This is a genomic window from Sinimarinibacterium flocculans, assembly GCF_003201205.1.
Classification (GTDB): Bacteria; Pseudomonadota; Gammaproteobacteria; order Nevskiales; family Nevskiaceae; genus Solimonas; species Solimonas flocculans.
On record NZ_QICN01000004.1, the window covers coordinates 115344 to 228606 of the forward strand.

Consider the following 113263-nt stretch of genomic DNA (forward strand, 5'->3'; position numbering starts at 1 on the left):
TGACCTGTCGCTGCTCGACCTCGTCCTGGAACAGCGCGCCGTCGATCGCCACGTGCCGGATGCGCGGATTGAGTACCGCCATGAGGTTCAGCGCCTGCACCACGTCCGGGCAGTTCTGGCAGGACAGCGAGAAATAGGTTTCGAAGACGTAGTCGCCGTCGAGGCCTTTCACCTGCTCGATGACGTCCTGCGCGAGCTTGGACGGATGGCCGCCCACCTGCAGCAGGGCCAGTACCAGCGACGTGAACTCGTGGCCGAGCGGGATGCCGGCGAAGCGCAGGTGGATGTCCTGCCCCGGCGTGCCGAGCGTGAACGACGGCGTGCGCTCGTCCGCCTCGTGTGTCTCCTGCACGTGAATCTGGTCCGACAGCAGGGCAAGGTCCTGCAGCAGGCTGCGCATCTCCTGCGAAGCCTCGCTGTCGTCGAGATTGGCCTTGATCTCGATCGGGCGCGTCACGCGCTCGAGATAGGCTTTCAACTGCTCCTTGAGATCGGTATCCAACATGACTTCAGCTCCTGATGACGAAAGGCGGACGACGGACACAACAATCCCGTCATGCCCGCTGGCGCGGGCCGTAGGGCGGGCCGTGCCCGCCAACGGCGACCGGTGGCCGCCCTACGTCCCGCCACGCGAAGGCCCGTGGCCTTCGACGCGGCGGGAATGACGGGACGCGGCCTTAGATCTTGCCGACGAGGTCCAGCGACGGCGCGATGGTCTTGGCGCCTTCCTTCCACTTGGCCGGGCAGACCTGGCCCGGGTTCGCGGCGGTGTACTGCGCGGCCTTGAGCTTGCGCAGCGTCTCGGACACGTCGCGCGCGATCTCGTTGGAGTGGATCTCCAGGGTCTTGATCACGCCTTCCGGGTTGATGACGAAGGTGCCACGCAGCGCCAGGCCTTCCTCGTCGATGTGCACGCCGAAGGCGCGGGTCAGCTGGTGCGTCGGATCGCCGACCAGCGGGAACTTGGCTTTGCCGACCGCCGGCGAGGTCTCGTGCCAGACCTTGTGCGAGAAATGCGTGTCGGTGGTGACGATGTAGACCTCGGCGCCGGCCTTCTGGAACTCGTCGTAGTTGGCGGCGGCGTCCTCGACTTCCGTCGGGCAGTTGAAGGTGAAGGCCGCCGGCATGAAGATCAGGACGGACCACTTGCCCTTCAGCGTCTCATTGGTCACCTCGACGAACTTGCCGTTGTGGAAGGCCTGGGCCTTGAACGCGGGGACGGTCGTGTTGATCAGCGACATGCGTGCTTCCTCTTGGGTTGGGTGGTGAATGGGCGACAAGCTTATGCAAGTCGGGGCCATTAAGAAAATGGATTGTTCAAATGACGGTCATAGGCGTGGCGTATTCCGCGACGCTGCCGGAGCGGATTCCGTGGCAGGGTCCTCGCGATGGCCCGATACGCGATCTGCGCGAGCCGGGGCTCGCAAGAGACGTTCCGGCGTGGCCAGCGGAGCGCTCAGCGCGTCGAGGAACGCCACGATCTGCTGAACTTGGACGGCCGTCAGCCGCAGCGGTTCCAGATCGGTGCTGATGCCCGAGGACTGCGCCCGGTTGTAGTGGTCGACCACCTCGGTCAGCGTCGTGAAGCGGCCGTTGTGCATGTAGGGCCCCGTATCGGCGACGTTGCGCAGGCTCACGGCGCGAAAGGCGCCCGTCAGCTCGGTGCCGGTGCTTTTGACGAAACGCAGTTCGCCGCAGTCCTGCGAACGCGCCGGGCTGAACGGGCCCAGGCAGTTGAAAGGATCGGCCTGCAGCAGGTGCACGCCATCGGCGCGGCCGCGATCCGCCGGCGCGGTGCCCGGCGCTTCCACGCCCGTGTTGTGGAACTCGTTGTTGGCGAACAGCGGGCCGTTGTGGCAGTGGATGCAGTTGGCGCGGCCGACGAACAGCCTGAGACCCTGGCGCTGGTCGGCACTGAGCAGGGTGTTGGCACGGGCCTGATCGCCGGCCAGCAGCGCTTCGGCGAATGCATCGAACGGCGCCGGCCCCGGCAGCAGCCGGCGCTGGTACGCCTCCAGCGCCCGGCCGGCGTTGGCGAAGACCGTCGAGATCCGGTGGCGGTCCTCCGGCGTCATGGTCGCCCAGGCGGCGCGCTGCCCGGCATCGCCGTTCGGGCTGGCGGACGGGAAGCGCGCACGATCGCCGAGATCGGGCAGCGGACCGAACAGATTCTCGTAGGCGCGGCGGTAGTCGGGGTCGTCGCCCAGCTGTCGCGCGAGGTCCACCCGGCCGAGGCCTTGTTCCGCCGGGTCTTCCAGCGGTTCCAGCGCCTGCGCCCAGAGGCTGTCGCGGCGGCCGTCCCAGAACAGCCAGGGACTGTAGGCCGCTGCCACCACGCTCATGCTCTTGCGCCGGGTCTGACCCAGACCCTGCGAGCGGGCGAGCCCGTCCTTGAAGTTGCGTTCGGGCCGATGGCAGCTCGCGCAGGCCACCGCACCGTTCGCGCTGAGTCGCGGGTCGAAGAACAGCCGATGGCCCATTTCGACCGCGCGCGGATCGTCGGCCACCGGGTTGCCGGGCGAGGGCGGCAGCGGCGGCAGGCTGCCGATCCACAGCGAGCGGATGGCGCCGAGTTCCGCCGGCATCCAGAACTCCGCTGCCGGGCCGCGGTCGCCGCAGGCTGCGAGCAGGGCGACGATCAGGCCGCCGATCAGACTGCCGATGAGCGCCCGCCCGGTCATCGTGCTGCTTGCGGGGTGCCGTTTCACGTCAGAGTGCGAATTCCAGCGTCAGCGTCTCCGCGCCGGGTGCCGCGACGATGCGGAAGTGCAGCGCCCACTCACCGCCCATCTGGAACCTCATCCCTTCGAGCAGGTAGCGACCGGGGCCGAGGATCTCGGTGACGCGCGGTGCCGTCGGCAGGCCATGGTCGTGCGCGGGCATACCGCCGTCGACGGTGATGGTCGCACCCGGCACCGGCGCGCCGTCGCGGTCGCGCAGTTCCAGCTCCCAGGCGTGCAGGCGGTTGAGCGCAATAGGGTCCAGCCGGCTGCGGACCTGCAGCCGATAGTGCTTGCCCTGGAGTGCGTCGAAGCTTTGCGCGATCGCCGCAAACGGAACGGCCAGGCCGATGGCGAGCAGCAGCGCGGCGCAGCACAGACCCAGTCGCTGGAGGTTCATCGTCGTCAGGGAGCGGTCGGGGTTCGAGCCGGCTACGGTAGTCCAGAACCGTGCGGTCATGCAGGTCGGGCGCATCCCCGCATGCCCGGCAACCGTACTGGAGCCATATTTGCGATGGTCTGTCGCGTTGATCGACACTACCATCGGCTGGCGACAACATTATTTCAGCGGCGCGCGTCGGACGAACGTTCCGGCCGTTCCCGGGGAGACTTCGGATGATGATTCAGGAAACTCGCGCGCCCGCGCGCACGACGCGTTTCGGTATGCCGCTGCTTGCGGCCACACTCGCATCGCTGGTGTTGGCGGGCTGCGGCAACAGCAGCCCTGCGGTGACGCCGCCGGGCGACGGGGGCGGCAACCCGACCCCCACGACACTCGGGCGGTACGACCTGTTCAACCAGTGCTGGGTCATGCGCGCCGATGGCGATTACGTGGTGCGCGACGGCGAGGGATTCGCCGCCCGTGACGTCGGCGCCGACGACGCGGAGCGTTTCTACATGCGTGCGGCGAACCTCGCACGCTACCTGTTCTATACCCCGGACGGGATGCTGCTGACGGCAAGCGACGCCGGCGTGGCCGCCGTACCGCAGTCCGCGCCGGAAGACGGTTCCGACTGGACCTTCTCCGAGGCCGGCGATGCGCTGAACGCCGCCACGCTGGATGGCGTGCTCGCCGTCGCCGACGACGGGCAGCTGGTTCTGGGCAGTTCGCCGGCGGCGCTGCGCTTCGAGCGCGCGACCGGCTGCGCCGAATACCCGGAAATGCCGCTGGGCGTGATCGGCGAGACCTTCAAGGGCCGTGTCGACGCCCCTGCGCTGGGCTTTGCCGAGGTGCACACGCACATGGCGATGGGCAGCGAGATGTCGGACGGCAGCCGCAACGTCGGTCCGTCCGCCGGCGGCGTGATGTACGGCCAGGCGGTGAACCGCTTCGGCGTCACCGAGGCCCTGAAGGACTGCTCCGCGCTGCATGGGCCGGACGGCATTACCGACCCGGAGGCGCTCATCCTCGACATGACGCCCGGGCAGACCCACGACACCCAAGGCTGGCCGAGCTTCGTCAACTGGCCGTTCCACGATTCCATGCTGCACCAGCAGATGTACTGGCGCTGGGTCGAGCGTGCGTGGATGTCCGGTCTGCGCCTGATGACCATCCACGGCACCAACATCGAGGCGCTGTGCCAGGTGGCGCAGGCCACCGGTGCGACCCGCGGCCAGAACCCGGCCGAGATCGAGTGCCGCGACATGCCGGTCGGCGTTCAGCAGGTCGAGTATCTGTACGACATCCAGGACTACATCGACGCCCAGTTCGGCGGTCCGGGCAAGGGCTTCTTCCGCATCGTCGAGAGCCCCGCGCAGGCACGCCAGGTGATCGCCGACGGCAAGCTGGCCGTCGTGCCCGGCCTGGAGTTCTCCAATCTCTTCGGCTGCAACGTCACCTTCCTGCCGGACGGCAGCGAGATTCCGATGTGCAGCAGGGAGCAGATCGATGCCGAGGTCGAGCGGATCTGGGATCTGGGCGTCCGCCAGGTCTTCCCCTACCACGACATCGACAGCGCGCTGGGCGGCGCCGGCCTGTTCTCGGCGTCCAACGTGCTGGAGTTCTTCAACTTCATCGGCACCGGGCGCTTCTTCGAGACCTACAACTGCGAGGACGGCGGCAACGGCGACAGCTACTTCTACGACGCCGGCCTGACGTCCTTCCCCGATCCGCTGATGCTGGGCAACGATCCGCTGACCGACCTTCTGCTCGGCCTCACCGACGGCCTGACGCCGACGCTGCGCAGCGGTCGCCAGTGCAACGCCCGCGACGTCACCGACCTGGGCATCTACGCGATCGACAAGCTGATGAAGAAGGGCTTCGTCATCGACATCGACCATGCAGAACTGCGCAGCAAGCAGATCATGCTCGACCATGCGGCGACCACGCAGCCGGCGTACCCGATGGTGTCCGGTCATGGTGCGCAGGGCGGCCTGACGAATGCGCAGGCGCGTCAGCTGATCGCGCAGGGCGGCATCATCTATCCGATCAACCAGAACGGTAAGGGCCATGTCGACTTTCTGGCCCGGCTGGCCGAGCAGTGGACGCAGTCGGGCACCGATCGGCCGCTGTCGGCCGGCTACGGTGCCGATGCCAACGGCCTGCGCACTTTGCCCGGGCCGCGCGGCATGGCGCGCATCATGGAGACCGGGCCGGTCAGCTATCCCTTCCAGATGTTCGAGGGCGAGGGCTGGGGGCCGCAGTTCGATGGCGTTGCCCCGATCACCGTCGAGCTGCTCGCGGTGCCCGGCGCCGAAGGGCGGATCTGGGACGTGAACGAGTCCGGCATGTACCACTACGGCATGATTGCCGACATCGTCGAGGAGATCCGTCTGGAAGGCGGGCAGGCGGCGCTGGACACGCTGTACAACTCCGCCGAGACCTACCTGCAGATGTGGGAGCAGACGCTGGCGGCATCCGAGGATGCACGCACCCGGCCGGTGCCCCAGGCTGTTCCGCGCTGACGAGTCGCGGGCGCACGACGTGAAGGCGTGCGCCCGCCTCGCGCTGGCGGGCCCGCTGCTGCTGCCGGGCGAGGTGGCTGCGCATGGTTTCTCGGCGCTGTACAACCCGCCGGTGCCGGTGTGGATGTACGGCTGGGCCGCCGCGATCACGCTGGTGGCGTCGTTCGTCATCGCCGGAGTGCTGCTCACCGCGCGCCACGCGCCGGCGGCGCCGGCCAGCCGGGACATCCGTGGGACCGGCGTCGTCCGTGCCCTGCGTCGCTGCCTGCCGGCGCTGCGTCTGACCGGGGTGCAGGTGCTGATGCTGTGCGTGGCCACCGGCTATCTGGGCAGCCGCGACCCCGTGCGCAACTTCGGCATGACCTTCTTCTGGGTCATCTTCGTGCTGCTGTTTCCCTATCTCACCGTCGTCGTGGGCAACTTCTACGCGGCGTTGAATCCGTGGCGCACACTCGGCGATGCGCTGGACCGGCTCTGGCGCGGCTTCTCGCACGGCCGCGTGCGCTACCCGCAACGGCTGGGCGACTGGCCGGCGCTGGGCCTGTACCTGGGGTTCATCGCATTCGAACTGTTCGGCACCGGGCGCCCCGTGCCGCTGGGCCATTTCCTCGTCGGCTACACGCTGCTGAACCTGGCCGGCATCTGGCTGGTCGGGCGCCGGGCCTGGTTCGCGCACTGCGAGTTCTTCGCGGTGCTGCTTCGTCTGATCGCCTTGCTCTCGCCGGTCGATTACCGGCGCGGCGAGGGTGACGAGCCCGGAAGGCTGCACCTGCGCTGGCCGTTCGCCGGGCTGCTGAGCGAGCGTCCGCGCGACCTGAGCAGCCTCAGCTTCGCGCTGGCCATGCTGTCGACCACCGCCTTCGACGGACTCAAGGCCACGCAGTGGTGGGTCGGCCTGTTCTGGGCGGACCCCACCGGCCTGATGACCCGGTGGCTGGGCGTCGCGCCGGTCAATGCCTACGCCAGCCTGCGGCCGTGGTTTCTCGGCTGGGAATCGCTGTGGCTGTTCGCGTCGCCGTTCGTCTACCTCGGCGCCTACCTCGGTGCGATTGCGCTGGCACGCTGGCTCACCCGCAGCCCGCGGCCCCTGCGCGAACTGGCACTGGACTTCGCCTATGCCCTGCTGCCGATCGCCATCGTCTATCACATGACGCACTACACGGCGCTGCTGCTGGCCAACGGCCTGAAGATACTCAGCCTGGTTTCCGACCCCTTCGGCCGCAAATGGGACCTGTTCGGCACCGCACAGATGTTCCGAGCGCCGATACTTCCCGACTACAGCGTGGTCTGGCACACCCAGGTCGGCCTGATCGTTCTCGGCCACATCGTCAGCGTCTTCGTGGCCCACCGCATCGCGCTACAGCGCTTTGCGTCGCGTCGGGACGCGATGCTCAGTCAGCTGCCGATGCTGGCGCTGATGATCGCCTTCACCGTCGCGGGTTTGTGGATTCTTGCCCAGCCCCTCACCGCGGTGCTGATGCGCTAGCGTCCACGCGTCCGCGCACTTGCTTCGGGAGCAAGACGTCGCGCCTGGCCGAACAAGCTGCGTCGTGCGTTGAAAAAGTACACCATTGACGCACTACACCAGCGGTGTATGATCAAGCGCATGATCTTTATCGAGACAGCCGCCTTTAGCGAAGACATCAAGGCCGTCATGCCGGATGAGATCTATGCAGGACTGCAGCAGCACCTCGCAAGCTATCCGGACAGTGGCGACACCATTCAAGGTACGGGTGGTGTGCGGAAGATCCGATGGAACATTCCGGGCACCGGCAAGCGTGGCGGCGCTCGGGTCATCTACTACTGGCGGGTTGCCGAAGGTCAAATCCTCATGCTCTTGGTGTATACGAAGAACAAGAAGGACGACCTCTCGGCAGCTCAGAAGAAATTGCTCAAGAAGGTCGTGGAGAACTGGTGATGGATACAAAGCTCTTTAATCGACTGATGGAAAGCGCGGCGCAGGCCGGCGAAATCGTTCGTGGCGAGCGCGCGCCCTCTCGCGAGTTCCATGTCGACGCAGCCCAGGTTCGTGCGGTGCGTAACGCTACCGGCCTGTCGCAAAAGCAGTTCGCCATGCTGATCGAGGTCAACGTCGGCACCCTGCGCAACTGGGAACAGGGTCTGCGCACTCCGACCGGACCGGCTCGCGCACTGCTCAAGGCACTGAAGGCCAAACCGGAAGAAGTCATCAAGGCACTGCAGGCCGCGTAGCGGCTCGTTGATGCGATCGGACCGGTCGGAGCGACAGGATTCGACAATGACGCATCGCGTCATCGGACGCCCCGCAGGTTGGCCTCGAGCGTGAGCGAGCTGCGAGGCCGCATGTGGCCGAGCAACCTGCGGCCTTCGTTGTGCGCCGGGACGAAAAAGCCCGGCTGTGCCGGGCTTCGTCCAACGATCTCTGGTCGGGGCGACAGGATTCGAACCTGCGACCTCTTGCTCCCGAAGCAAGCGCTCTACCAAGCTGAGCTACGCCCCGCATTCGATCTTTCGATCAGGCGGCGCGCGTCAGGTTGAAGCGCGCCAGTTCCAGCAGTGCGTTCCTGTATGGCGAGTCGGGAATTTCGCTCAACGCCTGCGCCGCGTCGCGGCTGTGCCGTTCAGCGAGGGCGCGAGTGTAAGGAATCGCCCCGGTGGATTCAACAGCTTTCAGCACCTCGTCGAGTCGGTCGATGCGGCCGTCGCGGATCGCCTGCCGGATCAGCTCGGACTGCCCGGCATCACCGGCCCTCATCGCCTGGATCAGCGGCAGCGTCGGCTTGCCTTCGGCAAGGTCGGCGCCGAGGTTCTTGCCGCTGACGGCCGGGTCGGCGGTGTAGTCGAGCAGGTCGTCGACGATCTGGAAGGCGATGCCCAGATGGTGGCCGTAGCGGGCGAGGGCGTCCTGGCGGGCCGCGGGCGCGTCGGCGGCAATCGCGCCGAGCCGGCAGCCGCCTTCGAACAGGCGCGCGGTCTTGAGTTCGATGACGCGCAGGTAGCGTGTCTCGTCGACGTCGGGGTCGCCGCAGTTGAGCAGCTGCAGGACTTCGCCTTCGGCGATGGCGTTGGTGGTGTCGGCCATCACGCGCATCACTTCCATGCGGCCGCTGTCGACCATCATCTGGAAACTGCGCGAGTAGACGAAATCGCCCGCGAGCACGGCGCCGGCATTGCCCCAGACGGCATTGGCGGTCTTCATGCCGCGGCGCAGGCCCGATTCGTCGACGACGTCGTCGTGGAGCAGTGTCGCGGTATGGATGAATTCGATCGTCGCTGCGTGCAGCACCGGCTCCTCGCTGGTGCAGCCGAGCGCACGCGCGCTGAGCAGCACGAGGGCGGGACGCAGGCGCTTGCCGCCGGCGGAGACGATGTGGGCGCCGATCTCGTTGATCATCGCGACCTCGGAGCGCAGGCGCTCGCGGATGGTCGTGTCGACGCGCCGCAGATCGTCGGCAATCGGGTCGAGAATGTCGGGGAGTTTCATGGGGCCGCGCGATGCTAGGTGTGCCCCGGCATGGCGTCAATCGCGGACGCTTGGCCGCGGCGTTCCGTTCTGCGGCAGACTGCCGGCCATGAGCTTCGACCAAGGCCTGATTCTGGCGATCCTGGGCATCGCCATCGTGATGTTCGTGTCCGGGCGCTGGCGTCACGACCTCGTCGCCGGCGCGACGCTGCTCGCCTGCGTGCTCGCCGGCCTGGTCGATGCGGACGCCGCGTTCTCGGGCTTCGGGCACCCGGCGGTGGTGACCGTGGCCGGCGTGCTGATCATCAGTCGCGCGCTGCAGTTGTCGGGCGCGGTCGACGCGATGGCGCGGCGCCTGATTCCCGCGGGTGCCGGCCCGGCGCTGACCGTCGCCGGCCTCACCGTGGTTGCGGCGGTGCTGTCGGGCTTCATGAACAACGTCGGCGCGCTCGCGCTGCTGATGCCGATCGCGATCCAGACCGCCGGCCGGCTCGGCCTGCCGCCCGGGCGGTTACTGATGCCGCTGGCCTTCGGCTCGATTCTCGGCGGCATGACCACGCTGATCGGCACGCCGACGAACCTGATCGTGTCCGGCTTCCGTGCCGAGGTCGGTGAAGGGGCGTTCCGCATGTTCGACTTTGCGCCGGTGGGTGTCGGCGTGGCGCTGGCAGGTGTCGCTTTCATCGTGCTGATCGGCTGGCGCCTGGTTCCGGCCCGCGAGCGCGCGACCGTGGAAGGCTTCGACACCGGGCGGTACTTCACCGAAGTGCGCATCGGCGAGAAGAGCAAGAGCGCCGGCAAGACCCTGTCCGATATCGACAAGGCACTGGAGAACAACGACGCACAGATCATCGGCCTGATCCGCAACGAGACCCGGATCACCGCGCCGATGCCGTACCGGCGGCTGCGGGCCGGCGACATCCTCGTCATCGAGACCGATCCCGGCGCGCTGGCCTCGGTGCTTTCGGCACTGGATCTGGAACTCGAGGAAGCGGACAGCCACAGCGACGAGGACGCCGAGCAGGCGGAGCGAAAATCGCGCAAGGCACCGGATGAAGACAAGGCCGACGAGGCGGAGCAAGGGCAGGGCAAGACTTCGTCGCGCGACGACGAGCGCGGCGAGATCGCGCTGGTCGAGCTGGCGGTGCTGCCGGGCTCCGCGCTCGGCGGGCGCTCGGCGACGCAGCTCGATCTTCGCAACCGCTACGGCCTGAACATGCTGGCGCTGTCGCGCGCCGGACAGCGCTCGATCTCGCGCCTGAAGACGACGCTGATCCGTCCCGGAGACGTGCTGCTGATGCAGGGGCCGATGCCGGCCGTTGCCGGGTTCGCCGCCGATTTCGGTTGCGTGCCGCTCGCCGATCGGGCGCTGCGGATTCCCGATCCGCGCAAGGCCGCGCTGTCGGTGGCGACGCTGGTCACGGCCGTCGCCGCGGCCGCGTTCGGCTGGCTGCCCGCCGCGGTGTCATTCGCCGCCGGCGCGCTCGCGGTGGTCGTGCTGGATCTGGTGCCGCTGCGCAAGGTCTACGACGCGGTGGACTGGCCGGTCATCGTATTGCTGGCGGCCCTGATGCCGGTCGCGGGGGCGATGGCCTCGACCGGGGCAGCCGGGCTGCTGGCCGACGTGCTGCTGAACACGGTGGCGCAGGGCAATGCCGTGGTGGCCGTGGGCTTGATCCTGGTCGTGACGATGACCCTGTCCGACTTCATGAACAATGCGGCGACCGCGGCGGTCATGTGTCCGGTGGCGCTAGGCACCGCCACCCAGCTCGGCGTGGGCGCCGACCCGTTCCTCATGGCGGTGGCGATCGGCGGCTCCTGCGCCTTCCTCACCCCGATCGGTCACCAGAACAACACGCTGATCATGGGGCCGGGCGGATTCCGCTTCGGCGACTACCTGCGCCTGGGATTGCCGGTCGAGCTGCTGGTGATCGCCACCGCGATCCCGTTGCTGCTGTGGGCCTGGCCGCTGTGAAAACGGCGCTAAGCGCCGATTTTTGTTGACCTTGGCGGGGGCGGTCCCTACAATTGCGCGCTTCATTCGGGCCGGGTGCGTCCAGCGCTGCGGCTTACAATTAAAATTAGATTTGGAGTCAACGATGTACGCCGTGATCAAGACGGGTGGCAAGCAGTACCGGGTGGCCCAGGGGCAGACCCTGAAGGTCGAGAGCCTGACGGCAGACGTCGGCAGCACCGTGTCCTTCGACGACGTGCTGATGATCGGCGAGGGCGAGCAGGTCAAGGTCGGCACGCCGAAGGTCGAGGGCGGCAGCGTGACCGCCGAGGTGCTGGCGCACGGTCGCGGCGAAAAGATCCGCATCGTCAAGCATCGCCGCCGCAAGCACTACCACAAGGAACAGGGCCATCGCCAGAACTTCACGGAAGTGAAGATCACTGCGATCCAGGGCGCCTGAGCGCCGGTCTCGATCAGAATTCAGGAGTAATCCGAAATGGCACATAAGAAGGCAGCCGGCAGTACCCGCAACGGACGCGACTCGGAATCCAAGCGCCTGGGCGTGAAGAAGTTCGGTGGCGAGGCGGTGATTGCGGGCAACATCATCATCCGCCAGCGCGGCACGCAGTATCACGCCGGCACCAACACCGGCCTGGGCCGCGACCACACGATCTTCGCGGTTGCCGAAGGCAAGGTCGAATTCCGCCGGCGCGGGCCGCGGAACCAGCTCTTCGTGGACGTGGTTCCGGCCTGATCCACCGCCAGCGCGACGAAAAGCCCCGGACTTCCGGGGCTTTTTTGTGCGCAGGAGCCTAAGCTCGCACCATGAAGTTCGTCGACGAAGCCAAGATCGTTGTGGAGGGTGGCCGCGGTGGTAACGGCTGCATCAGCTTCCTGCGCCTGAAGTACATGCCCTTCGGTGGCCCCGACGGCGGCGACGGCGGCGAGGGCGGCAGCGTGTGGGCCATCGCCGAACCCAATCTCAACACGCTCGCGGACTTCCGCTACACGCGACGCTTCCGCGCGCCGGCGGGTGTCCACGGCCAGGGCTCCAACTGCACCGGCGCGGCCGGCGACGATCTGGAAGTGCGCATGCCGCTGGGCACGCGCATCTTCGACCAGGCCACCGAGGAGCTGATCGGCGAGCTGATGCGCCCGGGACAGCGCATCAAGGTGGCGCAAGGCGGGCATCGCGGACTGGGCAATCCGCATTTCAAGTCTTCGGTGAACCGCACGCCGTACAAGGCGACCAAGGGTGGCGAAGGCGAGGTGCGCGAATTGCGCCTGGAGCTGTCGCTGATGGCGGACGTCGGCCTGCTCGGCCTACCCAATGCCGGCAAGTCCACGTTGCTGGCGTCGGTGTCGGCGGCGCGTCCCAAGATCGCCGACTACCCGTTCACGACGCTGTATCCGCAGCCGGGCGTGGTGTCCCTGGGCGCGGCGCGCTCGTTCACGATGGTCGACATTCCGGGCCTGATCGAAGGTGCTGCCGACGGCGCCGGCCTGGGCATCCGCTTTCTCAAGCATCTGCAGCGCACGCGTCTGCTGTTGCACCTGGTCGACATCCAGCCGCCGGACGGCAGCGACATCGTCGCCAACATCCGCACGATCAACGGCGAGCTCAAGGGCTTCAGCGCCGAACTGACGCACAAGGAGCAATGGCTGGTCTTCAACAAGACCGACCTGATGCCCGAGGCGGAGTGGCGGGCGCTGGTCGACAAGGCCATCCGGCGGCTGCGCTGGAAACGGCCGTGGTTCGCGATCTCGGCGGCGACGCGGCACGGCTGCGACGAGTTGTGCGAGGCGGCGATGGCCTGGGTGGAGGCGCAGGCGGTGCCCGCAGCCGAACCCGAGGCGCCTGCGAGCACCGAGGCTCCTGCACGCCCCGCACGCCGCCGGGCGAGCGTGCCGCGCCGCGACCCGACCGAGGCCGTCCCCAACAAGGATCTGGGCCGCAGTGTGAAGCGCGATACGCGTGCGCGTCGCCCGTCTGCCCCGAAACGTCCACGCGATTGAATCCCGGCGCCGAGCGCCCGTCAGCCCATGAGTGCCACACGCAGCAAGCTTGCGGCGAGCCGCCGCTGGGTCATCAAGGTCGGCAGTTCCCTGGTCACCGCCAAGGGGGCGGGCCTGGACCAGTCGGCGATCGCGGACTGGTGTGCCCAGATCGCGGCCTTGCGTGCCGCCGGGGTCCAGGTGGTGCTGGTCTCGTCCGGCGCCGTGGCCGAAGGCATGGCGCGGCTCGGGCTGGCGCGGCGTCCGACCGACCTGCACGCCCTGCAGGCGGCGGCGGCGGTGGGCCAGATGGGACTCGTGCGGGCCTATGAGCACGAGTTCAAGCAACACGGCATAAAAGCGGCGCAAGTTCTTCTTACGCATGAAGATGTGGCGGATCGTGCGCGCTATCTGAATGCCCAGGGCACGCTGACGGCCCTGCTCGAGTTCGGTGCGGTGCCGGTGGTCAACGAGAACGACACCGTGGCCACCGACGAGATCCGGCTCGGCGACAACGACACCCTTGGCGCGCTGACCGCCAACCTGATCCAGGCCGATCTGCTGGTGATCCTCACCGACCAGGACGGCCTGTTCGAGGCCGATCCGCGCGTCCAGCCGGACGCACCGCTGGTGTCCGAGGCCGAGCTGTCGGACAGTCGCCTGATGGCGATGGCGGGCAGCAGCAAGGGCGAGCTGGGCCGCGGCGGCATGCGGACCAAGCTGACGGCGGCGTATACCGCGGCGCGCTCGGGTGCGGCGACGATCATCGCCCATGGCCGCCAGCCGGATGTGCTGGGTCGGCTGAGGGGCGGCGAAGCACTCGGAACCCTGCTCAAGCCGGCGCAGGGGGTCATGGCGGCGCGCAAGCGCTGGATTGCCGGGCAGCTGCAGCTGCGCGGCCGCGTACAGCTCGACGAAGGCGCCGCCCGCGTGCTGCGCGAGCAGGGGCGCAGCCTGTTGCCGGTGGGCGTGCGCAGCGTCACCGGCGACTTCGCGCGCGGCGACCTCATCGCCTGCGTCGATGCCGACGGTGCCGAGGTGGCCCGTGGCCTGAGCAACTACGATGCCGCCGATGCCCGGCGACTCGTCGGCGCGCGCTCGGACGAGATCAGCGGGCGGCTCGGCCGGCCGGGCGAGCCGGAGCTGATTCATCGCGACAATCTGGTGCTCGCCGGCTGAGCGAGCGCACAACGAAAACGGGGGCCTTGCGGCCCCCGTCTTGCTTTCGTTTGCCGCCTCAGAAGCGCTGGATCACCCGCGCATAGGGCATGCGCCCCACCGGGTCGTACAGCGTCTGGTCGTAGAACGGGCTGGTCAGGTTGAAGTTGGTCGACACGCCGCGATCGAACAGGTCGCGCACGCCGACGATCAGCGTGCCGTTCCACGGCGATTCCCAGCTCAGCTGCAGGTCGTGCACGAAGTTGGATGCCACGTGGCCCGACTGCTGCAGGCGCAGCGGGTCCGGGTCGCCCGGGTCGGTCGAGGCCGCGGTCGCCGGGATGAACGTCGCATTCCAGGTCGTCGTGAACGCGCCGTAGGTCCACGGCACCGTGGCGGTGACGCGGTACTCGGGCACGCCCGGATCGTCCACCTGATCGCGCGCCGGCAGCACGCCGTCGTCTTCCTCGTAGCTCAGCACCCAGGTCGCAGCCAGCGACGGCCGCAGCATGCCCCAGTCGCCGAGGGCGAAGCGGGTGTTGAGCAGCAGGTCGAGGCCGTCGGTGCGGATCTCGGCGATGTTGTCGGTGGTCGTGACAACGTTGTCGATGCCGCCGTTGTCGCGCCGATTCACCGCCGTGCCCTCCGGCAGCGGCTGGCCGAGAAGCTCGCGGAAGATCAGGCTCTGCACGGTGTACGTGGTGAGCGAATCCTCGATGGTGATGTTGTAGTAGTCGAGCGTGAAGTCGGCCCAGTCGACCGGCTGCATCGCGATGCCGAAGCCGAACTGCGTCGACGTCTCGGGATCGAGATCCGGGTTCGCGGTGATGAAGGTGTTGTACTGCGACTCGGCGCACTGCGAGTCCGGCACGCCGGCTTCGCGGCAGACGACGAGGTCACGTGCGCTCTCGGCGCTGAAACTGTCCTTGGCGTTGAGCTCGGACAGCAGCGGCGCACGGAAACCCTTGCCGACCGAGCCGCGCACCGTCAGGTTGTCGCGGGCCTGCCAGCGGGCCGAGACCTTGGGGCTGAAGGCGCCGCCGGCCGCGTCGGAGTAGTGGTCGTAGCGGGCGGCAACGTCGACTTCGACCCCCTCGTAGACCGGCAGGCCCACTTCGCCGAAGACGGCGTAGGCGTTGCGCTTGCCGTCCGAGGAGTTGCCGGAGGAGCCGCCGACCGCGCCGGCTTCCGACTGCGAGTCGTACTTGTCGTAAAAGCGCTCCTGCCGGTACTCGGCGCCGAAGGCGCTGTAGACCGTGCCCAGCGGCATCTCGAACAGCGGCGCACGCACCGTGCCGAAGACCTCGCGGTACTCGGTGAGGCCGTCGCGCGTGGTCGTCACCGTCATCGAGTCGAGGGTCTCCTCGGAGCCCGGTTCGGTCAGGTCGAACGGGTTGTAGGCGCCGGACTCGGCGGCCGCAGCCGCGGACGACCGCAGCAGGTAACCCGAGCCCAGTTCGGTGAAGGTGAAGCGGCTGATGCGTGCGCCGACCTCGATGTCGAGCAGGTCGTAGGTGTACGTCAGCACTGGCAGCACGCTGAGCACGCCCGACCGGTTGCGGTTGTCACGCGTGCCCAGCGGCTCGAAGCGGTGGGCCACGTAGACGTCCTCGCCGAAGGGGTTGGTCGGCGCGGTTCCCGGCACGAACAGCAGGTCCGGGGCCTGTGCGAAGCGCCCGAAGCTCTCGGACTGCGCGTAGGTGGCGGTGATCTCGAAACCGAGGTCGAGGCTGATGTCGTAGCCGTACTTGACGAACACCGAGCTGGTGGTCAGCTCGGTCGAGTCGGCGGCGTACTGGGTGAAGTCGAAGCCGCACATGTCACCGCCCTGGATGCCGGTGAAGTTGCCGACATCGTCGATCAGGCGGTAGAAGCCCAGCGATTCCTGGCAGCCGGCGTCCGGCGCGCGCAGCGTGCGCGAGAAGTCGCTGCTGAGCACGGTGTTGCCGTAGCCGGAGATGCCGGTGGTGCCGGAGAAGTTGTAGCTCCCGTCGGCGTTCGGCTCCGGCAGCGTGCTGCGCGAGTAGTCGCGGTCGCGCAGGAACATCGGTTCCTTGTTGGTGTACGACGCGCCGAACAGCATGCGACTGTCGCCCGTCGAGACGCCGGCGACGATCGAGGCGTCCTCTTCGTCGGCCCCCGGGTTGTCCGGGCGGCCGAGACCGGCCGCGATCTCGACGCCGCTGTAGTCCTTGCGCAGGATCACGTTGATGACGCCGCCGATGGCGTCGGAGCCGTAGATGGCGGAGGCGCCGTCCGACAGCATCTCGATGCGCTCGACCGCCGCCAGCGGGATCGTGTTGAGGTCGACGCCGCTGCCCTGCAGCGACGGCGACGTGGCGATGCGGCGGCCGTCCACCAGCACCAGGGTGCGGTTCGAGCCCAGGCCGCGCAGCGACACGACGGTCTGGCCCTGGCCGCTGCTGCCGGAGATCGAGGTATAGGAGCCGAAGCTGTTGAAGGTCGAGGTGCGCAGGGCGTCGGCCACCGAGATCTTGCCGCTGGCGAGAATGTCCTCGCGGCTGATGACGGTGACCGGCAGGGCGCCTTCCATCGCCACACGGCCGAGGCGCGATCCGGTGACCTCGATCGCGTCGAGTTCGGTTGCACCCGGGGCTCCGGCGACGTTCTCGGCCAGGGCTTCGCTGCGCAGCGGGTCGACCGGAATCGTCTCTGCTTCCGCAGGCTCCGCGAAGAGTGCGTCGACGATGGTCTGGCTGTCGTCGATGACCGCGGGCTCGACGGCGATGTCGTCGCCTGTCTGGGCGCGGACGCCGTTACTGCCGAATAACGCGAGTGCAGCCGCGAGCGCCGACAGACGCACAGACGGCGCCCGGCGCTGATGCCGATTGAGAAGCATGCTCTGACCCCCTGAGTAGATTTGATCGCCTGACGGCTTTGTCATTGCCGACGACGGCGTCCGCGACGCCTGCGTCCGACCCCAAGCCGGATTCGTCCGACAATGTGCCGGCGAGTTTACTGACAGCCCCGCGGCGTCGAAAGGGTAGTTTCACCCCGGGGGTGGGACTGTCACGAACGCGCAACAAAAAAAGCGGGCCGAAGCCCGCTTTTTTTGCACTGCCCGAAAGGGCGTGCTTACGCCAGAGCGGCGATGTGTGCCGACAGGCGCGACTTGTGACGCGCAGCCTTGTTCTTGTGGATCATGCCCTTGGTGGCATAGCGGTCGATGACCGGCACCATCTCGTTGTAGGCGGCGACGGCGGCCGTCTTGTCCTTGGCCTCGATGGCCTTGACGACTTTCTTGATCGTGGTGCGCACCATCGAGCGCTGCGCAACGTTGCGTGTGCGGCGCTTCTCAGCTTGACGGGCGCGCTTCTTTGCGCTGGCGATGTTGGCCAAGGGGGATACTCCTGATGCCGGCCGGCGGCCGGGGTCAATCGAAAAGGCCGCGGAGTATGGGCATCGGGCCCGCCGATGTCAATCCACCGCCCCAAGGAAGCCGCTGAAAAGCCACGTATTTCGAGCGCAGCGGCTACACTTCCGCGGCCTATGTCCGCGTCCCTGCTCAAATCCTCCGGTGTCGTCGGTGCGATGACGCTGCTGTCGCGCGTGCTGGGCTTCGTGCGCGACGTGCTGTTCGCCAGCGCCTTCGGGGCCGGCGCGGCGATGGACGCCTTCCTCATCGCACTGAAGATCCCGAACTTCGGCCGTCGCATGTTCGCCGAAGGGGCGTTCTCCCAGGCCTTCGTGCCGGTATTCGCGCAGGCGCGAACGACCGGCAGCCCCGAGGAGGCGCGCGAGCTGGTGGCAGTGACCATGGGCACGCTCGCCGGGGTCCTGTCGCTGATCACGCTCGCCGGCTGCCTGGCGGCACCGCTGCTGATGTGGCTGTTCGCCCCGGGCTTCGGCACCGATCCGGCGAAACACGCGCTCGGCACCGAGCTGCTGCGCTGGACCTTTCCCTACCTGATGTTCATCTCGCTGACGGCGATGGCGTCGGGCGTGCTGAACAGCTGCGGCCGCTTTGCGGTGCCGGCGTTCACGCCGGTGATTCTCAACATCTGCCTGATCGCCGCGGCATTCATCGAGGCCGGCTCGGTACACCTGCTGGCGTACGCGGTCTTCGTCGCCGGCGTGCTGCAGTTCGCCTTCCAGTTGCCGTCGCTGTGGCGGCTGCGGCTGCTGCCGCGCCCCCGCTGGGGCTGGCGCCACGCCAAGGTGCGCCGCATTGTCGGTCTGATGATTCCGGTGATGATCGGCTCCTCGGTGGCGCAGATCAGTCTGCTGCTCGATTCCGCGCTGGCGAGTTTTCTCGGCGACGGGGCGGTGAGCTGGCTGTACTACGCCGACCGCCTGATGGAGTTCCCGCTCGGCGTGTTCAGCATCGCGATCGGCACGGTGATCCTGCCGGCGCTGGCGACGCAGCACGCGACGCAGTCGGCGGGGGCGTTCTCGCAGACGCTGGACTGGGCGCTGCGCGTGCTGCTGCTGATCGGCGTGCCCGCGGCACTGGGGCTGGTGCTGTTCGCCGGGCCGCTGGTGGCCTCGCTCTTCGGACACGGCGCCTTCGACGAGCGCGACGTGCGCATGACCATGTACGCGCTCTGGGCCTACGGGGCCGGCTTCATGGGCTTTTCGCTGGTCAAGATCCTGGTGCCCGGCTTCTACGCCCGCCAGGAAACGCGTGTGCCGGTGCGCTACGCGATCACCGCGCTGTGCTGCGGCATGGCGCTGAGCGTGACGGTCTTCGTCAGCGCAAAGCTGTTCGAGCTGCCGGCGGCGCACGCCGGACTCGCGGCGGCAACGGCAACGTCGGCATGGATCAACGCCGGGCTGCTGCTGCGTCGTCTGCGTCAGGACCGGGCCTACGTGCCCGGGCCGGGCTGGGGCGCGTTCGGCCTGCGGCTGGTCATTGGCAATCTGGTGCTGGCGGCGCTGCTGCTGACCCTCGCCGGCCCGCTGGAGAGCTGGCTCGCGGCGGGGCTCGCCGATCGTGCGGGGCGGCTGGCCGCTGTGATCGCGGTGGCGGCGACGGCATACTTCGCGGCGCTGGGCATCGTCGGTCTGCGGCCCCGGCATTTCCGGCGCGCGGAGGCCGTCTGATGGAGCTGGTTCGTGGGCTGCACAACCTGCCCGATACCGCGGGCCCCTGCGTGCTGACGATCGGCAACTTCGACGGCGTGCATCGCGGGCACCAGGCCCTGATTTCGCGCACCGTCGAGCATGCGCGTCGGCTCGGCGCGGCGGCGACGGTCCTGAGTTTCGAGCCGACGCCGCGCGAGTATTTCTCCCGCGAGCGCGCCCCGGGCCGGGTCAGCACGCTGCGCGGCAAGTTGCTCGACCTGCATGCGATGGGCGTGGCGCGGCTGATCGTGCAGCGGTTCCATCGCGGATTCGCCGCGTACGAAGCGGTGGCGTTCGTGCGCGAGCTGCTGGTCGGGCGGCTGCAGATTCGCGGCATCGTCGTCGGCGACGATTTTCGCTTCGGCGCACGACGCGCCGGGGACCTTACCTTGCTGCGACGGCTCGGACGCGAGAACGGATTCGAGGTCGACGTGGTCGGCGGGGTCGAACACGACGGACTGCGCTGCAGTTCGACCGCAGTGCGCGAGGCGCTCGCCGCGGCCGACCTGCGGCGTGCGCAGGCGCTGATCGGCCGGCCCTACCGGCTCGTCGGCCGCATCCGCAGCGGTCTGCGCCTCGGCCGGCGTCTCGGCATGCCGACGGCGAACCTCAGCCTGCAGCGGCGTCCGGCGCTGCGCCTGGGCGTCTATGTGGTCGAACTGCGGCGGCTCGACGTAGACGGCGCGGCGGCGCTGCCGGGCGTGGCGAACCTGGGGGTGCGACCGACACTGGGCCTCACGCGCTGTCTGCTGGAGACGCATGTGCTCGGCCACGACGTGAATCTCTACGGCGCCTGCGTGGAAGTGCGCTTCCGCGAGTTCCTGCGCCCGGAGGCCCGGTTCGAGTCGCTCGATGCGCTGGCGGCCCAGATGCACCGCGACAAGGACGCGGCATTGGCGTTTTTTGCGGCCGAGTCCGCATAATTCACCGGTTTTTCGGCCGGGCCGGCGTCACGGCCGGCCCCCGCATTCGAAGACACTTGCCCCCCGTGACCGACTACAAAGCCACGATCAACCTGCCGCAGACCGATTTTCCGATGCAGGCGAATCTGGCGCGGCGCGAACCGGAAATGCTGGCGCGCTGGCAGCAGGAGGACCTGTACGCTGCGGTGCAGGCGGCGACCGCCGGGCGCGAGCCGTTCTGGTTCGTCGATGGCCCGCCGTATGCGAACGGCGACATCCATATCGGCCACGCGGTGAACAAGGTCCTGAAAGACATCGTCGTCAAGGCGGCGCGCCTCGACGGCCATCGCGCGACGTTCACGCCGGGCTGGGACTGCCATGGCCTGCCGATCGAGCTGCAGGTCGAGAAGAAACACGGCAAGGTCGGCGAGAAGCTGGACGCACCGGCGTTTCGCGCGCAGTGCCGTCGCTACGCCACTGAGCAGATCGACCGCCAGCGCGAGGACTTCAAGCGGCTGGGCGTGCTCGCGGACTGGGACACGCCTTACCTGACGATGCAGCCGGCCTTCGAGGCCGAGCAGCTGCGCAGCCTGGCGCGCATCGTCGAGAACGGTCACGTGGTGCGCGGCTTCAAGCCGGTGCACTGGTGCCTGGACTGCGGCTCGTCGCTGGCCGAGGCCGAGGTCGAGTACCAGGACAAGGATTCGCACTCGATCTACGTGAAGTTTGCCGCCGTCACCGACGAGGCCCTGCGGCGGGTGTTCGGCGAGCATGCGGACGGCCCGCTGCACTTCCTGATCTGGACGACGACGCCGTGGACGCTGCCGGCCAACCGGGCGATTGCGGTCGGCCCGGAGCTGACATACGCGCTGGTGCGGGCGGCCGGCGAGTATCTGGTTGTGGCCGCCGACCTGGTCGATCCGCTGGCCGACGTGCTCGATCTAGCGCTCGAAGCCGTCACGACCGTCGCCGGCTCGGCGCTCGAGCACCTCAAGGCCCGTCACCCGTTCGCCGACCGCGAGGTGCCGGTGGTGCTGGGCGATCACGTCACGCTCGATGCCGGAACCGGCCTCGTGCACACGGCGCCCGCACATGGCCAGGAGGACTACGCGGTCGGTCAGCGCTACGGCCTGCCCGTGGACAATCCCGTTGCGGCGAACGGTGTGTTCATCGACGGCACGCCGGTGGTTGCCGGCCAGCACGTGCGCAAGGCCGATGCCTTGGTCATCGATGCACTGAACGCCGGGGGGCAACTGTTGCGGCACGCGAGCATCCGGCACAGCTATCCGCATTGCTGGCGCCACAAGACGCCGCTGATCTTTCGCGCGACGCCGCAGTGGTTCGTGTCGATGGATGCGAACGGCCTGCGCGACGCGGCCGTCGAGGCGATCGGGCGGACGCGCTGGATTCCCGGCTGGGGCGAGAGCCGCATCCGCGACATGGTGGCGGGACGTCCGGACTGGTGCATCTCGCGGCAGCGCTACTGGGGCGTGCCGCTGGCGCTGTTCGTCGACCGCGCGACGCAGGACATGCATCCGCAGACGGCGCAGCTGCTCAGGCAGGTGGCCGACCGTGTCGAGCAGGAGGGGCTCGAGGCGTGGTTCGGCTCCGCGCCGGCCGACTGGGGCGTGGATGCGGGGCGCTACGAGAAGTGTCCGGACACGCTGGACGTATGGTTCGATTCCGGTGTCGTTCACCAGTGCGCGTTCAGGTCGGTGGTGCCGGACGCGCTGGCGGACGGGCAGGCGCCGCAGGCCGACATCTACCTCGAAGGTTCCGATCAGCACCGCGGCTGGTTCCAGTCGTCGCTGCTGACCAGCGTCGCGATGCAGGGCAGGGCGCCCTACAAGGTGGTGCTGACGCACGGGTTCACCGTCGACGAGCAGGGCCGCAAGATGTCCAAGTCGCTCGGCAACGTCGTGGCGCCGCAGCAGGTCACGAAGACGCTCGGCGCGGATGTGCTGCGGCTGTGGGTGGCCGCCAGCGACTACTCCGGCGAGATCGCGATTTCCGAGAAGCTGCTGGCGCGCATGGCCGATGCGTACCGCCGCATCCGCAACACGGCGCGCTACCTGCTCGGCAACCTGCACGGGTTCGACCCTGCACGGCAGATGGTGCCGCCGGAACAGTTGCTGGCGGTGGACGCCTGGGCGATCGCGGAAGCAGCGCGGCTGCAGGACGAGCTGCGCGAGGCTTACGGCCGACGCGAGTTCCACGTCGTCTATCACAAGCTGCACAACTACTGCGTGGTGGATCTGGGCGGGCGCTATCTCGACCTGCTCAAGGACCGCCTCTATACGATGCGGCGCGACTCGGTCGGTCGCCGCTCGGCGCAGACCGCGCTGTTCCACATCGCCGAGGCGCTTGTGCGCTGGATCGCGCCGGTGCTGTCGTTCACGGCGGACGAGATCTGGCGTGCGCTGCCGGGTGATCGCGGCACGCCGGTGTTCGCGCAGCGCTGGCACGTCTTCCCCTTGGTGGCATCCGGCTCGCTCGATTGGGGCGTGCTGTGCGAGGTGCGCGAGGCGGTGAAGAAGGTGCTGGAGGACCTGCGTGCCGCGGGCAAGATCGGCTCCGGCCTGAATGCGCAGGTCGTGCTTCATGCGGACGGCGAGCTGGCAGCACTGCTGAACCGGGTCGGAGACGAGCTGCGGTTCTGGTTCATCACCTCCGAGGTGCAGGTGCGTCCGATCTCGCCGGATGCGGACGTCGCTGTGCGCTTCACGCTGGAAAACGGCGCCGCGCTCGGGGTCGAGGCCAGGCCGAGCCCCCACGGTCGCTGCGAGCGCTGCTGGCATCAACGCCCCGAGGTCGGCCAGAACGCCGTGCACCCGACCTTGTGCGACCGCTGCATCGACAACATCTCCGACGAACGGGACGGCGAGCGCCGGGTCTATTTCTGATGTCCTTCCAGTACAAGAACGTCTACCTGCTGTGGCTGTCGCTGCTCGTGATCGCGTTCGACCAGATCACCAAGCAGCTTGTCGTCCGCCATCTCGACTGGTACGACGTCGTCCCGGTGATGCCGTACCTCAACCTCGTGCACATGAAGAACACCGGCGCGGCATTCTCGATGCTGTCCGATGCTCCGCCCGCGTTCTTCGTGCTGCTCGGCACCGCGGTGAGTGTCGGTATCCTCTGGTGGCTGCGACGCAATCCGCGCGGACAGACGCTGCTTGCTGCCGCGCTGTCGCTGATCATGGGCGGGGCGATGGGCAATGTCGTCGATCGCGTGACGCGCGGTCACGTCGTCGATTTCATCGACTTCTACGTCGGCAACTGGCATTTCGCCGCCTTCAACGTCGCCGACATGGCGATCTCGGTGGGCACCGGCCTGCTGATTCTCGACATGCTGCTCGACTGGTGGCGCACGCGCCGGGCCGAGAAGGCGGAAACGTCCTGATGCAGATCCTGCTGGCCAATCCGCGGGGCTTCTGCGCCGGCGTCGACCGGGCCATCGAGATCGTCGAGCGCGCGCTCGAGGCACTGGGCGCCCCGATCTACGTGCGGCACGAGGTCGTGCACAATCGCTTCGTCGTCGATGACCTGCGCGCCAAGGGTGCCGTCTTCGTCGAGGAGGTCGACGAGATTCCCGACGGCGCGACCTGCATCTTCTCGGCGCACGGCGTCTCGCAGGCGGTGCGCGAGGCAGCGAACCAGCGTGGCCTGACCGTGTTCGACGCGACCTGTCCGCTGGTGACGAAGGTTCACATCGAGGTGCAGCGCTACTCGCGCGAGGGGCGGGAGGTCGTGCTCATCGGCCACGCCGGCCACCCGGAGGTCGAAGGCACGATGGGGCAGTTCGATCCGGCGCAAGGCGGGGCGATCTATCTGGTCGAAACACCGGACGACGTTGCCGCCCTGCCGATCCGCGACCCGTCGCGCCTGGCCTTCGTCACGCAGACCACACTGTCGATGGACGACACCGCACGCGTGATCGACGCCTTGCGTGCCAGATTCTCGGAGATCCACGGGCCGCGCAAGGACGACATCTGCTATGCCACGCAGAACCGCCAGGATGCGGTGAAGGATCTCGCCGGCCGCTGCGACGTCGTGCTTGTGGTCGGCTCGCGCAACAGCTCCAATTCCAACCGCCTGCGCGAGCTCGCCGAACAGCGCGGCGTGGCCGCCTACCTGATCGACGGCGCACAGGACATTCGTGAGGAATGGCTGAAGGGGAGGGCCAGGGTAGGGGTGACGGCCGGCGCGTCGGCGCCGGAAGTGCTGGTGAGGGACGTGATCAATCGACTCGAGGCGCTCGGTGGCACTGCTGCGACCGAGCTGGCCGGACGCGCAGAGAACGTGGTGTTCTCGCTGCCGCCGGCATTGCGTAAGGCGATGCGCCGGGCCGAAGGGGCGTGACCCACCCGCGCAAGTCCTTTTATAGGAGCGCACCTGGGCGCGACCAGCTCGCCTGTCGGTTCGCGCAGCGGCCGCGCCCAGGCGCGCTCCTGCAAGTGTGGTAGTGAAGCCGGTGTCGTGGCCATCACGCCTGAGTATCTGCTCTGCGAGCGACTTCGCTCCGTGCGCATCAGAAAATGCAGATCGCGCCTGAGAGGCACTACGCACTGCGTTGCGCATTAGCCAATCGGCTAACCCCACCTAATACTTCCGGCTAAGTTACATCCCGGCGCTGCCATTCTATCTTGCCGTCGAGTGCGACACGCGACGGCCGGAAGGGGGGCGGACGATGGCGTACCGGAGAACAGGCGGCTTCACGCTGCTCGAGTTGTTGATCACTCTGGCCGTAGCGGCAGTGATCACCGCGTTAGCGGTGCCATCCTTCAAGGCGATCACGGCACGCAATCGGCTCGCCATGTCGTCGAACCAGCTGCTCGGCGGCATGCGGGCAGCGCGCATGCTGGCGGTGACACGCAATACGGCCGTCAGCATCTGCGCCGGAAACGCGGACGAGGGTTGTCACGCCGACTGGTTACAAGGGGAGTGGATCGTGTTCATTGACCGGCCTCCCCTTGGTGTGTTCGATGCAGATGACGAACTCCACCTTGCCGATTCGATGGACATGCCCGACGGCTTGTTTCTAGCTGGCAACGGGCCTTTCAACCGTGCAATCGTCTTCAGACCGTCGGGCTTGGCGAGATGGCCTAGCGGCGCCTTTGCTGCCGGTCGACTGCGCGTATGCGTGAACGAGAGCATCTCTCCCAATGCGACCGAACTGGTGCTGATCGGCAGCGGGCGCGCGGTGTCGCAAGCATGCGATCTGGGCGGCGTCTGTCCTGCGCTTTCCGCATCAGGTGCAAATTGCCTCTAGGGGCGCAAGGACTCCTTAACGGGTCGGCCGCATCCGCGCGTTCGCCGATGCAACGTCCCGCGCTGTTGCATCCCGACAATCCGGCCGGTCGTTGTTGTTCTAGTCAGGAGGCCGTCGGCTACCAGCAATCATCCACCGTGCCTGTGGCACCGCCGGCGATGCCACGCACGCCTGTGTGTGTCAGGGTCAGCGTCTTGCATGTGGTATCGCGGGTGGCTTGTACGCCCTTGGGTGCGGCCTGGAGCGAGAAGGTGTTGGCGGCGACCGCAGATAAGGAATAGTCGTAGTGTTGGCCGGTGTCATTCGCCGAGGCACAGTCTAACGCCGGTAGCGCAATTGCGGTGCCCGCGAGATCCTGGTCATAACGCAGGTTTGTCGTATAGAACCGCTCCATGTGTGTTGCGTAGTTCGTCAGGCAGGCTCGCGCAGCGGCGCGGTTGGAGCGCGTGATCGAGTCCATGTACGACGGATACGCGATCGCCGCGAGAATGCCGACGATCGTGATCACGATCACGATCTCCACCAATGTCATGCCACCACTCGCGCGACGATTGACTCGGGCCAGGGTGTCCATGGCCTCTACTCGTCCACCAGCTCGCGCCAGCCCGTACGCCTGGGGACGCCGCCGGCGCCAGCTGTGGCGATGCTGCTCGTCGTCGCGTTGTCGAAGCTCGTCAGCATAACGTTACCCACGAAAATCGGATTGTTCGGGATTGAGGTGAAACCGATACCGGTGACGATTTCCCCCTGCACCTCATCGTCATCGTCGAAATCGCCGTCGCCGTTGAGGTCGAAGAACGTGCTGCTGGGACGGCCGCCAGTAAACGGGTCTATCGCCATGATCCAGCCGTCGCCGGACGGATTGCAGGGGTCGCTTCCTTGCCCGGGAATGCGCGTGGTGCCGAGCAGCATGCGACCCTGGAACTGGTTGGGGGTGACGATTCGTTCCCCACGCAGCGTCTGATAGCTCAGATTCATGAACCAGCCGGACTTGCCGGCCATGTCGCCGTCCACGGCCTCTTCGGTCACGCGTGCGCCCAGTGAGCTGGACGTGGCGGCGACCTCGTCTTCGATGCTGCGCTGTGTCAGCGGCGGGTCGGCACTCGCAGTCGCCGTCGACACTGCGCCGTCGCCCTGCACGATGAGGCCATACCAGGTTTGCAGAGCCGTGCTGCTGAGATCGCCCTGCGTCAGATAGCGTCCAGTGCCGAAGAACACCCAGACCTTGCCCGTGTCTGGATCCTTGCCCGCAAGCATGCCGCCGGTGATGGGCTGCGCGCTGCCGCTCGCCTGAGCGGTGAAGCGATGTGTGCAGGTTCCTGCTGTGAGGTTGCAGTCCCACAGCTTTCCGTTCAGGTCACCGGCATAGGCGATCGTACCGACCGTTGTGCCCACGTCAGCGTCCGCGATCCACACCACCGGCTGTGCGAGGCCGTTGTTGTCCTCGGTATCGGTTTGCAGCACGCTCAGCGCACCGCTGGCGAGGTCGAACTTCAGCAGCGCCGCCGAGTTCTCGTCGCTGTTGTAGCCGTTGCCCATGACGACTGACCAGGTGCCACTGGAGCCATCCGAAGTGCGCGCGATCACCGGCTTGCCGATGATCTGCCCGATCCATTCGTCATTGGCCAAGCCATCACCCGCGGAACGTTCCCAGAGCAAGGTTGGCGCACTCGGGTTGGTCACATCCAGCGCGTAGACCGCTCGCGACGGGCCACGGCCGGTCGTGCCCACTAGCACCGTTCTCCATGCGCCGCTGACATAAGCATCGGCGACGGTCAACTCGCCATCGTTGTAGAACTTGTGTTGGGCCGCGCCACTTCCATAAATCGGATTCGCGAGGTCGCGGATACCACTCTTGATCACTGCGCCCGGCAGATAGGCAAAGGTTTCCGCACCAGTTTCGGCGTTGAAGGCATGCACCATACCGTCGTTGGCGGCGACCCAGATGCGTGACTCGCGGTTGGCGTTGTTGCTGGCGAAAGTCGAGTAACCGCTCGGCACGTTCTTACCGGCGTACAGATTGGAGTTTGGTGCGCCGACGAAAACCGGCTGGGAGTTGACGATGTCCCCGAGCAAGCGGCGATTGCCGTTCAGGGCGGAGCGACTGCGCAGCGTTCCGCTTGCGGTGCCCTGTTCCAGTGCACTGTCTCCACGTAGCCAGTCGATGATGTTCTGTGACTGATGAACCGTGCTGCCGATGGTCAAGGTCAGGTCAGACTGTTGCTGCGCGGACAGGTCAGCTGCCGAATCGAAGGCCACCATCGTCACACCGGACCCGCAAGGATTGCAGGTCTTGATGTTCCGGCTGTCCCAGTTTTGCTGCAGGATCGGGTGCTCGGACGCCACCCAATCCGGTGTCGCACTGATGGCGCCGCTGCTCGTGTCCACCGGATAGGCAATCAGGTCACCGTTCCAGGCGCCGCTGTAGTACAGCGACTGATAGGTTGTCGTGCCGGTGTCCAGCCGGGTGCTGTTCGCGGCAAGACTCGCGCCGGTGCCGACGCGATCCTGGACACGGCGCAATGCGTCCTGCAAGCCTCTTTCGAAAGCCTTGGGATTTCCCGCGGAGTAGAAGCCGCCACGGCCGTTGATGCCGGCGTGCACCAGGTCGGAAATGTTGTTGGGGGAGCTTGCATCCGGTGTGGGCCAATCGAAATTGTTCGGCGCGCCGCCTGTGGCGGCCCACGACGCGATTTCTTCGGCCGTCCTGCCGGTCAGTCCCGGCAGGTTTGTATCCTGTCCAAACAGGCCGACCGTGAAGGTGGACATGTGTTGCCAGAACGCAGGGTCATCGCTGCTCGTGGGGACTTCATTGGCCGTATTGCGCAGATCGGTCAGCCAATAGTACATGGCGACATCGGCCAGCGTGTTGGAGGCGCTGCCCACAAACGGCTCCGGCTCGACCGGTGATCCGCAGGCGGACCCGGCAGACTTGTTCGGATACTCGAAGCACTGACCGTTCGGACCTTCGCGGCGAATGATGCTGCTTGGATCGTCCGCGTTTCCAATATTCGGATTGCTGCCGTTCCAGTAGCCGTCCGTCATGAGAATCGAGTACGACTGGCGGCAGGCAAGTTCCTGCGTATTGATCGCGCTGGTCTGCCAGGGTTGTGCCTCGGTTCGGTAGTATTCGCCCACCGCCTTCAGGGCTTGCCGCAACGGCGTGCCGCCGACCGCTTCGGCCGCGCTCAGCCAGCTCCACAAAGTCCCTCGGTTGGTGCTGAAGGGTTTGACACGTGCAATCGAGGGACTGCTGTTTGCAGAGCCCGTGGTCTTGTCGGCCGGCAGATTGTCGTCATTGTCGTTGCTGCTGCTGTATCCGCCATTGATCGAGCCAAACCCGAAACGCACCTCTTCGGCCGGATCGTTCAGATCCAGCGGTGCCAGCGCATTCATCAGGCCGGATTTGGCCATGTAGATGCGCTTGCGGTAGTAGGAGAACCAATTGGCGATGTTCTGGCCGACGGTGATGATATTGCCGGCGTCGTCGCGATGGCCGCTGTCGTCTGTGACGGTGCGGCATCGCGCTGCGTCGATGCCGTCGGTAGCGGAAGTGCCGGTCTGCAGGTTGGTGACCGGGTTGCCCGTGATTTCTGCGCACGTGCCGGGTAGCGGAGAGTTCTCACTGCCATCGTTGCCGGTGTTGCTCTCGACACCGACGTAATTGAGGGCATTGCCGACCTTGTACACAAACAGAGAGCGGTACTTTGTACCGCCTGCCTGCAGAAGGCGGCGGCAGTCCTCTCCATTGGGGCCGGAATTCAGGCTGAAGCTGTAGCCATCAGGACAGTTCGGCGGCTGTGGAATGCCACTGCTGCAGATGTCGTTGTTGTTCGAGTTGCTGCCGCCGCTAACATTGACGAGCTGCAGCCCCGATGAGTTCGGGTTGCCATTGGTCCCTGGAGCGCGGGTGTCGCCGCAGGGTTCCGGGCGAAAATCCTCTCGATCGCAGCGGTTGCTCCCGGAATTGTATCCGCCATAGCCCTGGCACTGTGGATACTCGGAAGTCTGGCCAGCACGACATCTGTCGTTCGATAGCGAAAGGCCAGGTGAGTTTGGAGTTCCCGGTGCCTGGGGACCGCGGATACTGCTGCAGGGGTCAGGGCGAACGTTGCTGATCTGGTCGCAACGGTCGTCGCTGTCGTTGTAGTCGCCGGTTCCGTAGCCCTGACAGCGCGGGGGCTCTGTGACAGGATTGGGTTCGGTGCATAGGCCGCTGGCGTTCGGACCGGTGGTGCCAGTGGGGCAGCCCAGGTGGTTCGCGTACTCGAACTGCGGTGCGGCATCCACTCTGAACGTGTGCGAGACACGAGGCGCCTTGTTGCAGATCGCCGTGGGTCCGTCTGCCCGTACGCTACTGCACGAGGACGTCGAACTGTACTCCGGGGGTTTGTAAGTGGCGATGTTGTGCCGATCGCTGTACGGAACGGTTGTGTCCGGGTCGAATCCGTCGTACCACGCAGACTCGAAGCTGGCGTTCGGGAAACGGTCCGTGCTCGGCGTAGCTGCTGCCGGCCGTGCGGCCGCAGCGTACGGCGGCGGGTAAACGGTATCGGGGTCGTAGTAAACGCCGTTGATCGCCGGATTGATCAGCTCGTCATCTCTTGCGGCGTCGTCGCCCGTCTCGCCGACGCCGGTCGGGCGATCGGGCATCACCATCCACTGCATCGAGCCGGAGTCGTCTAGCATCAGTACGATGTTGGGCTCAAGCGCGCTGCGCACGGTTAGCGGCGACTGGTCGATCGACACAGCCGCATGGCCGGTGGCGCAGCCGAACAGCACGCACACGGCGCCCGCTGTCGAGCGGGCGGCGGCGATCATCGGAAGCTTGCGAGTCATGTCCGTCTCCGGATTCAACGCTTGTAATAGGCCTGTAGCGTCACTGTCGAGCGGTCTACGGTCGTGGCGGGATCACCGCTGCGTGCCGTGATGCGGTAGTAGCGCGACTGGATCGTCGTGCCCTGGGCGTTGTACTGAAATGAATTGGCCGTCTGGTCGAAGCCGGTGTCGGTGTCCGGATCGGGAAACTCGCCCATGTCTTCCACCACGAACTGCGGCGCCCCCGCGGCGTTGGCGTGCTTGGCGTAGGCGGAGCCCGCCACCGTGCGGATGTCGGTGGGCTGGAGGTTGGTGGTCGTCGCGGCAAACGGGTTGATGGGGCAACCGTCAACGAGGGTGCCGGACCAGCAATCGCGTGCCGTCGTGCCGATGACGGGGAGGATATTCGCCGCTTCGCGAAGGCCGGCCTCCGCGTTCTGGAATGCGATCTCGCGGTCGTAGAAGTTTGCGGACATGCGCTGTTGCGCTGTTGTGCCACGCGCCGCCGCAAGACCGATGAGCGTGACCACCAGCAGCAGGATCAGCGAGACGGCCAATGCCATGCCGTGCTGGCGCGGCGCGCGCGCGGGTTGTCGGCGTGCAGGTCTGTTCATGGTCAGTTCACCCGGTTGCGGATCGTGACGGAGGCGGTATACGAGCGTTCGATCTTCCGGTCAACGTCACCCGCAGAAGTGGCGTTGGTGCCGGTGAAGCGCTCGTCGCCTTCCAGTGTCAGCGTCACCCGTACTGCTGTGATGCGTGGTGGATTGACAGCAGTCCACGCCGCTGGCGGGACCGCAGTGGCATTCACATAGTTGGCGTTGTCAACAAGGTACTGGAGCTGCATGCTTGAAACGTTGCGCACCATTTCCTCGGTGATGAAGTTGTTGTTTCTGGTATCGCGGCGCTGGCGGTAGAGCGAGCGCCCGCCGACCGGATTTGTGCCGATGTACCAGAACACGGCCGAAGCCTTTGCAATCTGTGAGTTCGAGCCGTACGTGTAGCACTGGGCGTTAGGGCCGTTGTTGCACTGGGACCCGCAGTTCGCGCCGTTCGGATCAAGCGGGTTGTAGGTCAGGTTCGTGGTGCAGTTGCCGGGCGTCTGGGTGTTTCCCGTGTTGTGGACCACTGTGGTGTTGGCCCCGCAGGCGGCAACGGCCGGGCCGGTGACCTGTACGACCGCGGCCTGCACGGGGTCGCAGACGAAGACAATATCGCCTGCGCAAATGTTGTTGGTGGTGGCATTGAGCGGGAATTGCGCTGAGGGCGCGTTGTGACTCTCAATGCTGACGCCAAGGTCTTCCAGGCCCTTCAGTACGATGGAGTCCTCGGCGGCAACCAGGTTCGCCGGCGCCGGAGCACCCGTGCCGCTTGGCGCGCCTTCATATCCGCGCACGGCGACGGCGAAGTCGCTCCACCAGTCGTCTTCGGCGTCGTTAAGCACCACGGCGACACGGTTGTTGCCGCAGCCCGTCAGTCCCGCCTGTCGGATATCGCGAGCCAGCAACTCGAAGGCAATGCGCGAACCTTCCTGAACCTGCGACAGTGCGGTGTTGGAGCGATAGGACTGCTTGTTGGACAGGAATACCGATGTGACGCCGCCGATGACCATAAGGCCAAGCAGCAGCGCGATCATCAGCTCGACGAGTCCAAAGCCGCGCTGGCTGCGTGCAGAGCGAGTCATAGCATCCCTTTGGTGACGACTGTCTGCGTGGCATTGCCACCTGCGCCGATGCGGCTGTCGTCGTAGGTGATGGTAATGGTGCATTCGCCGTCGGCAGCGCAGGTCACTTCGCCGGTGGTGTTGGCGACCGCTCCAAGCGCTGCCGCAAGTTCATTGCACCAGTTGCTGAGCTGGGTTTGCACGAGCGTGCCGGGGTCTGGGCATGCGTTTGTAGTGACGGTGCCGTTGTAGGCCGTGGCGTTGACTCGATCGGCGCGCAAAGCGTCGAGAATGCTGTAGCTGGCGACAACCGCCATTGAGCGGGCCATTGAGCTGTTGTTGCTGGATAGCGCACGCGTCTGCACCCAGGCAATGCCGAGCAGGCCGATGGAGAGAACCAGTACGGATACGAGGACCTCGATCAGTCCGACGCCATGCTGGTGATATTGGCTACAGGCAGTTCGTCGGTTCATTGCTTGGACACGTGCTCGTGCCGGTAACGGTACAGGTGCTGATAACGCTGCCCGCCGCCATGTAGATGCAGCGGCGGTTCTTGCTGGACAGCTGTGCCGATGAGATCTCGGCGACCAGGCCAGCGGCCAGCGCAGTGCCGCCGGGCTCGCGCGCGAGCCCCTGGCCACTGAAGCGCAGCGCTTTGACGTTGGCGACGCTGAGCGCGGTGTAGCTGGGCGGTTTGACGCGGATCACGTCGGTGGCGCCGCTGCCGGTCAGCGCGACTACGGTGCCGGCGCCTGCGCACGCGCTGTCGAAAGGGGCAGGGTTGCCGGTTGCGGCGCAGAGCAGGGTCGGGCGATTCCGCTTCACCGCCTCCATCTTGGCCTCGGTGAGTGCGGCGATGTACTCGTTTGCGGCCGATGACAGGCGATTGGTAATGATGATGGTGCGAAAGCCCGGAATGGCGATCGCCGTCACGATGCCGGCTACTGCGATGGCCACCAGCAACTCGAGCAGCGTGAATCCTCGCTCCGCTTTCATCAGGGCAGAATCCCGGCTCTGCGACGTGTGTATCGCCATAAGCCGACGACCGGCCGGCGTACCCGGACCGATGGCCGAATGTACTCTCAATCCGCCCCCCGGCAATACGTCCATGTATGTCCCCCGTGCCTGACCTCGGCATTCGGAGGCTAGCACAGGCCCGTGACGGATTGAATGCCACGATTGTACGGCGGATCAACAACTCAGCGGACGTTGTTGATGCGGCTGCGGGGGACGCCGCGGAGGATTTGGTGCCGGGAACAGGAATCGAACCTGCGACCTACTGATTACGAATCAGTCGCTCTACCGACTGAGCTATCCCGGCGCGGGGGCGGATTATAGGGGCGGGGACTCGATGCCACAATCGCCAGTGGACCCTTACTGCATTCTCGGGTCGACCAGGCCCATACGCGTGGCCTCGAGCGTGGCTTCGGCACGGCTGGAAATGTCGAGCTTGCGGTAGATCGCCTTGATGAAGCCTGCCGCGGTATTGCGGCTGACGCCGAGCTGGGCGGCGACCTCCGGCAGGCGGAAGCCCTTGGCGATCAGGGTCAGCGTTTCGTGCTCGCGGTTGGACAGTCTGGCGTCGATCCGCTCGGCCGGGTTGGCAGGCGCTCCGAATACCCGCAACAGGCGCTGGGCGATGACCGGGGACAGCGGCGGCTCTCCGGCGACGATGCCGCGCAGGGCATGGACGACCTTGTCGCCGGGCTGATCCTTGAGCAGATAGCCGCAGGCGCCGGCGCGCAGCGCCGGGAAGAGGTGGTGGTCGTCTGCATAGATCGTCGTGACCACGCACTGGCAGCCGCGGGGGGCCAGATCACGAATCAGCTCGACGCCGGAACCGTCGGGCAGGCCCAGGTCGATCAGGGCGATGTCCGGGGGATGCTGGCGCAGCAGCGTGCGGGCGTTCGCGAGCGAATCGGCATGGTGGACGCGAAGGTCGGGAAAGGCCTCGGCCAGGATTTCCTGCAGCCACTGCGCCGGTGCCTTGAGGTCTTCCACCACCCAGCCGGTTTGCACGCCCGTGTCCGTTCGATGATTCGGGTCAAGGGTATCGGAAGCAGCGGGCTGCGGTCGATCATCACGCACTGCCCGGACCTTCGCTGAGCGGCAGCCGCAGCGCCAGGATCAACTGGCGTCCGGCAGCCCGGGTCTGCAGGTCGAGTCCCAGCGCGAGCGCGCGCTGACGGAGTGTGCCCAGTGGCGTTTCGGGTACGGGGCAACCCTCGGAGAGGGTGAGACGGCCGTCGATGTCGAGATGGTGGTCACGCACCTGCAGCACGATCCGGACGGCCTGTTGCCCGGTGCTCGCCGCAAGGTCGATGAGTTCGCGCAGGCTGCGCAGCAGGAGCAGGCTGCGATGGGCGTCGAGGCTGGCATCCGGAAATTGCGGGGGGGCGTCCCAGTCGAGCTCGACCCCGATCGCGTCCGCGTGCTCGCGAAGCTCGCCGCGGCACCATCCGAGGATGTCGTCGAGGGCCTGTCCGTGCGCAGCCAGACCCTGCAGCACGAGGCGGAGTTCCGCCAGCGCGCGACGTGCAGCGGTCTGTGCGGGGCCATTGCTCTCGTGCAGTACGCTCAGCAATGCCGAGCCGACGTCGTCGTGCAGCGTGCGGGCGATGCGTTCGCGTTCCCGCTGTGCCCCGCGTTCGACGGCAGCGCGATAGGCGTGCAGGCGCTCGGCAATGGAGTGCGCAGATTCAGCGAGGCGGACATCGGCCGGGATGAACAGCCGCCCGCCGGCGTCGGCGAATTCGAGGCGCAGCGCGCCGGTCCCGGCGAGACCCGGAACCAGCAGCGCCGTGCCCTGATCGGTGATCTCGGGCGTGGCCGGCGCCGCCGGCGCATCGAGAATCCGCAGCGGCGAGAACAGTGCCCGGATGGCCTCGCGCCAGTTTTCGCCAGCGGACCTTTCCGGTGCGGACGCGAGCGCCGTGAGCGCGCCATCGAGCCGACGGCGTTTGCGGCGCATGCGGTGCTGCAACCATTGGCGTGCCGGCAGGTAGATCCACGAAACGGTCAGCAGGGCCAGCAGCGTGGCCTGTTCCGCGGCCAGGGACAGTATCTTCACCATCGAGATGTCGAGCAGCACGAATAACACGCCGCCTGCGGCGGCCGTCCATGCGGTGAACCACCAGCGATCGAGATCGAACAGGCGGTAGCGCACTACGCCCAGGGCAAGGCCGCCATAGATGATCAGGAACAGGGCGAAGGCCGGCGCCTGGCTGTTGCCGACATCGTGGCCCAGCAGGGCCGGCACGAAGACCACGGCGAGGAACGCGCCGCCGCCACCGAGCCAGGCCAGCAGGAACCAGCGCAGGGCGGCGCGTTCGAGCGGCCGCTGACGGGAGCGCCGCCACTGCGCCAGGGCAAAGGCCGCAGTGAGCGCGAAGCCGCCCAGGACCGGCAGGCGCAAGGCCAGATCGAAGTTGCCCGCCAGCCCGGTCAGCAGGCCGAGGAAGACCAGGCCGTATGCCGCCAGCAGCAGTCGCCCGACCGGCGCCTGTCCGAGTCTCAGCGGGTAGTGCCACAGCGTGGCGGCGAATGCCGCGCAGAACGCCAGTGCGCCGCCACCATTGACCAAGTGCAGGCCGCGGAACAGCTCACCGTCGATGGCCAGCTCGCGGCTGCCGTACACCGCTGCGGCGCCGGCACTGGCGAGCAGCGCCAGCCCGCTGATCCCGACCCAGCGAGCCGCCGTGTCGTCACGGCGGTAAGCCCAGACTGCGGCGCCGATCGTTGCACCCAGGCAGCCGACGACGAGCTGCAGCCAGAACATGGCCGGCAGATCGGTCATCGGACGTTGCGGCGCCGGGCTCAGGCACCATCGTTGCGACGACGGGCTTTCGAGGCAGACCTCGTCGCTGGCGAGCAGGGTCGCCAGCTCGGTCTGGCGTGCGAGGAAGGCATGAAAGGCCTCGAAGGCAACGAAGCGGGTATCGGGTTCCGGGCTGAGGTCCGCGCCGTCCAGGGTCATCCAGCGATCCGCCGCGCCGATGCGCAGCAGCGGAGTTCCGCCCGGCACCTGCGCCGACGGACCGCCGGACCCGGTCACCATGACCCGTCCCGCGCGCTCTTCTGCGGGTTTCAGGTCGAGTCCGGTCCAGGGTTGCCGCACGCTCAGGGCGACGAGGCCCGCAGCCGTCGCCAGCACGACTGTAAGCGTCACGGTGAGACGGGCAGCGGGCGTCCGCCAGGCGTCCAGGATGCGGTGGTGGGTAAGGCTCACCGGCGGAGCATAGCGGGGCGGTCTTCATCGGGCGCCCCCGATTCGGGGTGTGTCAGGCGGTCGGAGGCGCCTGGCCGCTCCATTTCCGCACCGGGCGCAGGCGTGATCCCCGCTCGGGCCGGCCGCTGCCGCGGCTTCGCCTCCCACCCTCGGCGTGTGGCGGAGAGGGTGGGAACCTCGCGTCGGCTCGGCCATCCTGGCCTCGACGCGCTCGCCTGGGCAGGCCATCCATGGCCTGCCCTTCGAATCCCGCCCGCGCCTTCCACTTCACACAAATACAAAAGCCCCATTCAAGGGGCTTTTGTATTTGTGTGGCGGAGAGGGTGGGATTCGAACCCACGGAACCTTGCGGTTCAACGGTTTTCAAGACCGCCGCAATCGACCACTCTGCCACCTCTCCATGGGGCATCGAAGCGGCGCGATTGTAGCCAAACGTCGCGGCCGCGGCTGACCGGACACGCTGTTTTCGTTAAAATTCAGCCCCTTTTGCCGGGCCCGCCCCGGCTGAATCGACAGACGCGGAGCAGACGAGTCCATGAATGAGCAGGTTTTGAACGACACCGCCCGGGCCATGGTTGCGGACGGTCGCGGCATTCTCGCCGCCGACGAGAGCACCGGTACCATCGAGAAGCGCTTCAAGAGCATCGGGGTCGAGAACACTGAGCCCAATCGCCGTACCTACCGCGACATGCTGTTCACCACGCCGGGCTTCGAGCAGCACACCAGCGGCGTGATCCTGTTCGAGGAGACCCTGTTCCAGTCGGCACTCGACGGCACGCCGTTTCCGAAGCTGCTGGCGTCCAAGGGCGTCATTCCGGGCATCAAGGTCGACAAGGGTGCCAAGCCGCTGGCCGGCGCGCCGGGCGAGACGGTGACCGAGGGGCTCGACGGTCTGCGCGAGCGCCTGGCGAAGTACCACGAGGCCGGCGCCCGCTTTGCCAAGTGGCGTGCCGTCATCACCATCGGTGAGGGCATTCCCAGCGACACCTGCATCCACACCAATGCCCATGCGCTGGCCCGTTATGCGGCGCTGTGCCAGGAAGCCGGCATCGTGCCGATCGTCGAGCCCGAGGTGCTGATGGATGCGGACAACACGCTGGAAGTCTGCGCCCAGGTTACCGACCGTACGCTGGAAGCCGTGTTCCAAGAACTGTACCTGCAGCGCGTTTTGCTCGAAGGCATGATCCTCAAGCCGAACATGGTGATCTCCGGCAAGAAGTGTCCGATCCAGGCGGACCGCGAGACGGTGGCGCGCGAGACGCTGCGCGTGCTCAAGCGCCGGGTGCCGGCGGCGGTGCCGGGCATCGCCTTTCTCTCGGGCGGCCAGTCCGACGAGGACGCCACGGCGCACCTCGACATCATGAACAAGCTGGGTCCGAACCCGTGGAAGCTCACCTTCTCCTACGGACGTGCGCTGCAGGCCGCGGCGCTCAAGGCGTGGAGCGGCAGCAATGCCGATGCGGGTCGCAAGGCCCATCTGCACCGGGCCAAGATGAATGGCCTGGCAGCGCAGGGCAAGTGGGAGGCCGGCCTGGAAAAGGCAGCCTGAGCACGTCCGGTTGATCGGGGCGACCGCCCGCAGCGCAGGCTGCGGGCGGTTTTTTCGTTGTGCGGGTCAGCGTGCGGCGGCGTCGAGCAGGAACAGCACCCGGCGCTCGGCCCAGCTCTCGAGATCGAGATTCTCGATGAAGCCGCAGTGGCCGCCGTGGGCGGTGACCTCGAAGGCTTGCAGCGCGCCGCGGACGTCGAGGCCGCGGAAGTCGCCGAGCGGGATCACCGGATCGTCGGCGGCGGTGATGATCGCCAGCGGCGAGGCGGCGCCGACGATCTGTTCGGGCGCGAGCGTGTAGGCGGCCAGATACGGCTCCAGCGCGCCGTACTCGGTCTGTTCCTCGGCGAAACGCGCGGTGATGTCGATCAGGCGCTGCATGCGCAGATACGACTCGGCCGCCGCTGCGTATTCGGGCCAGGCCGCCGCCTTGGCATTGACCGTCGCACGCCACTTGCGCATGAAGTACCAGCGGAACATCGCCGAACCGTTGTCGATGGCCTCGACGGTCGCGCGCGGGTTGATCGACGGGCAGATGCCGATCGTCAGCCGCGGCTGCACGCCGGCGGCGGGGCCGTGCATGCCGACGCGCAGTGCGAAGTTGCCACCGAGCGAGAAGCCGACGACGAACAGCGGCTGTGCCGGCGCCAGCACCTGCACCGTACGGATCGCGCCGAGCACCTCGGCGATACGTGCCGAGTGGAAGACTTCGCGGTTGAGGTGGTGCGTGCCGCCGTGGTCGCGCAGGTTGAGGCGGAAGACGTCGTAGCCGGCGCCGTGCAGGGCGCAGGCCATCGAGTACAGGTAGGTCGATTCGTGGCTGCCTTCCCAGCCATGGATCAGCACGACCAGGCCGCGCGGTTCGCGATCGTCCTGCCGGGACAGCCAGCCGGTGAGGCGCACACCGTCCCCGGCATCGAGCATGTGATGGGTCGACACGGACTCCATGCGGCTGCCGCGGCGCAGCCACTTGCGCCGGCGCGGGCTCTTGGTCGCCAGAACCGACTGGATCTGCGCGTGGCGGATCAGTGGCGCGGGGCGGAAGTCGTGCGTGTTGATCACAGCAGGCGATCGATGACGCCTTCGTAGATCGCCGACAGCCGTGGCAGATCGGTGACGTTCACGTGTTCGTCGACCTTGTGGATGCTGTCGTTCACCGGGCCGATCTCGACGACCTCGGCGCCCCAGGGCGAGATGAAACGGCCGTCCGACGTGCCGCCGCCGGTGAACAGCGTCGGCGTGAGCCCGGTGGTCTCGCGCACCGCCGACTGTGCGGCATCGATGAGTCGACCCGGTGCGGTGAGATAGGGCTCACCGCTGTGCCACCAGTCCGCCTCGTAGCGCAGGCCGTGACGATCGAGAATTGCGGTCACGCGCGACTTCAGCCCGTCCGCAGAGGACTCGGTGCAGTAGCGGAAGTTGAAGACGACGTCGGCGTGGCCCGGAATGACGTTGTTGGCGCCAGTGCCGGCGTTGACGTTGGACACCTGGAACGAGGTTGGCGGGAAATGGTCGTTGCCCTCGTCCCAGCGGATCGCGACCAGCTCGGCGAGCGCCGGCGCCAGGCGGTGGACCGGATTGTCGGCCTTGTCCGGATAGGCGACGTGGCCCTGCCTGCCGAGCACGCGCAGGTTGCAGCCGAGCGAGCCGCGACGGCCGATGGTGATACGGTCGCCGAGCTGGCTCGACGCCGTCGCCTCGCCGACGATCGCGTAGTCGGGACGGATACCGCGCGACTGCAAGACCGCAACGGCGTGGCGCGTGCCGTGACGCGCGGCGCCTTCCTCGTCACTGGTGATGAGATAGGCGAGGGTGCCCCTGAGCGCACGGCGCGCGACGATGCGTTCGGTTGCGCAGACCATCGCTGCGAGCCCGGATTTCATGTCGGCCGCGCCGCGACCGTAGAGCACGCCCTCGCGAACCGTCGGGTCGAAGGGATCGGAGGCCCAGTGTTCGCGCGGACCGGTCGGCACGACGTCGGTGTGCCCGGCCAGGATCAGCAGCGGCCCTTCGTCGCCGAGCGTCGCCCACAGGTTGGTGACGCCGCCGGCATCGATGTACTCGATGCCGAAGCCGAGTGCGCGCAGGCGATCCGCGATCAGCGCGCAGCAGCCGGCATCGTCCGGCGTCAGCGAGCGCCGGGCGATGAGCTGTCGCGTCAGGGCAAGGACGGCGCCGTCGTCGGCCATCGGATCAGAGATCGCGCAGCAGGGCGTTGATGCCGACCTTCTTGCGCGTCTGTTCGTTGACGCGCTTGACGATGACGGCACAGTTCAGGCTGTAGCGCTCGCCCTTGGGCAGGCTGCCGGCGACGACGACGCTGCCGGCCGGCACGCGGCCGTAAAGCACGCGATCCGCCTCGCGGTCATAGATCGGCGTGCTCTGGCCGATGAACACGCCCATCGAGATCACCGCGCCCTTCTCGACGACGACGCCCTCGACGATCTCCGAGCGCGCGCCGATGAAGCAGTCGTCCTCGATGATGGTGGGGCTGGCCTGCAGCGGCTCGAGCACGCCGCCGATGCCCACGCCGCCGGACAGGTGGCAGTTGGCCCCGATCTGCGCGCAGGAGCCGACCGTGGCCCAGGTGTCGACCATCGTGCCGCTGCCGACCCAGGCGCCGATGTTGACGTAGGAGGGCATCAGGATCGCGTTCGGCGCGATGTACGCGCCCTTGCGCACCGCAGCGGGCGGCACCACGCGTGCGCCCTGAGCCTTGAACTGCGCATCGGTCCAGCCGGCGAACTTCAGCGGCACCTTGTCGAAGCCGACCAGGCCGCCCATGTCGATCGTCGTGTTGTCGTGCAGCCGGAAGTACAGCAGCACCGCCTTCTTCAGCCACTCGTTGACCTGCCAGCCGGCGGCGGTCGGTTCGGCCACGCGGCCCTTGCCGCTGTCCAGCAGGCCGATGGCGGTTTCGACGGCGTTGCGAAGCGCCGTGTCTTCGCGGTCGAGAGTGTCGCGCCCTTCCCAGGCGAGGTCGATGGTCTTCTGCAGGTCAGCGGTCATGGCATTCGTGGACATGGAAGCAGGGGGCCGCAGACGCATCGGTCCGCGGGGCGGGCGCGATTATCGCCCGTTGCGCCGCTTCACGCCGCTTCGCGGCGATCCAGTGTGCGCACGAGCACTTCGCGCAGCTCGTCGAGCACCTTGTCGTCGGCGATCGGGCGGTGCATGCGGTCGGTGACGTAGAACACGTCCTCGGCGCGCTCGCCGATGGTGGCGATCTTGGCGGCGTTGAGCAGGATGCCGCGCTTCTGGAACACACGGCCGATCAGCGACAGCAGGCCGGGCTGGTCCGCGGTCACGAGTTCGAGCAGTGTGCGTGCCCGTGCCTGGTCCTGGCTGAAGTAGACCTGCGTGGGCGTGTCGAAGTGCTTGAGCCGCTGCGGCGTGCGGCGGTTGACGTCGATGGTCGAGACTTCCGGGTCGCTGAGCACCTTGCGCAGCGCATCGCGGATCTCGTCCTTGCGCATGGCCGATGCGATGGGCGTGTTGTCGCTTTCGATGACGACATAGGAATCGAGCACGAAGCCGTCGTCGGTGGTGTGCAGGCGCGCATCGAGAATGTTCAGGCCCAGACGGGCGAGCACCCCGGTGGTCAGGCCGAACAGGTGGTCGCGGTCGCGCGTGTAGACGAACACGGTGGTGCCGCGCTCGTCGATGGTCTCGACCATGACCAGCGGCAATGCGGCTTCCTGTACGCCGGCGATGGCGGGGAGCTGCCAGACCAGCTCGGCGGGGGTATGTCGCAGGAAATAGTCCCCGTCGAAGCGCTTCCACACCGCTTCTGCGGTCTCCGCCGAGATCGTGCGGTCGGCGAGCAGGGACAGCGCTTGCGCCCGTGCCTGGTCCGCCCGTTCGCGTTCCAGCGTGCTCTGGTCGATGCTGCCCTCGAGCAGGCGGATGCTCTGGCGGTACAGGTCCTTGAGCAGGGACTCACGCCATGAGTTCCACAACGCCGGGTTGGTGCCGCGGATGTCGGCGCAGGTGAGCAGGAACAGGTAGTCCAGCCGGGTACGGTCGCCGACCTTCTGAGCGAAGTCGGCGACGACGCGGGCGTCGCTGAGGTCCTGCTTCTGCGCGGTCAGCGACATCAGCAGGTGATGCTCGACGAGCCAGGCGACGATGCTGGCGTCGGCGTGCGACAGGCCGTGCGAGAGGCAGAAGGCGCGGGCCTCGTCGGCGCCGATCTGCGAGTGATCGCCGCCGCGACCCTTGGCCATGTCGTGCCAGAACGCCGCCAGATACAGCAGCTCGGGCTTGGCCAGCCGCTCCATCACCTCGCTGCAATGCGGCAGCTCGTGGCGGAAGCGCTGCATCGCGAAGCGGCGCGCGTTGCGCAGCACGTAGAGGATGTGTTCGTCGACCGTCAGCGTGTGGAACAGGTCGTACTGCATCAGTCCGACGATGCGGCCGAACTCCGGCACGTAGCGGCCGAGCACGCCGTAGCGGTTCATGCGCCGCAGGTTGCGCGTCAGGCCGCGGCCTTCGCGGAACATCTCCATGAACAGGGCGCGCGCCTTGACCGAGGTGCGCACCTCATCGGTCAGGAAGCGGCCGTCGCGCAGGATCATGCGCAGTGTCTGCGCGCGGATGCCTTCGATGCGCGGGTTCTGCTGCAGCAGCAGGAACACCTCCAGCAGGGCCCAGGGTGCGCGGCGGAAGACCTCGTCGTCGCGCGCCTCGAGATAGCCGTGGCGGATCTGGAAGCGGGCGTTCAGCGGCTCGGGTTCGTCCGCGCCTGCTTCGTCGGCATGCAGGATCGCTTCCTCGAACAGCTGCAGCAGCATGTCGTTGAGACAGGACAGCGTCTTGATCGTGCGGTAGTACAGCTGCATGAACTGCTCGACGGCCTTGTTGGCGTCGGTGTCCACGTAGCCGAACAGCTGCGCGATCTTCACCTGGCTGTCGAACAGCAGGCGGTCCTCGCGGCGGCCGCTGATCATGTGCAGCGCGAAACGCACGCGCCACAGGAAGTCCTGGCCGGCGAACAGCTCGTCGCACTCCTGCTTGGTCAGGAAGCCGCGCTCGCGCAGCTCGGCGAGCGTCTGGGCGTTGAAATGGCGCTTGGTGACCCAGCCGATGGTGTGGATGTCGCGCAGGCCGCCCGGGCTTTCCTTGACGTTGGGCTCGAGCTTGTAGCCGGTGTCGTCGTACTTGCGATAGCGCGCCGCCTGCTCGGCCTTCTTGGCCTCGAAGAAGGCCGGGACCGGCCACACCCGGTCGGGCGTCAGCGCCTGCTGCATCTGCCGGTACAGGTCGCCGTCGCCGGTGAGCAGGCGGGCCTCGAGCAGGTTGGTGATGACGGTGATGTCCTTCGCGGCCTCGGCCACGCAGTCGTCGACGGTGCGTGCGCTCTGGCCGATCTCGAGGCCGATGTCCCAGCCGAAGGCGGTCAGATGCTCGAGCGCCTTGCGGTGCAGTTCGAGTGCGTCGCCGCTGTGCAGCAGCAGGATGTCGATGTCCGAATGCGGCAGCAGCTCGCCGCGGCCGTAGCCGCCCACGGCGACCAGGGTCAGCCCCTGCGTGACCTCGGGCAGGAACTTCTGCCAGGCCGCCCGCAGGACCTCGTCCACCAGGTGCGCGCGGGCGTGCACCAGCGAGTCGGCCGGCACGCCGTCGTGGAACAGTGCGTACAGGCGGTCGCGCCCCCAGGTCAGGGTTTCGCGGAACGCGGCGATCGAATAGCCACCCTTGGCCAGCCGCGAGCGGATGCGCGGCGCGCTGAAGATGGTCGCCGCTTCCTCCTCGGCCAGGTCGATTTCAGCGCCCATGGCCGCTAGAGTTCGCCGTTGCGCAGGGTCAGCACTTCATAGCCGGATTCGGTCACGAGCACCGTGTGTTCCCACTGTGCCGACAGCGAATGGTCCTTGGTCACGACGGTCCAGGCATCGGGCAGCAGCTTCACGTCGGCGCGCCCGGCGTTGACCATCGGTTCGATCGTGAACGTCATGCCCGGCTGTAATTCAAGACCCGTGCCAGGACGCCCGTAATGCAGGACCTGCGGGTCCTCGTGGAAGATGCGGCCGATGCCGTGCCCGCAGTACTCGCGCACGATGGAGAAGCCCCGCTGCTCGGCGTGGCGCTGGACCGCGTGGCCGATGTCGCCCAGGCGAGCGCCCGGCGCGACGCGACGGATGCCCTCGATCATCGCCTCGCGGGTCGTCTCGGCCAGGCGCCGCGCCAGGATGCTCGGCTCGCCGACGTAGAACATCCGGCTGGTGTCGCCGTGGAAGCCGTCCTTGATCACGGTGACGTCGATGTTCAGCACGTCGCCCTTCTTCAGGACCTTGGGGCCGGGAATGCCGTGGCAGACGACGTGGTTGACCGAGGTGCAGATGGATTTCGGAAACGCCGGCCGGGTCGGCGTCTGGCCGTAGCCGAGCGGCGCCGGCACGCAACCCAGGTCGCGCACGATGTAGTCGTGGCAGATGCGGTTGAGTTCCTCGGTGCTGATGCCGGCGCGCACGTGCGGCTCGATCATCACGAGGACCTGCGCCGCCGCTGCTCCGGCTTCGCGCATCTTCTGTTGTTCTTCGGCAGTCTTGATCGTGATCGACATCGGGTTCTGCCGAGGCAGCGGAAAGCGTTGTTTGCCAACGTTGTTTGCGAGGGGGCGCTATGGTATAAAGCGCGCCCTTCAAAGGCAATGCGGAAGATTCCGGGCCTTTGAAAATCCATCCGCGTCCCTCCTGGGTGAACTCAACCGGACGCGGTTTGCTATCAACCCAAGGAGCTTCACCAATGGCGAATGTCACCATGCGCCAGTTGCTGGAGGCGGGCGTCCATTTCGGACACCGCACCCGCTACTGGAACCCGAAGATGAACGAGTTCATCTTCGGCGATCGTAACCGAATCCACATCATCAACCTCGAGCAGACCCTGCCGATGCTGAAGGACGCCTGTTCCTTCGCCGGCAAGGTCGCCGCCAGCGGCGGCCGCGTGCTCTTCGTCGGCACCAAGCGCGCCGCGCGCGACGCCATCGAGGAAGAAGCCCGGCGCTGCGGCATGCCCTACGTCAACCAGCGCTGGCTGGGCGGCACGCTGACCAACTTCAAGACGGTCAAGGGCTCTGTCAAGCGCCTGATCGAGATGGAAAAGCAGGTCGAGGACGGCTCGATCAACCGCCTCACCAAGAAGGAACAGCTCAACTTCTCGCGTGAACTGGAGAAGCTGCGCAAGTCGCTGGGCGGCATCAAGGAAATGCCGAGCCTGCCGGACTGCCTGTTCGTCATCGACACGGGTTACGAGAAGAACGCCGTGGCCGAGGCGCGCAAGCTCGGCATCCCCGTCGTCGCCGTCGTCGACACCAACAACGACCCGGCGCAGGTCGACTACGTCATTCCGGGCAACGACGACGCCACCCGCGCGATCAAGGTCTACACGCAGTGCGTGGCCGACGCCGTGATCGAAGGCCGTGGCAGCAACACCACGGGCCGCGTCGAGGAGTTCGTCGAGGTCGCCGAGGAGCGGCAGGCGCCGCGCCGGCCGCGCAGCGCGCCGCGCAAGCCGGGCGGGGACAGCCGCGGCCGTGGACGCCGCACCGAACAGACGGAGGGTTGAGCTGATGGCGCAGATCACAGCCGCGCTGGTCAAGGAGCTGCGGGACCGCACCGGGGCCGGCATGGGCGACTGCAAGAAGGCGCTCGAGGCGACCGGCGGCGACATCAACGCCGCCGTCGAGAAGCTGCGAATGGACGGCGCGGCCAAGGCCGACAAGAAGGCCAGCCGCACGGCGGCCGAAGGCGTGCTGGCCTTCGCCGTCGCTGCAGACGCCGTGGCGGTCGCGGAACTGAACTGCGAGACCGATTTCGTCGCCAAGGGCGACGAGTTCCGTGATCTGGCGAAGCGTTCCGCCGAGGCGGCGCTCAAGCACCGGCCGGCGAACATCGAGGCCCTCGTGCAGATCAAGGACGGCGCCGAGACGCTCGACGAGACGCGGCGCGCGATGGTGGGGCGCATCGGCGAGAACATGACGATCCGCCGTTTCGAGGTCGTCGCCAAGGCCGGCGGGCCGCTGGTGACCTACATGCACCCGGGCGACAAGATCGGCGTCATCGTGTCGATGGAAGCCGGCGACGAGGTGACGGGCAAGGACGTGGCGATGCACATCGCCGCGATGAGCCCGCGCTTTCTCGACGCCGCATCGTTCTCGGCCGAGGCGATCGAAGCCGAGCGCCGCATCATCGAGGCCACGGTGGCCCAGGAGCAGGCCGAGGCCAAGGCCGAGTCCGAGAAGTTGGCCGGCGTGCTCAAGGAAATGGACGCCGAGAAGCAGAACGGCGTCTACGAAGGCCTGTCCGAAGAGGACCGCAAGCGCTGGGACGACGACTACGCGACGATCAAGAAGAAGTTCGGCGGCGGCTTCAAGCCGAAGCCGGCCGAGATCCTCGCCAAGATGATCGACGGCAAGGTCAAGAAGTTCATCGCCGAGAACACGCTGATGGGCCAGACCTTCGTCAAGAGTTCCGACCAGACCGTCGAGCAGATGCTCAAGGAGAAGGGGGCCAAGGTGGCGCGCTTCGTCCGTTTCGCGGTGGGCGAGGGCATCGAGAAGCAGCAGACCGATTTCGCCGCGGAAGTGATGGCGCAGGCGGGCATCAAGAGCTGATTCGCGCTAACATTTCGGCGGTACGAGGTGAAAGGCCCCGGTCATCGGGGCCTTTTGTGTAAAGCGGGCTGCGGCCGCCCGCCGGCAGCGCGGTCGGGCGGCATCGCCGTCCCGCGTTCCGGTGCCGGGCGGCACCACAAGAACCCATCACGAGAACCCGGGACCAGCGAAGGCGCATGAGCGGCAAGCCTGCATTCCAACGAATCCTGCTGAAGCTGTCCGGCGAAGCCCTGATGGGGCAGCTCAACTTCGGCATTTCGCCGGACGTGACGAGCTTTCTCGCGCACGAGATCAAGGGCGTGATCGAGTCCGGCGTCCAGGTGGCGCTGGTCGTCGGCGGCGGCAACATCTTCCGTGGCGAGGGCCTGGCCCGGGCCGGGATGGACCGGGTCACCGGTGATCACATGGGCATGCTGGCGACCGTCATCAACGGTCTTGCGCTGCAGGATGCGATCGAGCGCGTGGGCGTGCCGGTCCGCGTGCAGTCCGCGCTGCGCATCAACGAGGTCTGCGAGGACTACATCCGCCGCAAGGCAGTGCGGCACCTCGAGAAGGGGCGCGTCGTGATCTTCTCGGCGGGCACCGGCAATCCGTTCTTCACGACCGACTCGGCGGCCGCGCTGCGCGCCATCGAGATCAATGCCGACCTCATGCTCAAGGCCACGAAGGTGGACGGGATCTACACGGCCGACCCCAAGAAGCATGCGGACGCACGCCGCTACGAGGAGCTGACCTACGACGAGGCGCTGTCCAAGCGGCTCGGCGTGATGGACCAGACCGCGATGGTGCTGTGCCGCGATCACGGCGTGCGTCTGTGCGTCTACGACATGGACCGCCCCGGCGCGCTGCAGGCCATCATCGGCGGCGACCTGTCGATCGGCACGCGCGTGCATACCTGATTCGCAGTGCCGCCGGGAAGGTCCGGCGGCAGACGGAGACCCCAATGCTCAACGACATCAAGAACGACGCGACCAAGCGCATGCAGAAGAGCGTGGACACGCTCAAGGCGGAGCTGATGAAGCTGCGGACGGGCCGCGCCAATGCGGCGCTGCTGGACCATGTCCGCGTCGACTACTACGGCTCCGAGGTGCCGATCTCGCAGGCCGCTTCGGTGACGGTCGAGGATGCGCGCACGATCACCATCACGCCCTGGGAGAAGAACCTGGTCGGCGCGATCGAGAAGGCCATCCTGACCTCGGATCTGGGACTGACGCCCAACACCGCCGGCACCACGATCCGCATCGTCATGCCGCCGCTGACCGAGGAGCGCCGCCGCGATCTCACCAAGGTCGTGCGCCACGAGGCCGAGGGCGCCAAGGTCGCGATCCGCAACGTCCGCCGCGATGCCAACCAGGCGATCAAGGATCTGGAGAAGAGCAAGCAGATCAGCACCGACGACGTGAAGCGCGGCGAGACCGAGATCCAGAAGCTCACCGACCAGTTCGTCGCCAAGGTCGACGAGACCGCGAGCGCCAAGGAAAAAGAGCTGCTGTCGATGTGAGCGACGGCGCTCTGCCCATGTCCCAGCAGGCCCCCAGTCCGCGCGACCCGCAGGTGCCGCGCCACGTCGCCGTCATCATGGACGGCAACGGGCGCTGGGCGCAGGCGCGGGACCGTGCACGCACCGTTGGGCACCGCGCCGGCCTGCGGGCGGCGCGCAAGATCGTCCGCGCCGCAGGCCGTGCCGGCGTCGAGGTGCTGACGTTGTTTGCCTTCTCCCAGGAGAACTGGAAGCGGCCCGAAACCGAGGTCAGCCTGCTGATGCAGCTGTTCGTCAGCACGCTGTCCCGCGAGATGAACTCGTTGCACAAGAACAACGTGCGCGTGCGCTTCATCGGCGAGCACAGCGACTTCGCCCCCGAGCTGCGCGAGGAGATGCGGCGGGCGCAAATGCTCACCCGCGACAATCACGGCATGCAGTTGCTGGTCGCCGTCGGATACGGCGGGCAATGGGACATCGTCCAGGCGGCACAGCGCCTCGCCGCGAGCGGCCGGCCGATCACGCCCGAGAGCCTCGAAGCCGAGCTGGCGACCGAAGAGGTCTGCCCCCCGGACCTGCTGATCCGCACCGGCGGTGAGAGCCGGATCAGCAATTTCCTGCTGTGGCAGCTGGCCTATACCGAGCTGTACTTCACGCCGACGCTGTGGCCGGATTTCGACGACGAGGCCTTCGCCGACGCGCTGCGCTGGTATGCCGGCCGCGAGCGCCGCTTCGGCCGCGTTCCGGAAGCGGCGTGATGGAGCGGCTTCCGGTGTCGAGTGTCCGCTTTCCGCAAAGCCGCGAACCGGCGGCGGGGGCCGTCTGCACCGAAAGCCGGAAACGACTGACGGTAAACGGCCGTTCATGCTGATACAGCGCGTCGTCACTGCCCTGGTGCTGCTGCCGGCGCTGCTCGCGCTGGTGTGGTTCGCGCCGACCTCCGCGGTCTTCGCGGTCTTCGCGCTTGCCGGGGCGCTGATCGCCTGGGAATGGTCCGGGCTGATGCGTCTGCCGTCACCGGCGTTGCGGCAGGGCTATGCGGCCGCCGTGGGGCTGATCCTCGTGCTCGCCTGGTTCACGCCGCTGCGGGCGCAGGCACTCGTCTGGCTGCTCGTGCCGGCGGCCCTGTGGTGGCTGCTGGTGCCGCTGCTGTTCCGCGGATTTCCCGGCAACCTGCAGCGGCGGCCGATCCCGACGCTGCCGATGGGCCTGCTCGGTATGCTGCTGGTGGTCGCGACGATCCTGTCGCTGGCGTGGGTGCACGCACTGCCGGGTGGGCCGCTCAAGCTGCTGTACGTGTTCTTCCTGGTGTTCGCGGCGGACACCGGTGCGTTTCTCGCCGGTCGCAGCTTCGGGCGGCGCAAGCTCGCGCCGGCGATCTCGCCGGGCAAGACCGTGGAGGGGGCGATCGGGGGCATCGCACTATGTGCCGCGTGGGCGCTGACCGGCGGCGTCTATGCCTTCGGCGTGGCCGGCACCGGTCTGTGGTGGCTGCTGGGCCTGTCGCTGTTCGTGGCCGCGGGCAGCATCGTCGGCGATCTCGCCGAGTCGATGTTCAAGCGCGTTTCCGGCATCAAGGACAGCGGCAGCCTGCTGCCGGGGCACGGCGGCCTGCTCGACCGTGTCGACAGCATCCTCGCCGCGGCGCCGCTGATGGTGCTGGGCCTGATCGTCACGGGCCTGTGATGCAGGGCCTCGTCGTTCTCGGTGCGACCGGATCGATCGGGCGCAACACGCTGGACGTCGTGCGCCGCAACCCGGAACGGCTGCGGGTGCTCGGTCTGAGCGCCCAGCGCGACGTCGCCGGGCTGCACGCGCAGTGCGTCGAGTTCCGGCCACGCCATGCCGTGCTCGCCGATGCCGCTGCGGCTGCCGAGCTGCGCGAGCGACTGCGTGCGGACGGCATCGATACCCGCGTCGGCGACGGCGCCGAGGCGCTGGCCGAGCTCGCCGCGCATGACGAGGCGGACCAGGTGATGTCGGCCATCGTCGGCGCCGCCGGACTGCTGCCGACGCTCGCGGCGGTGCGTGCCGGCAAGCGCGTGCTGATCGCGAACAAGGAGCCGCTGGTGATGGGCGGGCCGCTGCTGCTCGCCGAGGCGCGGCGCTGCGGCGCGACGCTGATTCCGATCGATTCCGAGCACAACGCGATCTTCCAGTGCCTGCCCCCGGGGAGCCGTTGCGGCGAGGCGCCCTCGGGCGTCCGGCGCCTGATCCTGACCGCGTCCGGCGGGCCGTTCCGGCAGACGCCGGTCGGCGATCTGGACCACGTCACCCCGCAACAGGCGGTGCGTCATCCCAACTGGGTCATGGGGCCGAAGATCTCGGTCGACTCGGCAACGATGATGAACAAGGGGCTGGAGCTGATCGAGGCGTCGGTGCTCTATGCGCTGCCGGACGAGCGTCTCGACGTCGTGATCCATCCGCAGAGCACGGTGCATTCGGTCGTCGAGTACGTCGACGGCTCGATGCTTGCGCAGCTGGGCGAGTCGGACATGCGCGTGCCCATCGCCCATGCGCTGGCGTGGCCGCAGCGGTGGACCTCGGGTGTCGGTGGCCTGGATCTCGGCCGGCTGGGCAGCCTGCAGTTCGAGGCGCCGGATCTGCAGCGCTTCCCCTGCCTGGGGCTGGCGCGCGAGGCCCTGCGCGGCGGCGACGCGTTGCCGAACGTGTTGAACGCCGCCAATGAAATCGCGGTCGAAGCGTTCCTGAACGGACGCCTGCGTTTCACCGGAATCGCCACCTTGATCGAGAAGACCCTGGACCAAGCCCTGGGCGGGGCGCCGCCGGATGGCGGCGATCTTGCATCCATCCTGGCCATCGATGCGTGGGCGCGTGCGCGCGCCGGAGAGCTGCTGAATGCCTGATCTGGTCTGGTCGGTCGCCGGCTTCGTCGTCGCCATCAGCGTGCTGGTGGCGTTTCACGAGTTCGGGCACTACTGGGTCGCGCGCCGCTGCGGCGTCCGGGTTCTGCGCTTCTCCATCGGTTTCGGGCGGCCGCTGTGGATGCGCCGCGATGCCGACGGCGTGGAGTGGACGCTCTCGGCCATCCCGCTCGGCGGTTACGTCAAGATGCTCGACGAACGCGAGCAGGCGGTGGCCCCCGGCGAACGCCACCTCGCGTTCAACAATGCCAGCGTGTGGCGGCGCATCGCGATCGTCGCGGCGGGGCCGCTGTTTAACTTTGCGCTGGCGATCGCCCTCTACTGGGCGGTCTTCGTCGTCGGGGTCGAGGGCATGCGGCCGATGCTGGCGCCACCGCCAGCCGAGAGCATCGCGGCGGATCTGGGGCTGCACGGCGGCGAGGAGGTACTCGCGGTGTCCGGCGCGCCGGTGGCCACCTGGACCGAGCTGCGGACCGAGCTGATCGACCGGGCGCTGGACCGCGAAACGCTGGTGTTGCGCTGGCAGGATGCCGCGGGTGCACGTCGCGAGGCGGCGCTTGCGCTGGACGGCGTGCGCATCGACCCGGAGTTCCTGTTCGAGGATATCGGTCTGCTGCCGTATCAGCCGGCCATCCCGGCGGTTCTGGATCAGGTCCTGCCGGGCGAGGCGGCGGATGCCGCCGGCTTCCTTCCCGGAGACGAGCTGCTCCGGCGCGACGGCGAGCCGATCGTCTCCTGGCAGGCCTGGGCGCAGTGGCTGCGCGAACATCCGGGCGAGGCGGTGCAGATCGAACTGCGCCGCGGCGGGCGCGTGCTGACGCTGCCGCTGGTGGTCGGGCAGCTCGCCGACGGCGACCGCGTGATCGGACGCTTCGGTGCTTCCGTGGCGAACCCCCCCGAGTTGTGGCAGGATTTGCGCGCCGTGAGCCGCCTGGGCGCGTTTGCCGCGGTGCCCAGAGCCATCGAGCAGACGTGGCGCATGTCGTGGTTGACCGTGCGCATGCTGTGGCGGATGGTGACCGGCGACGTATCGTTCAAGAATGTCAGCGGGCCGATCCAGATCGCGCAGGTTGCGGGTTACTCGGCGCAGGTCGGTCTGGTGTCGTTCCTGAGCTTCATGGCCATCGTCAGCGTCAGCATCGGTGTGCTGAACCTGCTGCCGGTGCCGGTTCTGGATGGGGGACACCTGTTGTTCTACGCGGTCGAGGCGGCCAAGGGCTCGCCGTTGTCGCAACGCGCCCAGGAGGCCGGTCAGCGTGTCGGGCTGACCCTGCTCGTGGCGTTGATGGGACTGGCGTTCTTCAACGACATCGCGCGCCTGCTCAACTGAGCAGGCCCTCCGATTCTTCTCAACTGACCGAACAACCAGACAAGCATCCCGGTGAGAGCCATCAAGTTTCCGAAGACCGCCATCGCCTGCGCGGTCGCCGCCGCCGCTTTGACGGGCAGGGCGTACGCGTTCGAGTCGTTCCAGATCCGCGATATCCGCGCCGAGGGCCTGCAGCGGCTGGAGATCGGCACGGTGCTGACCTATCTGCCGCTGGCGGTCGGGGACGAACTCAACACCGCGACGTCGCGGCAGGCCATCCGGGCGCTCTACGGGTCCGGCCTGTTCCAGGACGTGCAGTTCGAGCGCGAGGGCGGCACGCTGATCATCCGCGTGCAGGAGCGCCCGGCGATCACCAAGTTCGAGATCGACGGCAACGACAAGGTCGGCGGCGACGAGGTCGACGAATCGCTCAAGAATCTGGGCCTGGCCGAGGGCGAGCTGTTCCGCCGTGACCTGCTGGATCAGGTCGAGCAGGAGCTGCGGCGCCAGTACTACGCCAACGGTTACTACGACGTCGAGATCGAGAGCCAGGTCAACGAGGAACCGAACAACCGGGTCAGCCTCAAGATCGAAGTGACCGAAGGCAAGGTCACGAAGATCTCGGACGTCAACATCCTCGGCAACAGCGTGTTCGACGACGAGACGCTGCTCGAACAGTTCGAGCTCAAGGCGACCAACTGGATGCCGTTCCAGCGCTCCGACCGCTACTCCAAGCAGAAGCTCGGCGGCGATCTGGAGAAGCTGCAGGCCTGGTACCAGGATCGCGGCTATCTCAAGTTCAACGTGCGCTCGGTGCAGGTCGCGCTGACGCCGGAGAAGGAGTCGATCTACGTCACCGTCAACGTCGAGGAGGGCGAGATCTATACGGTCAAGGATCGCCGTTTCTCGGGCGAGACGATCCTCAACGACCGCTTTCTCGAGGCGCTGACCAGCACCCGCTCCGGCGATACCTTCTCGCGCAAGCAGGCCACCGATTCGGCCGACCGCATCGAGGCGGCGCTGTCGGACATCGGCTATGCCTTTGCCGAAGTCACGCCGATCCCGGAGATCGACGAGGACAAGCGCGAAGTCAGCATCAACTACTTCATCGAGCCCGGCAAGCGCGCCTACGTGCGCCGCATCAACTTCGTCGGCAACGTCGGCACCAACGACGAGACCCTGCGTCGCGAGATGCGTCAGCTCGAGGCCGCTCCGTTCTCCAAGTCCGCCGTCGAGCGTTCGCGCGTGCGCCTGGCGCGCCTGCCGTACATGGAAGAGGCGGAGGTGGAGACGCAGCCGGTACCCGGCACCGACGATCTGGTCGACATCGTGTTCCGCGTCAAGGAACGTCCGCCCGGGTCGGTGCAGTTCGGCGTCGGCTATTCGGGTGCGGCGGGCTTCCTGGTCACCGGTCAGGTCACGCACACCAACTTCCTCGGCACTGGCAACCGCATCGACGCGTCGATCGAGAACAACACGATCGCGCGCGCGATCAACCTCGGCTGGACCGACCCGTACTTCACCGAGGACGGCATCAGCCAGACGATCTCGCTGTTCTATCGCGAGTCGGAGTCGGTGATCCGCTTCTCGTCGGGCTTCAACTCCAACATCCTCGGCGCGAACCTGACCTACGGCATCCCGCTGTCGGAGTTCGTTGCGCTGCGCGCCGGTTTCGGGTTCGAGGAAGTCGCGCTCGAGACCTTCCCGGGCACGACGTCGGACGAGGTGCTCGAGTTCGTCGTGCGCAACGGCACGCGCTTCTCGACCTATCAGCTGCGCACCGGCATCAGCTACGACTCGCGCAACCGCACATTCTTCGCCACACGCGGTGCGCTGCACTCGCTGTCGGTCGACCTTGCCGTGCCGGGCAGCGACATCGAGTACTTCAACGCGAGCTACCGCGGCCAGTTTTACGTGCCGCTACCGTTCGACTTCGTCATGCAGTTCGACAGCGCCATCGGCTATGTCGACGGCTACGGCGACAAGAGCGACGTGCCGCCCTACGAGAACTTCTTCGCCGGTGGCCCGCGTACCGTCCGCGGCTATCGCGATGGCTCGCTGGGGCCGCTGGACACGCCGTTCCTCAATCCGTTCGGCGGCAAGCTGCGCACGACCTTGCAGTCCGAGCTGATCATTCCGCTGCCGATCGAGAGCGACGGACGCTCGACACGCCTGTACGGCTTCTTCGACATCGGCAACGTGTTCGCGGAGCCGGGCGACTTCGAGTTCACCGAACTGCGGCAGTCGGCGGGTCTCGGCTTCTCGTGGTTCACCCCCTTCCTCGGACTGCTGGAAATGAGTTATGCATTCCCGCTCAACGAGGAGATCGGCGACCGCACCGACCGATTCCAGATCACATTCGGCTCCGGCTTCTGATCCGGCAGCCGGTTTTCCAAGACACCGATGAGAGAGACCATGACGATGTTCAAGACTGTTTTCGCCGCGGCTGCCGTCGCCGCTTCCGTCTTCGCCGCCACGCCGGCGCTGGCCCAGACGCTGAAGATCGCCTCGATCCGCTCCAACGAACTGCTGCAGCAGTCGCCGCAGTTCAAGGCCAGCCAGGAAAAGATGAAGCAGGAGTTCGAGCGTCGCGCGAACGACCTCGAAGCCGAAGCCAAGGCGCTGGGCGAAGACATCAAGACCTTCCAGCGCGAGGCGGAGCTGCTGAGCTCGGCCGACCGTGCGCGCAAGGAGAAGGACCTGAACACGCGCAAGATCGACTTCGAGTACAAGACGCGCCAGTTCCAGGAAGAGCGCCAGACCCGCGAGCGTCAGCTGTTCGCCGAGATGATGGGCAAGATCAAGGGCATCATCGAAGTCGTTGCGAAGGAAGAAGGCGTCACCATGGTGATCGAGAACCCGGTGTACGCGGCCGACGACTTCGACATCACGGACAAGGTCCTCAAGCGCCTGCAGTCGGCAAACTGAAGCACCTGATTCGATCGGGGCCGGGATTGGCTATGCTCTTCCCGGCCTTTGTTTTGGGCGTTGGATACCGATGACCGCAGTGACCCTCGGCGAGATCGCGCAACGTTTCGGCCTGAAGCTGGTCGGCGACGCCGGTGTGTCCATCGATGGCGTCTGCTCGCTGCTGCCGGGACGCGCCGGCGGGATTGCGTTCCTGAACGACGCGAAGCTGCGCGATCGCCTCGGCGATTCGGCGGCGTCGGCAGTGATCGTGCGCGAGCAGGATGCGCAGGGACTGTCCGGCGCCGGCCTCGTCGCGGCCGATCCCTACCTGGCCTATGCGCGCATCGCGCGGCTGTTCGATCCTGACCGTCCGTTTTCACCCGGGCGGCATGACAGCGCGCAGATCGCGGCGGACGCGCGCATCGGCGAAGGTTGCTGGATCGGCCCGCAGGCGGTGATCGAGTCCGGCGTGGCACTCGGCTCGCGGGTCTTCGTCGGGCCCGGCGTCGTCGTCGGTCGCGACGCCCGCATCGGCGACGACAGCCGGCTTTCGGCGAATGTCTTCATCGGTCCGCGCGTGCGCCTGGGCGCGCGCTGCCAGGTGCAGCCGGGCGCGGTGGTCGGCGGCCGCGGCTTCGGCAACGCGCGCGGGCCGGACGGCTGGGAGGAGGTTCCGCAGCTCGGCGGCGTGCATATCGGCGACGACGTCGAGATCGGCGCCAACACCTGCATCGATCGCGGCACGATCGAGGACACGGTGATCGAGGACGGTGTGCGCCTCGACAATCTGATCCAGATCGGCCACAACTGCCGCATCGGTGCACACACGGCCATCGCCGCGTGCACCGGCATTGCCGGGAGCACCCGCATCGGTCGTCGCTGTATGATCGGCGGCGCGGCCGGCATCGCCGGGCACATCGAGATCGCCGACGACGTCATCCTGCTCGGGCGCGCGATGGTGACCGGCTCGATCACGCGCAAGGGCGTCTACGGCTCGGGGCTGCCGCTCGACGAAGTGCGGGAATGGCGCAAGACCGTGGCACGCGTGCGTCGTCTCGGGCGCCTCGACGAGCGCATCAAGGCGCTGGAGCGCGGGCGGGACGGGTCGTCCGCCGCTGACACGGAGGCCAAGGGGGAAGATGTTTGACATCGGCGAGATACTGAAGCTGCTGCCGCACCGCTATCCGTTCCTGCTGGTCGACCGCGTGCTGTCGATCGAGGACGACGGGCGCGTGCTGACGGCGATCAAGAACGTCACCTACAACGAGCCGTTCTTTCCCGGTCACTTCCCGGGCCTGCCGACGATGCCCGGCGTACTGATTCTCGAGGCGATGGCGCAGGCCTGCGGCATTCTCGCGATCCAGAAGTCCGGTGTGCGCAAGGACTCCGGCTTCATCCTGTACTTCGCCGGCATCGACGACTGCCGCTTCAAGCGGCCGGTGGTGCCCGGTGACCAGCTGCGCTTCCGCGTCGAGCTGGAGAAACAGAAGCGCGATCTGTGGAAGTTCAAGGCCCAGGCCAGCGTCGACGGCGAGCTGGCCTGCGCCGCGGACATGATGTGCGCGCTCAAGAATGCCGGACGCGACACCGCCGGCGACGGCCACGCATGAGTCGCATCCATCCCACCGCCGTCATCGATCCCGCCGCGGAGCTGGACGGCAGCGTCGAGGTCGGGCCGTACACGGTGATCGACGCCGGCGTGCAGGTCGGGGCGGATACCTGGATCGGGCCGCACGTCGTACTGCGCGGGCCGATGACGATCGGACGCGACAACCGCATCTTCCAGTTCTGCTCGCTCGGCGAGATCTCCCAGGACAAGAGCGCGCGGCGCGAGGATGCGACGCGCGTGGAAATCGGCAACGGCAACACCATCCGCGAGTACGTGACGATCCAGCGCGGCACGCTCAAGGAGCAGGGACTGACGCGCGTCGGCGACGACAACTGGATCATGGCGCAGGCGCACATCGCGCACGACTGCATGATCGGCTCGCAGACGATTCTCGCCAACGGCACGACGCTGGCGGGTCACGTGACCATCGAGGATCACGTCGGCCTCGGCGGTTACACGCTCGTGCACCAGTTCTGCCGGGTCGGCGCCCACGCCTATACCGGCGGCGGCGCCGTGGTCCTGCGCGACCTGCCGCCGTTCGTGATCGCCGAGGGGCAGCCGGCGCGCCCGCGCGGCATCAATACCGAGGGTCTCAAGCGCCGCGGCTTCACCGCCGAGGACATCGAGGCGATCAAGGATGCCTACAAGGCGATCTATCTGTCGGGCGCGCTGATGAGCGAGGTCAAGCAGCGGCTCGCCGAGATGGCCAAGGGCTCGGCGCACGTCGGCCGCATGCTGGCCTTCATCGAGTCGTCGAAGCGCGCGCTGTCCCGCTGACGGCCGTATCCGCTCGCAGTTTCCAGGTTCGGGCATGAACGGCGATCCGGCTGCTTCTCGGGAAACCGGAAACCGGGAACCGGCCTCTGCTCCTCCACGCGTGGCCTTCGTCGCCGGCGAGATTTCCGGCGACATCCTCGGCGCCGCGATCGTCCGCGCCTTGCGCGAACGTGTGCCCGGGGTCCGGTGCTACGGCATTGCCGGACCGCGCATGTCGGCTGCCGGCTGCGAGGCGATCGAGTCCATCGATGCGCTTTCGGTCATGGGCTTGGCGGAGGTCCTGCGCGAGCTGCCGCGGTTGCTGCGACTGCGCAGGAGCCTGGTGGAGCGGCTGCTGCACGAGCGTCCGGATCTGGTCGTCGGCATCGACGCGCCGGATTTCAACCTCGGCCTCGAGCGCCGTCTGCGGGCGGCGGGACTGCGCACCGTCCACGTGGTCAGCCCCACGGTCTGGGCATGGCGGGCCGGGCGGGTGAAGACGATCGCCCAGGCGGTCGAACGCGTGCTGTGCCTGTTTCCGTTCGAACCGCACTGGTACGCCGATCACGGGGTTGCGGCGGACTACATCGGACACCCGCTGGCCGATGAGATCGACGCCGACACTGACGCCCCCGCGGCGCGGCGCGAACTCGGCCTGCCGTCCGACGGACCGTTGCTGACGGTGATGCCGGGCAGTCGCGGCAGCGAGATCCGCTATCTGGCTCCCGTCTTCGCGCAGGCCGCTGCCGATCTGCATCGCGTAGTGCCGGCATTGCGCGTCGTCACGCCGGTGGCCAAGCCGGCGCTGCACGCCGGTATCGAGCGCGCCATCGCGGCGCATGCGCCTTCGTTGCCGTGGACGCTGGTCGACGGCGAATCCCGCGCGTGCATGCGCGCCGGCGACGCCGTGCTGCTGGCGTCGGGTACGGCGACGCTGGAATGCCTGCTGACGCGCCGCCCGATGGTCGTCGCCTATCGCGGCAGTCCGCTGACGGCCTTCCTCATGCTGCGCCTGGGCCTGCTCAAGTCGCGTCATGTGAGCCTGCCGAACCTGCTGTGCGCCGAGCCGGTCGTGCCGGAACTGCTGCAGTCGGCGGCGACACCGCTGGCGCTGGCCGGCGAACTGCTGTCGCTGCTGCGCGAGCCGCAGATGCGCGAGCGACAGTTGCTGGCCTTCGACGCCGTGCGCGCGAGCCTGCGCTGCAATGCCGGCGAGCGTGCCGCCGCGATTCTCGACGAACTGCTGCGGACGGCATGAGGCCTGGGCACTACAATCGGCCGCGCATGAACGTCGCCAGCGCACCATCGCTTCACGCCGCTGCGCCCCGCCGGGGGGAGCGATGATCGCCGGGATCGACGAGGCCGGACGCGGCTGTCTCGCCGGGCCGGTGTACGCCGCGGCGGTGGTATTGGGCGAGGTGCGACCCGAAGGGCTCAACGACTCCAAGAAGCTGTCGCCGGCGCGCCGCGAGCGGTTGTTCGACGAGATCCGGCGGGATGCCGTCGATTTCAGCATCGCCTGGGCCGATGCGGCGGAGGTCGACCGGCTCAACATCCTGCGTGCGACATGGCTGGCGATGCAGCGCGCACTGGCCGGTCTGCGCGCGTTGCCGGTCGAGGCCTGGGTGGACGGCAACCAGGCGCCGCCGCTGGGCTGCGCCGTTCGCACCATCGTCGGCGGCGACGGCCTCGAGCCGGCGATCATGGCGGCGAGCATTCTCGCCAAGGTTTCCCGCGACCGCGCGATCTGCGCCCTCGACATCGAGCATCCGGGTTACGGCTTTGCCCGGCACAAGGGTTACGGCACGGTGGAGCACATGGCGGCGCTGCGCCGGCTGGGCCCGAGCCCGATCCATCGCATGAGCTTCGCGCCTTGCGCGCAGAGCGTGCTCGACCTGCGCACGGCCTGAGATGAGCGCGTTCGTCCACCTGCGTGTGCACACCGAGTTCTCGCTGACCGACGGCGTCGTGCGCGTCGAGCCGCCCAAGCGCAAGGGCGGCGGCGTCGGCGGCACGCTGACCTCGCGTGCGGCCGAGCTCGGCTACCCGGCCGTCGCGATCACCGATCGCAACAACCTGTTCGCGATGGTGAAGTTCTACAAGGCAGCCGAGAACGCGGGCATCAAGCCGGTGGTCGGGGTCGACCTGTGGCTGGAAGAGCGCCTGCCGCAGGAGGGGATCGAGCGGCTGACCCTGCTGGTGCAGAACGACGCCGGCTACGCCAATCTCGCGCGCCTGATCTCGCTGGGCTACACCGAAGGGCAGGCGAGCGGCCAGCCGTTGATCCGCTGGGACTGGCTCGCCGCGCATGCCGACGGACTGATCGCACTGAGCGGGCGCGACGGCAGCATCTTCCGCGCGGCGCAGGCCGATCAGGTGGACGCCGCGCTGGCGCACCTGCAGGCCCTGCAGGCGATCTTTCCGCAGCGGCTGTATCTCGAGATCGCCCGCTGCGACCGCCCCGGCGACGAAGAGTGGGTCGCGGCGGCCTGCGCGCTGTCGCGCCACAGCGGCGTGCCGGTGGTGGCGAGCAACGATGTGCGCTTCCTCGATGCCGGCGACTTCGAATCGCACGAGGCGCGGGTGTGCATCGCCCAGGGGCGTGTGCTCGCCGACGAGCGCCGGCCGCGCGACTACAGCCCGGAGCAGTACCTGAAGTCGCCGGCGCAGATGGCCGAGCTGTTCGCGGACATTCCCGAGGCGCTGCAGAATAGCGTCGAGATCGCGCGGCGCTGTTCGCTGACGCTGAAGTTCGCGCCGCCGTACCACCTGCCGAACTTCCCGGTTCCGGAGGGCCACAGCACCGACTCGTGGCTGCGCGAGCGCGCGCACGCCGGGCTGCTGGAGCGCTTCGACGAGCTGCGCGCGGGGCCCGGGCTCGCCGGCGAGGCGCAGGCCTATCATGAGCGGCTCGACTACGAGCTGGGCATCATCGAGAAGATGGGCTTCGCGGGCTACTTCCTCGTGGTGTCCGACTTCATCCAGTGGGCCAAGGCCAACGGCTGTCCGGTCGGCCCCGGGCGCGGCTCCGGCGCCGGTTCGCTGGTGGCCTACGCGATCCGCATCACCGACCTGGACCCGCTGCCGTACAACCTGCTGTTCGAGCGCTTCCTGAATCCCGAGCGCGTGTCGATGCCCGACTTCGACGTCGACTTCTGCATGGACAACCGCGATCGCGTGATCGAGTACGTCACGCAGAAGTACGGCCGCGACCGGGTCGGCCAGATCATCACCTACGCGACGATGGCGGCGCGCGGTGTCGTGCGCGACGTCGCGCGCGTGCTGGGCCACGGCTACGGCTTCGGCGACTCGATCGCCAAGCTGGTGCCGGGCACGCCCGGTGCGACGCTGGCCGATGCGATCGAAACCGTCCCGGAACTCAAGCGCCGCTACGAAGCCGAGGAGGACACGCGCGCCGTGCTCGATATGGGGCTCGCGCTCGAGGGCATCACCCGCGGCGTCGGCGTGCATGCCGGTGGCGTGGTCATCGCGCCGCAGCCGCTGACCGACTACACGCCGATGTACTGCGAAGCGGGCGGTGGCGGCATGCGCACGCAGTTCGACATGAAGGACCTGGAGATGGTCGGACTGGTCAAGTTCGACTTCCTCGGCCTGAAGACGCTGACCGTCATTGAAGAGGCGGTGAGGACGATCCGGGCGCGCCATGGCCGGCAGATCGACATGCTCGCGCTGCAACTGAACGATCAGGAGACCTACCGGCACATCTTCCAGTCCGGCGATTCCTCGGCGGTGTTCCAGATGGAATCGCCGGGCATGCAGAAGGCGAGCCGCGAGCTCAAGCCGGACTGCTTCGAGGACATCGTCGCGCTGGTGTCGCTGTACCGGCCCGGGCCGATGGACAACATCCCGACGTTCTGCTCGAACAAGCGCGACGAGCGCAAGATCGAGTACCTGCATCCGGAGATGGAGCCGGTGCTCAAGTCGACCTACGGCATCTTCGTCTACCAGGAGCAGGTGATGCAGATGTCGCAGCGCCTGGCCGGGTACACGCTCGGCGGCGCCGACCTGCTGCGCCGGGCGATGGGCAAGAAGAAGGCCGACGAGATGGCCAAGCAGCGCCAGATCTTCACCGACGGCGCCGTCGGCCGCGGCGTGGACGCGGAGACCGCCGGCAAGGTCTTCGACCTGATGGAGAAGTTCGCGAACTACGGCTTCAACAAGTCGCACGCCGCCGCCTATGCGCTGGTGTCCTACCAGACGGCCTGGCTGAAGACGCACTATCCCGCGGAGTTCATGGCCGCGGTGCTGTCCTGCGAAATGGCGCATCCGGATTCGGTGGTGGTCATGCGCGAGGAATGCGTGCGCATGGGCCTGCAGGTGCTGCCGCCGGACATCAACGAGAGCCACATCCGCTTCACGGTCCCGGCCGACGGACAGATCCGCTACGGGCTGGGCGCGATCAAGGGCGTGGGCGAGGGCATGCTCGAAAGCGTGCTCGCCGAGCGCGAGCGCGGCGGACGGTTCAAGGACCTGTTCGATTTCTGCGGCAGGATCGACACGCGCAAGGCCAACAAGCGCGTGCTCGAGGCGCTGATCTTCTCCGGCGCACTCGACAGCCTCGGCGCCAACCGTGCGACGCTGTTCCGCAACCTGCCCAAGGCCCTGCAGGTGGCCGAGGCCGCGGCACAGCAGGCGACCACCGGTCAGGGCGACATGTTCGGCTCGGTGGCCAGCGCGGTCGAGGCGCCGGGCGGGATCGAACTGCAGTGCGAGGAGGAGTGGGCCCTGCGCGAGCGGCTCGCGCGCGAGCGCGAAACGCTGGGCTTCTACCAGTCCGGGCACCCGGTCGATGCCTACGCCGAGCTGATCGAGCAGATCTGCAGCGGCCGCCTGCCTGCGCTGCTGCAGCAGGTGCTAAGCGCGCCGCCGCCGTCGGGCAAGAGCGGCTGGCAGCCGCGCAGCAAGCTGCTGTTCGCCGCCTGGGTCAAGGACCTGCGCTTCTTCCGTGGCGATCCCAACGGTGACGGCCGCGCGGCCCGCGCCAGCTACCGGATCACCGTCGAGGATGGCGGCCGCGAGATCTCGTGCTGGATGGATGCCGATCCGTTCGCGCGCGTGCAGACCGTGGTCAGGCCCGATTCGCTGGTCTTCGTGCTCGGCGAGATCGGCATGTCGCCGCCGCGCGAGGGCCGCGAGCCCGAGCCGCGGCTGTACGCACCGGACTTCTACGGCCTCGACCAGGTCCTGCGCGAGTACGCGCAGCGGCTGACGCTGACCTGGACCCGGCCGGCGGGCGACGTGATGGCGCTGCGGCGCATGCTGATGCCGCGCCGCTCGCCCGACGGGCTGTCGCCGCAGGTCCACTACCGCTCCGGCCATCTGACCTGCACGCTCGACTTTCCGGGCGAGTGGCGCGTGCGCGTCGACGATGCCCTGCTGCTGGAGCTGCGGCAGCTGCTGGGCGAGGACTGCGTTAAAGTCGCATACCGGAAGTACGTGGCTCCGGCCGTGGAGCGTCGCTACGCGACGGCAGCCGGGGGCGCCGATGATGACGAGTAGCCTCTCCGCCCGGGCGGAAGGCGCGGGGATCGTCCAAGACAGCCTATGAACCTGAACTACCTGGAATTCGAGCAGCCGATCGCCGAGCTCGAGCAGAAGATCGAAGAGCTGCGCTTCGCCACGTCCGGCTCGGGCGTGAACCTGACCGAGGAAATCGAACGCCTGCAGCTCAAGAGCCGCGAGCTCACCGAGCAGATCTTCAACAAGCTGACGCCGTGGCAGATCGCGCAGGTCGCGCGCCATCCGCAGCGGCCGTACGCGCTCGACTACATCAAGGCGCTGTTCACAGAGTGGGAGGAACTGCACGGCGACCGCCACTATGCCGACGATCCGAGCATCGTCAGCGGTGTCGCCCGCCTGGATGGCCGTGCGGTGGTGGTGCTGGGCCAGCAGAAGGGGCGCGACGCCAAGGAGCGCGTCTACCGCAACTTCGGCATGCCCAAGCCGGAGGGCTACCGCAAGGCGCTGCGGCTGATGAAGCTGGCCGAGAAGTTCAACCTGCCGCTGCTGACCTTCATCGACACGCCGGGCGCCTATCCCGGCATCGGCGCCGAGGAGCGCAACCAGTCCGAGGCGATCGCGCGCAATCTCTACGAGCTTTCCCGTCTGCACACGCCGGTGCTGGCGACGGTGATCGGCGAGGGCGGCTCCGGCGGTGCGCTGGCGATCGGCGTCGCCGACCACGTGATGATGCTCCAGTACAGCATCTATTCGGTGATCTCGCCCGAGGGCTGCGCGTCGATCCTGTTCAAGAACGCCAGTCGTGCGCCCGAGGCCGCCGAGGCCATGCGCATGACCGCCAACGACCTGTACCAGCACAAGCTGATCGACGAGATCGTGCCCGAGCCGCTCGGCGGCGCGCATCGCGATCCGGCGGCGATGATGAATGCCCTGCAGCAGAAGCTCAAAGGCAATCTCGAGCGCCTGTGCCACCAGCCGATGAGCAAGCTGCTGTCGGCGCGCTACGAGCGTCTGCTCGGCTACGGCGCGTACACGACGGTCCACTGAGGGCGACGGCGCCGCGATGCGCGCGCCGTTCGAATTGCCGCCATCGCCGCTGGGTCCGCGCGGGCGGCTCTGGGTCGGCTACAGCGGCGGGCTCGATTCGACCGTTCTGCTCGACCTGCTGCACGCCGCCGGTGCGCCGGTGCGCGCCGTGCACGTCCACCACGGTCTGCAGTCGTCGGCGGACGACTGGGTCCGTCACTGTCGCCGATTCTGCCGCGCACGCGGCATTCCCCTGCGCGTGCTGCACGTGAGCCCCGCCCGGCGGCACGAGCAGGGCCCGGAGGCGGCGGCACGCGAGGCCCGCTACGACGCGCTGCGCAAACTGTTGCGCGAGGGCGACGTGCTGGCGACGGCTCACCACCGCGACGACCAGGCCGAAACGGTGCTGATGCGCGCACTGCGCGGCACCGGCATCGCCGGCCTGGGCGCGATGTGCCACGAAGAGCCGCTGGGCACGGGCCTGCTCTGGCGCCCGCTGCTGGACCGTCCGCGCGACCAACTGCGCCAGCACGCCCGCCGGCAGGGGCTGGAGTGGATCGAGGACCCGCACAACGCCACGCCGCGCTACACGCGGGCGTTTCTGCGCCAGCGGGTGTGGCCGGTGCTCGACGAACATTTCCCGGCGGCGACGGCGCAGCTCGCGCGGCTGGCGGCGCATGCACGCGATACCGGAAGCCTGCTCGCCGACATCGCGGCCGAGGACGCCGGGCGCTGCGCCCAGGGACAGGCGCTGCGCGTCAGTGCCCTGCTGGCCCTGTCGCCGCAGCGGCGGCGCAACCTGCTTTACCACCGCTGGTGCGCGCTCGGTCTGTTGCCGCCGCCGGCGTCGTGGTATGCCGAACTCGAACGCAGCGTGCTGCGCGCGCGGGCGGATGCAACGCCGCTGCTGGCCTGCGGCGGGGGCGAGGCGCGCCGCTACCGCGACGGCCTGTTCCTCATGCGCAGCCTGCCGCCGCCGAGCGGGCACGTCCTGCGCTGGCCGCGCGGCCGCACCGTCGAGCTTCCGGACGGCTGCGGCCGCGTGTGTGTGGCGCGGCGTCCGCCGGCGGGCAGCACGGTCGGTTTTGCCGGGGGCGGCGAGCGGATCCGTCTGGACGAGAGCGGCCCGGCGCGCCTGCTGACGCGGCTGTGTCAGCAGGCCGGCATGCCGCCGTGGCTGCGCGAGCGCATGCCCTTGCTCTGGCATGACGGCGAGCTGCTGGCGGCCGGGGGACGCTGGCAGGCGCCGGCCGCGCGCCGGCTGGGCCTGCAGATGCGTTGGGAACACACGCTGCCGGAGCCGTCGAATTGAGCGCAGGGGGACGCTTCACGTAAAATTCGCGAAACCCACCGCCGCTATCACCCATGGCCGACGCGCCGCATCAGACGCGATACATCTTCGTGACCGGGGGGGTGGTGTCTTCGCTGGGCAAGGGCATTGCCGCGGCCTCGCTGGGCGCGATCCTCGAATCGCGCGGCCTGAAGGTCAGCATGATCAAGCTCGACCCGTACATCAACGTCGACGCCGGCACGATGAGCCCGTTCCAGCACGGCGAGGTGTTCGTCACCGAGGACGGCGCCGAGACCGACCTCGACCTGGGGCACTACGAGCGCTTCCTGCGCGGCAAGACCACGCGCTGGTCCAACCTGACCACCGGACAGGTCTACCGCAACGTGCTCGAGAAGGAGCGCCGCGGCGACTATCTCGGCAAGACCGTGCAGGTGATTCCGCACATCACCGACGAGATCCAGGCCAATGTCCTCAAGGGCGCGGCGGGCGCCGACATCTGCATCGTCGAGATCGGCGGCACCGTCGGCGACATCGAGTCGCTGCCGTTCCTCGAGGCGATCCGCCAGATGGGGGTGGAGCTCGGTCGCTCGCATGCCCTGTACATGCACCTGACGCTGGTGCCGTTCGTCAAGGCGTCGGGCGAACTCAAGACCAAGCCGACGCAGCACTCGGTCAAGGAACTGCGCGGCATCGGCATCCAGCCGGACGTGCTCGTGTGCCGCACCGAGCGCCCGCTGCCGGACGGCGAGCGTCGCAAGATCGCCCTGTTCACGAACGTGCCGTACAAGGCGGTCATCGCCGCCGTCGACGTCGACGACATCTACAAGATTCCTGGCTGGCTGCACCAGCAGAGCCTCGACGATCTGGTCGTGCAGCACTTCGGACTCGAATGCCGGCAGGCCGATCTCTCCGCCTGGGAGCGACTGGTCGATGCGCGCGTTTCGGCGGATACCGAGGTGCAGATCGCGATGGTCGGCAAGTACGTCGACCTCGCCGATGCCTACAAGTCGCTCAACGAGGCGCTGTTCCACGCCGGCATGCACACCGGCACGCGGGTGAAGATCCGCTACGTCGAGTCCGAGACGCTGGAGACCCAGGGGCTGCGCGCGCTGCAGGGCGTCGACGCGATCCTCGTTCCCGGCGGCTTCGGCGAACGCGGCATCGAAGGCAAGATCGTGGCCGTGCGCTATGCGCGCGAGAACCGCATCCCGTACCTGGGTATCTGCCTGGGCATGCAGGTGGCCGTGATCGAATACGCGCGCAGTGTCTGCGGCCTCGACAATGCACACAGCACCGAGTTCGATCCCAAGACGCCGCATCCGGTGATCGCGCTGGTGACCGAGTGGCGCGATGCCGACGGGCGCATGCATACGCGCACGCTGGAGTCGAACAAGGGCGGCACGATGCGCCTCGGCTCGCAGGCCTGCCGTCTCAAGGCAGGCTCGCGTTCGCGCGCGCTCTACAACGCCGAGATCATCAGCGAGCGCCATCGTCACCGCTTCGAGTTCAACAACAACTACAAGCAGCAGCTCGCCGACGGCGGGCTCGACCTGGTCGCCGAGTCGGTCGAGAACGAGCTGGTCGAGATGGTCGAGCTGTCGAACCATCCGTTCTTCGTCGGCTGCCAGTTCCATCCGGAGTTCACGTCGACGCCGCGCGACGGTCATCCGCTGTTCGAGGGTTTCGTGCGTGCCGCGCGCGAGCACCACCTCGCGCACCAGGCGGCTGCCGATTCGGCGAATCCGGCGCGCGTGGCATGAACAGGCTGCTCGGACGCGACATCGGCGACCGGCATCCGATCTTCCTGATCGCCGGCCCCGATACGCTGGAGTCGGAACAGCTGGCGCTCGACGTGGCCGGGCACATCAAGCCGATCGCCGAGAAGCTCGGGATTCTCTTCGTCTTCAAGGGCTCCTTCGACAAGGCCAACCGCAGCTCGCACAAGAGCTACCGCGGACCGGGTCTCGAAGGCGGCCTGAAGATCATGGAGAACGTCAAGAAGCAGATCGGCGTGCCGGTGCTGACCGATGTCCACGAGGACACGCCGCTGGGCGAGGTCGCCAGCGTCATCGACGTCATCCAGACCCCGGCCTTCCTGTGCCGGCAGACCAACTTCATGCAGAACGTCGCGCGCACCGGGCGGCCCATCAACGTCAAGAAGGGGCAGTTCATGTCGCCCTGGGAGATGGGCAACGTCATCGACAAGATGACGGCGGTGGCGCCCCACCAGTTCCTGCTGTGCGAACGCGGCTTCTCGTTCGGCTACAACAACCTGGTGGCCGACATGCGTGGGTTGGCGATCATGCGCAAGTTCGCGCCGGTAGTCTTCGACAGCACGCACACGGTGCAGCTGCCGGGCGGGCAGGGCAACGCCTCCGGCGGCATGCGCGAGATGATTCCGGTCCTCGCGCGCGCGGCGGTCGGCGCCGGCGTCGCCGGGGTGTTCATGGAAACCCACCCGCGCCCGGACGAAGCCCTCTGCGACGGCCCGAATTCCCTGCCGCTGACGCATCTCGAATCGCTGCTCACCACCCTGGTCGAGATCGACCGGGTGACCAAGGCCGGCGGTCTGCTCGAAGACCGGCTGCGCACCTGAACCCACACGCCAACACCACCGCACTACATGTCCCAGATCGTTTCCGTCTCCGCTCTCGAAATCATCGACTCCCGTGGCAACCCGACCGTGGAGGCCTGCGTGACGCTGGCGTCCGGCGCCCGCGGTGTCGCGGCAGCGCCGTCCGGCGCGTCGACCGGTACGCGCGAGGCGGTGGAGCTGCGTGACGGAGCCCCGACCCGGGGCAAGACGCGCTACCTCGGCAAGGGCGTGCTGAAGGCGGTGAAGAACGCCGAAGGTCCGCTGGCGAAGGCCGTCATCGGCCTGGATGCGCAGGACCAGGCGCGCGTCGACCAGACCATGATCGCGCTCGACGGCACGCACAACAAGGCGAAGCTCGGCGCCAACGCGATTCTCGCGGTGTCCCTGGCCACGGCGAAGGCGGCGGCGACGGAGAAGGGCGTCTCGCTGTACCGCCACCTCGGCGGCGTCGGCAGCCGCACCTTGCCGGTGCCGATGATGAACGTCATTAACGGCGGCGCGCACGCCGACAACAACGTTGACATCCAGGAGTTCATGATCCTGCCGGTCGGCGCGGCCAGCTTCTCGGAGGCGCTGCGCTGCGGCGCGGAGATCTTCCACACGCTCAAGAAGGTGCTGCAGGGAAAGAAGCTCAACACGGCCGTCGGCGACGAGGGCGGTTTCGCCCCGGACCTGCCGTCGAACGCCGCGGCGCTCGACTGCCTCGTCGATGCCATCGCCAAGGCCGGCTACAAGCCGGGCAAGGACGTCTACCTGGGCCTGGATGTCGCGTCGAGCGAGTTCTACGAGAAGGGCAAGTACAACCTGCATGGCGAGGGCAAGTCGTTCACCTCGGAGCAGTTCGCCGACTTTCTCGCCGGCCTGTGCGCGAAGTACCCGATCATCTCGATCGAGGACGGCTGTGCCGAGAACGACTGGAAGGGCTGGAAGACGCTGACCGAGAAGCTCGGCGGCACGGTGCAGCTCGTCGGCGATGACCTGTTCGTGACCAACACGAAGATCCTGGGCGAAGGCATCGCCAAGGGCATCGCCAACAGCATCCTGATCAAGCCCAACCAGATCGGCACGCTGACCGAGACGCTGGATGCGATCGAGATGGCGACCGTCGCCGGCTATTCGAGTGTCGTCTCGCACCGCTCGGGCGAGACCGAGGATGCGACGATCGCCGACATCGCCGTCGGGTCGGCAGCGACGCAGATCAAGACCGGCTCGCTGTGCCGCTCCGACCGCATGGCCAAGTACAACCAGCTGCTGCGCATCGAGCGCGAGCTCGGCAGTCGCGCGCGCTATCCGGGCGCGTCGGCGTTCCCGGTGGCCTTGTAGGCGATGGGCCAGCGCGTCGCCCTCGGCGTCCTGATCCTGCTGCTGCTGGCCATGCAGTGGCGCCTGTGGATCGCCGACGGCGGCATTGCGCATACGCATCGACTCAAGCAGCAGGCACAGGCCATGCAGGACGAGAACGACGCGCTTCGCGCGCGCAATGCGGCGCTCGATGCCGAAGTCCGCGACCTCGGACAGGGGACGGCAGCCATCGAGGCCCGTGCGCGCACCACCTTGGGCATGATCAGGGACGGCGAGACCTTCTATCTCGTCGTCAATCCCTGATCGCCTCCGACCGTTTTCGAAGCGACGACCCGACCGTGCCCCGGCACGCGCGCTACTGGGTAGTGATCCCCGCTGCCGGCGGCGGTACACGGATGAACCTGGGTCGTCCCAAGCAGTACGCCGAGCTGCGCGGACGCACGATACTCGAGTGGAGCGTCGCGCCGTTTCTCGATCTGGACTGGATCGATGGCGTGGTGCTGGTGCTCGCGCGCAACGATGCGGAGTACCCGCGCCTGCCGCTGGCGCGTCATCCGCGCGTGCATACCGCGATCGGCGGCGCGGCGCGGGCCGAGTCGGTACTCGCCGGCCTCGCGGTCGTCGCCGAGCACAGCCGCGGCTTTCGCGACGTGCGCGTGCTGGTGCACGACGCGGCGCGCCCCTGCGTGAGCTGGAGCGACGTCGAGCGGCTGCGCGATGAGGCCGACGAACGCAACGGCGGGCTGCTCGCACTGCCGGTGGCCGACACGCTCAAGCGCGCGCAGCAGACCCGTGCCGTGGAAACGATCGACCGCAGCCAGTTCTGGCGGGCGCAGACGCCACAGCTGTTCGGCCTCGAGGCCCTGAGCGCCGCGCTGCGCGAGAGCCTGCAGGCCGGGGCGGAGATCACCGACGAGGCCGCGGCCATGGAGCGGGCCGGCCTGCAGCCGCGGCTGGTGCGGGGACGTGAGTCGAACATCAAGGTGACGTTTCCCGAGGACCTGCGGCTGGCCGAGTTCTGGCTGGCCCGGCTGGAGGAGGGACCATGAGCACCAGCCTGCGGATCGGCCACGGATTCGACACGCACCGCCTCGAACCCGGCGATGGCGTCACGCTCGGCGGCGTCTTCATCGAATGCCCGTACCGCATCGTCGCCCACTCGGACGGCGATGTGCTGATCCACGCGCTCTGCGACGCCCTGCTCGGCGCCATCGGTGGCGGCGATATCGGACGCCTGTTTCCGGACAGCGACCCGCAGTACAAGGGCATCGACAGCCGCCGGCTGCTGGCCGAGGTGATGCGGCGCATCGGCGACGCCGGATACGGCGTGGTCAATGCCGACCTGAGCCTCATCGCCCAGGTGCCGCGCGTGGCGCCCCACGTCGAGGCGATGCGCACGGCGCTTGCCGACGCGCTGGGCATCGGTCGCGACCGGGTCAACGTCAAGGCGACGACCAACGAGGGCATGGACGCGATCGGCAGCCGGGAAGGGCTGGCGGCACACGCGGTGGTGCTGCTGCACGGCGGCTGAGTGCGGTTGTCTCGCTGTTGGCTAGGGGAATACACTCAGGCGATGTTGCAGACCGCCCCCCCAGCCGAAGACGCCAGGGCGCGCCGCGCCGGCCGCCGCGACACCCGGGAAGCGATCCTCGAATGTGCCGAGGAGCTGCTGCAGCGCCGCGGCTACGGCGGCTTCGCCTATCAGCACATCGCCGTTCAGCTCGGCATCCGCAACGCCGCGATCCACTACCACTTTCCGTCGAAGGAAGATCTCGGCGTCACGCTGGTGCAGCGCTATCGCGAGCGCTTCCATGCTTGGGTCGCGGCCCTGTCACCCGATCTCGATGCCTGGGCGCGGCTGCAGGCCTATTTCGGCACCTACCGCGCCTACCTCGGCGAGCCGCGCAAGGCCGACGACTGCCTGCTGTGCCCCGGTGGCGCGCTGGCCTCCGAGTTCTGCGCGCTGCCGGAACCGATGCGGCTCGAGACCCGTCTGCTGATGCGCGACGTGCAGGAGTGGTTGCGCGGCACGCTGGAGCAGGGTCGGCGTGAGGATGTGCTGCAGTTCAACGGCGACGCGCTCGACAAGGCCGTCGAGATCTGCGCGGCCTTGCAGGGCGGCATCCAGATCGCGCGCATGTCGGGGGCATCGCGATTCCGCCAGTTGCTCGACCAGCTCGCGCTGGAGCTCAATCCGATGCGCGCCGCGGCAGCCGCCGGCTCGCTGCCGTAGAAGCCGTCAGCTGGCTCGCAGCAGGACGTAGACGGCGCCGGTGCCGCCATCGGCCGGGCGCGCACTGCAGTAGGCGAGCACGTCGCGCCGCCGCCTCAGCCAGCCGTCCAGCAAGCGCTTGAGCACCGGACCGCTGTTCGGCGATCCGTTGCCCTTGCCGTGGACGATGCGCACGCAGCGGCGGTCGCGTACCGCGCAGTCGGCCAGAAAGCCCGCCACCGCCTGCTGCGCCCGCGCGCGGTTCATGCCATGCAGGTCGAGGTTGCCGTCGAGGCGATAGTGGCCGCGCCGCAGCCGGCGCAGCACGCCGTCCTGCACCCCGGGGGCACGGTACTGCAGGGTTTCGCCATGTTCGAGCCATTCCGGGTCGGGTTCGGCGAGCAGGGAGTCGATCACCTCGCGATCGTCGGCGGCGCGCGAGCGCGCGATCGGCGGCGGTCGCGGCAGGCTGCGCCGGGCGACGCGTTCCGACGGTGCCAGCGGGCGCACGTCGCGCATGGCCTGCCGGAACAGTTCGGCGTCGTCGTCCATCGATAGCTCCTGTGCGGGGCGGCGCCATCCCGGGTGCGGATGGCCTGATCCCGGAGGCGAGTCCGGGCTGACGGGCATCGGGACTGGTAAACTTACACCAACCGATTCGCCCTCATGAAAATCCTTCTCTCGAACGACGACGGCTGTATGGCGCCGGGCTTGCTGTGCCTGCGGGACACGCTGCGCCAGGAGCACACCGTCACCGTCGTGGCCCCCGACCGCAATCGCAGCGGCGCCAGCAATTCGCTGACGCTGATGCACCCACTGCGCGTGCAGCACCATGCCGACGGCACGATGTGCGTCGACGGCACGCCGACCGACTGTGTCCATCTGGCGCTGTCGGGCCTGCTCGACGAACAGCCGGACATGGTCGTGTCCGGCATCAATGCCGGCGCCAACCTCGGCGACGACACGCTCTATTCGGGGACGGTCGCGGCGGCGATGGAAGGCCGTCATCTCGGCTACTCGGCGATCGCCGTATCGAACGTGTCGATCACGCCGCGGCACTACGACACCGCGGCCCGCGTCGCCCTGCGGCTGGTCGAGCGGCTGCAGGTCGCGCCGCTGGCCGGCGACACCATCCTCAATGTCAACGTGCCCGACGTGCCCTGGGACGAGCTGCAGGGTTTCGAGGTCACGCGCCTGGGCAACCGCCATCGTGCGGAGAAGGTGTTCGAATCCAGCGATCCGCGCGGTCGTCAGATCTACTGGATCGGCGCCGCCGGTTCGGAGGCGGACTGCGGGCCGGGCACCGATTTCCACGCCATCACGCGGCACCGCGTCGCCATCACCCCGCTGCTGGTCGACCTGACCCGCCATGCCACGCTGGAGCAGCTCGGCGAATGGGCGCAGGCCCTGTGAACGTGCCGCGTTCTCCCCGTGGGCTGAGCGCTTCGTCGGCGACGCCCAGCAGCGGCCAGCAGCGCCTGGTCGACGAGCTGCGCAGCCAGGGCGTCACCGACGAGCGCGTGCTCGCCGCGGTCGCCCGGGTGCCGCGCCACGAGTTCGTCGACGACGCGCTGAAGAACCGTGCCTACGAGAACAACGCGCTGCCCATCGGTCACGCGCAGACGATCTCGCAGCCGCTGGTGGTGGCGATGATGACGATGGCGCTGCTGCGCGGTCGCAAGCCGCAACGGGTGCTCGAGATCGGCACCGGCAGCGGCTACCAGACCGCGATCCTCGCCGAACTGGTGCCGACGGTCTTCACCGTCGAGCGCATCAAGCCGCTGTCCGAACTCGCACGGCGGCGGCTGGCCGGGCTGCACTACCGCAACGTGCACTTCGGCTACGCCGACGGTATCAACGGCTGGCTGCCGTATGCGCCGTACGACGGCATCGTCGTCACCGCGGGGACCGAGACCGTGCCGCCGGCACTGATCAGCCAGCTCTCGCCCAGCGGGCGTCTGGTGATCCCGGTCGGTCCGCAGGGCGCGCAGAGCCTGCGCCAGATCGACCGGCGCGGCGCCGGCGTCCGCGAGCAGGACCTGGGCCGCGTCAGCTTCGTGCCGTTGCTGCCGGGCAAGCATTGATGGGTCCTTTCGGCCGCCTGTACGACTGGATGATGCGGGCCTCGCGGCACCGTCACGCCAACTGGTACCTGGGTGCGGTGAGCGCGGCGGAGTCCTCGTTCTTCCCGATCCCGCCGGACGTGATGCTGGCGCCGATGACGCTGGCACGGCCACGCGATTGGGCGTTCCTGGCGCTGCTGACGACCGCGGCCTCGGTGCTCGGTGGCCTGCTCGGCTACGCGATCGGCCATTTCCTGCTCGACGCGGCGCTGCCGCTGATCGAGCGTCTGGGCTATCTGCCGGCCTACGTGAAGGTCGGCGCCTGGTTCGAGCGCTACGGCTTCTGGGCGGTGTTCGTCGCCGGCTTCACGCCGGTTCCGTACAAGATCTTCACGATCTCCGCGGGAGCGGCGCAGATGGGGTTGCTGCCGTTCGTGGTCGGTTCGCTGGTCGGGCGCGGCGGACGCTTCCTGCTGGTCGCCGGCCTGATCCGCATCGCCGGACCGCGCATCGAGCCGACCCTGCGACGCTACGTCGATGCGATCGGCTGGACGGTGCTGGTACTGCTCGCGGTAGGATTGCTCGCATGGCAAACCGTCCGTTGATTCGCGGCGCCTCGCTCGCCTGTGCGCTGTTGGTCGGCGGTTGCGCCGGCTGGTCGACCTGGGACGAGGAACGCACCGTCGTCGTGCCCGAGCGCGAGGTCGGCGCCGACGACTACATGGTCGTGAGCGGCGACACGATGTACTCGATCGCCTTTCGCCACCAGCTCGACTATCGCCAGCTCGCGCGCTGGAACGGGGTCGGCTCCGACTACCTGATTTTCCCCGGGCAGGTGCTGCGGCTCAAGCCGGCGCCGGGCACCGAGGTGGCGCGCGAGCGCTACGTCACCGGCGAGATCGAATCGGTCGGGATGGACGACGTCGCGATCGGCAAGCCGCGTGCGATCCAGCCGGGCAGTCCCGCGCCGCGGGTGCCGCCGGCGCCGGAAGAGCCGCCGCAGACGGCGGTCGGCGGCTACGCCTGGAGCTGGCCGACGGCCGGCACGGTGCTTCGCGGCTTCGGCAAGGACGGCAACCGCGGACTGGATCTGGCCGGAAACGACGGTCAGCCGATCCTCGCGGCGGCACCGGGGCGCGTGGTGTACAGCGGTAACGCGCTCAAGGGCTACGGCGAGCTGATCATCATCAAGCACGACGAGCTGTTCCTGTCGGCCTACGGCTACAACGCGCGCCGCCATGTGAAGGAAGGCGACGTCGTCACCGCCGGGCAGCCCATCGCGACGATGGGACGCGGCCCGGAGAACCGGCCGATGCTGCACTTCGAGATCCGCCGCAGCGGCAAGCCGGTGAATCCGGCCAACCTGCTGCCGGCCCACACGGTGTCGGCGAACGGCGGCTGACGGCCCTGCGCGCAAGCGCGCCTTTGCTTTGCAAGTCCGGGGCCGCGCGGGAATAATACCGGCCCTTTTGCGTCCGCCCGCCGCTGTCGGCTCCCTCCCGGAACTGCCGTGAACACCCCCGTCGTTCAGATCCCTGCCGTCCAAACGGATTTTCCGCGCATCCAGCGCCTGCCGCCCTATGTCTTCAACATCGTCGGCGATCTGAAGAAGGCTGCACGAGCCCGCGGCGAGGACATCATCGACTTCGGCATGGGCAACCCGGACCAGCCGGCGCCGCGGCACATCGTCGACAAGCTGGTCGAGGCGGCCGTCCGCGGAACCGAGTCGGAATACATCAAGCCCGAGCACGCCGACGAGGATGCGGTGCACACGCATCGCTACTCGGTGTCCAAGGGCGTGCCGCGACTGCGGCGCGCGATGGCGCGATGGTACAAGCAGCGCTATGCGGTCGATCTCGACCCCGAGTCCGAGGTGATCGCGACGATCGGCTCCAAGGAAGGGCTGGCGCATCTGGCGTTCGCGACCCTGGCGGCCGGCGACGTCGTGCTGGTGCCCAACCCCGCGTATCCGATCCATCCCTACGGCGTCGTGCTTGCCGGCGCGGACGTGCGCCACGTGCGCCTGACGCCGGACGTCGATTTCTTCGAGGAACTGCAGCGCGCGATCAAGGAGACCTGGCCCGCGCCGAAGATGCTGATCCTCAACTTCCCGGGAAATCCGACGACGCAGTGCATCGACATCGGATTCTTCGAGAAGGCCGTCGCGCTGTGCCGCGAGCACGGCATCTGGCTGATCCACGATCTGGCCTATGCGGACATCGTCTTCGACGGCTACAAGGCCCCTTCGGTGCTGCAGGTTCCGGGCGCCAAGGATGTCGCGGTCGAGTTCTTCACGCTGTCGAAGTCGTACAACATGCCGGGCTGGCGCGTCGGCTTCATGGCCGGCAACCCGACGCTGGTCGGGGCGCTGGCGCGCATCAAGTCCTACCTGGACTACGGCATGTTCACGCCGATCCAGGTGGCCGCGATCACGGCACTCGAGGGACCGCAGGACTGCGTCGGCGAGATTCGCGACATGTACCGGTCGCGCCGCGACGTGCTGTGCGAGGGCCTCAACGCCGCCGGCTGGAAGGTCGACAAGCCCAAGGCGACGATGTTCGTCTGGGCCGAGATTCCCGAGGCGTACCGGCATCTCGGCTCCCTGGAGTTCTCCAAGCGCCTGCTCGACGAGGCCAAGGTCGCCGTCTCGCCGGGCGTCGGCTTCGGCGAGTACGGCGACAGCCACGTCCGCTTCGCGCTGATCGAGAACGAGCATCGTACGCGCCAGGCCATCCGCGGCATCAAGCGGATGCTCAAGAACGCCTGAACGGCGGTTCCGGCCGGCCGCCTGCGGCTTCCCGGGGTCTGGAAAGCGCGAGCCGGATGACGGAACGCGGCCACTGACACAGGAAACGGATTCAAGCATGAGCGCTCCCGTACGAATCGGCGTCATCGGCCTGGGCACGGTCGGGCAGGGCGTCGTCCGTCTGCTGAAGAACAACGCCGCGGAGATCACGCGCCGCGTCGGCCGGCCGGTGGTCGTCACCGACGCCGCCACGCGTACGCCGGGTCGTGCGCGCGACTGCAACCTGGACGGCGTGCAGATGTGGGACGACGCCGGCCGGCTGGTGCGCGAAGCCGACGTCGACATCGTCGTCGAGCTGATCGGTGGGACCGGCGTTGCACGCGAACTGACGCTGGCGGCGATCGCGCGCGGCAAGCCGCTGGTGACCGCCAACAAGGCGCTGCTGGCCGAGGCCGGCAACGAGATCTTCGCCGCCGCCGCGGACGCCGACGGCGTGATCGGTTTCGAGGCCGCCGTCGCCGGCGGCATCCCGATCATCAAGGCGATCCGCGAGGGCCTGGCCGGCAACGTGATCGATGGCATCGCCGGCATCATCAACGGCACCTGCAACTACATCCTCACGCAGATGGCCCTGCGCGGGCAGTCCTTCACCGACGCCCTGGCCGATGCCCAACGCCTGGGCTACGCCGAGGCCGACCCGACCTTCGACGTCGAAGGCGTGGACGCCGCGCACAAGCTGGCGATCCTCGCTGCGCTGGCCTTCGGCATGCCCCTGGCCTTCGACGACATCGCCATCGAGGGCATCACGGCCGTCACGCCGCAGGACATCGAGATCGCCCAGGTCTTCGGTTACCGCATCAAGCTGCTCGGCATCGCCAAGCGCGGCGGCGACGGCGTCGAGCTGCGCGTGCACCCGACACTGATTCCCGACGACACGCTGCTGGCGAAGGTCGACGGTGTGCTCAATGCCGTCGTCGTGCACGGCAATGCGGTCGGCGAGGTCGGCTTCTACGGTCGCGGTGCCGGCGGCGATGCGACGGCGTCGGCGGTCGTCGCCGACATCCTCGATATCGCCCGCGCCCTGTCGGCGGAAGCGCGCCACTCGGTTCCGGCGCTGGCCTTCCAGCCGGACGCGCTGCGACCACTGCCGGTCATCTCGATCCGGGACGCGCAGAGCGCGTTCTACCTGCGCCTGCGCGTGGCCGACGAGCCGGGCGTGCTGTCGCAGATCACCGCCATCCTCGCGGCGCACGAGATCAGCGTCGAGGCGATCCTGCAGCGCGAGCCGCGCGGCGGCGAAGATGCGACGATCGCGCTGATCACCTCGGTGATCGCCGAGCATCGCTTCGGCGATGCGCTGGAGGAGATGCAGAAGCTGCCGTTCGTGCGCTCGGGCGCGATGCGCCTGCGCGTGGAGAAGTTCGACTGATCGCATGCCCATGACCCGCTATACCGGCCTCATCGATGCCTACCGTTCCCGGCTGCCGCTGGCGCCGGATGCCCGTGCGATCTCGCTGGGCGAGGGCCGCACGCCGCTGATCCGGCTGGAGCACATTCCGCGACAGATCGGTTTCGAAGGCGAGCTGTACGTCAAGTTCGAGGGGCTCAACCCCACCGGCTCGTTCAAGGACCGCGGCATGACCGTCGCGGTCACGCAGGCCGTGCACGAGGGTGCCCGCGCGGTCATCTGCGCCTCGACCGGCAACACCTCGGCGGCCGCGGCGGCGTATGCGGTGCGTGCCGGCATCACCGCGTTCGTGCTGATTCCTGACGGCAAAATCGCGCTGGGCAAGCTGGCGCAGGCGGTGGTCCACGGCGCCGTCGTGATCCAGATCCAGGGCAACTTCGACGACGGCATGCGCCTGGTCAAGCAGATCGGCGAAACGACGCCGGTGGCCATCGTCAATTCGATCAACCCCTACCGCCTGCAGGGGCAGAAGACCGCGGCCTTCGAGATCGTCGAGGCGCTTGGTCGCGCGCCGGACTATCACTGCCTGCCGGTCGGCAACGCCGGCAACATCTCGGCCTACTGGATGGGCTACAGCGAAATGAGCGGCGGGCACTCCGATGCATCCGCCGCCTTCGGCACGCCGCCGGCTTACGAGACGACGGCACTCGTCGATCGCCGGCCGGTGATGGCGGGCTATCAGGCCGCCGGCGCCGCGCCGTTCCTGCGCGGGGCCCCCGTCGCCGAGCCGGAGACGGTGGCCACGGCGATCCGCATCGGGCATCCGCAGTCCTGGGAGCTGGCCTGGGCGGCGCAGAAGGCGTCCGGCGGCTGGTTCGACGAATGCAGCGACGCCGAGATTCTCGCCACGCAGAAGCAGCTCGCGGCGACCGAGGGCGTGTTCTGCGAGCCGGCGTCCGCCGCGTCGCTGTGCGGCGCGCTGCGCGACATCCGCAGCGGCCGCATCGCCGCCGGCAGCACGGTGGTCTGCACCCTCACCGGCAACGGGCTGAAGGACCCGGACATCGTCATGAAGGATGGCCTGCAGGGGCTGATCCGCGTGCCGGCAGAGCGCGGCGCCGTCGAGCAGGCCCTGCTCGCGCACATGAAGTGACGCCGAGACTGCGCCGCCGGCCACCGGGCAACCCGGAGCTGTTGCCGGCGACGCTGCCGCCGGTCTTGCGCCGGATATTCGCGGCGCGCGGCATCGGTGAGGACTCGCTGAGTCTGGACGTTGCCGGCTTGCTGCCGCCGGACTCGCTGACGGGCGCAGCCGAAGCGGCGGTGCTGCTCGCCGATGCCCTCGAGGCCGGCGCGCCCATCGTCATCAGCGGCGACTACGATGCCGACGGCGCCACCGGTACGGCACTCGCGGTGCTCGGTCTGCGCGCGCTGGGTGCGGCGCAGGTGCACTACGTCGTACCGGATCGCTTTCGCATGGGCTACGGCCTGTCGCCGGCGCTGGCCGATGCCGCCGCGGCCACCGGCGCACGGCTGCTGGTGACCGTCGACAGCGGCATCAGCAGCGTCGCCGGCGTCGCCCGGGCACAGGCGCATGGCCTGCGCGTGATCGTGACCGACCACCATCTGCCCGGGGCCGAGCTGCCGTCCGCCGACGTCATCGTCAATCCGAACCAGGCCGGCTGCCGGTTCGCGTCCAGGCATCTGGCCGGCGTCGGCGTCATGTTCTACGTGCTGCTGGCCCTGCGCGCGGAGCTGCGCGCGCGCGGACGATTCGGCGACGACGGCGGTCCGAGACTTTCGAGCCTGCTAGATCTCGTCGCGGTGGGCACGGTGGCCGATGTCGTGCGTCTGGACCGCAACAACCGCATTCTCGTGGAACACGGTCTGCGCCGGCTGCGCGCCGGCCACGCGCGACCGGGGCTGCTCGCGCTGCTGCAGGTTGCGGGGCGCGAGCCGACCTGGCTCACGGCACAAGATCTCGGCTTCGTGCTCGGCCCGCGCATCAACGCGGCGGGTCGCCTCGACGATATCCGCACCGGCATCGAGTGCCTGCTCGCGGAGGATGCCGGGCAGGCCCTGCGGCTCGCGCGCGAGCTGGACCAGTACAACCGCAGCCGCCGCGATATCGAGGCGCAGATGCGCGAGGACGCGGCTGCGCTGCTGGTCGACGACGAGGCCGTGGGCATCTGCCTGTTCCGCGAGGATTGGCATGAGGGCGTCGTCGGCATCGTTGCCGGCCGGGTGAAGCAGCAGCGCCATCGGCCGGTGATCGCGTTCGCCCCCGCTCAGGAAGGCGAGCTGCTCAAGGGTTCGGGGCGCTCGATTCCCGGTCTGCATCTGCGGGATGTGCTCGCCGCCATCGACGCCGGTGCGCCGGGCCTGATCGAGCGCTTCGGCGGTCACGCGATGGCCGCGGGGCTCAGTCTCAGGCCGGGGGCACTCGACGCCTTCCGTAGCGCGTTCGACGCGCAGTGCCGTGGAACGCTGGACGCCGCCGCACTCGAACACTGCCTGGAAACCGACGGCGAGCTGGCGACGGACGAACTGACGCTGGAGACGGCGCGCATGCTCGAGACGTCGGGGCCATGGGGGCAGGGATGTCCGGAGCCGCTGTTCGAGGGCTGTTTCGACGTGCTCGACGCGCGCCCGGTAGGCGCCGACGGTGCGCACATCAAGTACCGCCTGCGCCATGCCGGAACGGTGCACGACGCGATCGACTTCAACGGAGTGGAGCGCCTGGCACGCCGAGGGTCGGCGGTCCGGATCGCCTATTCGCTGGCCGTCAACCGCTGGCAGGGCAGCGAGCGCCTGGACCTGCGCATCGTGGCACTCGAACCGGCCTGAAAAGCGATCGGCGCGTCAGGGGTGGTAGTAGCCGGCGACGGCGTGATACAGCTCGTGGCCCAGCAGCGAGGCGATGAAGTCGTCCGGGCGCTCGCGCTCGGTGATGGTCGCCTGGTCGAGCATGATCACCGCCGAACCGGGCCAGTAGCAGGACACGCCGGTGGGGCAGTCGCCGTCGTTGTCGATCCACACCGTCTGGCCGAAGAAGGCTTTCCAGCTCGTCACGTAGGGCTCGGCCTCGCCGGACAGGCATTGCTGCATCGATGCGCCGATATGGGTCATTGCCGAGATCGCCGGATCGAGCCAGTACAGCAGCAACTCCACGGCGTTCAGGCGCGGCGCGAAGATGACGCAGGTGCCGTTCACGAGGGCGGGCGCAGCCGGACTGGCATCGACGAGCTCGACGTCGAGGCCGCGAAGCTTGGCGTCGGCGCTCGCCGCCGGATCGGTGCCGCCGCTCTCGGTGCAGCCCGTCACGACGAGCAGCAGACCGAGCGTCACGAGCCTGCGCAGGCCGGTGACCGCCGCGCGAGCGGCCGGGGGGAATACGTCTGATGTCATGGGATGGCAACAGCAACTTCGATGCCATCCAGCCTAACCACGGCGTGCGTCGATTTTGCGACGCGGCCGACCGACGCCGTCGACGGCGGCCCCGGCGGTCGTGACCGCCAAGGATGTGGGTATGAACGGTTGCGGCCTGCGGACCGGCGGTCAGTCGAAGAGTCGTGCCACGGTCTTCAGCGCATCGACGAGCTGGTCGATGTCCTCGCGGTCGTTGTACATCGCGATCGACGCGCGCGCCGTCGCCGGAACGTCGAAGCGTCTCATCAACGGCATCGTGCAGTGGTGGCCGGTGCGGATCGCGACGCCGGCCTGATCGAGGATGCTGCCGATGTCGTGGGCATGCGCCTGCGCCATCACGAACGACAGGATGCCGCCCTTGTCGGGCGCCGTGCCGATCAGACGCAGTCCGGGAACGGTAGGCATGCGCGCCGTCGCGTACTCCAGCAGCGCATGTTCGTGTGCGGCCACGGCTTCGAGACCGACGCCAGCCAGGTAGTCGAGTGCGGCGGCGGCGCCGATGGCGCCGGCGATGTCCGGCGTGCCGGCCTCGAACTTGTACGGCACCTCGTTCCAGGTGCTGCCGTCGAAGGCGACCGTCTCGATCATGTCGCCGCCGCCGTCGCGCGGGGCCATGCCTTCCAGCAGCTCGCGGCGGGCGTACAGGAAGCCGAAGCCGGTAGGTCCGTAGAACTTGTGCGCCGAAGCGGTGTAGAAGTCGGCGCCAAGCGCCCGCATGTCCAGCGGCACGTGCGCCAGCGCCTGGGCGCCGTCGACCAGCACCGGAATGCCGCGCGCATGCGCGGCCTCGATCATCTCCGCGACCGGATTGACCGTGCCCAGCGAGTTGGAGACGTGAACGACGGCGACCAGCCGCGTGCGCGGACCGAGCATCGCGCGCCAGGCATCGAGGTCGAGCGAGCCGTCGTCGCGGACCGGTGCCGCCACGGTCTTCGCGCCGGCGAGCTGCCACGGCACGATGTTGGAGTGATGCTCCATCGTCGTCAGCAGCACCTCGTCGGCGGCCTTCAGTCGCGGCGCGAGATAGCTGCGCGCGACCAGGTTGATCGCGTCGGTCGTGCCGCGCGTGAACACGATCTCTTCGCGGTCGGCGTTCATCCACGCGGCGATGCGGTCGCGCGCCGCCTCGTAGGCGGCCGTCGCCCGAGCGGCGAGTTCGTGCACGGCCCGGTGCACGTTGGCGTTGCGATGGCGGTAGTAGTCGTCGAGCGCGCGCAGCACGGCTTCCGGCTTCTGCGTCGTCGCCGCATTGTCGAGATAGGCCAGGCGCTTGCCGTGGATGATCTCGCCGAGAATCGGGAAATCGGCGCGCACGCGTGCGCTGTCGAAGCCGGGGGATGTCGTCGAGGCTGCCGGTGCCGTCATGCCAGCACCTCCGGGTCGATCTCGTTGCCGATGCGTTCGAGCAGGCGCGCGACGACGGCCTTGCGCAACTCGGCAGGCTCCAGGTGCTGGAGCACCGCCTCGGCGAAGCCGTGGATCAGCAGCGCTCGCGCCGTGGCCTCGTCGACCCCGCGCGAGCGCAGGTAGAACAGGGCCGCAGGGTCGAGCCGGCCGAAGGTCGCGCCATGCGCACACTTGACGTCGTCGGCGTAGATCTCGAGTTCGGGCTTGGCGTTGATGCGCGCGCGCGGCGACAGCAGCAGGTTGGCGATGCGCTGTTCCGAGTCGGTCTTCTGTGCGCCGGGACGCACGACGACCTTGCCGTTGAAGATACCCTGCGCACGGTCCCACGCCAGGCCCCTGAACCACTGGCGGCTGCGCCCATGCGCGGCGGCGTGTTCGGTGAGGAACTGGCTGTCGACATGGGTGCGTCCGACCGGCGCCATCAGGCCGCGCAACACCACGTCGGCGCCGGGCCCCAGCAGGCGCGGGCGCCAGTCATTGCGGACGATGCCACCGCCGAGATCGACCTGGGTCATGTCGAGCGACGCGTCGCCGTGGACGGCAGCGCGCGCCTCGAACCAGCCGCGCGTGCCGGCACTCTCGTCCTGAAGGCGGACGAGTCGCAGCCGCGCGCCGCGCGCCAGCTCGATATCGAGCAGGTGCGTGCTCCAGCGCGGCGCGTCTCCGCGCCCGAGTTCGTGCACGACCACGGTGGCGCTCGCGCCTTCGCCGAGCACGATGCGATGTCGCAGATGCACCATCTCGCCGTCGCCCTGCGGCTCGGTCACGAACAGCGCGTGCAATGGCGCGTCGAGGCTGGCGCCGTCGTCGAGGAGCAGGTCGATTCCGGGCAGCGCGAACGCCGCATTGAGATTAGCCAGACCGTCGTGCGCGTGCTCGCCCGAGGGCGTCTCGACGGGACCGGCTTGCGCATCGACATCCGGCGCACGGCCGTTGACCCAGCAGCGCGTGTGCATGCCCGGGAATTGCGGCAGCGGCGTCTCGGGCCGGCCGCGGACGCTCGGCGCGGCCACCGCTTCGGCGCCGAGCGGGCTCAGGTCGGTGTACTTCCAGGCCTCCAGTCCCTTGCCGGGCAGGCCGGTGTCGAGGAAGCGCTGCAACGCGGCGCGGCGCGGCGCGATCGTCGCGGCCGGCAGCGTCTCGGAGAACCGGGCGAAGGCCGATTCGTAGGCGTCGCGGTTGAGCATCAGGCCGCCCGCTGTTCCGAGAGCCAGCCGTAGCCCTTTTCTTCCAGCTCGTGCGCGAGCTCGGGGCCTCCGGATTTGATGATGCGTCCGCCGCTCAGCACGTGCACCTTGTCCGGCTGCACGTAGTCCAGCAGCCGCTGGTAGTGGGTGACCAGCAGCGTCGCGCGCTCGGGCGAACGCAGCGCGTTGATGCCTTCCGCGACGATCTTCAGCGCGTCGATGTCGAGCCCGGAGTCGGTTTCGTCGAGGACCATCAGCCTGGGTTCGAGCACGAGCATCTGCAGGATCTCGTTGCGCTTCTTCTCGCCGCCCGAGAAGCCCTCGTTGACGCCGCGCGACAGCATCGCCGGGTCCATCTTCATCTGCTTGACGCGGTGCCGGACCCAGGCCAGGAAGTCGCCCGCCTCGAGCTCCGGCTCGCCGCGCGTCTTGCGCTGGGCGTTGAGGGCCGACTTCAGAAACACCATGTTGCTGACGCCGGGAATCTCGACCGGGTACTGGAAACCGAGAAAGACGCCGGCGGCGGCCCGCTGTTCGGGGGACATGTCGAGCAGGTCCTGTCCGAGCAGCCGCACGCGGCCTTCGGTGACGGTGTAGTCCTCGCTGCCGGCGAGAATCTTCGACAGGGTGGATTTGCCGGAGCCGTTCGGCCCCATGACGGCGTGGACTTCGCCGGCATTCACCGTGAGGTCCAGGCCCTTGAGAATGTCGGTCTCGCCGACGCGGGCATGGAGGTTGTTGATTTCAAGCATGGCTGACTCGGTTGGCTAGCTTATTGGTGTCGCAACGCCGTCGGTGGCGTGAACTCGCGTCCGCGGTCCGGCTTGCGACCCGGACCCGTGGGTCTGCCATCGACGATCGCCGTTGCGGGCGACCGGCGACGGCCGCGGCTCATCCGACGGCGCCCTCGAGCGAGATCTGCAGCAGCTTCTGCGCCTCGACGGCAAACTCCATCGGCAGTTCCTTGAACACCTGCTTGCAGAAGCCGTTCACGATCATCGAGACGGCGTCCTCTTCGCCGATGCCGCGCGAGCGGGCGTAGAACAGCTGGTCGTCGCTGATCTTCGACGTCGTCGCCTCGTGTTCGAGGATGGCCGTCGGATTGCGGATTTCCGTGTACGGAAAGGTATGGGCGCCGCACTGGTCGCCGATCAGCAGCGAGTCGCACTGCGTGTAGTTGCGCGCGTTCTCCGCGGATTCGAGCACGCGCACCAGACCGCGATAGGACTGCTGGCCGCGGCCGGCGGAGATGCCCTTGGAGACGATCGTCGAGCGCGTGTTCCTGCCGACGTGGATCATCTTGGTGCCGGTATCGGCCTGCTGGTGATGATGGGTCAGCGCCACCGAGTAGAACTCGCCGACCGAGTCGTCGCCGCGCAGGATGCAACTCGGGTACTTCCAGGTGACGGCCGAGCCGGTTTCCACCTGCGTCCACGAGATCTTGCTGCGCGCGCCGCGGCAATCGCCGCGCTTGGTGACGAAGTTGTAGATGCCGCCGCGGCCCTGCTCGTCGCCCGGATACCAGTTCTGCACCGTCGAGTACTTGATCTGCGCGTCGTCGAGCGCGACCAGCTCGACGACCGCGGCGTGCAGCTGGTTCTCGTCGCGCTGCGGGGCGGTGCAGCCCTCGAGGTAGGAGACGTGGCTGCCTTCCTCGGCGACGATCAGCGTGCGCTCGAACTGACCCGTGTTGCGCTCGTTGATGCGGAAGTAGGTCGACAGCTCCATCGGGCAGCGCACGCCCCTGGGGATGTAGACGAAGGAGCCGTCGGTGAACACCGCGGAGTTGAGCGCCGCGTAGAAGTTGTCGCCGAACGGTACGACGGTGCCCAGATACTTGCGCACCAGCTCGGGATGTTCCTGCACGGCCTCGCTGATCGAGCAGAAGATCACGCCGGCCTCGGCGAGCTTCTTCTTGAACGTCGTGCCGACCGAAACCGAGTCGAACACCACGTCGACGGCCACGCCGGCCAGCATCTCCTGCTCCTTGAGCGGGATGCCGAGCTTGGTATAGGTCTCCAGCAGCTTGGGGTCGACCTCGTCGAGCGACTTCGGCCGGTCCTTCATCGACTTCGGCGCCGAGTAGTACGAAATGCCCTGGTAGTCGATCTTCGGGTAGTGCACGTGCGCCCACGTCGGCTCGCGCATCGTCAGCCAGCGGCGGTAGGCCTTGAGGCGGAAGTCGAGCATCCACTGCGGCTCGTTCTTGCGCGCCGACAGTGCGCGGATGACGTCCTCGTTGAGGCCGGGGGGGAGCGTCTCGGCGTCGATCTCGGTGATGAAGCCGGCGCTGTACGGACGGTTGCGGACCAGCGCCTCGATGTCCTGCGTGTTCGTCGACATGGCTTATGCGGGGTTCTGCGGGGAGGCCAGCGCTTGCGGCCGGTGGAAGGTCAGCGGGAACTCGCCGTCGCGCGCGGCAGGCGGCGGGGCCGCCATCTGCGCCAGGCTCACGGCTTCCAGGGCCTGGCGGATCGCGACGTTGATCAGGCGCCAGTTCGCGCGCGTGCTGCAGCCGGATTCCAGCGTGCAGCCGCCGGGGTGGGTGGCGCACTCGGTGACGCCGATCGGTCCTTCCAGCGCGGCGATGATGTCGGCGACGCTGATGTGCTCCGGCGCGCGCGCGAGGCGGTAGCCGCCATGGGCGCCGCGCAGGGACTGCAGCAGGCCGCCGCGTGCCAGCGACTTCAGCAGCTTGGCGACGGTGGGCGCCGGCAGGCGGCTGCGCTCGGCGAGTTCCAGGCCGCTGTGCAGGCGCTGCGGCTCGCGGGCGACGAGCGTCATCAGCACCGTGGCGTAGTCGGCAAGTTTGCTGAGCTTGAGCATCAAAGAAGACCGATTCAGTACGATATGAATTCTACGCGCCGCCGCCGGCCGCTCGCAATGTCGGTGCAACGGGATTCGCTAAGCTGCGGACTTCCACGCAAGCCCGATGACTGCCCATGACGCCTGACGATGCCGCGCGCGCCTTCGACTGGGACGTCGAGCGTCCGCACCTGGATGCGGTCACGGTCGGCGCCGAGCACCTCGACCGTTTCGGTCATACCAACAACGTGGTCTACCTCGCCTGGCTGGAGCGGGTGGCGTGGAGCCACTCGGTCAGCCTGGGCCTCGATTTCGAGGCCTACGAGCGCATCGGCGCCGGCTGCGTCGCGCGTCGTCACGAGCTCGACTACTTGGCGCCGACCTTCGGTGGCGACCGCCTGTGGCTGGCGACCTGGGTGCACGAGAACGACTTTCGCCTGTCGATGTGGCGTCGCTACCAGATCGTGCGAGAGGGGGACGGCAAGACCGTGCTGCGCGGAGCGACGCAATGGGTCTGCGTGGACATGGCCAGCGGTCGCCCGCGACGGATGCCGGCCGAGTTCCGGGCGTACGAGCCGTGGCCGGAAAAGCGGCGATGAACCGCGTCGTCATCGGCTACTGCCCGAAGTGCCGCTGGCTGCTGAGGGCCGCATGGCTTGCGCAGGAGCTGCTCTCCACGTTTGAGGATGAGCTCGAAGAAGTGGCGCTAAGCAAGCGAAGTGCAGGGGTTTTCCTCGTCGAGCTGAATGGCGAGGTCATCGCCGACCGCAAGCGCGACGGTGGCTTCCCGGAGCTGCCGGCACTCAAGCGGCTGGTCCGCGACCGGATTGCGCCGGGCCGCGATCTCGGACATCTCGATCGGCAGGGCTGAGCGCCACGCGGGTCCACACCAGGCGCGGCGGCGCGCCGGGCGCGCCGAATACCCAGGCGGTCTGCCCGAAACGGCGCGCGAACTGCTGGACCACGGACGGCGCGACGTCGAACAGGCACAGGCCCGGCTCCCGCCAGCGACCGTCGACGGCGCTGTTCGACGCCGGCAAAGCCCGCCAGCCGCGATGGCGGACCAGCTCGCGCAGCCGTCGCAGTCGCTGCGCGTTGAGCGCGGCGGGCCAGCGTCGCGAGCCCGGATTGCATGGTGTGAGCAAGCACCAGTGCGAGCGGCAGCCGGCGCGTCGCAGCACCTCGTCCGCTTCGGCATCGACACGCCCGATCGCAAGGTCGAGTCGCCGGCGACCGATGCTCACCGTGTAGCGCGCCGACCTATAGGCGTGCTCGAGCGCGGGCGAGGCACGCATCAGTCGGCGCGCACACGATCCAGCAGGCCGGCGAACAGCATGGCGATCAGCTCGATGCGCGCGTTGAGCGTGTGTTCGGCGTCGATCAGGTGCAGCTCGGCGCGATGGCGCTGGGCGAAGCGCAGGCTGCGTTCGGGGGGAACGACGTCGTCGTGCCAGCCGTGGACGATGCAGCTCAGCGGCGGGATGCCCTGCGGTTCGGCGTCCCAGCCGGGGAAGTAGAGCGCCGGGGCCATCAGGAACAGCGCCTGCGGCTGCAGCGTCGCGCAGGCCATCGCCGAGACGTAGCCGCCCATGCTCGATCCGGCGAGCACCAGGCGCCGGGCGCGCGGGCGCAACGCCAGCAGCATCGCGACGCGCTCGTCGGGGTCCTGCGTCTGTCTATAATCGGGGCTCATCACCTCGAAGCCCGATCGCCGTGCAAGCTCCGCGAGCCGCGTGATCTTCAGGCCCCAGGGGCCGCTTTCCTTGCCGTGGGCAAAGCAGACGAGGTCGCCAGTGGCTGCGGACGCATTCATGAGACAGGCGCTACCAGGAACGGACGCATGATACGCAAGGCCGCGCAATCGAAGCCGCGTCGCCCCGCCACACGGCGCCGGCAGGCGGAGCCGCTCGAAGTGGACCTGACGGTGAGCTTCCGCTTCGGCAGCGAGCCCGAGGACCGCATCACGCCGATCGACGGCCGCCGGCTGCCGATGGTGAATTCCGTGTTCCAGAACCGCGACCGCATCCTGCGGGCCTTCGTCGGGCTGATGTTCAAGGCCGGGCTGTCGAGTCCGCGGGTCGTCGGTCACCTGTTGCCGGCCGCAGGCGCCAAGCGGCGCGGCGCATGAAGGGCCTGCAGATCTTCAACGCCGTGGTGCTCGCGCTGTGTGTCACCTTCGCGGTGACGCTGGGCGTCGTTGCGTTGATCTACGCGGTCTATCTGGACGTCTCGCCGCGGATGCGCGCCGAGTGGCCGACGGTAGCCGTGGTGACGGGCGTCTTCTGGGTGCTGAGCGCCATCACCGGCCTGGCGTTCTGGGCGCAGCGCCGGACACTGGCGTGGCGCTGGCCCGCGCAGCTGCTCAGCGCCGGCGCGCTGGCGCTGGGCGCCTTCACGCTGATGAACGTCCTGAGGGACTGACATGACGACCGTGCACCTGCCGCCGCCGCGGCCCCGCGAATGGCTGGCGCTGCTGCCGGTCGCCACCGGCCTGTACTGGCTGCTGGCCGATGCCGGTGGGCTCTGGCTGCTGCTGGCGCTGCTGCCCGGGCTGCTGCTGATCGGAGGCGGCGTCGCCCTGCTGCTGTTGCCCGGCGATGCACGCACGCTCGGACCGATGGCCCTGGGCGCCGCACTCGGCGCGCTGCTGACGCCGCTGGCGTGGTGGGTTGCGGGCCTCGCCGACGCGTTCTGGCTGTTGCTGCTGTCGATCGGCACCTTTCTCGTGGCCGGGCGACTGAGCCTGTTGCGCGCGGCCCAGTACGACGGCATGCCCGAGCCGGAACGTTCGACGCGGATGGACGCCAAGGTCGCGCTCGACGAACTGGTCCTCGGCTACTTCGTCGGCGCGGCGTCGCTGCCCAGCGGCGCGCTGGCAGCGCGCAACTGCGAGGATGCCGCGCGCCTGGAGAGCGCGATCGCCGAGCACGGCTGGGACGAGGACCCGAGCCGCCTGCATCCGGCGCCGCAGGCGCCGGAAGACACGCAGGTCGAACGGGCGCGGCTGTGGGGAATCGACTACGAGATCCTGCGGTTCGAATCCGGCTTCCAGCCGCCGGCGCCGCTACCGGGCGACGACCGCTGGCTGCGCGGCGAGGCCAACCGGCACTGCCACGTGCGCCTGCTGCGCCATCCCGGGCCGCCACGGCCGTGGCTGCTGTGCATCCACGGCTATCGCATGGGGCCGGCCTGGATGGACCTGAGCCTGTTCGCGCCGCAGTGGCTGCACCAGCGCATGGGCCTGAACATGATCCAGCCGGTGCTGCCGCTGCACGGGCCGCGCAGCGTCGGCGCCAAGTCCGGCGACCAGTTCCTCGATGGTGACCTGACCGACCTGCTGCACGCCGAGATGCAGACCCTCTGGGACCTGCGGCGCACGCTGGCGTGGCTGCGGCGTCACGAACCGGAGGCGCGCGTCGGCGTGCTCGGCTTTTCGCTCGGCGGCTACAACACGGCGCTGCTCTCCGGCTACGAATCGGACCTGGACTTCGTGATCGCCGGCATCCCCGTGGTCGATCTCGCCTCGGCCCTGTGGCGGGCCTTGTCGCCGGCGCACCTGCGCTACTTCGCCGCCCGCGGGCTGGACGAGACGCGCTACCGCCGGCTGCTGGCACCGGTGTCGCCGCTGTCGCGGCCGCCGCTGCAGCCCGTCGAGCGCCGCCACATCTTCGCTGCGACCGGCGATCGCATCGTGCATCCCGAGCATCCGCTGGCGCTGGCCGAGCACTGGCAGGTGCCGGTCACCTGGTACCAGGGCTCGCATCTGTCGGTGCGTCGCGAGCGCACGATGCGCGAGGCGGTGCGCAAGGCGGTCGACGGTGCCGGCTGGGCGCTGCGCTAAACTCCGTCCCCGGCCTCTCCGATCGCCTCCCATGATTCCTGTCGCCATCACCGGCACCGGCCTGTACACGCCGTCGCAAGCGGTTTCGAACGACGAGCTGGTGGCCTGCTACAACGCCTACGTCGAGCGCTACAACGGCGAGCACGCCGCCGATATCGCGGCCGGGCGCACGCCGCCGCTGCAGGCGTCGAGCAGCGAGTTCATCGTCAAGGCCTCGGGCATCAAGGCGCGTTACGTCGTCGATCGCGAGGGCGTGCTCGACGTCGACTGGATGCGACCGCGCATCGCCCTGCGCGGCGACGACGAACCGTCGCTGATGTGCGAGATGGGCGTCGATGCGGCCCGCCAGGCGCTGGCCGCCGCCGGGCGCGAGGCGGCGGACGTCGACTTCGTCGTCGTGGCCTGCTCGAACATGCAGCGCGGCTACCCGGCGATCGCGGTCGAGATCCAGCACTACCTGGGTGCGCGCGGCTATGCCTACGACATGAACGTCGCCTGCGCCTCGGCAGCCTTCGGCGTGCAGGCAGCGGCCGATGCGGTGCGCATGGGCAACGCCCGCGCGGCGCTGGTGGTCAGCCCCGAGATCTGCAGCGGCCACCTGAACTGGCGCAACCGCGACTGCCACTTCATCTTCGGCGACGCGGCCACGGCGATGCTGATCGAGCCGGCGGAGCGGGCGCGCGACGGTCACGGCTTCGAAGTGCTCGGTACGCGCCTGCAGACGCAGTTCTCCAACAACATCCGCAACAACTTCGGCTTCCTCAATGCCTGTGAGCGTCCGCAGCGCAGCTGGGACGACGTGCTGTTCCATCAGGAAGGCCGCAAGGTGTTCAAGGAGGTGGTGCCGCTCGCCGCCGAACTGATGCTCGGTCATCTGAACGACCTGGGCATCGAGGCCGGCGCGGTGCGGCGCTTCTGGCTGCACCAGGCGAACCTGGGCATGAACCAGCTCATCGCCAAGCGCGTGCTCGGCCGCGAGCCGGGCACCGACGAGGCGCCGGTGATTCTCGACGAGTACGCCAACACCAGTTCCGCCGGATCGGTGATCGCGTTCCACAAGTACCATGACGATCTCGCGAGCGGCGACGTCGGTGTGCTGTGCGCCTTCGGTGCCGGCTACTCGGCCGGATCGGTCGTGATGAGGCGCCGCTGAGCCGTCCCCTGCAAACCAACCGACCGAGCCGTATGAGCGAACAAAAGTCCCTGCTGCGTCGTGCCTTCGATCTGCTGTGGGGCGCCGTCGTGCTGCTGTACCGCCTGACGGTGATCGCCGTCGTCGTGCTCGTGCTCGGCCTGCTGTGGCTGGCCTTCAGCGGCGGGCCGCCGGTGGTGGTCGAGGACAATGTGGCGCTGGTGCTGGCGCCCAGTGGCATCCTGGTCGAGCAGGTGGACGTCGACCCGGGACAGGAGATCGTCGAGAGCTTCAGCGGCGAGATGCCGTCGCAATCGAGTCTGCACGACCTGATCGAGGCGCTCGAGGTCGCGCGCAACGACGAGCGCATCCGATTCGCGGTGCTCAAGCTCGACGGCCTGTGGGGCGCCGGCCTGGCGCAGCTCGACGAGCTGCGGGCGGCGATGACGGCTTTCCAGGCCGCCGGCAAGCAGATCGTCGCCTGGGGGCCGTGGTACGACCAGGCGCACTACTACGCGGCCGCGCAGGCCGACGAGATCAGCCTCGACCCCTACGGCATGGTCTATGTCGAGGGCTTCAGTGCCTACAATAACTATTTCGCTGAAGCCATTGAAAAGATTGGAATACAGATGAATGTATTCCGCGTCGGCGCGTTCAAGTCGGCGGTCGAGCCGTTCACCCGCAACGACATGTCCGCAGAAGCGCGGGAAGCCAACCGCGAGTGGCTCGGCGACCTGTGGGGCGCCTACCGCGACGTCGTGTCCAGCGGCCGTGGCCTGCCGCCGGAAGCGGCGGACCGCTATGTCGGCGGCATGCGCGCCGGTTTCGAGGAACTGGGCGGCGATGCCGCGGCCTACGCCCGGGATCAGGGCCTCGTCACGCGCATCGAGACGCTGACCGAGTTTCGCGCGCGCATGGCCGAAACGGTCGGCGTGGACGAGGACCACGGCAGCTTCCGCCAGATCCACTACCTCGACTACCTCAGCGCCGTGCGCCGTGCGCCGGAACCGCCGTCGGCGGGCGGTGCGAGCAAGGTCGCCCTGGTCGTTGTGCAGGGCGAGATCGTCGACGGGCCGGGGCAGGTGGGGCAGGCCGGCGGCGACACCATCTTCGAGCTGCTCGAGGATGCGCGCCGTGACGAGGAGGTCGCTGCCGTCGTCCTGCGCATCGACTCGCCCGGCGGCAGTGTCTGGGCGGCCGAACAGATCCGACGTGCCGTCGGCAACCTGCGGGCGGCTGGCAAGCCCGTGGTGGCGTCGATGTCGAGCGTCGCGGCCAGCGGCGGCTACTGGGTGGCCATGGATGCCGACGAGATCTGGGCGCACGAGACGACGATCACCGGTTCGATCGGCGTTTTCGGACTGGTGCCGACCTTCGACCGCACGCTCGACAAGCTGGGGATTCACACCGACGGCGTCGGCACGACGCCGCTGGCCGGCGCGTTCCGTCTCGACCGGCCGCTCGGCGCCGATGCGCGCGCGATCATCCAGTCCGGCGTCGAGAAGGTCTATCGCGATTTCATCGAGGGCGTGGCCGGTGCGCGTGAGCTGGACGTCGACGCCGTCGACGCCATCGCCCAGGGCCGCGTGTGGAGCGGTGCGGATGCAAAGCAGCTGGGCCTGATCGACCAGTTCGGCTCGCTGCGCAATGCCGCCGATGCCGCGGCCGGCCTCGCCGGGCTCGCCGCGGACGACTATGCGCTCGACGAGCGCCGGCCGCCGCGCAGCTTCACCGCCCGGGTGCTGTCGCAGTTCTCCGGCTCCTTCGGGGCAGCGCTGCCGCAGGGCTGGCTCGGCTGGATCGAGCGGCTGCGTACGCGTGTCGATGCCCAGTACCTGCTGACCGCGTTCAACGACCCGCGGGGGCTCTACGCCCATTGCTTCTGCACCCCCGGCGTCTCGGGGCAGGCGGCGCGCTGAGCGCGCGTCCGGCCCGTTCCTGCCGCCGGCTGCGAGCCGATGCCGCGCGTTCGAGTCGGCGACGTCGACCTGTACTACCGCGAGGCGGGTAGCGGCGCGCCGCTGCTGCTGGTGCACGGACTCGGCGGCAGCAGCCTCGACTGGGAGCATCAGCTGGCGTACTTCGCCGCGCGCTACCGCGTGCTCGCGCCGGACCTGCGCGGATTCGGCGACAGCGCGCGTGGTCGCGGCGCGCTGAGCGTGCGCGCGCACGTCGCGGACATCGCCGGTTTCCTGGACGCCATGAAGGTGACGCGCTGTCGCCTGATCGGCCACTCGATGGGCGGCGCCGTCGCGCAGCAGTTCGCGCTGGAGCAACCGCAGCGGGTCGAGCGGATGGTGATCGCCAACAGCGTGCCGAGCTTCCGGCCGCGTTCGCCGCGTCACCACCTGGAATTCCTCTACCGCCTCGTGGTGATGGCCGTACTCGGTCCGGCGCGTCTGGCGGAGATCGGTGCGCGGCGCTCGTTTCCCGATCCGGCGCAGGCGGCCCAGCGCGCCCGCGCGGTCGCGCGCGGCGCGCGCAATTCGCGGCGCAACTATCTTGCGGCCCTGCAGGCCCTGTCGACGTGGTCGGTGATCGAACGCCTCGACGAGCTGCAGATGCCGGTGCTCGTGGCCGCCTCCGAGCACGACTACTTCGGTCACGACGAGACGGTAATGTTCGCGCACGCGCTGCCCCGTGCACGCCTGCACCTGTTCAAGGGCGCGCACCACGGGTTGCCGGGGGAGCAACCGGCGGCGTTCAACGCCGTCGTCGAACGTTTCTTCGACGCCCCGCCGCCGGCGCGGCGCAAGGCGACGGCATGAGCAACGACGCGCCCATCGGCGTCTTCGACTCGGGCGTCGGCGGCGTGTCGGTCCTGCGCGAACTGCGCGCGCTGCTGCCGCGCGAGGCCTTGATCTACTACGCCGACAGCGCGCACTGCCCCTACGGCGGCAAGCCGCGGGACGCGATTCTCGCGCGGGCCTGCGCGATCACCGAGGAGCTGCTGACTCGGGGCTGCAAGCTCATCGTCGTCGCCTGCAATACCGCCACGATCGCCGCGGTCGAACATCTGCGGGCCACCTATCCGGTGCCCTTCGTCGGCATGGAGCCGGCGGTCAAGCCGGCCGCTGCGGCCACGCGCAGTGGCGTCGTCGGCGTGCTGGCGACCGGGGCTGCCCTGGCCGGCGAGAAATTCCACCATCTCGTCGCGACCCATGCGCGTGATGTGCGTGTGATCACCCAGCCCTGTCCCGGCCTGGTCGAGCAGGTGGAGCGCGGCGCGCTGGACACGCCGCAGACGCGCACGCTGGTCGAGCACTACGTGCAGCCGCTGCGAGAGCAGGGGGCAGACGTGCTGGTGCTGGGCTGCACCCACTATCCGTTCCTGCGGCCGCTGATCCAGCAGGTCGCGGGCGCGGACGTTGCGCTGCTCGATACGGGGGCGGCCGTGGCGCGGCAGGTGCAGCGCGTGCTGCAGCGCGAGGCCCTCGCGCGTGCGGGTGAACCGGCCGGCGAGGTGCTGTGGCGGGCCAGCGGCGATGCGGTGCAGACGGCGCGCCTGTGTCAGGCGCTGTTTGCCGGGCCTTGAGCCGCGGCGAGTCGCGCAGGTCCCGCGCCGGCCTCAGGTGAAGCGCATCGACAGGTCGATCGCGTGCAGGTGCTTGGTGATCGCGCCGACCGAGATGCGGTCGACGCCGGTTTCGGCGATCGCGCGGACGCGCTCGAGACTGGCGCCGCCGGAATACTCGAGCAGCGTGCGGCCGCCGCGGTCGCGATGCGCATGCGTGCGGCGGACCGCCTCGCGCAGAGCGTCGAGATCGAAGTCGTCGACGAGCAGCAGATCGACGTCGGCGGCGAGGGCGGCGTCGACCTCGTCGAGCGTCTCGGCTTCGGTCATCAGCGGCACGCCGGCCTGCAGCGCCCGCGCCTGCGCGATGGCCGCGGCGATGCCGCCGGCTGCGGCCACGTGGTTTTCCTTGATTAGGATGCCGTCGTACAGGCCGATGCGATGGTTGACGCCGCCACCGCAGAGCACGGCGTACTTCTGTGCATTGCGCAGGCCGGGAAGGGTCTTGCGCGTGTCGGCGATGCGGCAGGAGGTGCCGGCGACGGCATCGGCGAAGGCGGCGACTGCGGTCGCGGTGCCGGACAGCGTCTGCAGGAAGTTCAGCGCCGTGCGCTCGCCGGTCAGCAGGGCGCGCGCCGGGCCGCGCAGCGTGTAGACGACCTGATCGGCGCCGACGCGCTCACCCTCGGCGCATTGCCAGTCGAGCACGACGTCCGGGTCAATCCGCCGGAACACCGCGTCCACCCACGGCCGGCCGCAGATCACGGCGGCCTCGCGGGCGATCACCCGTGCCTGCGCCCGGGTCCCGTCGGCGACCAGCCGCGCGGTCACGTCGCCGCTGCCGGCGTCCTCGGCTAGTGCATGGGCGACGACGGCATCCAGGTCGTCGACATAGGACGGCAAGGTGCGCATGGGCGTGCTCAGCCGAGCTGCCAGAGATGTTCGAGCAGGGCCATCTGTGCCCACAAGCGGTTCTCGGCCTCGTCCCAGACGACGGACTGCGGACCGTCGATCACCTCGGCGCTGACTTCCTCGCCGCGATGTGCCGGCAGGCAGTGCATGAAGATCGCGTCCGCGCGCGCCTGTGCCATCAGCGCGCGGTCGACCTCGTAGCCGGCGAAATCGGCGAGCCGCTTCTGCGTCTCGGCTTCCTGGCCCATGCTGGTCCAGGTGTCGGTGACGACCACCTCGGCGCCGTCCACCGCCGCGCGGGCGTCGGCGACGACTTCCACGTGGCGTCCGGCGGCGGCCACGAGCGCCGCATCCGGCGCGTAGCCGGCCGGCGCCGCGATGCGCAGCGTGAAACCGAACATGCCGGCGGCCTCGATCCACGAATGGCAGACGTTGTTGCCGTCGCCGATCCAGGCCGCGACCTTGCCGCGCGGGTCACCGCGATGCTCGAACCAGGTCTGCAGGTCCGCCAGCAGCTGGCAGGGATGGTGCAGCTCCGACAGGCCATTGATTACCGGAACCTGCGCATTCACCGCCAGCTCCGCCTGATCCGCCTGCGAGTCGTTGCGGATCATGATCGCGTCGCACATGCGCGAGAGCACCTTGGCCGTGTCGGAGATCGGCTCGTCGCGACCGAGCTGGGTCGCGCCGGGCTGCAGGAACAGCGCGTGCCCGCCGAACTTCGCCATGCCGGCCTCGAAACTCACACGCGTACGCGTCGAGTTCTTCATGAAGATCATGGCCAGCGTGCGGCCGGCGAACTGCTGCCGGTTCAGGGCGGGCTTCGCGCGCAGCGCCATTGCACGCTCGACCACCGCGCGTGCCTCTTCGGCGCCGAGATCGGACAGCTTCAGGAAATGCCGGACCATGAATCAGTTCCCTCACAAACGAAAAAGGGCCGCGACGAACGCGGCCCGGACCAATGCCGGGTTGTGTCGAGGCCATCCATGGCGCAACTGCGGCCACTTCTCCGGACCCCGGCCGCGCCATCCGTGGCGCGGTGTTCGCCGGGGGCGATTGCCAATCCAGGCAATCGCCCTGATCCGACTCACCCGAGATTCTGTTCGACGAAGTCCCAGTTCACGAGCGCCCAGAAGTGCTCGAGGTAGCTCGGACGCGCGTTGCGATAGTCGATGTAGTAGGCGTGCTCCCAGACGTCGCAGGTCAGCAGCGGCTTCTTGCCATCGGTCATCGGGTTGCCGGCGTTGCTGGTGTTGACGATCGCCAGGCTGCCGTCGGCGTTCTTGACCAGCCAGGTCCAGCCGGAGCCGAAGTTGCCGGCGGCCGACTCGGTGAACTGCTTCTTGAAGTCCTCGACACCGCCGAAGGCCTTGACCAGCGCGTCGGTGAGCTTCTTGCCCGGCGCCGCCTGCTTCGGCGTGAGGCAGTTCCAGAAGAAGGTGTGGTTCCAGACCTGGGCGGCGTTGTTGAAGATCTTGCCGGAGGACTTCATCACCATCTCGTCGAGCGGCATGTTCTCGAACTCGGTGCCGGCGATCAGCTTGTTGCCATTGTCGACGTAGGCCTTGTGATGCTTGCCGTAGTGGAAATCGAGCGTCTCGGCCGACATGTGCGGGGCGAGCGCGTCGCGGGCGTAAGGCAGTTCGGGGAGCGTGAGGGCCATGGTTCGTGTGTCCTTGGTGTGACCGGCGCCCGTCGGGTGCCGGTGCCTGGGGGTTTTCAGGGGGGAAACAAAATAGGCGACGGGGGAGTCAAATTCAATAGTCGTTCAACTGCGACTCAGCTCCGCGCGTATAATCCGCGGCCGTTACCAACTCCCCAATGCCGGAGACCTCGATGGATGCACTCGAGCGCATCAAGCAACAAGTCACCGACAACCCGATCATCCTCTACATGAAGGGGACGCCGGACTTTCCGCAGTGCGGTTTCTCCGCGCGCACCGTGCAGGCGATCAAGACCTGCAGCGTGCCGTTCGCCTACGTGAACATCTACGAGGACGAGGAGATCTATCGCGCGCTGCCGAAGTTCGCGAACTGGCCGACGTTCCCGCAGCTCTACGTCAAGGGCGAGCTGATCGGCGGCTGCGACATCACGCTGGACCTGCACCAGTCCGGCGAACTCGAGAAGATGCTCAAGGAAGCGGTCGGCGAGAAGAAAGCCGCCTGACCGGTTCCGGCTGTACGAAAAACGCCCGCATCGCGGGCGTTTTTCGTTGGCGGGTCAGGTGGCGTGATGCAGCAGGGCCTCGGCCACGCTGCGCCGCGTCGCCTCGCCGCACAGGGCCTCGACCAGCGCGAGCGCGAACGCTATTGCCGACGCCGGTCCCTGGCCGGTGATGCAATGGCCGTCGACGACGACCGGCCGGTCGACCCAGTGCAGCAGCGCGTCGCGAAACGACGGGTAGCAGGTGGCCTGTTTGCCGTCGAGCAGGCCGCGAGGCGCCAGCGCCAGCGCCGGTGCGGCACAGATGCCGCCGTACCAGCGATGCTGCATGCGCTGGGTCTCGACCTTGTCCATGACGCCCTTGTGCGCGCCGAGCGCCCGCGCGCCGGCTTCGCCGCCGGGCAGCGCGATCAGATCGAAGTCCTGCGCCGCGACCGCGTCGAACAGGCAGTCGGCGACGAGCCGTACGCCGCGCGTGGCGTCGACGCTGGTCGTGTCGGCGATGCTGGCCACGGTGACGTCGATGTCGGCGCGCCGCAACACGTTGACGATGGTGACGGTCTCGATCGACTCCGAGCCGTGAGTGACCGGGATCAATGCCTTCATCGATTCTTCTCCGAGTGGTGGCATGACGGTAGCGCAGACCGGTCGGGCCGTCACTCCGGGGCGGGCGAAGCGGCGTAAAATCGGGCCGCCAATCCAGCCGCAGATCCGGCCGAGAATCCGGCCGAGAATCCGGCCGTTTCGAGCACCGACGGCACGTACCACGGAGACCGCCTGCATGTCCGCTTACCGGCACATCAAGATTCCCTCGTCCGGCGAGAAGATCACCGTCCGCGACGGCAGGCTGCACGTGCCCGACCAGGCGATCGTCGGCTATGTCGAGGGCGACGGCATCGGCCCGGACATCACCCGGGCCTGCCTGCGCATCTGGGATGCTGCGGTCGAGAAGGCCTACGGCGGCAAACGCAAGATCCACTGGTGCGAGACCTACCTGGGCGAGAAGGCGGCCGGGCTGTACGACGGCAACTACTGCCCGGACGAGACGCTCAAGGCGCTGGCGGAACTGGTCGTGTCGATCAAGGGACCGCTGACCACGCCGGTAGGCGGGGGCTTTCGCTCGCTCAACGTGGCGCTGCGCCAGGACCTGGACCTCTACGCCTGCGTGCGCCCGGTGCGCCACTACGCGGGTGTGCCGAGCCCGCTGAAGAATCCGGGCAAGGTCGACGTGGTCATCTTCCGCGAGAACACCGAAGACGTGTACGCCGGTATCGAGTACAAGACCGGCACGCCGGAGAACGAGAAGATCGCGCGCTTCCTGCGCGAGGAGATGAAGGCGAAGTTCTTCGAAGGGGCGGGCCTGGGGATCAAGCCGATCTCCGAGTTCGGCTCCAAGCGCCTGGTGCGCAAGGCCATCCAGTACGCGATCGACAACGGTCGCGAATCGGTGACCCTGGTGCACAAGGGCAACATCATGAAGTTCACGGAAGGGGCCTTCCGCAACTGGGGCTACGAGGTCGCGCGCGACGAGTTCGGCAGCGTGACGATCACCGAGGAACAGCTCTACGGCGAGTACAAGGGCAAGCAGCCGGACGGCAAGATCGTCATCAAGGACCGCATCGCCGACATCATGTTCCAGATGATGCTGCTGCGGCCGGAGGAGTTCGACGTCCTGGCCACGATGAACCTCAACGGCGACTACCTGTCGGATGCCATCGCGGCCGAGGTCGGCGGCGTCGGCATCGCGCCGGGCGCGAACATCGCCGATCACGTCGCGGTCTTCGAGGCGACCCACGGCACGGCGCCCAAGTACGCCAACCTCAACAAGGTCAACCCGGGTTCGCTGCTGTTCTCCGGCGTGATGATGCTGGAGTACATGGGCTGGAAGGAGGCCGCGGACCTGATCACGCTGGTCTATCCGGAGGTCGTCTCCGACGGCATCGTCACCTACGACTTCGCCCGGCAGATCGACGGTGCGACCGAGGTCGGCACCTCGCAGTTCGCGGACGCGCTGATCGAGCGCATCCACGGCGGCGTCGATCTCGAGGCCAAGCGCAAGGCGCAGCAGGCGCAGCTCGTCAAGGAGCGCAAGCAGCGCGAGATCCGCCGCCTGCTGCAGCCGCTCGAGGAGATGGTGGACACCGGCCGCGTGCCGACGACGGTCGGCGACCTGATGACGCGTTCGCTGATCACCGTGAGCGATGGCGAGACCGTCGAAAGCGCGATGCACGTGATGACCGACAACGACATCAGCTCGGTCGTCGTCGAGCCCGACGCGAAGGGGGAGTGGGGCATCCTGACGCGCCGCGACATCGTCACGAGGATCGTGCACGCCGGCAAGAATCCGGCCACCACGCGTGTGCGCGACATCTGCAGCCGCCCGGTGACCTCGGTGCCCGCCGAGATGAGCATCCGCGAGGCGGCGGCGATGATCTCGGATACCCACTTCAGCCGCCTGACCGTCGCCCAGGGCGAAAAGATCATCGGCATCGTCACCGAAACCGACATCTTCAACGCCGTCGACAAGTTCGCATGGACGGCAGAGTGAGCCGATTCGGCTCGCGAAGCACCGCTTCGCGCACCGGCGAACGCCCGGCCATGGCGTGCTTGCCTGGGCCCGGGGTGACCCGATGTGACCCCGAGTTGGGCAAGCGCCGGGGCAGCGGTCGTATGGCGCATTCCGTCGCGCCTTGGATGGCCGGCGCGCGACGATCGTTTTGGGCGCGCTGATGCACATCGGCCTGCTCATCGTCGGCGACGAGATCCTCTCCGGCAAACGCCAGGACAAGCACCTCGCCCGGGTGATCGAGCTGTTGCGTGCCCGCGGCATGGAGCTGTCGTGGGCACGCTTCGTCGGCGACGACGAGGCCGATATCGCCGACGCGCTGCGCTGGGCGATCGCACGCGGCGACGTGGTGCTCAGCTGCGGCGGCATCGGCGCGACACCGGATGACCGGACCCGGCAGGCGGCGGCACGCGCCTTCGCCGTGCCGATCGAGCGCCACGCCGAGGCCGAGGCGATCATCGTCGGCCAGTACGGCGCCGCGGCGCGCCCGAACCGGGTGCTGATGGCGGACTTCCCGCGCGGCGCCGGCCTGATCCCGAACCCGGTCAACCGGGTCGCAGGCTTCTACTGCGGCGATTGCCACTTCGTGCCGGGCTTTCCGGAGATGGCGTGGCCAATGCTGGAATGGGTGCTCGATACGCGCTATCCACAGTTGCATCGCGGCTCGCCACCGGTCGAGTACCGCCTGCGCGTGCTCGGGTCCAGCGGCGAGGGCGACCTGCTGCCGCTGATGGAGGACACACTGGCGCGTCATCCCGGCATCAAGCTGTCGAGCCTGCCGTTTCGTGGCGATGCCACGCGGCAGCGGCAGATCGAGTTCGGCTTCAAGGGCGAGGCCGCGCCCGCGGCGGCGGCCTGCCGGCATTTCCGCGAGGGCCTGCGCGCGTTCGACGGCGTGCAGATCGAGTGGCTGCACGAGCCGCCGAGACCGGACTGATCAGCGCATCGACGGCTTGCGGCCGGCGAGGGTCACCAGCAGGCAGGTGGCGATGACGAGGCCGGCGCCCAGCAGCGACCAGTGGTCGAGGCGTTCGTCCCAGACCAGCCAGCCGATCCCGGCAGCCAGCAGTACCGTGACATAGGTGAACGGCCCGACCAGTGCCGCCGGAGCGCAGCTGTAGGCCTTCGTGAGGTGGATCTGGCCGAAGGTCGCGAGCGTGCCGGCCGCCACCAGTAGGCCGAGGGCCTGCAGGCTCGGCGGCTGCCAGGCCCACAGCAGCGGCACGCTGGCGATGGCGGTGCCGAGCAGCGCGAAGTAGAACACCACGCGTGTCGCCGGCTCCGTGTCCGTCAGTCGGCGGATGCTGACCATCGCCCCGGCGGCGAGCAGGCCCGAGGCGGCGCCGACGAGCGCCGCGAAGGGGTCGACCGGATGCAGGCCCGGGCGCGTGATCAGGCCGATGCCCACCAGCCCGATAAATGCGGCCGGAAACACGACAGGCGATGGCCGCTCGCGCAGCCAGATCCAGGCGATGAAGGGAATCCACAGCGGCATCGAGTAGGTCAGCAGCATGGCCTCGGCCAGCGGCAGGTGCGCAATGGCGTAGAAGAACGCGTACATCGAGGCGATGCCGAATCCCGCGCGCAGCAGATGGCCGCCGAGCCGGGCGGTGCGGATGCCGGCGCCGCTGCGGCGCGTGAGCCACGGTAGCAGGATCGCCAGGCTCACGGCGCAGCGCACGAACACGACGAGTTCGTTGGGCGTGGTCTGCGCCGCCTGCTTGATGCAGGCGCCCATCGCCGAGAACGCCGTCGCGGAGATCAGGGCGTGGAGCGCGCCTCGGCGCAGGTCGTGGTGCATGGCGGTCGTTCGCGGACGGGGCGGCATTGTACGGAGGGTGCTGGACCGCGCGCCGCCGAAGCTTGAAAATCCGCGCACCGTCCCGATCTGTGAGATCGGGATTTGCCGGTTCACGAGGGACTCATGCCGATCTACGAATATGTCTGCGCTGCCTGTGGTGCCGAGGCCGAAGTGATGCACAAGGTGTCCGAGTCGCCCGGCGACTGTCCTTCGTGCGCGAAACCGGCCTTGACCAAGCAGATTTCTGCGGCCGGCTTCAGGCTGTCGGGCGGCGGCTGGTACGAGACCGACTTCAAGGCCTCGAACAAGCGCAATCTCGCGGGCGACAGCGCCGGCGGGTCCGCGCCCGCCTCGAACGATGGCGCCAGCTGCACGCCGTCGGGTTGCGAGAAGCCGGGCTGCGCCACCAAGAGCGAGGCTGCCGCCTGATCCGCAGCCGCTGAAGGCCCCGGCCAGCCCGGGACGGAGCCCGTCTTGACCCTTCTTCTGCGCCGCTGGCTGATTGCCGGCCTGCTGGTGTGGCTGCCGCTCGGCGTCACGCTGCTGGTCATCCGTTTCGTCGTCGGCCTGCTCGACACCAGCCTGCTGCTGATCCCGCCGGCCTTCCGGCCGGAGATTCCCGGCCTGGGCGTGCTGCTGTCGATCGTGCTGGTGCTCGGCACCGGAGCGATCGCCGCCAACTACGTCGGCAAGCGCTTCGTGCTCTGGACCGAGGCCCTGTTCGCGCGCATCCCGCTGGTGCGCACGGTGTACGGCGGCATGAAGAAGCTGGCGGAGACGATCTTCTCGGACCAGTCGGTCTCGTTCCGCCAGCCGATCCTGATCGAATATCCGCGCAAGGGCATCTGGTCGGTGGCCTTCCTGACCGGCTCGCCGATCGGCGAGGTCCAGGACAAGACCGCCGACCACGTGCTGACCTGTTTCGTGCCGACGACCCCGAACCCGACCTCGGGCTTCATCGTCCTCGTGCCGGAGAAGGACGTGATCCGGCTGAAGATGTCGGTCGAGGAAGCGATGCGACTGGTGATCTCGCTGGGCGTGGTCACGCCCGAACGCACCGATCCTCCGGCGGATCCGCCGCCGCCGACGCCCTGAGCCGGCACCGCCGCGGCGTGTGAAACGGCCCGCGAGGCTCTAAACTACGCGGCTTCGCCGGCCCGCCCCCCGCTGCGCCGGCACCCTTCCCAGACAGCAGGCGGCGAGCGGCCGCCGATTTCATCCAGCACGAACATGCGTAGTCATTACTGTGGCCAGGTGACCGAGAAGATCGTCGGCGAAACCGTGACGGTCTGCGGTTGGGTCCACCGGCGCCGCGATCACGGCGGTGTCATCTTCATCGACCTTCGCGACCGCGAGGGCCTGCTGCAGTGCGTGTTCGATCCGGATACGAAGGACGCCTTCGCCGCCGCCGACCGGCTGCGCTCGGAATACGTCGTGCGCATCACCGGCAAGGTGCGGCCGCGCCCCGCGGGGACCGAGAACGCCGGCATGGTCACCGGTCGCATCGAGGTGCTCGGCAAGGAAGTCGAACTGCTCAACCGTGCCGAGACGCCGCCGTTCCACCCGGACGACGAAACCGTGGGCGAGGATACGCGGCTGAAGTTCCGCTACATCGATCTGCGGCGGCCGGAGATGCAACAGAACCTGCGCCTGCGCCACCAGGTCATCAAGCGCATCCGCGACTACATGGATGCGCACGGCTTCATCGATGTCGAGACGCCGATCCTGACCCGGGCGACGCCCGAGGGTGCGCGCGACTATCTGGTGCCGTCGCGCACCCATGCCGGCAAGTTCTTCGCGCTGCCGCAGTCGCCGCAGCTGTTCAAGCAGCTGCTGATGATGTCGGGGCTGGACCGCTACTACCAGATCGCGCGCTGCTTCCGCGACGAGGACCTGCGCGCCGACCGCCAGCCGGAGTTCACGCAGCTCGACGTCGAGACCTCGTTCCTGTCGCAGGACGAGATCATGGCGCTGATCGAGGGCCTGGTGAAGGACATCTTCGGCCACCTGCTCGACGTCGACCTGGGCACGCTGCCGCACATGAGCTATGCCGAGGCGATGGAGCGCTACGGCTCGGACAAGCCGGATCTGCGCAATCCGCTCGAACTGGTCGAGGTCAAGGACCTGGTCGCGGACGTCGACTTCAAGGTGTTCTCCACGCCGGCCAAGGACCCGAAGTGCCGGGTCACCGCGCTGCGCGTGCCGGGCGGTCGCGAGAAGCTCACGCGCGGCGAGATCGACAAGTGCACCGAGTTCGTCAAGATCTACGGTGCCAAGGGCCTGGCCTACATCGTCGTCAACGACAAGGCCAAGGGCCGTGAGGGCCTGCAGTCGCCGATCGTCAAGAACCTGCACGATGCCGCACTGAGCGGCATCCTCGAGCGCACCGGCGCGCAGGACGGCGACGTGATCTTCTTCGGCGCCGACAAGTGGCGGGTGGTCTGCGATGCCCTGGGTGCGCTGCGCCTGAAGCTCGGCAACGAGCTGGGCCTGACCGCGGCAGGCTGGCGCGCCCTGTGGGTCGTCGACTGGCCGATGTTCGAGTTCGACGAGGACACGCAGGGCTGGATCTCGCTGCACCATCCGTTCACCGCACCCAAGCCGTTCGACGCCGACGCGCTGCGGGCGAACCCGGGTGCGACGCTGTCGCAGGGCTACGACATCGTGCTCAACGGCATCGAGCTCGGCGGCGGCTCGGTGCGTATCCACCGCCCGGACGTCCAGCAGGCGGTGTTCGACCTGCTCGGCATCGGCGCCGACGAGCAGCAGGAGAAGTTCGGCTTCCTGCTCCAGGCGCTGTCCTACGGTGCGCCGCCGCACGCCGGCATCGCGCTGGGTCTCGACCGCCTGGTGATGCTGATGGCCGGCCGGCCGAGCATCCGCGACGTCATCGCCTTCCCGAAGACGCAGACCGCGCACTGCCCGCTGACCGACGCGCCGAGCAGCGTCGACGCGCGCCAGTTGCGGGAACTGCACATCCGATCCACGGTCCAGCCCAAGGTGGCGCCTGGGACCGACACCGCCGCCTGAACACCCGGAGCCCGACTGCATGATTCGCCCGCATCGTCTGCACCACGTCCTCGCCCTTGCGTTCGCCGCAGCGGTCGTTTCCGCCTGCGACATCAGCGGCGTCGGCGACGGCAGCAAGCCGGAAAAGCTGGAGATCGTGCGCAATCCGAACACGGACCTGATCGACCTCGGCGGCGATGTCGAGCAGTACTTCCTGTGCTTTCCCGAGCAGTTGCAGGCGGTGGTCACCTTCAGCAATGGCGGTATCGACTCGAGCGGCCTGCTCAATCAGCGCGTCCTCTGGTCGACCTCCGATCCCGCCGTCGTCGAGGTCAGCAACGCCGCGGCGACCGGTGGCGAGGTCGTACTGATTCCGGGCAGCGAGACCCAGGCCTTCTCGCCGGGCATTCTGGTACCGCGCGGTGTGGGCACCGCAAAGATCACCGCCGAGTTCATCGGGCTGAGCGCCAGCTACGACGTCGAGGTCCGCGAGGTCGACTCGGTGCAGATCAACAAGACCGAGGTGAAGGTCGCGCCGGAAACCGGCGATCTGCTGACGCTGACGGCGGTGATCGACGGCTACTCGCTCGACGTCACCCAGTCGCCCCTGTGGCAGTTCGATACCGACGACGAGGACGTCGACGACATCGCCACGATCGGCCAGTCGACCGGCGTGATCACCGGGGTCGGCCTTGGCGGCCCGCTGACGGCCAAGGCGGACTTCCCGCTGTGCCGGGAGGACTCGAAGTTCGGCGACCTGACCGCGACCGTCGTCGTCGAGGAGCTGACCGGCCTGCAGATCGCGCGCGAGTTCGCCGATGCGCCGAACGACGAGCTGATCGTCGGCACGACCGAGAAGCTCACCGTGACCGGCAGCTTCGCCGACGGCACGACGCTGGATCTGTCCGGCCAGGTGCGGGTGGAAAGCAGCGAGGTCGAGGTCGTCGCACCCGGCACGGTGTTCCCGCAGTTCCTGACGGCTCTGGAGGCCGGCACGGCGCAGCTGCAGGCGATCTACGGCGGTGACGACGAGAACGACGAAGAGGGGGACACCGACCCGCCGGAGGTGCGCAGCAACACGATCACGCTGAATACCGTCGACGGCGAGCTGCAGGACTTCGACATCACGCCGCTGAACCCGACCATCACCACGCTCGGCGTGCAGCAGTTCGTCGCCACCGGCACGTTCAGCGTCTCCGGCGAGACGCGCACGCAGCCGATCACCCGCGGCGTGGTGTGGGCCGAATCGACGCTGGACGACAAGGCGACGACCCTGGTCGATATCTCCAACAGCTCCCTGTCGGCAGGGCGCGCGGTGTCGCGCAGCATCGACGCGGGTGCGTTCAAGATCACCGCCTCGCGCAAGCTGCCGAGCGACGACGAGGAGGAAGAGGACGACGACAACGAGCTGGTTCGCGAGACCGTCCTGTGCGTCGTCAAGCCGAACACCCCGGGCGCGCCGTGCCCGCCGCCGGACGAGGACGACGAAACCGCCCCGTGAACACCGGCAAGCGTCGTCCTCTCCAACCCGTAGTGGTCGGGGCTGGGGGCGGGCTACAATAACTGGTGGTTTGTCAGCAGTTCGCTGGGACGGCGCAGTCCGCGTGGCTGCCGGAGGTTCGAGGTCATGGCCGCAGTACTCAAGCTCGACGAATTCAATCTGCTCGATGACGGCGAATGCGATGCGCGCATCGCCGCCGCCAAGGCGCTGCTGGGCGATCGCCTGTGCATCCTCGGCCATCACTACCAGCGCAACGAGGTCTTCCGTCACGCCGATTTTTCGGGCGACTCGCTCAAGCTATCGCAGATGGCGGCGAAGACCGAGGCCGAGTTCATCGTCTTCTGCGGCGTGCACTTCATGGCGGAAGTGGCGGACATCGTCACCCACGGCCAGCGCAGCGTGATCCTGCCGGATCTCGCCGCCGGCTGTTCGATGGCGGACATGGCCAACCTCGCCAAGGTCGAGAAGTGCTGGGCCGAACTGGCCGAGGTGCTCGACCCGGACGAGGCCGTCACGCCGGTGACCTACATCAATTCGGCGGCCGACCTGAAGGCCTTCTGCGGCCGCCACGGCGGCATCGTCTGCACCTCGAGCAATGCGCGCGCGGTGCTCGAATGGTCGTTCGCGCGCCGCGAGAAGGTGCTGTTCTTCCCGGACCAGCACCTGGGCCGCAACACCGCCTACGGCATGGGCATCGGCCTGGACGAGATGATCGTCTGGGACTTCAACAAGCCCATGGGCGGCAACACGCCGGAAGCGATCCGCGCGGCGAAGATGATCCTGTGGAAGGGTTTCTGCTCGGTGCACCAGATGTTCCAGCCGGCGCACATCAAGCACTTCCGCGAGCGCGTGCCGCAGGGCAAGGTCATCAGCCACCCGGAGAATGCCTTCGAGGTCTGCCAGAACTCGGACTTCGTCGGCAGCACCGAGTACATCCTGCGCACCGTGCGCGCGTCGGAGCCGGGCGCGCACTGGCTGGTCGGCACCGAGCTCAATCTGGTCAACCGGCTGGCCGACGAGATGCGCGAGAAGGACGTGACGGTGGAGTTCATGTCGCCGACCGTGTGCATGTGCTCGACGATGTTCCGCACCGACCCGCAGCATCTGGCCTGGACGCTCGACAACCTCGTCGCGGGCAAGGTGGTCAACCAGATCCGCGTCCCTGCCGCAGTCGCCGAACCGGCGCGCGCCGCGCTGGACCTGATGCTGGAAGTGGTGGACTGACTCCTGCCCGAACCGGTCCCGCGCCGCCCCCTGCGTTTCTCCCCCTGTCCGATAAACGAAACATGTACACGAACGCCCCGAGCCTAGCCGCCTACGATCCCGAGCTCGACGCCGCGATCCAGGCCGAGCGTACGCGCCAGGAGGCGCACATCGAGCTGATCGCCTCCGAGAACTATGCGAGCCCGGCGGTCATGGAGGCGCAGGGCAGTGCGCTGACCAACAAGTACGCCGAAGGCTATCCGGGCAAGCGCTACTACGGCGGCTGCGAGCACGTCGACGTCGCCGAGCAACTGGCCATCGACCGCATCAAGCAGGTCTTCGATTGCGACTACGCCAACGTGCAGCCGCACTCGGGCGCGCAGGCCAATGCCGCGGTGTTTCTCGCGCTGGTATCGCCCGGTGACACCGTCATGGGCATGAATCTCGCGCAGGGCGGGCACCTGACGCACGGCAACCCGGCCAACTTCTCCGGCAAGCAGTACAAGATCGTCCCCTACGGCCTGAATCCCGAAACCGGACTGATCGACTACGACGAGATGGAGCGCATCGCCGTCGAGACCCGGCCGAAGATGATCATCGGCGGCTTCTCGGCGTATTCGCGCGTCAAGGACTGGGCGCGCATGCGCCAGATCGCCGACAAGGTCGGCGCCTGGTTCTGGGTGGACATGGCGCATATCGCCGGTCTGGTCGCCGCCGGCGAGTACCCGAGCCCGCTGCCGCACGCCCACGTGGTGACGAGCACCACGCACAAGACCCTGCGCGGGCCGCGCGGCGGCATCATCCTGACGAAGAATCAGCCGGAGGACTTCAACAAGAAGTTCCAGTCCGCAGTGTTCCCGGGCATCCAGGGCGGTCCGCTGATGCACGTCATCGCCGCCAAGGCGGTGGCGTTCAAGGAAGCGCTCGATCCGGGCTTCAAGACCTACCAGAAGCAGGTGGTCGCCAATGCCCGGGCCATGGCCCGGGTCTTTCTGGAGCGCGGCTACAAGGTCGTCTCCGGCGGCACCGACAATCACCTGTTCCTGCTCGACCTGATTGCCAAGAACGTCACCGGCAAGGACGCGGAAGCCGCGCTGGGGCAGGCGCACATCACCGTCAACAAGAACTCGGTGCCCAACGATCCGAAGAGTCCGTTCGTGACCTCGGGCCTGCGCCTCGGTTCGCCGGCCTCGACCACCCGCGGATTCACCGAGGCGGACATGGGTCAGGTCGCGGGCTGGATCGCCGACATCGTCGATGCGATGAGCGCGAGCGGCGATGTCGATGCCGTGATCGCCCGCGTGCGCGGCGAAGTCGAAGCGCTGTGCGCACGTTATCCGGTGTACCGGGCCCCGCGGTGACCGCATCGCGCGATCGGCCTTCCGACCCGCAAGCGGGTCGGCGCTCGTCGGGCGGATTGCCATTCAAGGCAATCCGCTAAGGACCCGGCTCACGTGCAGTGTCCCTTCTGCAAGGCGCCCGATACCCGCGTCGTCGATTCGCGTCTGGCGGAGGACGGCACCCAGGTGCGGCGTCGCCGCGAGTGCGAGACCTGCAACAACCGCTTCACGACCTTCGAGCGCGCGCAGCTGTCGATGCCGAATGTCATCAAGCGCAGCGGTGATCCCGAACCCTTCCGCGAGGACAAGCTGCGGCAGGGCATCGAGCATGCGATCTACAAGCGGCCGGTGACCCCGGAAGCCGTGGACCACGCGGTTGACGCGGTGATGCGCAAGCTGCGTGCGAGCAGCGAGCGTGAAGTGCCGTCGCGGCAGGTCGGGGAATGGGTCATGGAGGAGCTGCGCGATCTCGACCATGTCGCCTACGTGCGGTTCGCGTCGATCTACCGCAGCTTCGAGGACGTCAACGCCTTCCGTGAGGAAATCGAGCGCCTGCAGGCGCTGCCGAGCGCGGAAGAGCGGCGGTCGCAGTTGCCGCTGATCGAGGAGACCGGCGCCCGCAGCCCCGAGCCGGGCAGGAAGCGAAGCGCCAGGCCGTGAACGCCCGGGTGTCAGCGGCCGCCTCCGGCGAGGCGTACATGGCCCGCGCGATCGCGCTGGCGGCGCAGGGGCGGGCGACCTCGCAGCCGAACCCCAGCGTCGGCTGCGTGATCGTGCGTGACGGCGAAATCGTCGGCGAAGGTTTTCATGCGCGCGCCGGCGAGGCGCATGCCGAGCCGCAGGCGCTCGCGCAGGCGGGCGAGCGGGCGCGCGGTTCGGTCATGTACGTGACGCTGGAACCCTGCGCGCATCATGGGCGCACGCCGCCGTGCGTCGATGCGGTGATCGCGGCCGGCGTGCGCAAGGTCTGCGCCGCGTTGACCGATCCGAATCCTCAGGTCGCCGGCGGCGGCCTGGCGAAGTTGCGCACGGCCGGTATCGACGTCGAAACCGGTCTGCTGTGTGACGAAGCCGAGCGCGTGCATCGCGGCTTTCTGTCGCGCATGCGGCGCGCACGGCCGTGGCTGACGCTCAAGCTCGCGTCGAGCCTCGACGGCCGCACGGCGATGGCGAATGGCGAGAGCCGCTGGATCACCGGCGATGCCGCCCGCGTCGACGTGCACCGCCTGCGTGCCGAGGCCGGCGCCGTGCTGACCGGGAGCGGCACCGTGCTCGCCGACGATCCGCAGCTCAGCGCACGGGGAATCCACTCGGTGCGCCAGCCGGATCGCATCGTGCTGGACGCCGCTGCGCGCACCCCCTTGACGGCGAAGGTCTGGGCCGCGGGCGCGCGGCGGTTCTGGTTCACCGCGGACGACGGTCCGGCCCCGGCGGACGTCGAGCGCATCGTCGTGCCGCGGGCGGCCAGCGGCCTGGCGCCGGACGCGGTGTTGGCCGAACTGGCACGTCGCGAGGTCAACGAGGTCCTGGCCGAGTGCGGGCCGACGCTGGCCGGCGGCCTGCTGCAGTCCGGCAGTGTCGATGAGCTGGTGCTGTACGTGGCGCCGTCGATGCTCGGTCACGAGGGGCGGCCACTGGCCCGGCTGCCGGGCCTCGAAACGCTCGACCGCCGCTTGCGGCTGCGCTGGCAGTCCATCGAGCGCATCGGCGACGATGTGCGCCTGACCCTGATTCCCCATTCCTGAGCCACGTCCCCGACCCCCATGTTCACCGGCATCATCGAAGCGCTCGGGCACATCGAGACCATCGACAGCGTGGGCGGCGATGCGCGCATGCGCTTCGTCGCGCCCGGCTACCTGGCCGGCGTGCAGGTCGGCGACAGCATTGCCGTCAACGGCTGTTGCCTGACCGCGACCGACTGCAGCGACGATGCGTTCTGGGCCGATCTTTCCGGCGAAACCCTGAACCTGACCACCGCCGGAACCTGGCGGGTCGGCGAGCCGGTGAACCTGGAACGCGCGCTGACGCCGGCCAAACCCCTGGGCGGACATCTGGTGACCGGCCATGTCGACGGCATCGGCCGCGTGCTCGAGCGCTACGAGGACGCGCGCTCGTGGCGGTTCCGCTTCGAGGCGCCGGAGGGGCTGGCCCGCTACATCGCCCGCAAGGGGTCGGTGTGCATCGACGGCGTGAGCCTGACCGTCAACGAGGTCGAGGGCGCGCGCTTCGGAGTTAATATCATTCCGCATACGCTGAGCCACACAACGCTCGGCGCACGCGCCGTCGGCGACCGGGTCAATCTTGAAGTCGATCTGGTCGCGCGCTATCTCGAGCGTCTGCTCGAAGGCCGGACCGATGCCGTTTGATGCACGATCCGCTTGTATTGAATCCCGGCGCCAGGGACGGCGCCGTCCTGTACAGGACGTACACGACGTACACGTGAGGCAACCGTGAACAAAGTCAGCAGCATCGACACCGCGCGCGACCGCGCGCTGGATCCGACCGAGGACATCATCGCCGACATCAAGGCCGGCAAGATGGTGATCCTCATGGACGACGAGGACCGCGAGAACGAAGGCGACCTGATCATGGCCGCCGAACTGGTGCGGCCGGAGGACATCAACTTCATGGCGCGCTACGGCCGCGGCCTGATCTGCCTGACGCTGACGCCGGACCGCTGCCGCCAGCTGCGCCTGCCGCAGATGGTCTCGCGCAACGAGGAGAGTCATCGCACCGCGTTCACGGTGTCGATCGAGGCGGCCAGCGGCGTGACCACGGGCATTTCCGCGCACGACCGCGCCCACACGGTGCGCACCGCGGTGAAGGCCGACGCGCGACCGGAAGACCTGGTGCAGCCGGGTCACATCTTTCCGCTGATGGCGCAGTCCGGCGGCGTGCTGACGCGTGCCGGGCACACCGAGGCCGGCTGCGACCTCGCGCGCCTGGCAGGACTTGCGCCCGCCGGCGTCATCGTCGAGATCCTCAATGAGGACGGCACGATGGCGCGGCGCCCCGATCTCGAACGCTTCGCGCGTGAACACGGGCTCAAGCTCGGCACCATCGCCGACCTGATCCGCTACCGGCTCGACAACGAGCACACGGTCGAGCGCGTGGCCGAGACCCACGTGATGACCGAGTTCGGTGAGTTCCGGCTGGTCACCTACCAGGACACGCTCGACAACACCGTGCACATCGCGCTGATCAAGGGTGCGATCGACGCACGGCAACCGACGCTGGTGCGCGTGCACCTGCGCAACACCCTGCAGGACGTGCTGTGCGTGCAGCACGAGGAATTCGGCTGGCCGCTGCGGCGCGCGATGCACCGTGTCGCAGAGGAAGGCTCGGGCGTGATCGTGCTGCTGCGCAAGCCGGAGGCTTCGCGTGAACTGCTGCAGCAGATCGTCTCGCTGAACAAGCAGCAGCCGCTCGACGAGCCGGCGCACGACCCGCGTCAGGTCCTGCGCACCTACGGCATCGGCGCGCAGATCCTGTCGGATCTGGGCGTGCGCAAGATGCGCGTGCTGTCGGCGCCCAAGCGCATGCAGGGCATTTCCGGCTTCGGCCTCGAGGTGGTGGACTACGTCGCCTGCGATTGATGAAGAAGAACAGAACTGCGGCACGGGCAAAGCCGGCATCGCCGGCCGATGCGAAGACCGGCTATGCGGCCCCGGACAAACCCGGCAAGAACGAGTTCGCGCGCACGCGAGTGGCCCTGCTGTCGACGCGCTGGAACGTCGGTATCGTCGATGCGCTGCGCAGCGGGGCGAAAGCCTGCTGCCGCGACTGGGGGCTTCCGGCAGCCAACCTCGTCGAGTTCCGTGCTCCGGGGGCGTACGAGGTGCCGCTGGCGGCGCTGCAACTGCTGCGCGACGGCGGCTTCGACGGCGTCATCGCGCTCGGTGCGGTGATCCGTGGCGAGACACCGCATTTTGATTTCGTGGCCGGCGAATGCGCGCGCGGACTCATGCAGGTGCAGATTAAGACGCGCAGGCCCGTCGGCTTCGGCGTGCTCACGGTCAACACCGTGGAGCAGGCCTGGGCGCGCGCCGGCAAGGGGCACGACAACAAGGGCTAC

The 113263-nt window shown here is 68.1% G+C and carries 106 protein-coding genes and 3 tRNA genes (2 of these 109 only partly in view); 72 read left to right on the forward strand and 37 right to left on the reverse strand.

Annotated elements, in window-relative coordinates; genetic code table 11:
* From ahpF to C8D93_RS09245, 4 genes are all read right to left on the reverse strand, one after another.
* Nucleotides 1–505: the 5' portion of an alkyl hydroperoxide reductase subunit F gene (gene ahpF / locus C8D93_RS09230; RefSeq protein WP_110264900.1), read on the reverse strand. The gene continues 1079 nt to the left of window position 1, outside the view; the window shows 505 of its 1584 coding nt (coding positions 1–505); the start codon lies at nt 503–505; its stop codon lies off the left edge, out of view.
* 172 nt (nt 506–677) lie between these two features.
* Nucleotides 678–1241 carry an alkyl hydroperoxide reductase subunit C gene (gene ahpC / locus C8D93_RS09235; RefSeq protein ID WP_110264901.1) on the reverse strand — a complete coding sequence of 188 codons (564 nt, stop codon included), beginning with the start codon at nt 1239–1241 and terminating at the stop codon, nt 678–680.
* 87 nt (nt 1242–1328) lie between these two features.
* Nucleotides 1329–2708 (reverse strand): cytochrome-c peroxidase, encoded by a 1380-nt coding sequence (locus C8D93_RS09240; protein ID WP_146216556.1) that lies wholly within the window; start codon nt 2706–2708, stop codon nt 1329–1331.
* A gap of 1 nt (nt 2709) precedes the next feature.
* Nucleotides 2710–3180 (reverse strand): FixH family protein, encoded by a 471-nt coding sequence (locus C8D93_RS09245; protein WP_211307276.1) that lies wholly within the window; start codon nt 3178–3180, stop codon nt 2710–2712.
* Between the two features lie 158 nt (nt 3181–3338).
* Between C8D93_RS09245 and C8D93_RS09250 the strand changes: the two genes are divergently transcribed.
* The 4 genes from C8D93_RS09250 (at nt 3339) to C8D93_RS09265 (ending at nt 7835) form a co-directional block, all read left to right on the forward strand.
* Nucleotides 3339–5624 carry a peptidase M19 gene (locus C8D93_RS09250; protein ID WP_146216557.1) on the forward strand — a complete coding sequence of 762 codons (2286 nt, stop codon included), beginning with the start codon at nt 3339–3341 and terminating at the stop codon, nt 5622–5624.
* A gap of 19 nt (nt 5625–5643) precedes the next feature.
* Nucleotides 5644–7110 carry a hypothetical protein gene (locus C8D93_RS09255; RefSeq protein ID WP_146216558.1) on the forward strand — a complete coding sequence of 489 codons (1467 nt, stop codon included), beginning with the start codon at nt 5644–5646 and terminating at the stop codon, nt 7108–7110.
* Nucleotides 7111–7218: 108 nt separating this feature from the next.
* A complete protein-coding gene (locus tag C8D93_RS09260) occupies nt 7219–7542 on the forward strand; it encodes a type II toxin-antitoxin system RelE/ParE family toxin (RefSeq protein ID WP_245903864.1) in 324 nt (107 codons plus the stop codon).
* Nucleotides 7542–7835, forward strand: a complete 294-nt coding sequence (locus tag C8D93_RS09265) for a type II toxin-antitoxin system RelB family anti-toxin transcriptional regulator (RefSeq protein WP_110264906.1) — start codon at nt 7542–7544, stop codon at nt 7833–7835. The genes C8D93_RS09260 and C8D93_RS09265 overlap by 1 nt, the downstream gene beginning before the upstream one ends.
* A gap of 191 nt (nt 7836–8026) precedes the next feature.
* Here the strand turns inward: C8D93_RS09265 and C8D93_RS09270 are convergent.
* Together C8D93_RS09270 and C8D93_RS09275 are read right to left on the reverse strand one after the other, a co-directional pair.
* Nucleotides 8027–8103 (reverse strand) — tRNA-Pro (locus C8D93_RS09270).
* A gap of 15 nt (nt 8104–8118) precedes the next feature.
* Nucleotides 8119–9087 (reverse strand): polyprenyl synthetase family protein, encoded by a 969-nt coding sequence (locus tag C8D93_RS09275; RefSeq protein WP_110264907.1) that lies wholly within the window; start codon nt 9085–9087, stop codon nt 8119–8121.
* Between the two features lie 88 nt (nt 9088–9175).
* On the opposite strand from C8D93_RS09275, the gene C8D93_RS09280 reads away from it, so the two are divergent.
* The 5 genes from C8D93_RS09280 (at nt 9176) to proB (ending at nt 14194) form a co-directional block, all read left to right on the forward strand.
* Entirely contained in the window at nt 9176–11041 is a 1866-nt protein-coding gene (locus C8D93_RS09280) for an SLC13 family permease (protein ID WP_110264908.1), read from the forward strand.
* Between the two features lie 124 nt (nt 11042–11165).
* Nucleotides 11166–11480, forward strand: coding sequence for a 50S ribosomal protein L21 (gene rplU, locus C8D93_RS09285; RefSeq protein WP_110264909.1), 315 nt, complete (start codon nt 11166–11168; stop codon nt 11478–11480).
* A 36-nt stretch (nt 11481–11516) separates the two neighbouring features.
* Complete coding sequence (gene rpmA / locus C8D93_RS09290; protein ID WP_110264910.1) at nt 11517–11774, forward strand: 50S ribosomal protein L27; 258 nt, start codon at nt 11517–11519, stop codon at nt 11772–11774.
* A 71-nt stretch (nt 11775–11845) separates the two neighbouring features.
* A complete protein-coding gene (cgtA, locus tag C8D93_RS09295) occupies nt 11846–13036 on the forward strand; it encodes an Obg family GTPase CgtA (protein WP_110264911.1) in 1191 nt (396 codons plus the stop codon).
* A 27-nt stretch (nt 13037–13063) separates the two neighbouring features.
* Nucleotides 13064–14194, forward strand: a complete 1131-nt coding sequence (proB, locus tag C8D93_RS09300; RefSeq protein WP_110264912.1) for a glutamate 5-kinase — start codon at nt 13064–13066, stop codon at nt 14192–14194.
* Nucleotides 14195–14252: 58 nt separating this feature from the next.
* On the opposite strand, the gene C8D93_RS09305 is transcribed toward proB, so the two are convergent.
* Nucleotides 14253–17033: a TonB-dependent receptor plug domain-containing protein gene (locus tag C8D93_RS09305; protein WP_211307277.1), complete on the reverse strand. Its 2781-nt coding sequence runs from the start codon at nt 17031–17033 to the stop codon at nt 14253–14255.
* Nucleotides 17034–17269: 236 nt separating this feature from the next.
* A complete protein-coding gene (gene rpsT / locus C8D93_RS09310; RefSeq protein WP_110264914.1) occupies nt 17270–17533 on the reverse strand; it encodes a 30S ribosomal protein S20 in 264 nt (87 codons plus the stop codon).
* A 150-nt stretch (nt 17534–17683) separates the two neighbouring features.
* On the opposite strand from rpsT, the gene murJ reads away from it, so the two are divergent.
* From murJ to C8D93_RS09340, 6 genes are all read left to right on the forward strand, one after another.
* Nucleotides 17684–19237 carry a murein biosynthesis integral membrane protein MurJ gene (gene murJ, locus C8D93_RS09315; RefSeq protein ID WP_110264915.1) on the forward strand — a complete coding sequence of 518 codons (1554 nt, stop codon included), beginning with the start codon at nt 17684–17686 and terminating at the stop codon, nt 19235–19237.
* Nucleotides 19237–20181, forward strand: a complete 945-nt coding sequence (locus tag C8D93_RS09320) for a bifunctional riboflavin kinase/FAD synthetase (protein WP_110264916.1) — start codon at nt 19237–19239, stop codon at nt 20179–20181. The genes murJ and C8D93_RS09320 overlap by 1 nt, the downstream gene beginning before the upstream one ends.
* Nucleotides 20182–20294: 113 nt before the next feature.
* Nucleotides 20295–23063 carry an isoleucine--tRNA ligase gene (gene ileS, locus C8D93_RS09325; protein WP_366515927.1) on the forward strand — a complete coding sequence of 923 codons (2769 nt, stop codon included), beginning with the start codon at nt 20295–20297 and terminating at the stop codon, nt 23061–23063.
* Nucleotides 23063–23563 carry a signal peptidase II gene (lspA, locus tag C8D93_RS09330; RefSeq protein ID WP_110264918.1) on the forward strand — a complete coding sequence of 167 codons (501 nt, stop codon included), beginning with the start codon at nt 23063–23065 and terminating at the stop codon, nt 23561–23563. Before ileS ends, lspA begins: the two co-directional genes overlap by 1 nt.
* Nucleotides 23563–24522, forward strand: coding sequence for a 4-hydroxy-3-methylbut-2-enyl diphosphate reductase (ispH, locus tag C8D93_RS09335; RefSeq protein ID WP_110265110.1), 960 nt, complete (start codon nt 23563–23565; stop codon nt 24520–24522). Before lspA ends, ispH begins: the two co-directional genes overlap by 1 nt.
* 328 nt (nt 24523–24850) lie before the next feature.
* On the forward strand, nt 24851–25432 hold the full coding sequence (locus C8D93_RS09340) for a GspH/FimT family pseudopilin (RefSeq protein WP_110265111.1): 582 nt from the start codon (nt 24851–24853) through the stop codon (nt 25430–25432).
* A gap of 118 nt (nt 25433–25550) precedes the next feature.
* On the opposite strand, the gene C8D93_RS09345 is transcribed toward C8D93_RS09340, so the two are convergent.
* The 10 genes from C8D93_RS09345 to C8D93_RS09390 form a co-directional block, all read right to left on the reverse strand.
* The gene (locus tag C8D93_RS09345; protein ID WP_110264919.1) at nt 25551–26006 is read right to left on the reverse strand and encodes a type IV pilin protein; all 456 of its coding nucleotides are present in this window, start codon (nt 26004–26006) and stop codon (nt 25551–25553) included.
* Between the two features lie 5 nt (nt 26007–26011).
* A complete protein-coding gene (locus tag C8D93_RS09350; protein WP_146216559.1) occupies nt 26012–30271 on the reverse strand; it encodes a pilus assembly protein in 4260 nt (1419 codons plus the stop codon).
* A gap of 14 nt (nt 30272–30285) precedes the next feature.
* Complete coding sequence (locus C8D93_RS09355; RefSeq protein WP_211307279.1) at nt 30286–30864, reverse strand: pilus assembly PilX family protein; 579 nt, start codon at nt 30862–30864, stop codon at nt 30286–30288.
* A 2-nt stretch (nt 30865–30866) separates the two neighbouring features.
* Nucleotides 30867–31886 carry a PilW family protein gene (locus tag C8D93_RS09360; RefSeq protein WP_245903865.1) on the reverse strand — a complete coding sequence of 340 codons (1020 nt, stop codon included), beginning with the start codon at nt 31884–31886 and terminating at the stop codon, nt 30867–30869.
* A 44-nt stretch (nt 31887–31930) separates the two neighbouring features.
* On the reverse strand, nt 31931–32386 hold the full coding sequence (gene pilV / locus C8D93_RS09365; protein WP_110264922.1) for a type IV pilus modification protein PilV: 456 nt from the start codon (nt 32384–32386) through the stop codon (nt 31931–31933).
* Complete coding sequence (locus tag C8D93_RS09370) at nt 32364–32909, reverse strand: GspH/FimT family pseudopilin (RefSeq protein ID WP_170123975.1); 546 nt, start codon at nt 32907–32909, stop codon at nt 32364–32366. The genes pilV and C8D93_RS09370 overlap by 23 nt, the downstream gene beginning before the upstream one ends.
* 249 nt (nt 32910–33158) lie before the next feature.
* Nucleotides 33159–33234 (reverse strand) — tRNA-Thr (locus tag C8D93_RS09375).
* Nucleotides 33235–33287: 53 nt separating this feature from the next.
* Complete coding sequence (locus C8D93_RS09380; RefSeq protein WP_110264924.1) at nt 33288–33932, reverse strand: response regulator; 645 nt, start codon at nt 33930–33932, stop codon at nt 33288–33290.
* A gap of 61 nt (nt 33933–33993) precedes the next feature.
* Nucleotides 33994–36141 carry a sensor histidine kinase gene (locus tag C8D93_RS09385; protein WP_146216560.1) on the reverse strand — a complete coding sequence of 716 codons (2148 nt, stop codon included), beginning with the start codon at nt 36139–36141 and terminating at the stop codon, nt 33994–33996.
* Nucleotides 36142–36453: 312 nt separating this feature from the next.
* Nucleotides 36454–36541: transfer RNA gene (locus C8D93_RS09390), tRNA-Ser, on the reverse strand.
* 135 nt (nt 36542–36676) lie between these two features.
* Here C8D93_RS09390 and C8D93_RS09395 point away from each other — a divergent pair.
* A complete protein-coding gene (locus tag C8D93_RS09395) occupies nt 36677–37690 on the forward strand; it encodes a class I fructose-bisphosphate aldolase (protein WP_110264926.1) in 1014 nt (337 codons plus the stop codon).
* Between the two features lie 66 nt (nt 37691–37756).
* On the opposite strand, the gene C8D93_RS09400 is transcribed toward C8D93_RS09395, so the two are convergent.
* From C8D93_RS09400 to map, 5 genes are all read right to left on the reverse strand, one after another.
* The gene (locus C8D93_RS09400) at nt 37757–38752 is read right to left on the reverse strand and encodes a YheT family hydrolase (protein ID WP_110264927.1); all 996 of its coding nucleotides are present in this window, start codon (nt 38750–38752) and stop codon (nt 37757–37759) included.
* Nucleotides 38749–39879: a succinyl-diaminopimelate desuccinylase gene (gene dapE / locus C8D93_RS09405; RefSeq protein ID WP_110264928.1), complete on the reverse strand. Its 1131-nt coding sequence runs from the start codon at nt 39877–39879 to the stop codon at nt 38749–38751. The genes C8D93_RS09400 and dapE overlap by 4 nt, the downstream gene beginning before the upstream one ends.
* Before the next feature lie 4 nt (nt 39880–39883).
* Nucleotides 39884–40699: a 2,3,4,5-tetrahydropyridine-2,6-dicarboxylate N-succinyltransferase gene (gene dapD / locus C8D93_RS09410; protein ID WP_110264929.1), complete on the reverse strand. Its 816-nt coding sequence runs from the start codon at nt 40697–40699 to the stop codon at nt 39884–39886.
* A gap of 80 nt (nt 40700–40779) precedes the next feature.
* On the reverse strand, nt 40780–43467 hold the full coding sequence (glnD, locus tag C8D93_RS09415) for a [protein-PII] uridylyltransferase (RefSeq protein ID WP_110264930.1): 2688 nt from the start codon (nt 43465–43467) through the stop codon (nt 40780–40782).
* Nucleotides 43468–43472: 5 nt separating this feature from the next.
* Complete coding sequence (gene map / locus C8D93_RS09420) at nt 43473–44255, reverse strand: type I methionyl aminopeptidase (protein ID WP_110264931.1); 783 nt, start codon at nt 44253–44255, stop codon at nt 43473–43475.
* A gap of 182 nt (nt 44256–44437) precedes the next feature.
* Here map and rpsB point away from each other — a divergent pair, with 182 nt between their 5' ends.
* The 25 genes from rpsB to C8D93_RS09545 all read left to right on the forward strand — a co-directional run bounded on the left by rpsB (nt 44438) and on the right by C8D93_RS09545 (nt 71182).
* Nucleotides 44438–45256 carry a 30S ribosomal protein S2 gene (gene rpsB / locus C8D93_RS09425; protein ID WP_110264932.1) on the forward strand — a complete coding sequence of 273 codons (819 nt, stop codon included), beginning with the start codon at nt 44438–44440 and terminating at the stop codon, nt 45254–45256.
* Between the two features lie 4 nt (nt 45257–45260).
* Nucleotides 45261–46304, forward strand: a complete 1044-nt coding sequence (gene tsf, locus C8D93_RS09430) for a translation elongation factor Ts (RefSeq protein WP_110264933.1) — start codon at nt 45261–45263, stop codon at nt 46302–46304.
* Between the two features lie 176 nt (nt 46305–46480).
* Nucleotides 46481–47203: a UMP kinase gene (gene pyrH, locus C8D93_RS09435; RefSeq protein WP_110264934.1), complete on the forward strand. Its 723-nt coding sequence runs from the start codon at nt 46481–46483 to the stop codon at nt 47201–47203.
* Between the two features lie 44 nt (nt 47204–47247).
* Nucleotides 47248–47805: a ribosome recycling factor gene (gene frr / locus C8D93_RS09440; protein ID WP_110264935.1), complete on the forward strand. Its 558-nt coding sequence runs from the start codon at nt 47248–47250 to the stop codon at nt 47803–47805.
* Between the two features lie 17 nt (nt 47806–47822).
* A complete protein-coding gene (gene uppS / locus C8D93_RS09445; RefSeq protein ID WP_110264936.1) occupies nt 47823–48542 on the forward strand; it encodes a polyprenyl diphosphate synthase in 720 nt (239 codons plus the stop codon).
* Between the two features lie 106 nt (nt 48543–48648).
* Nucleotides 48649–49470 carry a phosphatidate cytidylyltransferase gene (locus C8D93_RS09450; protein WP_110264937.1) on the forward strand — a complete coding sequence of 274 codons (822 nt, stop codon included), beginning with the start codon at nt 48649–48651 and terminating at the stop codon, nt 49468–49470.
* Nucleotides 49470–50651 (forward strand): 1-deoxy-D-xylulose-5-phosphate reductoisomerase, encoded by a 1182-nt coding sequence (gene dxr / locus C8D93_RS09455; RefSeq protein ID WP_110264938.1) that lies wholly within the window; start codon nt 49470–49472, stop codon nt 50649–50651. The genes C8D93_RS09450 and dxr overlap by 1 nt, the downstream gene beginning before the upstream one ends.
* A complete protein-coding gene (gene rseP / locus C8D93_RS09460; protein WP_110264939.1) occupies nt 50644–51999 on the forward strand; it encodes an RIP metalloprotease RseP in 1356 nt (451 codons plus the stop codon). The genes dxr and rseP overlap by 8 nt, the downstream gene beginning before the upstream one ends.
* Before the next feature lie 51 nt (nt 52000–52050).
* Nucleotides 52051–54354, forward strand: coding sequence for an outer membrane protein assembly factor BamA (gene bamA / locus C8D93_RS09465; RefSeq protein ID WP_245903866.1), 2304 nt, complete (start codon nt 52051–52053; stop codon nt 54352–54354).
* A 39-nt stretch (nt 54355–54393) separates the two neighbouring features.
* Nucleotides 54394–54906 carry an OmpH/Skp family outer membrane protein gene (locus C8D93_RS09470; protein ID WP_170123976.1) on the forward strand — a complete coding sequence of 171 codons (513 nt, stop codon included), beginning with the start codon at nt 54394–54396 and terminating at the stop codon, nt 54904–54906.
* Nucleotides 54907–54976: 70 nt separating this feature from the next.
* Nucleotides 54977–56035, forward strand: coding sequence for a UDP-3-O-(3-hydroxymyristoyl)glucosamine N-acyltransferase (gene lpxD / locus C8D93_RS09475; RefSeq protein WP_110264941.1), 1059 nt, complete (start codon nt 54977–54979; stop codon nt 56033–56035).
* Nucleotides 56028–56498, forward strand: a complete 471-nt coding sequence (gene fabZ, locus C8D93_RS09480; protein WP_110264942.1) for a 3-hydroxyacyl-ACP dehydratase FabZ — start codon at nt 56028–56030, stop codon at nt 56496–56498. The genes lpxD and fabZ overlap by 8 nt, the downstream gene beginning before the upstream one ends.
* On the forward strand, nt 56495–57274 hold the full coding sequence (gene lpxA, locus C8D93_RS09485; RefSeq protein WP_110264943.1) for an acyl-ACP--UDP-N-acetylglucosamine O-acyltransferase: 780 nt from the start codon (nt 56495–56497) through the stop codon (nt 57272–57274). The genes fabZ and lpxA overlap by 4 nt, the downstream gene beginning before the upstream one ends.
* Before the next feature lie 100 nt (nt 57275–57374).
* Nucleotides 57375–58511, forward strand: a complete 1137-nt coding sequence (gene lpxB, locus C8D93_RS09490) for a lipid-A-disaccharide synthase (RefSeq protein ID WP_245903867.1) — start codon at nt 57375–57377, stop codon at nt 58509–58511.
* Nucleotides 58512–58593: 82 nt separating this feature from the next.
* A complete protein-coding gene (gene rnhB, locus C8D93_RS09495) occupies nt 58594–59163 on the forward strand; it encodes a ribonuclease HII (RefSeq protein WP_211307280.1) in 570 nt (189 codons plus the stop codon).
* A gap of 1 nt (nt 59164) precedes the next feature.
* The gene (gene dnaE / locus C8D93_RS09500) at nt 59165–62773 is read left to right on the forward strand and encodes a DNA polymerase III subunit alpha (RefSeq protein WP_110264946.1); all 3609 of its coding nucleotides are present in this window, start codon (nt 59165–59167) and stop codon (nt 62771–62773) included.
* A 45-nt stretch (nt 62774–62818) separates the two neighbouring features.
* Nucleotides 62819–63781, forward strand: coding sequence for an acetyl-CoA carboxylase carboxyltransferase subunit alpha (locus C8D93_RS09505; RefSeq protein ID WP_110264947.1), 963 nt, complete (start codon nt 62819–62821; stop codon nt 63779–63781).
* 16 nt (nt 63782–63797) lie between these two features.
* The gene (gene tilS / locus C8D93_RS09510) at nt 63798–65072 is read left to right on the forward strand and encodes a tRNA lysidine(34) synthetase TilS (RefSeq protein ID WP_110264948.1); all 1275 of its coding nucleotides are present in this window, start codon (nt 63798–63800) and stop codon (nt 65070–65072) included.
* Nucleotides 65073–65125: 53 nt separating this feature from the next.
* Nucleotides 65126–66811: a CTP synthase gene (gene pyrG, locus C8D93_RS09515; protein ID WP_110264949.1), complete on the forward strand. Its 1686-nt coding sequence runs from the start codon at nt 65126–65128 to the stop codon at nt 66809–66811.
* Nucleotides 66808–67647, forward strand: a complete 840-nt coding sequence (gene kdsA / locus C8D93_RS09520) for a 3-deoxy-8-phosphooctulonate synthase (RefSeq protein WP_110264950.1) — start codon at nt 66808–66810, stop codon at nt 67645–67647. Before pyrG ends, kdsA begins: the two co-directional genes overlap by 4 nt.
* A 27-nt stretch (nt 67648–67674) precedes the next feature.
* Nucleotides 67675–68970, forward strand: coding sequence for a phosphopyruvate hydratase (gene eno, locus C8D93_RS09525; RefSeq protein ID WP_110264951.1), 1296 nt, complete (start codon nt 67675–67677; stop codon nt 68968–68970).
* 3 nt (nt 68971–68973) lie between these two features.
* The gene (gene ftsB, locus C8D93_RS09530) at nt 68974–69252 is read left to right on the forward strand and encodes a cell division protein FtsB (protein WP_110264952.1); all 279 of its coding nucleotides are present in this window, start codon (nt 68974–68976) and stop codon (nt 69250–69252) included.
* A 35-nt stretch (nt 69253–69287) separates the two neighbouring features.
* On the forward strand, nt 69288–69998 hold the full coding sequence (gene ispD / locus C8D93_RS09535; RefSeq protein ID WP_110264953.1) for a 2-C-methyl-D-erythritol 4-phosphate cytidylyltransferase: 711 nt from the start codon (nt 69288–69290) through the stop codon (nt 69996–69998).
* Nucleotides 69999–70006: 8 nt separating this feature from the next.
* On the forward strand, nt 70007–70480 hold the full coding sequence (gene ispF, locus C8D93_RS09540) for a 2-C-methyl-D-erythritol 2,4-cyclodiphosphate synthase (RefSeq protein ID WP_110265114.1): 474 nt from the start codon (nt 70007–70009) through the stop codon (nt 70478–70480).
* Nucleotides 70481–70522: 42 nt separating this feature from the next.
* Nucleotides 70523–71182, forward strand: coding sequence for a TetR/AcrR family transcriptional regulator (locus tag C8D93_RS09545; RefSeq protein WP_110264954.1), 660 nt, complete (start codon nt 70523–70525; stop codon nt 71180–71182).
* 6 nt (nt 71183–71188) lie between these two features.
* Here the strand turns inward: C8D93_RS09545 and C8D93_RS09550 are convergent, their stop codons facing one another.
* Nucleotides 71189–71713 (reverse strand): Smr/MutS family protein, encoded by a 525-nt coding sequence (locus C8D93_RS09550; RefSeq protein ID WP_110264955.1) that lies wholly within the window; start codon nt 71711–71713, stop codon nt 71189–71191.
* Between the two features lie 114 nt (nt 71714–71827).
* On the opposite strand from C8D93_RS09550, the gene surE reads away from it, so the two are divergent.
* From surE to recJ, 8 genes are all read left to right on the forward strand, one after another.
* Nucleotides 71828–72574, forward strand: coding sequence for a 5'/3'-nucleotidase SurE (gene surE, locus C8D93_RS09555; protein WP_110264956.1), 747 nt, complete (start codon nt 71828–71830; stop codon nt 72572–72574).
* Nucleotides 72556–73245 carry a protein-L-isoaspartate(D-aspartate) O-methyltransferase gene (locus tag C8D93_RS09560; protein ID WP_110264957.1) on the forward strand — a complete coding sequence of 230 codons (690 nt, stop codon included), beginning with the start codon at nt 72556–72558 and terminating at the stop codon, nt 73243–73245. Before surE ends, C8D93_RS09560 begins: the two co-directional genes overlap by 19 nt.
* Nucleotides 73245–73829, forward strand: a complete 585-nt coding sequence (locus tag C8D93_RS09565; protein ID WP_110264958.1) for a YqaA family protein — start codon at nt 73245–73247, stop codon at nt 73827–73829. The genes C8D93_RS09560 and C8D93_RS09565 overlap by 1 nt, the downstream gene beginning before the upstream one ends.
* Nucleotides 73811–74626, forward strand: coding sequence for a peptidoglycan DD-metalloendopeptidase family protein (locus C8D93_RS09570; RefSeq protein WP_110264959.1), 816 nt, complete (start codon nt 73811–73813; stop codon nt 74624–74626). The genes C8D93_RS09565 and C8D93_RS09570 overlap by 19 nt, the downstream gene beginning before the upstream one ends.
* A gap of 129 nt (nt 74627–74755) precedes the next feature.
* The gene (gene alaC, locus C8D93_RS09575) at nt 74756–75991 is read left to right on the forward strand and encodes an alanine transaminase (protein ID WP_110265115.1); all 1236 of its coding nucleotides are present in this window, start codon (nt 74756–74758) and stop codon (nt 75989–75991) included.
* A 97-nt stretch (nt 75992–76088) separates the two neighbouring features.
* Nucleotides 76089–77399: a homoserine dehydrogenase gene (locus tag C8D93_RS09580; RefSeq protein ID WP_110264960.1), complete on the forward strand. Its 1311-nt coding sequence runs from the start codon at nt 76089–76091 to the stop codon at nt 77397–77399.
* A gap of 4 nt (nt 77400–77403) precedes the next feature.
* Complete coding sequence (gene thrC, locus C8D93_RS09585; RefSeq protein WP_110264961.1) at nt 77404–78531, forward strand: threonine synthase; 1128 nt, start codon at nt 77404–77406, stop codon at nt 78529–78531.
* A complete protein-coding gene (recJ, locus tag C8D93_RS09590; protein ID WP_110264962.1) occupies nt 78528–80225 on the forward strand; it encodes a single-stranded-DNA-specific exonuclease RecJ in 1698 nt (565 codons plus the stop codon). Before thrC ends, recJ begins: the two co-directional genes overlap by 4 nt.
* A 15-nt stretch (nt 80226–80240) precedes the next feature.
* On the opposite strand, the gene C8D93_RS09595 is transcribed toward recJ, so the two are convergent.
* From C8D93_RS09595 to C8D93_RS09620, 6 genes are all read right to left on the reverse strand, one after another.
* On the reverse strand, nt 80241–80786 hold the full coding sequence (locus C8D93_RS09595; protein WP_146216561.1) for a hypothetical protein: 546 nt from the start codon (nt 80784–80786) through the stop codon (nt 80241–80243).
* Nucleotides 80787–80936: 150 nt separating this feature from the next.
* Nucleotides 80937–82172 (reverse strand): SufS family cysteine desulfurase, encoded by a 1236-nt coding sequence (locus C8D93_RS09600; RefSeq protein ID WP_110264964.1) that lies wholly within the window; start codon nt 82170–82172, stop codon nt 80937–80939.
* Nucleotides 82169–83401: a Fe-S cluster assembly protein SufD gene (gene sufD / locus C8D93_RS09605; RefSeq protein WP_110264965.1), complete on the reverse strand. Its 1233-nt coding sequence runs from the start codon at nt 83399–83401 to the stop codon at nt 82169–82171. Before sufD ends, C8D93_RS09600 begins: the two co-directional genes overlap by 4 nt.
* Nucleotides 83401–84153 (reverse strand): Fe-S cluster assembly ATPase SufC, encoded by a 753-nt coding sequence (gene sufC, locus C8D93_RS09610; RefSeq protein ID WP_110264966.1) that lies wholly within the window; start codon nt 84151–84153, stop codon nt 83401–83403. Before sufC ends, sufD begins: the two co-directional genes overlap by 1 nt.
* Before the next feature lie 139 nt (nt 84154–84292).
* Nucleotides 84293–85744 (reverse strand): Fe-S cluster assembly protein SufB, encoded by a 1452-nt coding sequence (gene sufB / locus C8D93_RS09615; RefSeq protein WP_110264967.1) that lies wholly within the window; start codon nt 85742–85744, stop codon nt 84293–84295.
* Between the two features lie 3 nt (nt 85745–85747).
* Nucleotides 85748–86227, reverse strand: coding sequence for an SUF system Fe-S cluster assembly regulator (locus tag C8D93_RS09620; RefSeq protein WP_110264968.1), 480 nt, complete (start codon nt 86225–86227; stop codon nt 85748–85750).
* A 116-nt stretch (nt 86228–86343) separates the two neighbouring features.
* On the opposite strand from C8D93_RS09620, the gene C8D93_RS09625 reads away from it, so the two are divergent.
* Nucleotides 86344–86805: an acyl-CoA thioesterase gene (locus C8D93_RS09625; RefSeq protein WP_110264969.1), complete on the forward strand. Its 462-nt coding sequence runs from the start codon at nt 86344–86346 to the stop codon at nt 86803–86805.
* Nucleotides 86802–87077, forward strand: coding sequence for an Rdx family protein (locus C8D93_RS09630; RefSeq protein WP_211307283.1), 276 nt, complete (start codon nt 86802–86804; stop codon nt 87075–87077). Before C8D93_RS09625 ends, C8D93_RS09630 begins: the two co-directional genes overlap by 4 nt.
* Here C8D93_RS09630 and C8D93_RS09635 read toward each other — a convergent pair.
* Together C8D93_RS09635 and C8D93_RS09640 are read right to left on the reverse strand one after the other, a co-directional pair.
* Complete coding sequence (locus C8D93_RS09635; RefSeq protein WP_110264971.1) at nt 87010–87501, reverse strand: DUF3293 domain-containing protein; 492 nt, start codon at nt 87499–87501, stop codon at nt 87010–87012. The genes C8D93_RS09630 and C8D93_RS09635 overlap by 68 nt on opposite strands.
* Nucleotides 87501–88019, reverse strand: coding sequence for an alpha/beta hydrolase (locus tag C8D93_RS09640; protein ID WP_110264972.1), 519 nt, complete (start codon nt 88017–88019; stop codon nt 87501–87503). The genes C8D93_RS09635 and C8D93_RS09640 overlap by 1 nt, the downstream gene beginning before the upstream one ends.
* Before the next feature lie 27 nt (nt 88020–88046).
* Here C8D93_RS09640 and C8D93_RS09645 point away from each other — a divergent pair, with 27 nt between their 5' ends.
* The 7 genes from C8D93_RS09645 to murI are packed head-to-tail and all read left to right on the forward strand — an operon-like array spanning nt 88047 to nt 94714.
* Entirely contained in the window at nt 88047–88334 is a 288-nt protein-coding gene (locus C8D93_RS09645; protein ID WP_110264973.1) for a hypothetical protein, read from the forward strand.
* Entirely contained in the window at nt 88331–88627 is a 297-nt protein-coding gene (locus C8D93_RS09650) for a hypothetical protein (protein WP_110264974.1), read from the forward strand. The genes C8D93_RS09645 and C8D93_RS09650 overlap by 4 nt, the downstream gene beginning before the upstream one ends.
* Nucleotide 88628: 1 nt before the next feature.
* The gene (locus tag C8D93_RS09655) at nt 88629–90047 is read left to right on the forward strand and encodes an alpha/beta hydrolase family protein (protein WP_245903871.1); all 1419 of its coding nucleotides are present in this window, start codon (nt 88629–88631) and stop codon (nt 90045–90047) included.
* 31 nt (nt 90048–90078) lie between these two features.
* Nucleotides 90079–91200 (forward strand): beta-ketoacyl-ACP synthase III, encoded by a 1122-nt coding sequence (locus tag C8D93_RS09660; protein ID WP_110264975.1) that lies wholly within the window; start codon nt 90079–90081, stop codon nt 91198–91200.
* Nucleotides 91201–91232: 32 nt separating this feature from the next.
* Nucleotides 91233–93098 carry a signal peptide peptidase SppA gene (gene sppA, locus C8D93_RS09665; RefSeq protein WP_110264976.1) on the forward strand — a complete coding sequence of 622 codons (1866 nt, stop codon included), beginning with the start codon at nt 91233–91235 and terminating at the stop codon, nt 93096–93098.
* Between the two features lie 39 nt (nt 93099–93137).
* Nucleotides 93138–93947, forward strand: coding sequence for an alpha/beta fold hydrolase (locus tag C8D93_RS09670; protein WP_110264977.1), 810 nt, complete (start codon nt 93138–93140; stop codon nt 93945–93947).
* Nucleotides 93944–94714, forward strand: coding sequence for a glutamate racemase (gene murI / locus C8D93_RS09675; protein WP_110264978.1), 771 nt, complete (start codon nt 93944–93946; stop codon nt 94712–94714). Before C8D93_RS09670 ends, murI begins: the two co-directional genes overlap by 4 nt.
* A gap of 33 nt (nt 94715–94747) precedes the next feature.
* Here the strand turns inward: murI and nadC are convergent, their stop codons facing one another.
* From nadC to C8D93_RS09690, 3 genes are all read right to left on the reverse strand, one after another.
* Nucleotides 94748–95605 (reverse strand): carboxylating nicotinate-nucleotide diphosphorylase, encoded by an 858-nt coding sequence (gene nadC, locus C8D93_RS09680; protein ID WP_110264979.1) that lies wholly within the window; start codon nt 95603–95605, stop codon nt 94748–94750.
* An 8-nt stretch (nt 95606–95613) separates the two neighbouring features.
* Nucleotides 95614–96513 carry an ornithine carbamoyltransferase gene (gene argF, locus C8D93_RS09685; protein WP_110264980.1) on the reverse strand — a complete coding sequence of 300 codons (900 nt, stop codon included), beginning with the start codon at nt 96511–96513 and terminating at the stop codon, nt 95614–95616.
* A 179-nt stretch (nt 96514–96692) separates the two neighbouring features.
* Entirely contained in the window at nt 96693–97268 is a 576-nt protein-coding gene (locus tag C8D93_RS09690) for a superoxide dismutase (RefSeq protein WP_110264981.1), read from the reverse strand.
* Nucleotides 97269–97441: 173 nt separating this feature from the next.
* Between C8D93_RS09690 and grxD the strand changes: the two genes are divergently transcribed.
* On the forward strand, nt 97442–97771 hold the full coding sequence (gene grxD / locus C8D93_RS09695; protein WP_110265117.1) for a Grx4 family monothiol glutaredoxin: 330 nt from the start codon (nt 97442–97444) through the stop codon (nt 97769–97771).
* A 54-nt stretch (nt 97772–97825) separates the two neighbouring features.
* On the opposite strand, the gene C8D93_RS09700 is transcribed toward grxD, so the two are convergent.
* Nucleotides 97826–98374: a DJ-1 family glyoxalase III gene (locus C8D93_RS09700; RefSeq protein WP_211307284.1), complete on the reverse strand. Its 549-nt coding sequence runs from the start codon at nt 98372–98374 to the stop codon at nt 97826–97828.
* Nucleotides 98375–98549: 175 nt separating this feature from the next.
* On the opposite strand from C8D93_RS09700, the gene icd reads away from it, so the two are divergent.
* A complete protein-coding gene (gene icd / locus C8D93_RS09705) occupies nt 98550–100316 on the forward strand; it encodes an isocitrate dehydrogenase (NADP(+)) (protein ID WP_110264983.1) in 1767 nt (588 codons plus the stop codon).
* Nucleotides 100317–100497: 181 nt separating this feature from the next.
* Nucleotides 100498–101271, forward strand: coding sequence for a competence/damage-inducible protein A (locus C8D93_RS09710; RefSeq protein WP_110265118.1), 774 nt, complete (start codon nt 100498–100500; stop codon nt 101269–101271).
* On the opposite strand, the gene C8D93_RS09715 is transcribed toward C8D93_RS09710, so the two are convergent.
* Nucleotides 101272–102135: a DMT family transporter gene (locus tag C8D93_RS09715; protein WP_170123977.1), complete on the reverse strand. Its 864-nt coding sequence runs from the start codon at nt 102133–102135 to the stop codon at nt 101272–101274.
* A gap of 123 nt (nt 102136–102258) precedes the next feature.
* On the opposite strand from C8D93_RS09715, the gene C8D93_RS09720 reads away from it, so the two are divergent.
* From C8D93_RS09720 to ribH, 11 genes are all read left to right on the forward strand, one after another.
* Entirely contained in the window at nt 102259–102564 is a 306-nt protein-coding gene (locus C8D93_RS09720; protein WP_110264985.1) for an FmdB family zinc ribbon protein, read from the forward strand.
* A 45-nt stretch (nt 102565–102609) separates the two neighbouring features.
* Nucleotides 102610–103230: a DUF502 domain-containing protein gene (locus C8D93_RS09725; RefSeq protein WP_110264986.1), complete on the forward strand. Its 621-nt coding sequence runs from the start codon at nt 102610–102612 to the stop codon at nt 103228–103230.
* A 135-nt stretch (nt 103231–103365) separates the two neighbouring features.
* Nucleotides 103366–105165, forward strand: a complete 1800-nt coding sequence (aspS, locus tag C8D93_RS09730) for an aspartate--tRNA ligase (protein ID WP_110264987.1) — start codon at nt 103366–103368, stop codon at nt 105163–105165.
* A gap of 19 nt (nt 105166–105184) precedes the next feature.
* Nucleotides 105185–106645, forward strand: coding sequence for a hypothetical protein (locus C8D93_RS09735; protein WP_110264988.1), 1461 nt, complete (start codon nt 105185–105187; stop codon nt 106643–106645).
* 126 nt (nt 106646–106771) lie between these two features.
* Entirely contained in the window at nt 106772–107869 is a 1098-nt protein-coding gene (nadA, locus tag C8D93_RS09740; protein ID WP_110264989.1) for a quinolinate synthase NadA, read from the forward strand.
* Between the two features lie 62 nt (nt 107870–107931).
* The gene (gene glyA / locus C8D93_RS09745) at nt 107932–109209 is read left to right on the forward strand and encodes a serine hydroxymethyltransferase (RefSeq protein WP_110264990.1); all 1278 of its coding nucleotides are present in this window, start codon (nt 107932–107934) and stop codon (nt 109207–109209) included.
* Between the two features lie 93 nt (nt 109210–109302).
* The gene (nrdR, locus tag C8D93_RS09750; protein WP_110264991.1) at nt 109303–109848 is read left to right on the forward strand and encodes a transcriptional regulator NrdR; all 546 of its coding nucleotides are present in this window, start codon (nt 109303–109305) and stop codon (nt 109846–109848) included.
* A gap of 38 nt (nt 109849–109886) precedes the next feature.
* Nucleotides 109887–110933 (forward strand): bifunctional diaminohydroxyphosphoribosylaminopyrimidine deaminase/5-amino-6-(5-phosphoribosylamino)uracil reductase RibD, encoded by a 1047-nt coding sequence (gene ribD, locus C8D93_RS09755; RefSeq protein WP_110265119.1) that lies wholly within the window; start codon nt 109887–109889, stop codon nt 110931–110933.
* Nucleotides 110934–110951: 18 nt separating this feature from the next.
* A complete protein-coding gene (locus C8D93_RS09760; protein WP_110264992.1) occupies nt 110952–111554 on the forward strand; it encodes a riboflavin synthase in 603 nt (200 codons plus the stop codon).
* 171 nt (nt 111555–111725) lie between these two features.
* Nucleotides 111726–112784 (forward strand): bifunctional 3,4-dihydroxy-2-butanone-4-phosphate synthase/GTP cyclohydrolase II, encoded by a 1059-nt coding sequence (gene ribBA / locus C8D93_RS09765; protein ID WP_380732302.1) that lies wholly within the window; start codon nt 111726–111728, stop codon nt 112782–112784.
* A protein-coding gene (gene ribH, locus C8D93_RS09770; protein ID WP_110264993.1) for a 6,7-dimethyl-8-ribityllumazine synthase crosses the window boundary here: on the forward strand, nt 112784–113263 show its 5' portion. The gene runs 54 nt beyond the window's last position; only the first 480 of its 534 coding nucleotides appear in the window; the start codon lies at nt 112784–112786; its stop codon lies off the right edge, out of view. Before ribBA ends, ribH begins: the two co-directional genes overlap by 1 nt.

Coding starts and splice junctions, on each gene's coding strand:
- ahpC (WP_110264901.1), bottom strand. CDS start 1,241: ATGTCGCTGATCAACACGACCGTCCCCGCGTTCAAGGCCCAGGCCTTC.
- C8D93_RS09245 (WP_211307276.1), bottom strand. CDS start 3,180: ATGACCGCACGGTTCTGGACTACCGTAGCCGGCTCGAACCCCGACCGC.
- C8D93_RS09250 (WP_146216557.1), top strand. CDS start 3,339: ATGATTCAGGAAACTCGCGCGCCCGCGCGCACGACGCGTTTCGGTATG.
- C8D93_RS09260 (WP_245903864.1), top strand. CDS start 7,219: ATGATCAAGCGCATGATCTTTATCGAGACAGCCGCCTTTAGCGAAGAC.
- C8D93_RS09265 (WP_110264906.1), top strand. CDS start 7,542: ATGGATACAAAGCTCTTTAATCGACTGATGGAAAGCGCGGCGCAGGCC.
- C8D93_RS09275 (WP_110264907.1), bottom strand. CDS start 9,087: ATGAAACTCCCCGACATTCTCGACCCGATTGCCGACGATCTGCGGCGC.
- C8D93_RS09280 (WP_110264908.1), top strand. CDS start 9,176: ATGAGCTTCGACCAAGGCCTGATTCTGGCGATCCTGGGCATCGCCATC.
- rplU (WP_110264909.1), top strand. CDS start 11,166: ATGTACGCCGTGATCAAGACGGGTGGCAAGCAGTACCGGGTGGCCCAG.
- rpmA (WP_110264910.1), top strand. CDS start 11,517: ATGGCACATAAGAAGGCAGCCGGCAGTACCCGCAACGGACGCGACTCG.
- cgtA (WP_110264911.1), top strand. CDS start 11,846: ATGAAGTTCGTCGACGAAGCCAAGATCGTTGTGGAGGGTGGCCGCGGT.
- proB (WP_110264912.1), top strand. CDS start 13,064: ATGAGTGCCACACGCAGCAAGCTTGCGGCGAGCCGCCGCTGGGTCATC.
- C8D93_RS09305 (WP_211307277.1), bottom strand. CDS start 17,033: ATGCTTCTCAATCGGCATCAGCGCCGGGCGCCGTCTGTGCGTCTGTCG.
- murJ (WP_110264915.1), top strand. CDS start 17,684: ATGTCCGCGTCCCTGCTCAAATCCTCCGGTGTCGTCGGTGCGATGACG.
- C8D93_RS09320 (WP_110264916.1), top strand. CDS start 19,237: ATGGAGCTGGTTCGTGGGCTGCACAACCTGCCCGATACCGCGGGCCCC.
- ileS (WP_366515927.1), top strand. CDS start 20,295: ATGCAGGCGAATCTGGCGCGGCGCGAACCGGAAATGCTGGCGCGCTGG.
- lspA (WP_110264918.1), top strand. CDS start 23,063: ATGTCCTTCCAGTACAAGAACGTCTACCTGCTGTGGCTGTCGCTGCTC.
- ispH (WP_110265110.1), top strand. CDS start 23,563: ATGCAGATCCTGCTGGCCAATCCGCGGGGCTTCTGCGCCGGCGTCGAC.
- C8D93_RS09340 (WP_110265111.1), top strand. CDS start 24,851: ATGGCGTACCGGAGAACAGGCGGCTTCACGCTGCTCGAGTTGTTGATC.
- C8D93_RS09345 (WP_110264919.1), bottom strand. CDS start 26,006: ATGGACACCCTGGCCCGAGTCAATCGTCGCGCGAGTGGTGGCATGACA.
- C8D93_RS09350 (WP_146216559.1), bottom strand. CDS start 30,271: ATGACTCGCAAGCTTCCGATGATCGCCGCCGCCCGCTCGACAGCGGGC.
- C8D93_RS09355 (WP_211307279.1), bottom strand. CDS start 30,864: ATGAACAGACCTGCACGCCGACAACCCGCGCGCGCGCCGCGCCAGCAC.
- C8D93_RS09360 (WP_245903865.1), bottom strand. CDS start 31,886: ATGATCGCGCTGCTGCTTGGCCTTATGGTCATCGGCGGCGTCACATCG.
- pilV (WP_110264922.1), bottom strand. CDS start 32,386: ATGAACCGACGAACTGCCTGTAGCCAATATCACCAGCATGGCGTCGGA.
- C8D93_RS09370 (WP_170123975.1), bottom strand. CDS start 32,909: ATGAAAGCGGAGCGAGGATTCACGCTGCTCGAGTTGCTGGTGGCCATC.
- C8D93_RS09395 (WP_110264926.1), top strand. CDS start 36,677: ATGAATGAGCAGGTTTTGAACGACACCGCCCGGGCCATGGTTGCGGAC.
- dapE (WP_110264928.1), bottom strand. CDS start 39,879: ATGGCCGACGACGGCGCCGTCCTTGCCCTGACGCGACAGCTCATCGCC.
- dapD (WP_110264929.1), bottom strand. CDS start 40,699: ATGACCGCTGACCTGCAGAAGACCATCGACCTCGCCTGGGAAGGGCGC.
- glnD (WP_110264930.1), bottom strand. CDS start 43,467: ATGGGCGCTGAAATCGACCTGGCCGAGGAGGAAGCGGCGACCATCTTC.
- map (WP_110264931.1), bottom strand. CDS start 44,255: ATGTCGATCACGATCAAGACTGCCGAAGAACAACAGAAGATGCGCGAA.
- rpsB (WP_110264932.1), top strand. CDS start 44,438: ATGGCGAATGTCACCATGCGCCAGTTGCTGGAGGCGGGCGTCCATTTC.
- tsf (WP_110264933.1), top strand. CDS start 45,261: ATGGCGCAGATCACAGCCGCGCTGGTCAAGGAGCTGCGGGACCGCACC.
- pyrH (WP_110264934.1), top strand. CDS start 46,481: ATGAGCGGCAAGCCTGCATTCCAACGAATCCTGCTGAAGCTGTCCGGC.
- frr (WP_110264935.1), top strand. CDS start 47,248: ATGCTCAACGACATCAAGAACGACGCGACCAAGCGCATGCAGAAGAGC.
- uppS (WP_110264936.1), top strand. CDS start 47,823: ATGTCCCAGCAGGCCCCCAGTCCGCGCGACCCGCAGGTGCCGCGCCAC.
- C8D93_RS09450 (WP_110264937.1), top strand. CDS start 48,649: ATGCTGATACAGCGCGTCGTCACTGCCCTGGTGCTGCTGCCGGCGCTG.
- dxr (WP_110264938.1), top strand. CDS start 49,470: ATGCAGGGCCTCGTCGTTCTCGGTGCGACCGGATCGATCGGGCGCAAC.
- rseP (WP_110264939.1), top strand. CDS start 50,644: ATGCCTGATCTGGTCTGGTCGGTCGCCGGCTTCGTCGTCGCCATCAGC.
- C8D93_RS09470 (WP_170123976.1), top strand. CDS start 54,394: ATGACGATGTTCAAGACTGTTTTCGCCGCGGCTGCCGTCGCCGCTTCC.
- lpxD (WP_110264941.1), top strand. CDS start 54,977: ATGACCGCAGTGACCCTCGGCGAGATCGCGCAACGTTTCGGCCTGAAG.
- fabZ (WP_110264942.1), top strand. CDS start 56,028: ATGTTTGACATCGGCGAGATACTGAAGCTGCTGCCGCACCGCTATCCG.
- lpxA (WP_110264943.1), top strand. CDS start 56,495: ATGAGTCGCATCCATCCCACCGCCGTCATCGATCCCGCCGCGGAGCTG.
- rnhB (WP_211307280.1), top strand. CDS start 58,594: ATGATCGCCGGGATCGACGAGGCCGGACGCGGCTGTCTCGCCGGGCCG.
- dnaE (WP_110264946.1), top strand. CDS start 59,165: ATGAGCGCGTTCGTCCACCTGCGTGTGCACACCGAGTTCTCGCTGACC.
- C8D93_RS09505 (WP_110264947.1), top strand. CDS start 62,819: ATGAACCTGAACTACCTGGAATTCGAGCAGCCGATCGCCGAGCTCGAG.
- tilS (WP_110264948.1), top strand. CDS start 63,798: ATGCGCGCGCCGTTCGAATTGCCGCCATCGCCGCTGGGTCCGCGCGGG.
- pyrG (WP_110264949.1), top strand. CDS start 65,126: ATGGCCGACGCGCCGCATCAGACGCGATACATCTTCGTGACCGGGGGG.
- kdsA (WP_110264950.1), top strand. CDS start 66,808: ATGAACAGGCTGCTCGGACGCGACATCGGCGACCGGCATCCGATCTTC.
- eno (WP_110264951.1), top strand. CDS start 67,675: ATGTCCCAGATCGTTTCCGTCTCCGCTCTCGAAATCATCGACTCCCGT.
- ftsB (WP_110264952.1), top strand. CDS start 68,974: ATGGGCCAGCGCGTCGCCCTCGGCGTCCTGATCCTGCTGCTGCTGGCC.
- C8D93_RS09545 (WP_110264954.1), top strand. CDS start 70,523: ATGTTGCAGACCGCCCCCCCAGCCGAAGACGCCAGGGCGCGCCGCGCC.
- C8D93_RS09550 (WP_110264955.1), bottom strand. CDS start 71,713: ATGGACGACGACGCCGAACTGTTCCGGCAGGCCATGCGCGACGTGCGC.
- surE (WP_110264956.1), top strand. CDS start 71,828: ATGAAAATCCTTCTCTCGAACGACGACGGCTGTATGGCGCCGGGCTTG.
- C8D93_RS09560 (WP_110264957.1), top strand. CDS start 72,556: ATGGGCGCAGGCCCTGTGAACGTGCCGCGTTCTCCCCGTGGGCTGAGC.
- C8D93_RS09565 (WP_110264958.1), top strand. CDS start 73,245: ATGGGTCCTTTCGGCCGCCTGTACGACTGGATGATGCGGGCCTCGCGG.
- C8D93_RS09570 (WP_110264959.1), top strand. CDS start 73,811: ATGGCAAACCGTCCGTTGATTCGCGGCGCCTCGCTCGCCTGTGCGCTG.
- C8D93_RS09580 (WP_110264960.1), top strand. CDS start 76,089: ATGAGCGCTCCCGTACGAATCGGCGTCATCGGCCTGGGCACGGTCGGG.
- thrC (WP_110264961.1), top strand. CDS start 77,404: ATGCCCATGACCCGCTATACCGGCCTCATCGATGCCTACCGTTCCCGG.
- C8D93_RS09595 (WP_146216561.1), bottom strand. CDS start 80,786: ATGACATCAGACGTATTCCCCCCGGCCGCTCGCGCGGCGGTCACCGGC.
- C8D93_RS09600 (WP_110264964.1), bottom strand. CDS start 82,172: ATGACGGCACCGGCAGCCTCGACGACATCCCCCGGCTTCGACAGCGCA.
- sufD (WP_110264965.1), bottom strand. CDS start 83,401: ATGCTCAACCGCGACGCCTACGAATCGGCCTTCGCCCGGTTCTCCGAG.
- sufC (WP_110264966.1), bottom strand. CDS start 84,153: ATGCTTGAAATCAACAACCTCCATGCCCGCGTCGGCGAGACCGACATT.
- sufB (WP_110264967.1), bottom strand. CDS start 85,744: ATGTCGACGAACACGCAGGACATCGAGGCGCTGGTCCGCAACCGTCCG.
- C8D93_RS09620 (WP_110264968.1), bottom strand. CDS start 86,227: ATGCTCAAGCTCAGCAAACTTGCCGACTACGCCACGGTGCTGATGACG.
- C8D93_RS09625 (WP_110264969.1), top strand. CDS start 86,344: ATGACGCCTGACGATGCCGCGCGCGCCTTCGACTGGGACGTCGAGCGT.
- C8D93_RS09630 (WP_211307283.1), top strand. CDS start 86,802: ATGAACCGCGTCGTCATCGGCTACTGCCCGAAGTGCCGCTGGCTGCTG.
- C8D93_RS09635 (WP_110264971.1), bottom strand. CDS start 87,501: ATGCGTGCCTCGCCCGCGCTCGAGCACGCCTATAGGTCGGCGCGCTAC.
- C8D93_RS09640 (WP_110264972.1), bottom strand. CDS start 88,019: ATGAATGCGTCCGCAGCCACTGGCGACCTCGTCTGCTTTGCCCACGGC.
- C8D93_RS09645 (WP_110264973.1), top strand. CDS start 88,047: ATGATACGCAAGGCCGCGCAATCGAAGCCGCGTCGCCCCGCCACACGG.
- C8D93_RS09650 (WP_110264974.1), top strand. CDS start 88,331: ATGAAGGGCCTGCAGATCTTCAACGCCGTGGTGCTCGCGCTGTGTGTC.
- C8D93_RS09655 (WP_245903871.1), top strand. CDS start 88,629: ATGACGACCGTGCACCTGCCGCCGCCGCGGCCCCGCGAATGGCTGGCG.
- C8D93_RS09660 (WP_110264975.1), top strand. CDS start 90,079: ATGATTCCTGTCGCCATCACCGGCACCGGCCTGTACACGCCGTCGCAA.
- sppA (WP_110264976.1), top strand. CDS start 91,233: ATGAGCGAACAAAAGTCCCTGCTGCGTCGTGCCTTCGATCTGCTGTGG.
- C8D93_RS09670 (WP_110264977.1), top strand. CDS start 93,138: ATGCCGCGCGTTCGAGTCGGCGACGTCGACCTGTACTACCGCGAGGCG.
- murI (WP_110264978.1), top strand. CDS start 93,944: ATGAGCAACGACGCGCCCATCGGCGTCTTCGACTCGGGCGTCGGCGGC.
- nadC (WP_110264979.1), bottom strand. CDS start 95,605: ATGCGCACCTTGCCGTCCTATGTCGACGACCTGGATGCCGTCGTCGCC.
- argF (WP_110264980.1), bottom strand. CDS start 96,513: ATGGTCCGGCATTTCCTGAAGCTGTCCGATCTCGGCGCCGAAGAGGCA.
- C8D93_RS09690 (WP_110264981.1), bottom strand. CDS start 97,268: ATGGCCCTCACGCTCCCCGAACTGCCTTACGCCCGCGACGCGCTCGCC.
- grxD (WP_110265117.1), top strand. CDS start 97,442: ATGGATGCACTCGAGCGCATCAAGCAACAAGTCACCGACAACCCGATC.
- C8D93_RS09700 (WP_211307284.1), bottom strand. CDS start 98,374: ATGAAGGCATTGATCCCGGTCACTCACGGCTCGGAGTCGATCGAGACC.
- icd (WP_110264983.1), top strand. CDS start 98,550: ATGTCCGCTTACCGGCACATCAAGATTCCCTCGTCCGGCGAGAAGATC.
- C8D93_RS09710 (WP_110265118.1), top strand. CDS start 100,498: ATGCACATCGGCCTGCTCATCGTCGGCGACGAGATCCTCTCCGGCAAA.
- C8D93_RS09715 (WP_170123977.1), bottom strand. CDS start 102,135: ATGCACCACGACCTGCGCCGAGGCGCGCTCCACGCCCTGATCTCCGCG.
- C8D93_RS09720 (WP_110264985.1), top strand. CDS start 102,259: ATGCCGATCTACGAATATGTCTGCGCTGCCTGTGGTGCCGAGGCCGAA.
- aspS (WP_110264987.1), top strand. CDS start 103,366: ATGCGTAGTCATTACTGTGGCCAGGTGACCGAGAAGATCGTCGGCGAA.
- C8D93_RS09735 (WP_110264988.1), top strand. CDS start 105,185: ATGATTCGCCCGCATCGTCTGCACCACGTCCTCGCCCTTGCGTTCGCC.
- nadA (WP_110264989.1), top strand. CDS start 106,772: ATGGCCGCAGTACTCAAGCTCGACGAATTCAATCTGCTCGATGACGGC.
- glyA (WP_110264990.1), top strand. CDS start 107,932: ATGTACACGAACGCCCCGAGCCTAGCCGCCTACGATCCCGAGCTCGAC.
- ribD (WP_110265119.1), top strand. CDS start 109,887: ATGGCCCGCGCGATCGCGCTGGCGGCGCAGGGGCGGGCGACCTCGCAG.
- C8D93_RS09760 (WP_110264992.1), top strand. CDS start 110,952: ATGTTCACCGGCATCATCGAAGCGCTCGGGCACATCGAGACCATCGAC.
- ribBA (WP_380732302.1), top strand. CDS start 111,726: ATGGTGATCCTCATGGACGACGAGGACCGCGAGAACGAAGGCGACCTG.